General features: G+C 63.0%; 95 protein-coding genes, 1 tRNA gene and 10 pseudogenes (2 of these 106 only partly in view). 55 read left to right on the top strand and 51 right to left on the bottom strand.

Going from position 1 to position 115,343, the window contains the following annotated elements:
• Positions 1-1,700 carry the 5' portion of an ATP-dependent helicase gene (locus OCW50_RS16875; protein WP_262298356.1) on the bottom strand. 376 nt of this gene lie to the left of the window's left edge, so the window shows 1,700 of its 2,076 coding nt (coding positions 1-1,700); the start codon lies at positions 1,698-1,700; its stop codon lies off the left edge, out of view.
• Positions 1,701-1,892: 192 nt separating this feature from the next.
• Between OCW50_RS16875 and OCW50_RS16870 the strand changes: the two genes are divergently transcribed.
• Positions 1,893-2,411 (top strand): hypothetical protein, encoded by a 519-nt coding sequence (locus OCW50_RS16870; protein WP_262298332.1) that lies wholly within the window; start codon positions 1,893-1,895, stop codon positions 2,409-2,411.
• 25 nt (positions 2,412-2,436) lie between these two features.
• Here the strand turns inward: OCW50_RS16870 and OCW50_RS16865 are convergent, their stop codons facing one another.
• The gene (locus tag OCW50_RS16865) at positions 2,437-2,937 is read right to left on the bottom strand and encodes a hypothetical protein (RefSeq protein WP_262298331.1); all 501 of its coding nucleotides are present in this window, start codon (positions 2,935-2,937) and stop codon (positions 2,437-2,439) included.
• 439 nt (positions 2,938-3,376) lie between these two features.
• On the bottom strand, positions 3,377-4,189 hold the full coding sequence (locus OCW50_RS16860; RefSeq protein ID WP_262298330.1) for a glycosyltransferase: 813 nt from the start codon (positions 4,187-4,189) through the stop codon (positions 3,377-3,379).
• An 869-nt stretch (positions 4,190-5,058) separates the two neighbouring features.
• Between OCW50_RS16860 and OCW50_RS16850 the strand changes: the two genes are divergently transcribed.
• The 3 genes from OCW50_RS16850 to OCW50_RS16840 all read left to right on the top strand — a co-directional run bounded on the left by OCW50_RS16850 (position 5,059) and on the right by OCW50_RS16840 (position 7,650).
• Positions 5,059-5,688, top strand: coding sequence for an NAD(P)-dependent oxidoreductase (locus OCW50_RS16850; RefSeq protein WP_506323699.1), 630 nt, complete (start codon positions 5,059-5,061; stop codon positions 5,686-5,688).
• A 38-nt stretch (positions 5,689-5,726) separates the two neighbouring features.
• Complete coding sequence (locus OCW50_RS16845) at positions 5,727-6,464, top strand: alpha/beta hydrolase (protein WP_315974442.1); 738 nt, start codon at positions 5,727-5,729, stop codon at positions 6,462-6,464.
• 712 nt (positions 6,465-7,176) lie between these two features.
• The gene (locus OCW50_RS16840; RefSeq protein WP_262298327.1) at positions 7,177-7,650 is read left to right on the top strand and encodes a sigma factor-like helix-turn-helix DNA-binding protein; all 474 of its coding nucleotides are present in this window, start codon (positions 7,177-7,179) and stop codon (positions 7,648-7,650) included.
• A gap of 13 nt (positions 7,651-7,663) precedes the next feature.
• Here OCW50_RS16840 and OCW50_RS16835 read toward each other — a convergent pair whose 3' ends face one another.
• The 5 genes and pseudogenes from OCW50_RS16835 to OCW50_RS16815 all read right to left on the bottom strand — a co-directional run bounded on the left by OCW50_RS16835 (position 7,664) and on the right by OCW50_RS16815 (position 12,885).
• Complete coding sequence (locus tag OCW50_RS16835) at positions 7,664-8,455, bottom strand: restriction endonuclease (RefSeq protein ID WP_262298326.1); 792 nt, start codon at positions 8,453-8,455, stop codon at positions 7,664-7,666.
• A 461-nt stretch (positions 8,456-8,916) separates the two neighbouring features.
• A complete protein-coding gene (locus OCW50_RS16830) occupies positions 8,917-10,032 on the bottom strand; it encodes a hypothetical protein (protein WP_262298325.1) in 1,116 nt (371 codons plus the stop codon).
• Positions 10,033-11,972: 1,940 nt separating this feature from the next.
• Positions 11,973-12,247: pseudogene (locus tag OCW50_RS16825) on the bottom strand (AbrB/MazE/SpoVT family DNA-binding domain-containing protein).
• A gap of 62 nt (positions 12,248-12,309) precedes the next feature.
• Positions 12,310-12,624 carry a type II toxin-antitoxin system RelE/ParE family toxin gene (locus tag OCW50_RS16820; RefSeq protein ID WP_262298324.1) on the bottom strand — a complete coding sequence of 105 codons (315 nt, stop codon included), beginning with the start codon at positions 12,622-12,624 and terminating at the stop codon, positions 12,310-12,312.
• Between the two features lie 6 nt (positions 12,625-12,630).
• Entirely contained in the window at positions 12,631-12,885 is a 255-nt protein-coding gene (locus OCW50_RS16815) for a ribbon-helix-helix domain-containing protein (RefSeq protein ID WP_262298323.1), read from the bottom strand.
• A 1,032-nt stretch (positions 12,886-13,917) separates the two neighbouring features.
• Here OCW50_RS16815 and OCW50_RS16810 point away from each other — a divergent pair.
• From OCW50_RS16810 to OCW50_RS16795, 5 genes and pseudogenes are all read left to right on the top strand, one after another.
• Positions 13,918-15,597 (top strand): MFS transporter, encoded by a 1,680-nt coding sequence (locus OCW50_RS16810; RefSeq protein ID WP_262298322.1) that lies wholly within the window; start codon positions 13,918-13,920, stop codon positions 15,595-15,597.
• 276 nt (positions 15,598-15,873) lie between these two features.
• A pseudogene (locus tag OCW50_RS33430) lies at positions 15,874-16,332 on the top strand (L,D-transpeptidase family protein); the annotation flags it as partial.
• A gap of 33 nt (positions 16,333-16,365) precedes the next feature.
• Entirely contained in the window at positions 16,366-17,079 is a 714-nt protein-coding gene (locus OCW50_RS33425) for a hypothetical protein (RefSeq protein WP_373371448.1), read from the top strand.
• Between the two features lie 53 nt (positions 17,080-17,132).
• Positions 17,133-17,842, top strand: a pseudogene (locus tag OCW50_RS16800) (IS6 family transposase).
• Between the two features lie 341 nt (positions 17,843-18,183).
• Positions 18,184-18,375 (top strand): WGR domain-containing protein, encoded by a 192-nt coding sequence (locus OCW50_RS16795; protein WP_373371442.1) that lies wholly within the window; start codon positions 18,184-18,186, stop codon positions 18,373-18,375.
• Between the two features lie 33 nt (positions 18,376-18,408).
• On the opposite strand, the pseudogene OCW50_RS16790 reads toward OCW50_RS16795, so the two are convergent.
• From OCW50_RS16790 to OCW50_RS16770, 5 genes and pseudogenes are all read right to left on the bottom strand, one after another.
• Positions 18,409-19,288 (bottom strand): annotated as a pseudogene (locus tag OCW50_RS16790) (recombinase family protein); the annotation flags it as partial.
• A 124-nt stretch (positions 19,289-19,412) separates the two neighbouring features.
• On the bottom strand, positions 19,413-20,129 hold the full coding sequence (locus tag OCW50_RS16785) for an RES family NAD+ phosphorylase (RefSeq protein ID WP_373371441.1): 717 nt from the start codon (positions 20,127-20,129) through the stop codon (positions 19,413-19,415).
• Positions 20,123-20,536: an MbcA/ParS/Xre antitoxin family protein gene (locus tag OCW50_RS16780; protein WP_262298319.1), complete on the bottom strand. Its 414-nt coding sequence runs from the start codon at positions 20,534-20,536 to the stop codon at positions 20,123-20,125. Before OCW50_RS16780 ends, OCW50_RS16785 begins: the two co-directional genes overlap by 7 nt.
• Positions 20,537-21,096: 560 nt before the next feature.
• Entirely contained in the window at positions 21,097-21,273 is a 177-nt protein-coding gene (locus OCW50_RS16775) for a hypothetical protein (protein ID WP_262298318.1), read from the bottom strand.
• 66 nt (positions 21,274-21,339) lie between these two features.
• Entirely contained in the window at positions 21,340-22,905 is a 1,566-nt protein-coding gene (locus OCW50_RS16770) for an IS66 family transposase (protein ID WP_262298317.1), read from the bottom strand.
• Positions 22,906-23,245: 340 nt separating this feature from the next.
• On the opposite strand from OCW50_RS16770, the gene OCW50_RS16765 reads away from it, so the two are divergent.
• From OCW50_RS16765 to OCW50_RS16755, 3 genes are all read left to right on the top strand, one after another.
• Complete coding sequence (locus tag OCW50_RS16765) at positions 23,246-23,509, top strand: GlsB/YeaQ/YmgE family stress response membrane protein (protein WP_262298316.1); 264 nt, start codon at positions 23,246-23,248, stop codon at positions 23,507-23,509.
• 278 nt (positions 23,510-23,787) lie between these two features.
• Positions 23,788-24,375 (top strand): hypothetical protein, encoded by a 588-nt coding sequence (locus OCW50_RS16760; RefSeq protein ID WP_262298315.1) that lies wholly within the window; start codon positions 23,788-23,790, stop codon positions 24,373-24,375.
• Positions 24,376-24,659: 284 nt separating this feature from the next.
• A tRNA-Lys gene (locus OCW50_RS16755) sits at positions 24,660-24,762 on the top strand.
• 517 nt (positions 24,763-25,279) lie between these two features.
• Here OCW50_RS16755 and OCW50_RS16750 read toward each other — a convergent pair.
• Positions 25,280-25,465: a hypothetical protein gene (locus OCW50_RS16750; RefSeq protein WP_262298314.1), complete on the bottom strand. Its 186-nt coding sequence runs from the start codon at positions 25,463-25,465 to the stop codon at positions 25,280-25,282.
• 228 nt (positions 25,466-25,693) lie between these two features.
• On the opposite strand from OCW50_RS16750, the gene OCW50_RS16745 reads away from it, so the two are divergent.
• The gene (locus OCW50_RS16745; RefSeq protein ID WP_262298313.1) at positions 25,694-25,888 is read left to right on the top strand and encodes a hypothetical protein; all 195 of its coding nucleotides are present in this window, start codon (positions 25,694-25,696) and stop codon (positions 25,886-25,888) included.
• Between the two features lie 638 nt (positions 25,889-26,526).
• Here the strand turns inward: OCW50_RS16745 and OCW50_RS16740 are convergent.
• Positions 26,527-27,336, bottom strand: a complete 810-nt coding sequence (locus OCW50_RS16740) for a Crp/Fnr family transcriptional regulator (RefSeq protein ID WP_262298312.1) — start codon at positions 27,334-27,336, stop codon at positions 26,527-26,529.
• A 304-nt stretch (positions 27,337-27,640) separates the two neighbouring features.
• On the opposite strand from OCW50_RS16740, the gene OCW50_RS16735 reads away from it, so the two are divergent.
• The 6 genes from OCW50_RS16735 (at position 27,641) to OCW50_RS16710 (ending at position 34,646) form a co-directional block, all read left to right on the top strand.
• Entirely contained in the window at positions 27,641-29,158 is a 1,518-nt protein-coding gene (locus OCW50_RS16735) for an ATPase domain-containing protein (RefSeq protein ID WP_262298311.1), read from the top strand.
• Positions 29,142-30,185, top strand: a complete 1,044-nt coding sequence (locus OCW50_RS16730; protein WP_262298310.1) for a sensor histidine kinase — start codon at positions 29,142-29,144, stop codon at positions 30,183-30,185. The genes OCW50_RS16735 and OCW50_RS16730 overlap by 17 nt, the downstream gene beginning before the upstream one ends.
• A gap of 262 nt (positions 30,186-30,447) precedes the next feature.
• Complete coding sequence (locus OCW50_RS16725; protein WP_262298309.1) at positions 30,448-30,981, top strand: PDC sensor domain-containing protein; 534 nt, start codon at positions 30,448-30,450, stop codon at positions 30,979-30,981.
• A gap of 500 nt (positions 30,982-31,481) precedes the next feature.
• Positions 31,482-31,712 (top strand): phosphoribosyltransferase family protein, encoded by a 231-nt coding sequence (locus OCW50_RS33225; protein WP_315974440.1) that lies wholly within the window; start codon positions 31,482-31,484, stop codon positions 31,710-31,712.
• Between the two features lie 351 nt (positions 31,713-32,063).
• A complete protein-coding gene (locus OCW50_RS16715; protein WP_262298308.1) occupies positions 32,064-32,525 on the top strand; it encodes a YbhB/YbcL family Raf kinase inhibitor-like protein in 462 nt (153 codons plus the stop codon).
• Positions 32,526-32,684: 159 nt separating this feature from the next.
• Positions 32,685-34,646, top strand: coding sequence for a PAS domain-containing protein (locus OCW50_RS16710; protein WP_262298353.1), 1,962 nt, complete (start codon positions 32,685-32,687; stop codon positions 34,644-34,646).
• A gap of 79 nt (positions 34,647-34,725) precedes the next feature.
• On the opposite strand, the gene OCW50_RS16705 is transcribed toward OCW50_RS16710, so the two are convergent.
• Positions 34,726-35,721 carry a phasin family protein gene (locus tag OCW50_RS16705; protein WP_262298307.1) on the bottom strand — a complete coding sequence of 332 codons (996 nt, stop codon included), beginning with the start codon at positions 35,719-35,721 and terminating at the stop codon, positions 34,726-34,728.
• A gap of 540 nt (positions 35,722-36,261) precedes the next feature.
• Here OCW50_RS16705 and OCW50_RS16700 point away from each other — a divergent pair.
• Positions 36,262-36,693: a hypothetical protein gene (locus OCW50_RS16700; RefSeq protein WP_262298306.1), complete on the top strand. Its 432-nt coding sequence runs from the start codon at positions 36,262-36,264 to the stop codon at positions 36,691-36,693.
• A gap of 223 nt (positions 36,694-36,916) precedes the next feature.
• On the opposite strand, the gene OCW50_RS16695 is transcribed toward OCW50_RS16700, so the two are convergent.
• Positions 36,917-40,180, bottom strand: coding sequence for an adenylate/guanylate cyclase domain-containing protein (locus OCW50_RS16695; protein ID WP_262298305.1), 3,264 nt, complete (start codon positions 40,178-40,180; stop codon positions 36,917-36,919).
• 383 nt (positions 40,181-40,563) lie between these two features.
• On the opposite strand from OCW50_RS16695, the gene OCW50_RS16690 reads away from it, so the two are divergent.
• The 3 genes and pseudogenes from OCW50_RS16690 to OCW50_RS16680 form a co-directional block, all read left to right on the top strand.
• A complete protein-coding gene (locus OCW50_RS16690) occupies positions 40,564-41,577 on the top strand; it encodes a magnesium and cobalt transport protein CorA (protein ID WP_262298304.1) in 1,014 nt (337 codons plus the stop codon).
• A 186-nt stretch (positions 41,578-41,763) separates the two neighbouring features.
• A complete protein-coding gene (locus OCW50_RS16685) occupies positions 41,764-42,216 on the top strand; it encodes a response regulator (RefSeq protein WP_262298303.1) in 453 nt (150 codons plus the stop codon).
• A 192-nt stretch (positions 42,217-42,408) separates the two neighbouring features.
• Positions 42,409-42,600 (top strand): annotated as a pseudogene (locus OCW50_RS16680) (IS6 family transposase); the annotation flags it as partial.
• Between the two features lie 140 nt (positions 42,601-42,740).
• On the opposite strand, the gene OCW50_RS16675 reads toward OCW50_RS16680, so the two are convergent.
• The 8 genes and pseudogenes from OCW50_RS16675 to OCW50_RS16640 form a co-directional block, all read right to left on the bottom strand.
• A complete protein-coding gene (locus OCW50_RS16675; RefSeq protein WP_262298302.1) occupies positions 42,741-45,023 on the bottom strand; it encodes a PAS domain-containing sensor histidine kinase in 2,283 nt (760 codons plus the stop codon).
• Positions 45,013-45,204, bottom strand: coding sequence for a type II toxin-antitoxin system ParD family antitoxin (locus tag OCW50_RS16670; protein WP_262298301.1), 192 nt, complete (start codon positions 45,202-45,204; stop codon positions 45,013-45,015). The genes OCW50_RS16675 and OCW50_RS16670 overlap by 11 nt, the downstream gene beginning before the upstream one ends.
• Positions 45,205-45,598: 394 nt before the next feature.
• Entirely contained in the window at positions 45,599-47,185 is a 1,587-nt protein-coding gene (locus tag OCW50_RS16665) for a serine hydrolase (protein WP_262298300.1), read from the bottom strand.
• Positions 47,186-47,276: 91 nt separating this feature from the next.
• Positions 47,277-47,501, bottom strand: coding sequence for a hypothetical protein (locus OCW50_RS16660; RefSeq protein WP_262298299.1), 225 nt, complete (start codon positions 47,499-47,501; stop codon positions 47,277-47,279).
• Between the two features lie 247 nt (positions 47,502-47,748).
• Positions 47,749-48,036, bottom strand: a complete 288-nt coding sequence (locus OCW50_RS16655) for a hypothetical protein (RefSeq protein ID WP_262298298.1) — start codon at positions 48,034-48,036, stop codon at positions 47,749-47,751.
• Positions 48,037-48,096: 60 nt separating this feature from the next.
• Positions 48,097-48,384: a PRC-barrel domain-containing protein gene (locus tag OCW50_RS33420; RefSeq protein WP_262298352.1), complete on the bottom strand. Its 288-nt coding sequence runs from the start codon at positions 48,382-48,384 to the stop codon at positions 48,097-48,099.
• A 132-nt stretch (positions 48,385-48,516) separates the two neighbouring features.
• Positions 48,517-49,968: pseudogene (locus OCW50_RS16645) on the bottom strand (DUF1254 domain-containing protein); the annotation flags it as partial.
• 353 nt (positions 49,969-50,321) lie between these two features.
• Positions 50,322-50,603, bottom strand: coding sequence for a hypothetical protein (locus OCW50_RS16640; protein WP_262298297.1), 282 nt, complete (start codon positions 50,601-50,603; stop codon positions 50,322-50,324).
• Between the two features lie 335 nt (positions 50,604-50,938).
• Here OCW50_RS16640 and OCW50_RS16635 point away from each other — a divergent pair, with 335 nt between their 5' ends.
• Positions 50,939-53,128 (top strand): tetratricopeptide repeat protein, encoded by a 2,190-nt coding sequence (locus OCW50_RS16635; protein WP_262298296.1) that lies wholly within the window; start codon positions 50,939-50,941, stop codon positions 53,126-53,128.
• 143 nt (positions 53,129-53,271) lie between these two features.
• On the opposite strand, the gene OCW50_RS16630 is transcribed toward OCW50_RS16635, so the two are convergent.
• A complete protein-coding gene (locus tag OCW50_RS16630) occupies positions 53,272-53,970 on the bottom strand; it encodes a M15 family metallopeptidase (protein ID WP_262298295.1) in 699 nt (232 codons plus the stop codon).
• Between the two features lie 517 nt (positions 53,971-54,487).
• Here OCW50_RS16630 and OCW50_RS16625 point away from each other — a divergent pair.
• From OCW50_RS16625 to OCW50_RS16615, 3 genes are all read left to right on the top strand, one after another.
• Positions 54,488-54,856: a hypothetical protein gene (locus OCW50_RS16625; RefSeq protein ID WP_262298294.1), complete on the top strand. Its 369-nt coding sequence runs from the start codon at positions 54,488-54,490 to the stop codon at positions 54,854-54,856.
• A 355-nt stretch (positions 54,857-55,211) separates the two neighbouring features.
• The gene (locus OCW50_RS16620; RefSeq protein ID WP_262298293.1) at positions 55,212-55,457 is read left to right on the top strand and encodes a hypothetical protein; all 246 of its coding nucleotides are present in this window, start codon (positions 55,212-55,214) and stop codon (positions 55,455-55,457) included.
• Between the two features lie 186 nt (positions 55,458-55,643).
• A complete protein-coding gene (locus OCW50_RS16615) occupies positions 55,644-55,934 on the top strand; it encodes a hypothetical protein (protein ID WP_262298292.1) in 291 nt (96 codons plus the stop codon).
• Positions 55,935-56,024: 90 nt separating this feature from the next.
• Here the strand turns inward: OCW50_RS16615 and OCW50_RS16610 are convergent, their stop codons facing one another.
• Positions 56,025-56,585, bottom strand: a complete 561-nt coding sequence (locus OCW50_RS16610) for a cupin domain-containing protein (protein WP_262298291.1) — start codon at positions 56,583-56,585, stop codon at positions 56,025-56,027.
• A 219-nt stretch (positions 56,586-56,804) separates the two neighbouring features.
• Between OCW50_RS16610 and OCW50_RS16605 the strand changes: the two are divergent.
• Positions 56,805-57,219: pseudogene (locus OCW50_RS16605) on the top strand (anthrone oxygenase family protein).
• A gap of 67 nt (positions 57,220-57,286) precedes the next feature.
• On the opposite strand, the gene OCW50_RS16600 reads toward OCW50_RS16605, so the two are convergent.
• The 12 genes from OCW50_RS16600 to OCW50_RS16545 form a co-directional block, all read right to left on the bottom strand.
• Complete coding sequence (locus tag OCW50_RS16600; RefSeq protein WP_262298290.1) at positions 57,287-58,273, bottom strand: AraC family transcriptional regulator; 987 nt, start codon at positions 58,271-58,273, stop codon at positions 57,287-57,289.
• Between the two features lie 299 nt (positions 58,274-58,572).
• Complete coding sequence (locus tag OCW50_RS16595; RefSeq protein ID WP_262298289.1) at positions 58,573-59,064, bottom strand: hypothetical protein; 492 nt, start codon at positions 59,062-59,064, stop codon at positions 58,573-58,575.
• Positions 59,065-59,133: 69 nt separating this feature from the next.
• A complete protein-coding gene (locus OCW50_RS33220) occupies positions 59,134-59,538 on the bottom strand; it encodes a WGR domain-containing protein (RefSeq protein WP_315974438.1) in 405 nt (134 codons plus the stop codon).
• The gene (locus OCW50_RS33215) at positions 59,531-59,689 is read right to left on the bottom strand and encodes a hypothetical protein (protein WP_315974437.1); all 159 of its coding nucleotides are present in this window, start codon (positions 59,687-59,689) and stop codon (positions 59,531-59,533) included. The genes OCW50_RS33220 and OCW50_RS33215 overlap by 8 nt, the downstream gene beginning before the upstream one ends.
• 150 nt (positions 59,690-59,839) lie before the next feature.
• Positions 59,840-60,184 (bottom strand): phasin family protein, encoded by a 345-nt coding sequence (locus OCW50_RS16580; protein ID WP_262298288.1) that lies wholly within the window; start codon positions 60,182-60,184, stop codon positions 59,840-59,842.
• A 29-nt stretch (positions 60,185-60,213) separates the two neighbouring features.
• The gene (locus OCW50_RS16575) at positions 60,214-60,432 is read right to left on the bottom strand and encodes a F0F1 ATP synthase subunit epsilon (protein ID WP_262298287.1); all 219 of its coding nucleotides are present in this window, start codon (positions 60,430-60,432) and stop codon (positions 60,214-60,216) included.
• Positions 60,429-61,130, bottom strand: coding sequence for a 3-oxoacid CoA-transferase subunit B (locus tag OCW50_RS16570; RefSeq protein WP_262298286.1), 702 nt, complete (start codon positions 61,128-61,130; stop codon positions 60,429-60,431). The genes OCW50_RS16575 and OCW50_RS16570 overlap by 4 nt, the downstream gene beginning before the upstream one ends.
• A gap of 4 nt (positions 61,131-61,134) precedes the next feature.
• Positions 61,135-61,782, bottom strand: coding sequence for a CoA transferase subunit A (locus tag OCW50_RS16565; protein WP_262298285.1), 648 nt, complete (start codon positions 61,780-61,782; stop codon positions 61,135-61,137).
• A 520-nt stretch (positions 61,783-62,302) separates the two neighbouring features.
• Positions 62,303-63,703, bottom strand: a complete 1,401-nt coding sequence (locus tag OCW50_RS16560) for a bifunctional enoyl-CoA hydratase/phosphate acetyltransferase (protein WP_262298284.1) — start codon at positions 63,701-63,703, stop codon at positions 62,303-62,305.
• Between the two features lie 5 nt (positions 63,704-63,708).
• Complete coding sequence (fabI, locus tag OCW50_RS16555; protein WP_262298283.1) at positions 63,709-64,488, bottom strand: enoyl-ACP reductase FabI; 780 nt, start codon at positions 64,486-64,488, stop codon at positions 63,709-63,711.
• Between the two features lies 1 nt (position 64,489).
• Positions 64,490-66,415 (bottom strand): PHA/PHB synthase family protein, encoded by a 1,926-nt coding sequence (locus tag OCW50_RS16550; protein ID WP_262298282.1) that lies wholly within the window; start codon positions 66,413-66,415, stop codon positions 64,490-64,492.
• Entirely contained in the window at positions 66,402-68,675 is a 2,274-nt protein-coding gene (locus OCW50_RS16545) for a DUF3141 domain-containing protein (protein ID WP_262298281.1), read from the bottom strand. The genes OCW50_RS16550 and OCW50_RS16545 overlap by 14 nt, the downstream gene beginning before the upstream one ends.
• A gap of 338 nt (positions 68,676-69,013) precedes the next feature.
• On the opposite strand from OCW50_RS16545, the gene OCW50_RS16540 reads away from it, so the two are divergent.
• From OCW50_RS16540 to OCW50_RS16510, 7 genes are all read left to right on the top strand, one after another.
• Complete coding sequence (locus tag OCW50_RS16540) at positions 69,014-69,595, top strand: HdeD family acid-resistance protein (protein WP_262298280.1); 582 nt, start codon at positions 69,014-69,016, stop codon at positions 69,593-69,595.
• Positions 69,596-70,044: 449 nt separating this feature from the next.
• Complete coding sequence (locus tag OCW50_RS16535; protein WP_262298279.1) at positions 70,045-71,166, top strand: HlyD family secretion protein; 1,122 nt, start codon at positions 70,045-70,047, stop codon at positions 71,164-71,166.
• Positions 71,163-73,940: a ribosome-associated ATPase/putative transporter RbbA gene (gene rbbA / locus OCW50_RS16530; RefSeq protein ID WP_262298278.1), complete on the top strand. Its 2,778-nt coding sequence runs from the start codon at positions 71,163-71,165 to the stop codon at positions 73,938-73,940. The genes OCW50_RS16535 and rbbA overlap by 4 nt, the downstream gene beginning before the upstream one ends.
• 1 nt (position 73,941) lies before the next feature.
• Positions 73,942-75,162, top strand: a complete 1,221-nt coding sequence (locus OCW50_RS16525; RefSeq protein ID WP_373371434.1) for an ABC transporter permease — start codon at positions 73,942-73,944, stop codon at positions 75,160-75,162.
• A gap of 90 nt (positions 75,163-75,252) precedes the next feature.
• The gene (locus OCW50_RS16520; protein ID WP_262298277.1) at positions 75,253-76,074 is read left to right on the top strand and encodes a DUF1269 domain-containing protein; all 822 of its coding nucleotides are present in this window, start codon (positions 75,253-75,255) and stop codon (positions 76,072-76,074) included.
• A 136-nt stretch (positions 76,075-76,210) separates the two neighbouring features.
• Positions 76,211-77,563 carry a family 1 glycosylhydrolase gene (locus tag OCW50_RS16515; protein WP_262298276.1) on the top strand — a complete coding sequence of 451 codons (1,353 nt, stop codon included), beginning with the start codon at positions 76,211-76,213 and terminating at the stop codon, positions 77,561-77,563.
• A 787-nt stretch (positions 77,564-78,350) separates the two neighbouring features.
• Complete coding sequence (locus tag OCW50_RS16510) at positions 78,351-78,872, top strand: GNAT family N-acetyltransferase (protein WP_262298275.1); 522 nt, start codon at positions 78,351-78,353, stop codon at positions 78,870-78,872.
• A gap of 574 nt (positions 78,873-79,446) precedes the next feature.
• Here the strand turns inward: OCW50_RS16510 and OCW50_RS16505 are convergent.
• Positions 79,447-80,466, bottom strand: a complete 1,020-nt coding sequence (locus tag OCW50_RS16505) for a patatin-like phospholipase family protein (RefSeq protein WP_315974436.1) — start codon at positions 80,464-80,466, stop codon at positions 79,447-79,449.
• A 1,172-nt stretch (positions 80,467-81,638) separates the two neighbouring features.
• Positions 81,639-82,127: a CreA family protein gene (locus tag OCW50_RS16500; RefSeq protein ID WP_262298273.1), complete on the bottom strand. Its 489-nt coding sequence runs from the start codon at positions 82,125-82,127 to the stop codon at positions 81,639-81,641.
• 1,221 nt (positions 82,128-83,348) lie between these two features.
• On the opposite strand from OCW50_RS16500, the gene OCW50_RS16495 reads away from it, so the two are divergent.
• On the top strand, positions 83,349-84,224 hold the full coding sequence (locus OCW50_RS16495) for a lytic transglycosylase domain-containing protein (RefSeq protein WP_262298272.1): 876 nt from the start codon (positions 83,349-83,351) through the stop codon (positions 84,222-84,224).
• A gap of 251 nt (positions 84,225-84,475) precedes the next feature.
• Here the strand turns inward: OCW50_RS16495 and OCW50_RS16490 are convergent, their stop codons facing one another.
• Positions 84,476-85,216 carry a response regulator gene (locus OCW50_RS16490; RefSeq protein ID WP_262298271.1) on the bottom strand — a complete coding sequence of 247 codons (741 nt, stop codon included), beginning with the start codon at positions 85,214-85,216 and terminating at the stop codon, positions 84,476-84,478.
• Between the two features lie 372 nt (positions 85,217-85,588).
• On the opposite strand from OCW50_RS16490, the gene OCW50_RS16485 reads away from it, so the two are divergent.
• On the top strand, positions 85,589-86,272 hold the full coding sequence (locus tag OCW50_RS16485; RefSeq protein ID WP_262298270.1) for a helix-turn-helix domain-containing protein: 684 nt from the start codon (positions 85,589-85,591) through the stop codon (positions 86,270-86,272).
• 841 nt (positions 86,273-87,113) lie between these two features.
• Positions 87,114-89,858 (top strand): hybrid sensor histidine kinase/response regulator, encoded by a 2,745-nt coding sequence (locus tag OCW50_RS16480; RefSeq protein ID WP_262298269.1) that lies wholly within the window; start codon positions 87,114-87,116, stop codon positions 89,856-89,858.
• A 137-nt stretch (positions 89,859-89,995) separates the two neighbouring features.
• Here the strand turns inward: OCW50_RS16480 and OCW50_RS16475 are convergent, their stop codons facing one another.
• A complete protein-coding gene (locus OCW50_RS16475; RefSeq protein WP_262298268.1) occupies positions 89,996-90,214 on the bottom strand; it encodes a DUF6894 family protein in 219 nt (72 codons plus the stop codon).
• Positions 90,215-91,049: 835 nt separating this feature from the next.
• Positions 91,050-92,018: pseudogene (locus tag OCW50_RS16470) on the bottom strand (IS5 family transposase).
• A gap of 164 nt (positions 92,019-92,182) precedes the next feature.
• Between OCW50_RS16470 and OCW50_RS16465 the strand changes: the two are divergent.
• Positions 92,183-92,776 carry a tetratricopeptide repeat protein gene (locus OCW50_RS16465; RefSeq protein WP_262298267.1) on the top strand — a complete coding sequence of 198 codons (594 nt, stop codon included), beginning with the start codon at positions 92,183-92,185 and terminating at the stop codon, positions 92,774-92,776.
• A gap of 63 nt (positions 92,777-92,839) precedes the next feature.
• On the opposite strand, the pseudogene OCW50_RS33415 reads toward OCW50_RS16465, so the two are convergent.
• Positions 92,840-93,115, bottom strand: a pseudogene (locus tag OCW50_RS33415) (nucleotidyl cyclase domain-containing protein); the annotation flags it as partial.
• Between OCW50_RS33415 and OCW50_RS16460 the strand changes: the two are divergent.
• A complete protein-coding gene (locus OCW50_RS16460) occupies positions 93,068-93,205 on the top strand; it encodes a hypothetical protein (RefSeq protein WP_262298266.1) in 138 nt (45 codons plus the stop codon). The pseudogene OCW50_RS33415 and the gene OCW50_RS16460 sit on opposite strands and share 48 nt — an antisense overlap.
• 156 nt (positions 93,206-93,361) lie before the next feature.
• On the opposite strand, the pseudogene OCW50_RS16455 reads toward OCW50_RS16460, so the two are convergent.
• Positions 93,362-94,075: pseudogene (locus OCW50_RS16455) on the bottom strand (YoaK family protein); the annotation flags it as partial.
• A gap of 215 nt (positions 94,076-94,290) precedes the next feature.
• Here OCW50_RS16455 and acs point away from each other — a divergent pair.
• From acs to OCW50_RS16395, 12 genes are all read left to right on the top strand, one after another.
• Complete coding sequence (gene acs / locus OCW50_RS16450) at positions 94,291-96,261, top strand: acetate--CoA ligase (RefSeq protein ID WP_262298265.1); 1,971 nt, start codon at positions 94,291-94,293, stop codon at positions 96,259-96,261.
• Between the two features lie 22 nt (positions 96,262-96,283).
• Complete coding sequence (locus OCW50_RS16445) at positions 96,284-96,589, top strand: DUF485 domain-containing protein (RefSeq protein WP_262298264.1); 306 nt, start codon at positions 96,284-96,286, stop codon at positions 96,587-96,589.
• Entirely contained in the window at positions 96,589-98,283 is a 1,695-nt protein-coding gene (locus OCW50_RS16440; RefSeq protein WP_262298263.1) for a cation acetate symporter, read from the top strand. Before OCW50_RS16445 ends, OCW50_RS16440 begins: the two co-directional genes overlap by 1 nt.
• A gap of 67 nt (positions 98,284-98,350) precedes the next feature.
• Positions 98,351-100,165, top strand: coding sequence for a DUF294 nucleotidyltransferase-like domain-containing protein (locus OCW50_RS16435; RefSeq protein WP_262298262.1), 1,815 nt, complete (start codon positions 98,351-98,353; stop codon positions 100,163-100,165).
• The gene (locus tag OCW50_RS16430) at positions 100,166-100,834 is read left to right on the top strand and encodes a 3'-5' exonuclease (RefSeq protein WP_262298261.1); all 669 of its coding nucleotides are present in this window, start codon (positions 100,166-100,168) and stop codon (positions 100,832-100,834) included.
• Positions 100,835-101,037: 203 nt separating this feature from the next.
• Positions 101,038-101,301, top strand: coding sequence for a hypothetical protein (locus OCW50_RS16425; protein WP_262298260.1), 264 nt, complete (start codon positions 101,038-101,040; stop codon positions 101,299-101,301).
• Between the two features lie 100 nt (positions 101,302-101,401).
• Positions 101,402-101,983 (top strand): Hsp20/alpha crystallin family protein, encoded by a 582-nt coding sequence (locus OCW50_RS16420; RefSeq protein ID WP_262298259.1) that lies wholly within the window; start codon positions 101,402-101,404, stop codon positions 101,981-101,983.
• A gap of 186 nt (positions 101,984-102,169) precedes the next feature.
• Entirely contained in the window at positions 102,170-103,243 is a 1,074-nt protein-coding gene (locus tag OCW50_RS16415; protein WP_262298258.1) for an NAD(P)-dependent alcohol dehydrogenase, read from the top strand.
• 151 nt (positions 103,244-103,394) lie between these two features.
• A complete protein-coding gene (locus tag OCW50_RS16410; protein ID WP_262298257.1) occupies positions 103,395-104,228 on the top strand; it encodes a universal stress protein in 834 nt (277 codons plus the stop codon).
• A 31-nt stretch (positions 104,229-104,259) separates the two neighbouring features.
• Positions 104,260-106,851, top strand: a complete 2,592-nt coding sequence (locus OCW50_RS16405) for a cation-translocating P-type ATPase (protein WP_262298256.1) — start codon at positions 104,260-104,262, stop codon at positions 106,849-106,851.
• On the top strand, positions 106,848-107,432 hold the full coding sequence (locus tag OCW50_RS16400; RefSeq protein WP_262298255.1) for an NAD(P)H-dependent oxidoreductase: 585 nt from the start codon (positions 106,848-106,850) through the stop codon (positions 107,430-107,432). The genes OCW50_RS16405 and OCW50_RS16400 overlap by 4 nt, the downstream gene beginning before the upstream one ends.
• Before the next feature lie 105 nt (positions 107,433-107,537).
• A complete protein-coding gene (locus tag OCW50_RS16395; protein WP_262298254.1) occupies positions 107,538-109,454 on the top strand; it encodes a heavy metal translocating P-type ATPase in 1,917 nt (638 codons plus the stop codon).
• Positions 109,455-109,460: 6 nt separating this feature from the next.
• On the opposite strand, the gene OCW50_RS16390 is transcribed toward OCW50_RS16395, so the two are convergent.
• Positions 109,461-110,156, bottom strand: a complete 696-nt coding sequence (locus OCW50_RS16390) for a DUF1003 domain-containing protein (protein ID WP_262298253.1) — start codon at positions 110,154-110,156, stop codon at positions 109,461-109,463.
• A 105-nt stretch (positions 110,157-110,261) separates the two neighbouring features.
• On the opposite strand from OCW50_RS16390, the gene OCW50_RS16385 reads away from it, so the two are divergent.
• The 3 genes from OCW50_RS16385 to OCW50_RS16375 all read left to right on the top strand — a co-directional run bounded on the left by OCW50_RS16385 (position 110,262) and on the right by OCW50_RS16375 (position 112,706).
• Entirely contained in the window at positions 110,262-111,857 is a 1,596-nt protein-coding gene (locus tag OCW50_RS16385; protein ID WP_262298252.1) for an MBL fold metallo-hydrolase, read from the top strand.
• 130 nt (positions 111,858-111,987) lie between these two features.
• Positions 111,988-112,389 (top strand): hypothetical protein, encoded by a 402-nt coding sequence (locus tag OCW50_RS16380; protein ID WP_262298251.1) that lies wholly within the window; start codon positions 111,988-111,990, stop codon positions 112,387-112,389.
• The gene (locus OCW50_RS16375) at positions 112,389-112,706 is read left to right on the top strand and encodes a c-type cytochrome (RefSeq protein ID WP_373371429.1); all 318 of its coding nucleotides are present in this window, start codon (positions 112,389-112,391) and stop codon (positions 112,704-112,706) included. The genes OCW50_RS16380 and OCW50_RS16375 overlap by 1 nt, the downstream gene beginning before the upstream one ends.
• A gap of 12 nt (positions 112,707-112,718) precedes the next feature.
• On the opposite strand, the gene OCW50_RS16370 is transcribed toward OCW50_RS16375, so the two are convergent.
• From OCW50_RS16370 to OCW50_RS16355, 4 genes are all read right to left on the bottom strand, one after another.
• Positions 112,719-113,156, bottom strand: a complete 438-nt coding sequence (locus OCW50_RS16370) for a universal stress protein (RefSeq protein ID WP_262298250.1) — start codon at positions 113,154-113,156, stop codon at positions 112,719-112,721.
• Between the two features lie 48 nt (positions 113,157-113,204).
• Entirely contained in the window at positions 113,205-114,047 is an 843-nt protein-coding gene (locus OCW50_RS16365; RefSeq protein ID WP_262298249.1) for a universal stress protein, read from the bottom strand.
• A gap of 63 nt (positions 114,048-114,110) precedes the next feature.
• Positions 114,111-115,094 carry a zinc-dependent alcohol dehydrogenase family protein gene (locus OCW50_RS16360; protein WP_262298248.1) on the bottom strand — a complete coding sequence of 328 codons (984 nt, stop codon included), beginning with the start codon at positions 115,092-115,094 and terminating at the stop codon, positions 114,111-114,113.
• 9 nt (positions 115,095-115,103) lie between these two features.
• A protein-coding gene (locus tag OCW50_RS16355) for a hypothetical protein (RefSeq protein WP_262298247.1) crosses the window boundary here: on the bottom strand, positions 115,104-115,343 show its 3' portion. It continues 42 nt past the right edge of the window; 240 of the gene's 282 nt are visible here — the last part of the coding sequence; the start codon falls outside the window, past its right edge; its stop codon occupies positions 115,104-115,106.

Here is a 115,343-nt window from a genome sequence, read left to right as displayed (position 1 = left end):
GTCGACAGGATCAGGTAGTCCTCATCGAGCAGTGGAACTCCAGCCTGATCACTCGTGGCGTCAGGCGGATCGAGGGTGAGTTCCATGAGGAATCTGTCCCGGGACGGATATCCGGTGGCGATCTGTTCCAACTGGATCAGGTCCGCCTTACGGGTCGTCACATCCTCGTAGATGCGTTCGAGGTGCGGCTCATACCAGGCCCTGACCCGTTCAAGCTCCGCCGGCCACCCTGCTGAACCCGACCGCAGCTGTTCAATCGTGTCCACAAACGATTGCCACTCGCCTCCAGCCCGCGGTGGGGCAGGGGCTTCCAGCAGCGCCCCAATCGGATCGGCCGCCTCTGACATACGATCCAGGACCCGTTGAGCGGAGGTCGGTCCGACGCCGGGCAGAAGCTGCATCAGGCGGAAGCCGGCGACCCGATCGCGCGGGTTCTGGACGAACCGCAGCGCCGCCAGCACATCCTTCACGTGGGCAGCATCCAGGAACTTGAGGCCGCCGAACTTCACGAAGGGGACGTTACGGCGGGTCAACTCCACCTCCAAGGGGCCACTGTGATGGGAGGTGCGAAACAGCACCGCCTGCTGCTTGAGGGTCATGCTGGTCTCGCGGTTCGCCAGCACCTGCTCGACCACGTAGCGGGCCTGATCGGCCTCGTCGCGCACGGCCACCAGTTGCGGCCGCTCGGCGGAGGTTCGGTCCGTCCAAAGGTTCTTAGTGAAGCGCTCGGAGGCGAGTTCGATCACGGCATTGGCCGCCGCTAGGATCGGCTGGGAGGAGCGGTAGTTGCGGTCGAGGGTGACGATCTCAGCTGGCGGGCTAAACTGCGCTGGAAAATCCAGAATGTTGCGGACGGTCGCGGCCCGGAAGGAATAGATCGACTGGGCATCGTCTCCAACAACGGTCAGCCCCTGGCCGTCGGGCTTGAGGGCGAGCAGGATTGAGGACTGCAGCCGGTTCGTGTCCTGGTACTCGTCGACGAGGACATGGTCGAAGCGCCTACCCAGTTCGGTAGCGATCGAGGGTTCGGCTGCCATCTGGGCCCAGTAGAGCAGAAGGTCGTCGTAATCGAGCACATTCTGGCGCTGTTTGGCTTCGACATAGGCGGCAAACAACTGCCGCAGCTCGGCGGCCCAGCCGGCACACCACGGATATGAGGCCCGAAGCACCTCCTCAAGGGTCGTCTCGGCATTGACGCAGCGGGAATAGATCGCCAGACACGTTCCCTTAGTGGGAAAACGGCTCTCCGTGGAGGAGAAGCCAAGTTCGTGCCGGATGAAGTTCATCAAGTCGGCTGAGTCCTCGCGATCATGGATCGTGAAGGCGGGATCCAGGCCGATCTCAAGTGCGTAGTCGCGCAGTAGCCTGGCGCCGATGCCGTGGAACGTACCTGCCCAGGTGAGGGCATCTGTCATCACGCTGGCACTCTGGCCCAGAACCTGCCCGGCAATCCGCTCGACCCGGCGCGCCATCTCGGCGGCGGCCCGGCGGGAGAAGGTCAGGAGGAGGATGCGCCGTGGATCGGCCCCGTTGACGATCAGATGCGCCACCCGGTGGGCCAAGGTGTTGGTCTTGCCCGATCCCGCACCGGCAATCACCAAGAGCGGGCGCGGCGATGGCGGAGCCCTCCCATCGGTGACACCGTGTTCCACCGCCCGCCGCTGTTCCGGATTGAGCTTGTTGAGATAACCAGCCGAGATGGACACTGACGAATCGTCCCCTGCTTCTTCTTGGACGATTGATCCTTGTTTCTGGTTTTGTTCGCAAGGGAAGACTGGCTGCTCCCAGTCCAAATCCCGCGGGGGCTGTGATCTTCGGGACGGTACACAAGTTTGGTAAGGGGCGGCAGATTACAGTGCGGCGGCATCGTTCCTAGGGCCGGAGAAAGAGCCATGAGAGGCATTCTGCTTGCCGCGATCGGGATTGTCTTGGGTCTCGCTGCAAGTCTGGCCGACAGCCTAAGCCTCGCAGGTTCCCTCTGGCAATGCACCCGCGCTTCCGACCGATCCCAGTTCGTGATCACCTTCTATCCAGGTGGTGGTGTCGGGGGAGGGGAGTTCGAGAACGGTGAGGTGAGCCCCTACATTTTCGATGCTTCCCGGACGAAACCGGGCGAGTGGCCGGGCAGGTGGAAGCAGACAGGCCAGCGTTTCACCTGGGATTTTCCCGATCAGAGCATTCGCATTGAAGGGAGCCTTTCAGGTCCAGGGCCGACAACCGTGCGGCTTACCGGCACCGAAACTTCGTCGGAAGAGCGCTCGGCTATCACCTGCACCGCCCTGTCCAAGTTGCCAAAGATCGGGGAGGGGTTGGTCATCCCCAAGAACAACCATTTCATCGACCTGGATCAGGACGACGGCGAGCTGAAAGTGCCGGCGGGCATCTCGCTGCAGGAGTCAGAGGGACAATAAGAGCTACGGATACGGCGAGCCGCTTTCAGTCGCAGATTCTGGTCCTGCGCATGGTAACATCGCCGTAGGCGTCGATCCGCTTTCGGACGACAACGCGGCATTCCTCCATGGGCGCAGAGAGACCGACAACTCTCTTCTGGTATACGGGTGGAGGCAGAACCCGCTGCCCAGAGACGATTGGGACATTTCGCGGTGGGACTAAGGCAGGCCCTTCAAAACTATCGCTATACTCCAGAGGCACAATCGGCAGAGGCCACTGCGGCACCAAGGCCGGCCCTTCATATCCGCCAACGAACTCTTGCTCGAGCACGCGACGGCCAATGATCCTGTGCTCGACCGGTGGGGCGATATAGGTTTCCTCAACCGCGAGCCTGCGCTGGACTGGTGGGTGCTCCAGAACCGCCTCTTGACCCTCGAAGTATGGGGGCAGATCTGCGGCGACCGCTGGGCTCACCAGCGTTGATCCGCCGAGCACCAGTGCGGCCAAGCCCGCCCCTGCAACTTTGTTAAGATCCAACACCGGCATGTGAGCTCCTGAGGTCTCCGATGGAAACGTCGCCTCACGGTCAAGGTTCCCTTCCTAACCTTGGTGATCGGGGGAGGGACTAAGGCACGCCGATGGGATGTGTTCGCTCCTCAAATCTGGTGAGGCTGCGACACAATGTTTGCCATGACCTGCTTGCGAATTGTATATCAATCCTTATATCAGGCTTACCCCAGCGGACATCGTATGTGGACTTCGAGAGCACCGGGCGTCACCGCGTGTTCCGATGAGGTCGTGCCGGACGGATGTACTCCGGCACGGATTGTTCCTGCGCTTGCCTGACGATGCGAGCGCCCGTCTGGTACCCTATTAGCCCAGGCCCGTAGTGCGCGAGGCCGAGGTGCGAAGGCACCCGGTCCGTACGCCCCGGAGCCTGGGCTTTTCCATTTTCTGTCAGGCCCTAATGAGGGCGGCGCGAGACCTACCGGCATTCCCCTCGGATTGCAGCAATCAGCATCTCGGCAGCGACTTCCGCCCTATTACCGCGGATCGTCTTAGCGAGGGCGAACGCTCGCTCGCGAGTATCCGCCGCCAGCGCCGTCCTGAGCGGGACCAAGAGCGACCCAGTTCTTGGATTTGATCCCTCGTGCGCAGCACCAATGCCGAGTTCGGTGACACGGCTGGCCCAATAGGGCTGGTCGGCGACTTGAGGCACCACCACCTGAGGCACGCCAGCGCGGGCCGCCGCTGTGGTCGTTCCGGCGCCGCCATGGTGCACGACGGCCGCGACCCGGGCGAAGAGCGCCTGCTGGTTGACCTCACCGACAGCGAAGCAGTCTTCCTGATCATCGATCAACGCGAGATTGGCCCAGCCGTGACCAAGGATCACGCGCCGGCCTTGCGCGCGAACCGCCTCAATGGCCGTGCGGGCAGGGTCCTCTGCCGCGTGCATGGCCATGCTGCCGAAGCCCACATAAACCGGAGGCTCTCCAGAGGCGAGAAATGCCTCCAACTCGGCTGGGAGCGGACGGCTGTCGGACAGGATCCATGCTCCGGTCTGGACCGCGTCGTTCAGGTCAGTCGTACGCCATGGGCTGAGAACCGGGTCTGATGCTAGCCATGGCCGGTGTGTGAAGACATGGTCGCGGACATTGTCGAGGATCGGCAGGCCGATTGCTGCGCGGTGAGTGTTGACCGCTTGACCGAAGAGCGCGTTCTTCGCCTGGGCATTGAACGCCCACAGACCCAGGTTGTCGGTCAGCTCTGGCGGGTGCGGCCAGCCTGGGTACTCCATGGGGTGGTTGGTGCGGCGAGGGCACCATGAGCGGGCAAAAGGCCGCCCAGCTGAAATGGAGTCCCAGCCCCTCGGCCACGGACTGTGCCGCTGCTACCGACGGGAACAGGCCGGTCGCGACAATCGCATCACAGCCCTCGGCCGCCGCAGAAATCGCGTCATACTGGGCCGGCACCATCTTGGTCGCCAGTTGGGGCAGCTTTAGACCTGATTGTTTCGCCTGCGCGATCCACTGGCGCACCGGCATGAAGGCCGGCGCCAGCGGCAGCCCCTCTCGCTCAAGGAGCTCGACGAACTCCGCATCGGTCGGGGCCGATACCAGCGACTCGACACCCATCGATTTCAAGGCCAGGCCAAGGGCCACCAGCGGCTGGACATCTCCCCGCGACCCATAGGTCGACAACAGCACACGCATCGTTACGGCTCCCTCGTGTTTGATCGAGGGCAGCGTTTATGCGACATGACCGGGGGCTTGCCGCAAGCTGGGGGTCCGCTACAAAACAATAATGGAAGGACGTGATCGCTCTTCCATCTCCTTTCAAACTATCAACGATCGTGCGCCAAGCAATGCTGCGACCGCGCGGAAAGTCGCCCGCGGCGAACTAACGATCGTCAGGTGTCTAAGACTGAAGAATCCTCAAAGTGTTCAGCGCATTGCCAGTGGCCGCGAAAGCAGCCGTATTGTCGAAGATGCACCATGCTGCTCGACCGGCCTTCGCATGGTCTTTGAGAGTTGCCGCTGCTTCCGCGATGGAGTCTTGCGAGTACGCCGAGTAGTACATTTTCGGTGCCCCACGCAGGCGGTAGTAGACCAGCCCAGTCCGGCCGCCCGGAGTACCGGCACTCGGATGAGGCAAGGAAGGCGATCGGTGAAGGTTCTGATCATCGGCACGAGCCGGGGAGTAGGGCGCTGCCTTCTTGAGCGTGCTCTTGCACAACACCACCACGTCACAGCAGCCATCCGCAATCCCGCTGCAGTCGACATTCACCATGATCGGCTTCATGTTGTCCCCTACGATGTTCTGGACGCGGATTCGGTGACCCGCGCACTCGCAGGCCAAGACGTGGTGTTTTGCACCATCGGCGATAAATCGAGAGGACCGACAACCCTCTATTCCACGGCTGCCCGCAATATCGTGCGCGCGATGCAGGCACACCAGGTGCGGCGGCTCGTTTACCTGTGGAACTTCGGTGTCCTCGGCGAGACGGCGCAGGATCTGCGGGGAGCAGCGCTCCTGTTTCTTGCCAAACGCGTCATCCGTCACACACTGGCCGATCATCGGCGGGCGCTGGAGGAAATCCAGAACCATGCACCGGAGTGGATCGCTGTCCGTCCCCTGCCGCTGACCAATGGTTCGTGGACTGGGCAGTACCGGGCCGCTGTCGATGGCTTACCCGCTAAGAGCAGTCACATCGCGCGGGCCGATGTCGCTGACTTCCTGCTGCGACAAGCGACCGAAAACAGCTACCTGAATAAGGCGCGGGCAATCGCTTATTGACGGTCGCTACCGCACTGGTCGGAATCCTGGAGATCGTGATGAGACGCTGTGCCACCCTTGCTCTGCTGACATCGCTCATGGACAGCACGGCTTCGGCCGCTGATCCGGTGGAATTGTCAGCCTTTATTGCTCTCGCGAGGCCGGAACCAACGTTGCAGGTTCGCTACGGCGCCGAGCCTGTTCAAGGGGTCGACATCTTTCTTCCGACGGGGCCAGGACCGCATCCTGTGGCGATCCTGATCCACGGCGGCTGCTGGAGCACCGCGACCTCAGGCCGGGAACAACTGCGCCATCTCGGAGCCGATCTGGCGGAAAGGGGGATTGCGGTCTGGAGTGTCGGGTACCGCCGGGCCAACGAAGCAGGAGGCGGCTATCCCGGCACCTTCCAGGATATCGGCGCCGCAATCGACCGCCTGCGCGATGATGCATCGGCGTACCACCTGGATCTGTCGCGCACGGTTTTGGTCGGGCATTCGGCCGGCGGGCACTTGGCTGTCTGGGCTGCGGCCCGCAAGGGGCTTCCGACGGCAAGCCCCTTGCACGTGTCGTCCCCGTTCATGCCCAGGGCGGCGATCAGCCTGGCCGGAGTGGGCGATCTCAAGAGCTTTGCCAAGTCTATCCCGCTGCACTGTGGCAACGGGATCCTCAAGATCTTGGCACCTCCGGATCGACTGGCGGAAGTCTCACCTGCAGTTCTTCCAGCACCGGATGCTACCACAGTGATGGTGAGCGGCGTGCTTGATCGGCTCGTGCCACCTTATGTGGCGCGTGATTAAGCCCGCCCTCGACAGGACAAGGCTGGCAGCGTCCGCTTTGTGGATATCCCTGATGCTGGGCATTTTGACTTAGTTGTCCCGAGTGCACCGCCATGGGCGGAGATCCGACGCTTGATCGACACCGCACTGGAAGCCCCCTGACGCTCATCTGCCACCTGCCGCAGGCCTCACGTCGAGTGGGACAAGGCACTTCCATAAGGCGCATCAGGCATAGTGGCATCACTTGCGGCCCTGCTCACAGGGTTTATACCGTTAGTTGAGGACGATAAACTGGGTGTCAGATATCGCGGGGTCAATACCACCTAACGGTTGCGCTGAGGGTGAGTGCGCCGGCTTGGCACCGGAGAATGAGCTTCGTTCCCGGGAGAGGTGTGAGAGGCTCACATCCCTCTCTCACCCATACGCTGTGCTCCCGAGGCCAATTGGTTGTTGGATCCAGTCGGTTTGTTTCTAGCAGTGGTATTTTGCGCCCAGCGAGGATGTAAGGCAGGCGAGAATGCCCGACCGAAGGAACAAATCAACACCCAATTGGAATAGCCGAGCTTGAAAAACGCGAATCATGGACTCTATTCTGGTTCAGGTCGGCTTAATTCGGCTGGCCTATCCGGATAGTCGTGCGGGGCTGACAGACCGTCTCACCATCTCTTCGTCGTTCAAAAGTCAGTCTGAACCGATGTGATCGCATCGGGGCAGGAGTTCAGGAGTCTCTCTTTTGGCTACGCTGAAGCAATTCGAAGAAGCCCTGCGCGCCCAAGGCATGAATATGGCCCTGGCCATCCTGGAGAAAATGCGCAAGGAGGAGAAGAAGACCCGGTCAGTCGCTCCGGCCCGTCGCGTCTCGGGGCGCAAGATGACGCCGGAGCTCGCCCGCAAGATTCTTGAGCTTCATAGCACCACTGACATGACCCAGCAGGAGATCGCCTTCCAGCTCGGGATCAACCAGGGTCGCGTGAACGAGGTGATCAAGCGCGGAAAGTGGCTGACTGAAGATCCACAATCTGAGGAGGCTCAGGCGCGAGACAAGGCGAAAGCCCGGATGAGGTGCATGCAGTCTGAGGATACGCCGATCCCGCGCAAGCAGCCGGTGGCCGCAGGTGTCGAAGAAGCGCCGAAAAAGCCACGGACGAAGTCGGCCAGTCCTGCGCAGTTGTCGATCGACGACTTTCTCAAGGTCTCCGACGGCTAAGTGGAATCTTGTATCAGCGGGAGCCTGCCCCGCTGGTCACGATCAGCTCAAGCCGCGGCAGATCAGAATGGTGCATCAGCAGAACGCCGTTCTTGTGCGCGAGCTGATGAGCCGACTTGGTGAAGACCGAGTTGGTCACCACGACAGCGTAGGGTGCATCCTGAAAGGCGGCTGCGGCATAGGCTTCCTGAACGGCCTTGTTGCCGACAGTGCCGTTGTAGAATTTGCATTGGATCACAACCCGCCGATCTTCCTTTTCGGCAATGATGTCGGCGCCTTGATCGCCTGATCCGGGCGTCAGCGCGGCACGCCATCCGGCGTCCTGGAGGACATCGCGGCAGTAGAGTTCAAACTCCCTGCCGGTCATCGTGTCTTCAAGTACGACTGCCGGCTCGGGTGGTTGGTGCCGGTCGATGATCCGGTTAATGCGTGTCCTCAGGCGGGCGACGTACCGCTTCGGATTCTTGGCGAGAAGATGGTCGACCTTCCTGCGCTGGAACTGCGGCACGAGCGTCTTCTTGATGAAGCTGTTGAGGTGCTTATCCCAGGCGTCTTCAGAGACATTCCCATATTCGTCAGGTGAGAGCATATGGGCGCGTTTGGTTGCCAACGTCCTGACATGCTTCAGGACCGCCCGGTCTGTCAGGTCATAGATGAGCAGGACGGAATGGACCTTGGTCAAGCGCAAGAAGAGCAGTAGCGCCAACCCGCACCAGGCGGCGATCGGCTTTAGGCACAAGCCGGCCCCGAACAGGAGGAGCAGAACGGAGCTGAACGCCTTGTGTCTCCAGAGGTAGCGAAACATTCTCGTATCCGGCAGTCGGCGGAAGGTTCCTGTATGACTGCGGAGATTGGATAGCTGACTGGGGTTACCAGCCGCTTCGCAAAGATTCTCGCCGACCGAAACCCACAGGATTATTTTGGCTGCTACTGTCTGGAGAACCGGGTCCGGTCAAGGATTTGACCGGCGAACGCTCGCAACTCTTCGGCAGAGCTGGTCTCGTCCCGCTGGATGGCGAAAAGCACGTTATGAAGCAGGTTCATCAACTCCCAAGTTTGCCATGCACTGCGTTTACTCACAACAGCGTTGGTACCTCATGGGTTGGGGCGGTGCTCTTTCGCCTGAATGCGGATGCGTTCTCAGCGAGCATTCCATGGGAGCGTCAGAGTGTCAGTTAACCCCGTTTCAGTAACTTGGGCGAAACCTAACATTCTCCGCTTCTGTAATGGACACTAGCTGCACTTCGAGGGACCTGAGTGCGTACGTTAGAGAAGACGCTCAATGACATTGTGATCGGCCAAGCGCTTTGTGCGAATGCGGCGAAGTTTCTCCTTCTTGATCGGATCGGAAGGGACGAAACCATTCGGATCACTGCCAACAACCGCTCGATAATCTGCAATATTCTCGTTGGCGCGACGCAAGGAACGCGATGTTTCCTCAACGAAGGTGTCAGAGACTGTGATTGTATACTTTATATCGACCTTGCGCTTGCCCTCGGCGATGTCGTCGCATTGAAGATCCCTGATAACGCCGTCAGCTTTGAGGTTCTCCATGCCCTCCGTGATGCGGCGCATTGCGTCACGCAGACGCTTGGTTGAAAGGGCCGATCCATCAATGACCTCGCGGGCATAGATCACGTGCATGTGCGGGCTCATGCGATGATAAAGCACATCGTGATTGAGCCGCATGTAAATCCAACGTTCGATTGGTCCACGCATCTTCATGACAGCTTCGTAGTTCATCTGACGGAAGTCTAGATGCATCATGGCCTGCGAGACGAGCCAATTAAACTGAACCGTCGATTTGGCCCGCTCCTTGCCCCTATTGGCGAATGCAAGTTGGGGGAAGGCAGCGCTCGAGATCACGCGTTCGTGGATCTCACCATCATCCCCGACATCAGTTCGAATGATTTCGACGGTGGACTGGTGCAGGATGGTGAGTGCCTCGACGATCTCGTAGTAGCTGTACGTGTGACCGGTTCGGGCGAGCTCGGTCTTTACCTCGTTAATGCTGAACGAAACATTCACCTCATCCTTAGCGCTGAGGCTGATCCGGTTACGCATTGCGGCGATGCGGCGGATAACCCATTCGACTAGCCGCTCGCGCTCGCCAGGGTACTGCTCGCCTTCTTTGCCGTTCTTGTCCTTGATACGAGCTGGCTTGAGAGTGACCTGATAGACTTTGCCCGCGAGCGTAAATGTCCGCTCCAAGGTCTTCAGATATTTCCCGTCCTTGAGATCGTCGGAGGCGCGCGAGGGGATAGAACGGGGAGCCACGTCCCATAAGGAGATCGTATTAGTGATTCCAGGTTCTTCTACCACCCACAACTCGCCTTGCAAGCTTTCGTGGATGATCGTCCTGGGCTTCAGAGCCTTCGACATGCTGGGTCTCCTCGCAGGTCAAGGTACTTAGGACTTCAAATCACACAATGCTAAATTGCCCAAGCATCTGCATTTGTTGCGGCGCACGGTGGGTCTGAGGCGCACATCCGGTAGGTTTGGATCGCGTTTGTAGTAGGTCTGGGTCGCGCTTACGGGACTCTCAAACGTTCGAGAGACCCCTCCGTAGGCGATTCGAGGGCCTGATCATAAGCGGTTGGGAGTCTCCAATTTCAAGCCGACACTCCAAGTGCGATCCAAACCTACTGGCTGATGGAAAGGGGGTGGTTGCAGTCCTAAGTGCCGTTCAGACCATCTCACGAGGGAGGCGATCGCGACTCAAACCTCCCAGACAGGGGGCTGGGGCAGGGGATCAAGCTCGGTCTCCCAAACGTGCGGGTCAAACCTACCGAATCTGGCAGTTCGGTCAGTAGGTTTGGATCGCGCATAGGGAGGGGTGCGACTCAGACCTACTAAGGTCGTGAGTCAAACCTACCGAGGTCGCGCGTCATACCTACTGAGCACGCGACTCAAACCTACCGGCTTTGGCTGAGAAATTTGACAGCAAAACCATATGGTTAGCCTTTATTGGCCGGTTTCAGGATGAGGCTGGCTATGAGTAGCGCGTTTGAACTTCTGCAGGTTATGGGGAGGGTGTCCCATCCTCAGCAAGCGGTAGTCGCGGAACAGGGCATCCACGAGGGTCGCTGGACGAGGGATCAGGTCGTGGCGTTCTTCGAGCTCCCGGAGCGGGAAGCTAGCCCCAAGCTGCGGCGTCCTCGAGTTCCTGCAGTGACACGTCGGAAACGTCTGTCTCGGCGCCGTTGCTCCTTCAGTCGGTACGTTCGGCGGTTCAGTATCGATGTGTTGGTTCATCCCAGTCTGAGCACCGGAGCGGTGACGACCCTGGTGTACCTGATCTCCCGTTGCGGCCGGTACAAGCAATTGCAGACATGCACTTCGTGGCTGGCAGCCGACCTCGGCGTGTCTCCGAGGACCATCCAGAACCATTACCGTCAACTCGAGCAAGCTGGTTTCCTGGTTCGCTCCAGCCCGGATCGGCTTGGGCGGACAACGATCTACCTGACCAATTTGGTTGAGGCCCACCCTGTTCAAAAAGATGAGGCTCAACGCGTTGCTCAGCATGGAGAGGGTGCGAAAATTTGTTCGCCCACCAATGAGACAGATTCAAAAGAAAGGGCGAAATCCACGCCCAAAGGGAAAGCCCTGATTGCGAAGCACCCGGGCTCTCTGAGATTCAAAGGATGCCCGAAGCGAAGGGTGTGCCCATCAGAGCCACTTCGGCCATGGCCTCGTATATATCTGCCCGAAAGCGGCATCCGCCTAGCTCTTCATTCGAAGCGTCTAAGCCCCGGAGAACTTGCGGCATCAGTTATCCATCTTGATCATCACGAGAGCCCTCGAGATTTTTGCGACGAGCTCCCGGGGTCGGCGACCTCTCGGGATACTGAACGATCATGAGGAAGCACCCGAGCGGCTCCCTCCCCGCCCACCAGCGCATGAGCAGGCGTCCGTGCGTCTCGTCTTCGGGGTCCGTGACCTTCCATCGCCGGTTGCCCTTGGGACAGGACTAGCAGAAGCTGGCTGGTCTGCGCGACGATGAGGTCTCCGGTGGCGACCAGGCCCCATTGGCGCAGGTAAGGCTCGAGCATGGGCGGGTCATAACATGCCGCAAGGGGCGACCGCACCGTCCGGGCGCTTGGGATTGTGGCGGAAGGTTGCCCGCGTGGCCTCGTCTGAGACACCGGCCAGGGTCCTTACGGCGTCCGGACCTTCACCTCGCTGACCCGGTTGGCGGCTTTGGCAAAGCGCCGGTCGAAGCCGACGAAGGCGGTACATCCCGCCGCCTTCACCAAGTGGCTCTTGCCTGCGGCGATTGCTCAGGATGATCGCTCGTCTGGTAGCGAGCGATCAGATTGGTATCAATCGCGAGCATGGCGCCGCTTGGCCTCGGCCACGATGCTGGCGTCCATGTCCTCGAGGGTCTTGGGCGGACCCTGAGAGGGCGGGGAGCCGAATACGGCCTCTGGCCGGGTCGCGGCAAAGACAGGGCTGCTTTCAGCAGGACACCTTCCGGCGTCTCCTCGACGACCAGCCGGGTTCCGGCCGCCCAGTGCCGGCGCTGCCGGATCGATTTGGGCAAGGTCACCAGACCTTTCGTGAACACAACCGTCATGAGGCGCTCGGCTTTTGTCATCGGAGCCTGCCAGGGAAGGTCAGACACCGGTAAGCTAAACAGGCCGCGCTGACGCGAAGGGTCTACAATCCAAAGTCGTCCCGAAATCGATCAATCTGATGCATGCGCTCATGCAGGATTGTCACGATGCCGATGTCGCCATTGCTGAGCTTGCGCCAGTAAACGAAGTGCCGTTCATATCGGAAGAAATAACCGTCAAGCCCAAACTCGGCCGGAATCGGGCGAGAGAGCACCTCGTGCGTGTCAATCTTGGCAAAGGCGGCAAACAGTCCGGTGATATACCGCTCAGCCTGTTCTGCCCCCCATTGGTCGCGTGTGTAGCGGTAGATTTCGTCGAGGCGATGAGAGGCCGCCTCCTGGACCCGGACCGAGGCCATGCCGCACTACGCTTTGTTGCGTGCGATGACGTCGGTAGCCGTGAGCGCTTGGTAGGAGGCTTCGGGAGCGGCAAAGGCCCGTGCCAGCTCCGCTTTCAGCCGCTCGAAGGCTTCGTGCTCGACCCGCTCCTTGTCGCGGCGGATCAAATCGCGGACGTACTCACTGACATTCTCGTAGGATCCGGTCTCGCCGACATTGGCCGCGACGAACTCGCTCAATGCTCCACTGAGTCGGACTGTCATTGTCGTGGTGCGAGACATTAAGGGGCCTCCTTGGACTGCGATGTCTTCAACATAATCAAAAATGAATACAGAACAAGGCCTGGAGATGATCTGCCTCCCCTTCTGGACAGGCCGGCCAGCGCAAGGTGGGTTCCCGATGGAGCATTGAGACAAGATGGATCGGTAATCGGTCGTGCGAGTCCGAAAGCGGAGGGGAAGGGCGCTTTGGCTGCCCCGGATCCTGACGTGGCCAACGCCCACCAGCCGGTGGAGGCCGCCCTGAGGTTTCCTCCTGACGGAGATGGTCCCTTTGCCAAGGCATTGGCCCCGCCCCGATTCCTGCTGCGGTTCACGTGCGGCCCTGGGATCGACACCAATGACGGGTCTTGCTCGGGCACGGCCTTGGTCGCCGCGAAAAGCCGTCGCATGGCGCAGATCCAGGCGGGAAGGAACCCAAACTGCGGTCAAAGTTGCCCCAAAGCCTCAGAACCGCATTGGTATCGATATCAATGCCGCCTAGCAACCTAACTTATGGCAATCCGTAATGAGTCCAAGTTTTGCTTCCTTTACTGCTCATGGTTGCTTTCTATCAGTAATTTATCGCCTCCGGAGCGTTGGATTCTTCCAGGTACGCGAGGCATCTCGGGGCGGACGTTAGCCTCCTCAGGTCACGAGACTGGCGAGAGGTGGATCCTCGGCTGATCTGCGTTTCAGACCGAGGCTGTTCCCGAGATCGGCGACCAACCCCAGCTTGCGGCCGATCATAACCTTAAGGAAGCCTGCAACATCCAGACTCCAACGAAGACGGTCCATTGTTCCGCATGGAACGCGGCGTTGGATGGCCGCTTCACACGGTCCATGTCCCGAGCCGATTGCAGCAACCTGAAGTCCAATCCCCATCAAGGGAGGGATCGGTTCTAGTCTGGTCAGGTGGGCAATTGCTACGGCAACCGCCAGTGCCGGCGCATTATCGCTCTCCAAAACCTGATATACACGCTAACGGGCGACGCCGTTGGCCCTGCTTGGCCACCCACGGGCTGGCCCCGGCCCTCATCTCACATCGGGTTCTCCATGCCACCAAAAGATGCTGACGTCCCGCCCAGGCGGATATCCTCCTTATCGCCCTTCCAGCATCGCATCTTCCTGGCTGTCTGGATCGCCAGCTTGGCCTCCAACTTCGGCGGATTGATCCAGTCGGTCGGTGCGGCCTGGCTGATGACCTCCATCGGCGCGTCGGCCGACCTCATCGCCCTGGTGCAGGCCTCGACGACGCTGCCGATCATGCTGTTCTCACTCATGGCCGGCGCCATCGCCGACAATTTCGATCGTCGGCAGCTCATGCTCGTCTCGCAACTCTTCCTGTTGGCCGTGTCAGTAGCACTGACCTTGTGTACCTATTATGGCCTCGTGACGCCGTGGCTTCTGCTTGGGTTCACTTTTCTCGTCGGCTGCGGCACGGCCTTCAATGGGCCCGCCTGGCAGTCGCTGGTGGGCGAGATGGTGCCCCGCGCTGATCTGCCGGCCGCGATCGCCCTCAACAGCATGGGTTTCAACATCGCCCGCAGCCTCGGGCCGGCCCTCGGCGGCATCATCGTCGCAACGGTCGGCGCCTTCGCCGCCTTTGCCGTCAATGCGATCAGCTATCTCGGACTGATTGTCGTTCTGGCACGCTGGCGGCTTGTGCGGCCGCCGCGAACCTTACCCCCTGAAGCCCTCGGATCGGCCATGGCAGCGGGAATCCGCTATATCGCCATGTCGCCCAATCTCAGCGTGGTGCTCTTGCGGGGAGCGGCCTTCGGTGTCGCGGCCATCGCCGTCCAGGCCCTGATGCCGCTCGTTGCCCGCGACCTGATCCAGGGCGGTCCGCTCACCTATGGCCTGCTGCTTGGTGGCTTTGGCGCCGGGGCCGTCGGCGGCGCCCTTCTCAGCGCGCGCCTCAGGCAGGCCCTGTCGCTTGAGGCGCTGGTACGCATCGCCTTCATCAGCTTTGCCGTCTGCGCTTCAGTCGCTGGATTGAGCCCTTTCACGCTTGTGACGATCGTTGCGATGGCCCTTGGTGGGGCGAGCTGGGTGCTGGCGCTCTCGAGCTTCAATGCCACCGTGCAGTTGTCCTCGCCCCGCTGGGTGGTCGGGCGCGCCTTAGCCCTCTACCAGATGGCAACCTTCGGCGGCATGGCCTTCGGCAGCTGGATCTGGGGCGTGGCGGCCGCCCGGTTCGGGACGTCGGACGCTCTTCTGATCGCCGCGGGGGTGCTGGTGGCCGGAGCGGTCCTTGGCCTGCGGCTGCCCTTGCCTGAGATGAAGACACTGAACCTTGATCCGCTCAACCGCTGGACGGAGCCTGATCTTGCCGTCGATATCCTCCCACGCAGCGGCCCAGTCGTGATCACAATCGAATACATGATCCGGGAAACAGATATCGCGGCCTTTCTCGCCGTGATGGCGGAGCGGCGACGGATCCGCCGTCGGGACGGCGCGCGTCATTGGACGCTGCTGCGGGATCTGGAAAACCCCGAGGTCTGGCTCGAGCGCTACCATAGTCCGACGTGGCTGGACTACGTGCGGCACAACCAACGTATCACGCAGGCCGATGCTACCGTGGGAGAACGGCTCCGGGACCTTCATCAGGGGCCAGGTCGGCCGCGCGTGCATCGCATGATCGAGCGGCAACCGGGCGGGCCACCCCCGGATCCTGGATCTCATGGCCATGACCTAGCCGAACCGCTGACCGATCCGACCCGGTCATCGTAGCTCATGTCACCGGCTCCCGAAGCTGCCGAAGGCTGGGCGAGGTCTTCCGGTGGCACCGAGGGGACAAGTATCGGCTGCATCTAATCGGATCACCCGCCAAACATGGAATGTGACACTGAGTGATGTTACGGCGCCAGAGGGCCGTTCGCGGTACCCGCTTCACGGAGCTCTGGGATTGAGGCAAGCCGTTTGTTGCCGCAATTTTCTGCAAATGGCAGTCTCAACCCGTTACAAACGCCATAAGAGCCCTTCGCACCCAGCAACCGAAAGCCGCCTATGATCTCCATGCTCAGATGGTCACATCTGCCTGTCCTGGCTCTCATAGCCGCTGCCCTGATGGGACATGTCGCGGAGGCTGCGCCCTTATATCCGAAGCACGAAACTCCCATCCCGCCAGCAACGATGACCCTGATGAAAGGGAGCAACACCACTCCCGCGGAACCGATGCTAATCCGCATCTACAAAAAGGAGGCGGAGCTCGAAGTCTGGAAGCGCAGCACCAGCGGCCTGTATGTTCGCCTCAAAATATTCCCGATCTGCCGCTGGTCGGGCCAACTCGGTCCCAAGCAGAAGGAGGGCGACCGGCAGACGCCGGAAGGCTTCTATGCTGTCACCGCAGCCCAGATGAACCCGAAGTCCAAGCATTATCTCTCCTTCGACACGGGATTTCCCAACGCCTACGACCGGGCGCACGGGGCCACTGGGTCCGCCCTGATGGTTCACGGAACCTGCTCCTCCGCCGGATGCTATGCCATGACGGATGTGGGAATGGCGGAGATCTACGCCCTCATGCGGGAGGCGTTCAGGGGTGGCCAGAAGGCCGTCCAGCTGCAAGCCTATCCGTTTCGCATGACGGCGGAAAACCTCGTTCAGCATCGCCTGGATCCGAACATCGCATTCTGGCGTCAACTCAAGGAGGGCTCCGACCGCTTCGAGGCCACCAGGGAAGAACTGGAGGTGAGCGTTTCGGCGGGGCGATACACCTTCCGACCGGCTAAGAGCCCAGAGACCGAAGCAGAGGTGGTGGTCCACCGGGCCATGGAAGACGACCACATGGCGGTGTTGCTGGAGGAGGGCAGGGCGGCCATCCGAACCACCTATGCCGATGGCGGGCAGCACCCATCCTTCACCACTCTGTGGCGCCGCGGCATCTCACTGGGTGAGGTCAGCCGTCCCGAGGCGCTGGCCTATGCTGGCCTCGAGCGGGTGATTGCGTCTGCACAGGCAATGCGACCGGCGTGTCCCGGATCAAATACCTGCACACCATCATCCGCTGACGCAAAGGCCCCCTCTCCTCCAGCCATGGAAGAACGGCTCATGGCCCTTGCACCGCAGGACGCCCCGTCCACGTGGCTGAATGAACTGCCGTCGCTGTTGACGTCCGCGCCCGTCGGTGGCGCCGCAATGAGTTTCATCCATGACCAGCCGATGATCCTTGGAGCACAGGAGATCGTGCCCGCGCGCCTGGCAAACAGGACTTGAACGGGCATCGTCAAATTAACCAGGGTGTGACCGGATCGGGGCATAGGTGAGGGATGAAATCGCCTCGCCATCCTCGTTACGCCCGCCACCGCTTTCCAGCTGAGGTGATCAGCCATGCCGTGTGGCTGTACTTCCGCTTTCCCCTGAGCCTCCGGATGGTGGAGGAGATGCTGGCTGCCCGCGGGATCCTGGTCAGCCATGAGACCGTCTGACAGTGGGCGCTGAAGTTCGGTCAGGATTTTGCCAATTAATCCGCAGGCGCCTGCCGGCTCCTGGTGACAAATGGCATCTCGACGAGGTTGTCATCAGCATTTCTGGTCGGAAGCATTGGCTGTGGCGAGCGGTGGATCAACATGGGGTCGTGCTCGACATCCTGGTCCAGAGCAGCCGCTCTGCCAAATCCGCTAAGCGCTTGTTGCGCAAGCTCCTCAAGAAGCAGGGCATCACTCCACGCGTGATGATCACCGACAAACTCGAGAGCTACGTCTCGGACAAGCGCGAGATCATGCCGAGCGTCGGACAGCGGCAGCATCGGGGTCTGAACAATCGAGCGGAGAATAGCCACCAGCCGACCCGAAAGCGGGAGCGGATCATGAAGCGCTTCAAGTCAGCCGGGCAGGCCCAACGCTTCCTCTGCGTCCACGATCAGGCAGCCAACCTCTTCCGCCGTCCTACCAAAACCATTGCTGCGGGTTATCGCCATGCTCGCGCTCAGGCCTTTCAGGTCTGGGATGAGGTGGCCGGCATCGCGAATGCCGTCTGATCCGTCGAGCCAAGAAATGCGCCTCGACTTCAGCTTGTTAAATTGACCGTGCCTCTGGGCCCGAGAGATGATGGGCAATGAACGAAAAGACAAGTTCGGGATCAGCAGGTTAGGGGACGCGCGCCCGGTTGCGGCCCAGCACCACTTAAGAGTCGAGCCGGTTGGGAGCTCCCAACGGGATTAGCTGTTGAGAACCGGGACCGATCAAGGCCGTGAATCCATGAGAGCAGAACCGATTCAAGCTTTGAACTACATCGGGCTCCCGATCCGCGCGATACCAGTTCGATGCGCGATTGTCCCCATTGAAACCCATCCTTCACCGCCGAAATCCGGCGTCGAACATGGCTCGCTACTGCCGGCTCTCCATAGAGGCGAGCCTGTTCGGAGACGTCGCGTTCGTCCGGGAGTGGGGTCGTATCGGCACGACCTGCCGGCGGATCATCGAACTGCACAAAAGCCATTGCCGCACCAACCTGGCGTTTGAAGCTTGGCTGCAGCGCAAGCAGGGTCGCGGCTATCGGATCACGGATTGACCTCGGCGGTCGCTCGGGAGACGGCACTCCGAAGCCGATCTCCTTGCCCCGGTCCAACTGAAACTTCACGGAGGATGCCAACCACTTCCGGCCGCCACGCGGGGTCTGCTCCTTCCTGGCTTCGAGCTGGGTCGTGATGCCCCGGAGGGAGAGGGTCGGCCATGGCGATCCCGGCGATCAGCCTCATCAAGCGATCGTCCGGGGACCGGCGAAGGGAGCGCTGCAGCAAGGCGGGTTCCGCCATCTTCTGTCCGACCAACGTTCGAACCGCCCGCCGCAACCTCTCGACCGCCCGGGACTGCCCCTTGCTGTTGAGGATCTGAGCGACGTCCTCCCAGCTCTGCCCAGGGCGCATCTGTCGAACCGTGGGCAGCCACGTCTCGGCGGAGTTGATCAGACGATCGACATAGAGCTTCTCCCGAGCCCGTGACATCCTGCGCAACGTCTCCGGCCGGCGCTCCCGCACACCTGGATTTCCGAGCCGCCTGCCATGGGCTTTCGCAGCTCTGAGACCCGCCTTGGTGCGCTCCGAGATGAGGGACCGCTCCAGCTGAGCGACGGCGCCCAGGACCTGGAGCGAAAACATGCCCTGAGGTGTCGACGTGTCGATCGGATCTCTCAGGCTGCGGAAATGGGCCCCTTTCCGCTTCAGGTCCTCGATGACCTCCAGGAGATGGCTGACGGAACGCGCCAGACGATCCAACCGGACCACCAACACGACCTCGTCAGGCCGAATCTCGCGCAGGATCCGGGAGAGAACGGGCCGGGCGCGGGATGCACCCGAGCCGTGTTCCTGGTGAACGACCGCACAGCCGGCGGCCTGCAGTTCGTCGATCTGCGCCGTTGTTGCCTGGTGGTCCGTCGACACGCGGGCATAGCCGATCAGGCGATTCGAAAGGGCAGGGCGCCGCACGTTAGAACCTGGACACGATCAGGTGAGCCCCGAAGATCCGTGGAACCGGTTCCTCGAGGAGGGAGGCCCCCCGTTTCAAACCCATCCTGGGCAAGCGACGCCTCATCGGATATGCACGCCCATCTCACACGATCTGATACACTTCGCCCGTGCTCGCATCGCGATAGAAATCGACGCTCGAGCCATTCCAATGATAGTCGAGATGTCGTCCCTGAACGGGGTTTGCCGCGCAATCCGGATACAGGAGGCCAACACATTCGCCCCCTGGACGGCGGATGCTCGGATAGACGATCCCATCCGCCCCTGCCGTCCGGAGGCGCAACCCCAGCGCCTGTCCTGCCGCGTAGTGGTCCGGGTCGAGAATGCCCTCGGGGTCGGCCTCAAGGCCCCTGAGATCGTGCAGCAGGGCCGTCACGTCGAGGACGATCTCTCGAAACTGAGATGTCCATCCGGCCGGCTCGCTCGTCCGCGCCATGAAGCCGGCATGGTGGTAGATCGTCTCGAACAGAGCGACCTCGAACGTGCGACCGGCATAGAGGACGCCGAAGGTGCCATCGCTGAACCGGCTTGGGCGGTCCACGCTGACATGGGTAAACGGCGCCATGAGATAGGTGGCTCCTGGACCGGCCATCCGTCTCTGCTCCGGAACGAGATCCAGATTGCCGATGCTTTCCATCAGGCGGGGATTGGTCTTCTGCTCGGCCGAGATCAGGAGCGGCCAGTCGGCGGGGTCCGCGATATCCTCGAAGAGGTCGATCGGCGGGTATAGGCTTCGGATGATCCTGACAGCACCCGCCCAACGGACAGCACTGACGGGAATGGACTCGATGTCGATCACCAAGAGCCCCGCTCGGCATCCAGATAGCGGCGCACGCGCATCAGATCGGTCAGATCGCCGGCCAACATCACATCAAGGGCCGACCGCCCGGCGAACGCCGCGTTGGGGGACTTGATCCAGCTGTATCCTCGTTGCGGCTCACGAAAGATCAAGCGGAGAGCCTTATGGATGCCCATCAGGTTCGAGAGCCGGGCTTTGCCGTCGCGATCGATGCGACCAAGCTCGCCGGCCTTCCACCTGCGATAGGTTCGTACGGGAAGATCGAGCAGGGTGGCAGCCTGATCGTCCGTCAGACCCCAAACACCGAACAGGTTGACCGCGGCCCGAAACATCGCGGCCGCCTCTTCATCGGTGATCGGCGCGGGGACGAAATCACGGGGTGCCGTATTGATGCGAACCAGAGCCGTCATGGTGCCTCCAAGGTTTGGCAATAAAATACGATTTCGATGCCAAATGGCAAGACCCTGCTTGCCTCAATGTTCCGCTATAATGGGGCGCGAAGATCATCAGAGGGCGGGAGCCTATGCATCTGCTCGACCCGCATCCTTACCGGACCAACGGACGATCACCCTGCGGGAGCAGCCTTGTACAGTTCTTCCGGACGTGAACAAACGATCGTTTGAAGACGATTGGTGAGGGATTTCGTTTACAACGCAAAGAGGGCTGGGCTTCCCTCAAGCGCGCTAGAATGGCTTAAAATAAGGACTTCTAAGGCCCCTCGGGCACCCATGAGCTTCTATGAGCGCCGGTTATGAGGGCTCCGATGGAGTGGCTTGCGATGCAGCCCGACAAAATAGCTCAAAACCGTCTGACAGATCGTAGTCAATTGCGGTTTAGCTTCCATTGATCCTGTTCTTTCCTGTTAAGTCAATACCTTAGCATCTGTACGAAAGCTTAGCTTTTGGGTAACTGGGGCAGATTAGGGGGCAAGGGATACCTCCAGACTGGCCTTCGGGACTCAATCTATGGATCACCGTGCCGCCTGGTAGTTCCGACCGTCTACCTGAGCAGACGGGAACCCTCCCGGCCCTGACGTTTCCCCATAGCCGTAAGCGATCATCACAAACAGCACGGCGGCCAGGGCAACCACCAGCCCCATGAAGATCAGGATCATCGCGGTGCGGGTGGTGGGACTGTCCTCGTGCATGATGTGTCTCCGTGGCAGGCTGATGAGCGGATAACGCCTGAACGTCAGCAGAGCAGATTGCGGGCCTCAGGCTCCTCGGGCCACGAGGTCAGCCAGCGGCGGGATCTTCGGCTGGTCTGGGTTCAGGCCGAGCCGGTCCCCGAGATAGGTGAAGAACGACAGCCCGAGCTTGCGGCAGGTCTTCGACAGCCCCAGCATCACATCCCGAGCCACTCGGCCATCGGCGCTCATCGTGCCGCCGGAGATCTTGCGCTTGATCACCCAGGCGCGCAGGTCGTTCTCAGAGGCATTGGTGTGCAGCGGGATCTCGGGACGCTCGAGCACCCGCAGCAATTCGTTCTTCCTCCGCGCCAGCCGGGCCAGCAAGTCGTCGAGCTCCTTGTAGCCGGTGCGCAGGCCAAAGATCCGGTCAAACTGCCACCGGAAGGCCCGCTCCCCACCTGGCGAGGGGCTTTGCTTCCACAGCTTCAGGCTCCGATAGAAGCACCAGATCGCCTCACGGACCAATTCCACCGCCTGGGCCTGCTTGGGGGAGGCCGGCATCAGCTTCTGCAGGTGGCGCTCGGCATGAACCCAGCACAGGGCATGCGTGGCCACCCGGAACTGCCCGGCATCGTCGGAGACCACGACGGTGGTCTCCATCAGCCCGTGATGCCGGAGCGCCCCCCAGGTGGCGGCCTCGTCCAGCGCCTGCAGCAGAGGCCGGTCGAAGATGTTGATCGAGCAGCGCAGCAGATGCTGCCACCACGCCATCTGCGAGCCGAACACCTGGTCCGGATGCGCCGCCAGCCGGGCGATCACGGCGGCCTCGATGGATTGCGCCCGCAGATAATCCAGGGCGGCTTCGTTGACGACGTAGTCCTCGCAGCCAGCTCGCAGCAGCGTCAGGAAGTTCAGGCGCGATTTCGATCGGCTGGTGCGGAAGACGCAAAAGCGCTCGCCGCCGATCTGGGTGGTCACAGCGGGACGACGGGCATGGCGCGCCCCTGTATCGTCGACGGTGAGGTAGGGTGAGGAGGTCAGGCCCGCCTGCAGGACCACGCGGTCCTCCTGTTCGAACATCTCCAGATCCGAGGTGAGCAGGCGCACGACCTCGCGCTTGGAGATCGCCAGGCCGATGCCGTTCAGCAGATCGGTCAGGCGCTCGGTGGTCACCTGACCTTGCGTGTGCAGGGCGAGGCAGAACCGCCGCACACCGGGACCGAACCCGCCGGTGATCCCCGCGGGCAAGGGTGCGATGAGGGCCTGGCCCTCGGGCGTGAGCCAGCGTTCCCGCTTGTAGCGCACCACCTCCGCGGTCAGGATCAGATCCCGTCGGATGACCGTCTTGTAGCCTTTGAAGCGCGAGCCGGGCGGAGCCTCGACCGGGAGCGTGACCTCGCGGGTGACCTGATCCCGTTTGGCGCCACGGCCAGGGCGCCGGCCCGGACCTGTGGGGCGCGGCTGGGTGGCTTTCTCCATGCCGGATGGCTTGAAGGGCGGGCGCGGCGGCAGGTTCTTGAGCCGGGCGATCTCGTCCTTCAGGGCCTGGTTGTCGAGGCGCAGGTTGCTGTTGTCGAGGCGGAACTGCTCGACCTCCTGCTGCAGAGCCTTCTGGGACAGGGGCTTGGCCGAACCACCGGGCGCGCTCATGCCTGGATTGAATCATGAATGCCGCCCCGGAGGAGTCCCTCGCCCCGAAACTGCCCCACTTACGCATTTTGGGCGGGCGGTGGTTGGAAGCGCGACGGAGCGGGGCTGAGGCAGCCATGGTGCATCGGCTCCATCATCAGACTGGGAAGGCTGCTGCCGGTCCGAGTGGGAACTGATGAAGCAGGAGAGGGACAGCTCAAGGCTGGAGAGCCAACCTGACCAGGCCACACTCCAAGGCTAAGCCCGGCACCGCATGGGCTGACGGATGGGGCATTCCAAGGCACCACTCGAACTCTTTTCAAGCGTCACCGTTGATTCTGAGACAGTGCGGGAGTGTGGCATGTCGATCATCGGCTGGCTGGTTCTCGGCCTCATCGCAGGCTTCATCGCAAGCAAAATCGTGAACAAATCGGGCGAGGGCGTTGTCCTCGACATTGTGCTCGGCATCGTCGGAGCCGTGGTTGGCGGCTTCATCTTCAATGCCGTCGGGCATGTCGGCGTGACCGGCTTCAATCTCTGGAGCATGGTGGTTGCCATCATCGGAGCAATCGTTGTCCTTGTGATCTACCATGCCGTAGCAGGTCGCAGCCGCTCTTCCCTGTAGGTGTTCCGAGACTACCGCCTAGCTTTGGGCCGACCTGCTGCATGAACGCACGTCGGCCATAGACCAGATCGCTGCAAGCCGGCCAAGTCTATGCCCAAGCAGCATCCTGAGCTGAAGGTAACCGCTGCCGCCATGAGCTTCCGATCGAACAGCCGAGGGAAGGGGCCGAACTTGTCGTCCCGCGTGACGTTGAGGAGGCCCTTTGCCGCGAACCAAGCCTTGGCCGCAGGAATGTGAGCCTCGGATGGCTTGGTCACCAACGAGGAGGAAACAGATCAATGACGTCCAGCATACCCACAGGTTCTTCATTATCCCGAAAAGTGGTCACAGCCTTCTTCGACAGCCGCAGCGATGCCGAGGATGCGATCGAGCGTCTGGTGGATGCCGGGGTATCCCGCGACATCATTCGCTTCATGCCTGGTGACGAGCGGGATCCGCCCGACGATCCCGCCGCAGCCCGACGCCCCGAGCCAGGAGGGTTCTGGGGCGCTTTGGGCGGGTGGTTTCTGCCGGACGAAGACCGGCACACCTATGCGGAGGGCCTCAGCCGCGGCGGCTATCTGATCTCGGTCGATGCCAGCGATGAGCAGTATGAGCGCGTGCTCGACATCCTCGATGACGAAGGCACCATCGACATGGACGAGCGCGCCGACTCCTGGCGGACGGCGGGATGGTCCGGTGTGTCGGCCGAGGGTGTCGTCTCCGGATCAGCCGCCAACCTGACCACCGGGGAGCGTTCGGCTTCCGGCGGCGAAGAGGGGGCTGCCGGAGTTCCGGAGCAATCTGATGCCGGCCGACGGGATCTCAGCCACGGACGGACCCGGATCCGCTCCTATGTGGTGGAGGACCCATCGACGAGGCGGTGATGCCGCTCCCGCAGCATGCCGGCCAAGCCTGCTCTCAAGGATGCTCCGGGCGACCTCGTCACTCACGAGGTCGCCCGGAAAGGCAATCGCCTCGACTATATGCCGATACAGAACCATGGCATGTTCTTCTGTCACGAGTCTCAGGTCTTGGGATCCCTGACTGGGTTGATCAGGTTGAAGTGTTCGATCCTACGCTGATTGCGCGCCGACCGAAGGTCATTCCATTCTGAAGGCCGGGACGGCGCCTCTTTCCAACCAACCGCACTGCTTTGTGAGCTTCTCGTGAGCGCGCGGTTTTGGATAGACGAGTTGCCCAACATCGCTTGAGCAGAGAACCTCTGACTTTTGAACAGAGGGTCCTGGGTTCGAGTCCCAGCGCGCTCACCACTCCAATCCCCTAACCGGCAAGGATTTTATAGTTTTTCTGTGGCCGTAGCCCCTCGCCATCGTTTCCTTTGGGTAACACCACGGGCAACAGCGGACGAACATTGAGCACCTCATCGCGACCTGACTCACTTCGAGTTGGGTGGCCGAAGGTCCGCAATCTGGTTACGAACCGACCTTCAAACAGTCACGCTGGTAGACCGGTCGTGACCCACTCCGGACCTTCCCGGAGCAGTTCTCCCGTCCGAGTCCATGTTCCATAATGCCCCGCTATCGGGAATTCGGGACTTCAATCCTGGCCTGCGGAGTGCCCTTCAGAGGCCGATACGCGGCCGAGTTCCTTGCGGACCACCTGGACCGTCTTGGGGCCGATCCCGGGGAGGCGTTCGAGCCGATCTGCAACCGCCCGAAGTTGATCAAGGGTCTTGATGCCGTCGTCCTCCAAGGATTTCCAGGCAGTGAGAGGAAGACGGAGACCTCGGATCGGTCCTTCCCAACGCTCTTCGAAGTGATTGGGCACCTACGTCGGGCTCTTGGAGGTATCGAGTTCCGGATGGTTGCGGACTAGCCTCTCCCGCTCGATAGCCAGATTGTCCCACGTCCTAGCCATCTCCAGAAGCTGGTTGCACTGCTCCCCCTCGGGCACCTGCTTGGCAAGCACCCGGCACTCCTCGGCGTGTTTCCTGTATTCCGATGCGGTTTTCATGGCCTGCTTTGTAGATCGCGACGGTTCAACGGCAATAGCCTCCTGTCCTGATCGAGAAACTCTCGCATTTCATCAATGAGTTCGGCGACTCCCAGCCTCCCTTGGATTTCCGAACCCGACCGGCGCAGAGTACGGCTATCACTAGCTGCTCTGAACCCGTAGGCGCCTCTGTGATTGGGGTGCGGGTTCATCCAGGTGAATGCGACCCGGGAGAGGACGTGGAATGATATGCGGATGGATACCGAAACCGCCAACCTCCTCACCCGTGCCGATGCCGCGATCTGCGATACCAAGCGCCTCCGCGAACAAGTTCGCGGGAACCTGAAGCAGACGCGGAAACATCTTGCCGCCATTGCCACCACCATCCAGAACGATCGGACAGGGCGATGCCGATCCTGGCGGAACTGGAACCTTGGCGATTGAAAGCCATAGGTATGGGCGGTGAGGCATTCTCCCGTTCGATAGACACCTTCTCGGCAAGTGGCCCCAAGGTCTAGTCCTCGGACTCGGGAAGGGGCTGTGCGAGAGGGCCGGCAGCAGGGCGACCATCAGGGCCGCCTACGGCGCTGCCGGGAGCAGTTGGCCTTGGCCCGCAAGCTTCTGGCGAGGCCGTTTATCCCCGCGACCACGTTCCGCCCGAAGACCCGTTCGATGTCAGCGGACTGAAGGTCTGAGGCAAGGCCGCGGCTGCGCTCCAGACCTGCGGTCCACACGGGCGGATCGGAATTATGGTGCCTTCGATGGATGCTCGGCGATGCGGGACTTCAGCCGGGACAGCATCATCCGGACATGCGCAAGGACGCGTGCGGCCTACACTTCCCTGATCACGGTTTCATTGTCGGTTGGATCAATCGGAAGAGGCATGTGTGCGCTCCGCTCGACAGGCGGGAGCACGGGGCTCTCAGCCGCCGACGCCTGTGCAACACAAGTCGCCGATGCCTCATTTAAGACCATGGCCGGGGCGAGCCGATGGCTATTCTGCGTCACCGAGGGCTTCAATCACGGCAACAGGGACAATTTCCGGATGTGCTGCCCGAGCGGCCGTCATTCAACCTGGGGTCTCAGGCCCTCATCCGGGATCCAGGGCGTTTGCTGCCGGCTTGCGCCTTTTGAGCCGTACTGTCCTCGACCGTTGGATAGACGCCCGCCAGCACCTGATCGAAATGGCGGCGCAGGGCATGATTGCAGCCGCACGACAAGGCATCCAAGCTGTCCAGGTCGCGGACCCGCAGGCCGCCCCTGCGGGTCTCCAGCAGGTGCCGGCGTTTTAGGGACTGGATGACCCGGCTGACGTAGCTGCGGCCGACGCCCATCATGCTGGCCAACTGCTCCTGTGTCAGCGGGATGTCATGATCGCCCGTGCGATCGATGGCGGCCAGTAGCCATTTCACCGTGCGCTGCTCGATCGTGTGGACCGCATTGCACGCCACCGACTGGAACACCTGCGCCAGCATGCAGTCGGCGTAGCGGGCGAACAGGTGCCGCAGGCTCGGCGATCGGGTTTCGAACTCCTCGAGATCCGCCGTGGACAGGCGCAGGAACGGACCGGGGAACTGGATCTCGGAGCGGGCAAAGGCGGGGAGCCGTCCCTGGCTCACGATTCCGCCCACCGCCCCCTCGCGTCCGATCAAGGCCGTCTCGACCGTGAGACCATCCTCAAGCTCGACCACGAAGGACACCAGGCTCGGGCCGCACGGGAAGTACACGAACCTGACCTCATCCCCGGGCTGGTACAATCGAGCTCCCGCCTCACCCTCCCATTCCTGGAGCGAAGGGGCCACGATGGCCAGATCTTCCGGCTTGAGCGCACTCAAGAGGTTGTTGCTGGCGATCCTCTCCCTGAGGCGCGACGGGATCATGGCAGGCTGCATCGGGCGTTGTTCCTCCACCGGCTATGGCCGTCCAACGCGCAGGTTCAGCTTACGTTCAATTGTGAACTTTTGTGAGGCCTGTGTTCACAAGTGGACAGACGCTCATGGCTGTTTCTGTCTACAAGGACACATAAGCTTATGACGGAACTCCCCGCCAAATCATCGAAGCGACCTCTTGCCGGAACGGTCGACTTCTGGTCGGGACGAGTTTGAACAAGACAGCGCGCATGCGCGACGACGCCGAAGCGGCGGTCAGCCCGCAGCCCAAGCCTCGATCGCAAGCCTGCGCCCACAAGGACAGCCCATGACGCTTCCACTTCCTTCCGATGCCGCCCCGATCACGACAGGGATCCCTGGCCTCGACGACATCCTGGCTGGCGGGTATGCCGCCAACCGGGCCCACCTGATCGAGGGACGGCCGGGCTCCGGCAAGACGACTCTGGGGATGCAGTTCCTGATGGCCGGCGCCCGGCAGGGCGAGGCCTGCCTCTACATCACGTTGTCCGAGAGCAAGCGCGAACTCCTGTCCGTCGCCTCCCGCCATGGCTGGGACCTGGAGGGCATCGAGATCTTCGAGCTGGTGCCGCCGGAGCTGAGCCTCGATCCCAAGCAGCAGCAGAGCCTTGTCTACTCCTCGGACCTGGAGCTCGGCGAGACGGTGCAGATGGCGCTGGCGGAGATCGAGCGGGTCAAGCCCAGCCGGGTCGTATTCGACTCGCTGTCGGAGATCCGACTCCTGTCCCAAGGCTCCCTGCGCTATCGGCGGCAAGTTCTGGCGTTGAAGAGCTATTTCCTGCTCAACGACGCCACCGTCCTGATGCTCGACGATCTCACGTCCGAGCAGGATGACCTCAACCTGCATTCGATCAGCCATGCGGTGATCCGCCTCGAGCAGGTTGTCCCGGCCTATGGGTCGGAACGGCGGCGGCTCAGCGTGACGAAGATGCGCGGCACGGCGTTCCGGGGCGGGTATCACGATCTCATCATCGAGCGCGGTGGTCTGCGGATCTTCCCGCGCCTCGCGGCTGCCGATCATCATGCCGCGTTCGCATTCGAGCCGATCCCCAGCGGCATCGTCGAACTGGATGCCCTTCTCGGTGGCGGCCTGAGCCGGGGCACGAGCACTCTCGTGATCGGCCCCTCGGGCGCGGGCAAGTCCACGCTGGCGCTCGGCTATCTCTGGGCGGCCCTGGAGCGCGGCGAACCCGCTCTCATGATCAGCTTCGATGAGACCATGGGCATCCTGATGCAGCGGGCAAAGGGTGTCGGCTTCGACCTCGGGCCTCATGTGGAATCCGGACGGCTGCGCATCGAGCAGATCGACCCGGCCGACGTCTCGCCCGGCGAGTTCGCCGGCCGGGTGCGGGAAGCTGTCGAACAAGGGGGCGCGAAGGTCGTCGTGATCGACAGCCTGACCGGATACCTGAATGCCATGCCGGAGCAGCCCTTCATCGTGCTCCAGATGCACGAACTGCTCACTTATCTGAACCAGCAGGGCGTGGTCACGATCCTGATCCTGGCCCAGCACGGGATGGTCGGCCAGATGGTCTCACCGGTCGACCTGACCTACCTGAGCGATGCGGTGGTGCTTCTGCGCTTCTTCGAGGCCAACGGCCGCATCCTGCGGGCGCTATCGGTGGTCAAGCGGCGCACCGGCGCGCACGAGGACACGATCCGGGAGTTCCGGATCGACAGCCAGGGTTTGCGCGTTGGTGATCGATTGGAGCAGTTCCGGGGTGTGTTGACAGGCGTACCGACGTTTGAGGGCCAGCGCGCCTCGCTTCTTGAGGAGCGTGAGACCGACAATGACGCAGGCCGATGAGGTGTCCGTGCTGATCCTCGCCCCGCACGGGCGGGATGGCACCGTGGCACAGGCCATCCTCGGCGAGGTCGGGATCCAGGCCACGATCTGCCTCAGCCTGGAGGCGCTCGTTGCAGGATTGAACGGGTCAGCCTGTGCGGTCATCACGGAGGAGGCGCTGCTCAGTGCCGACCGGCGGGAGCTGGCCGATTGGGTCAAGTTGCAGCCGCCCTGGTCCGACTTTCCCTTCATCCTGCTCACCCATCGCGGTGGCGAGCCGGTCGAGCACCTGACGGCATTGCTTGGGAACGTCACGATCCTGGAGCGGCCGTTCCATCCGGCCGTTCTCGTGAACGCCATTCGCTCGGCGCTGCGGGCAAGGCAGCGGCAGAGGGAGGTGGAGGCGCATCTCCGGGAGCGGCAGCGAACGCACGAACGTCAGGCCCTGCTCATCCGCGAGCTGCATCACCGGGTCAAGAATACCCTTGCCACGGTGCAGGGGCTTCTCGGGGCCACAGCCCGCTCCACGCACTCCGTAAAGGAATTCTACCATTCGTTCGCGGATCGGATCGTCTCCCTTGCCAACACCCACAACCTTCTGACCGAGGATTATTGGCAGACGGCGCCATTGATCGAGATGTTCAGGAACGAGCTGGCCCATTACGACGATGGAGCGCAGCGGCGGATCACCCTTGACGGGCCGCCGGTGGAGCTCTCGGCCGATCTGGCCGTGCCGATCGGCATGGCCGTGCATGAGCTGACGACAAATGCCGCCAAGCACGGAGCCCTGTCGGTTCCAGGCGGGCAGATCTCTGTGGCTTGGACGGTCCGGAATTTGGAAGCAGGGCGCCGGCTTGCCATCGGGTGGGTGGAGCGGGGCGGCCCGCCAGTCGAGCAGCCGCGGCGAAAGGGCTTTGGCTCGACGTTGCTGCATCGGGTGCTGACCCATCAGTGCCGCGCAACCATCAGCATCGCCTATGACCCTGAGGGACTGTCCTGCCACATGGATATTCCGCTGCTTGAGGAGCGGCTCGTGCCGGAGTATTGATCACTGAGGCTGCCCAAACCTCCAAACTGGCCGGATCTCTGAACGGCCGGGCAGGCGGAGACAGGCTGGAGGTGCGAGCGGCCGAAGCGGATAGCTCAACCATGAGACGGCACTCTGCCTGACCGGGTCGCGACCATACCGAGGCGGAGGACATCGTTCAGGCTCTAACATAGGTCATCGGCCCGGTGGCAAGCTGCGCTATGATCACGTCGTAGGTGCCCAAAGGCATAACAAGGCATGGGATCTTCGAGGAGGACCGGCGGTGGCGATGGCGTGGCCGAGGTTGTCCCTGCGCGCGCGGCTCTTCATCCTGACGGCGCTGGCCCTTCTGCCCGCGCTGGCCATCCTGCTCTACAACGAGGTCTCCCTGCGCCACAGTCGCGAGGCCGAGGTGCATGCGCTCGCCCTACGCTTCGGTCAGCTTGCCGCCCTGGAGATGCAAGGCGTCCTGGAAGGCGCCGAAGGGCTGCTGCTGGCGATCACCCAGGTCCCGGCGGTGTGCTCCTTCGATGCCGAGCCCTGCAGCACTTACCTCGCCAGTGTCCAGGCCCAGTCACCGCACCTGATCGGCATCACTGTCATTGCCCGGGACGGCCTCATCCGCTGCCGGACCGACGGCAGCGGGCAGGGGCAAAGGCTCGACGACCGGCCCTACTTCAGGCCGTGCTGGCAACGGGACGGTTCGTGGTCGGCGAGTATACGGTCAGCCGAATTTCCGGGGAGCCAGGGCTGCCGCTTGCGGTCCCGATCAGGAATGAGGCGGGTGAGATCATCGGGGTTGTCGTGGCCGGTCTGAACCTTGGGTGGCTGGGCGAGCGGCTGCGCCAGCGGGACTTCGCCCCGGGCAGCGCCCTGACGATTGCCGACCGCAATGGTGTCATCATCGCTCGCGAGCCGTTTTCCCGAACGGTTCATCGGCACCCGCATTCCGGAGCTTCCCAGCCAGCGATCCGCCCGCGTGGACACGAACCACGTCGCGATAGATCGAGGCCCGTCATGACATCTCTCCGGATCATCGCTGGCCGTCACGGCGGGCCAGAACTCTTGGAAACTGTAGAGGAAGGTCCATGCATCCCCAGGATCTGAGCTTTCGCAACCGGGCCGACGGCGGGCGTCAGCTTGTCCCTCGTTTGATGCCCTATGCTGCGCAGCACCCGATCGTGCTGGCGCTTCCCCGCGGTGGTGTGCCAGTGGCATTTGAGGTCGCCAAAGCCTTGCGGGCGCCGCTCGACCTCATCTTCGTGCGCAAGATCGGGGCCCCCGGGCATGCCGAGTTCGGTTTAGGAGCGGTCGTGGATGGCGCCCATCCGCAGGTCGTCCTCAACGAGGACGCTCGGGGCCACGTTGCCGTGCCGCCCGGCTACATTGAGGAGGGAAACCCAGCAGCAGCTGCAGGAGATCAAGCGTCGGCGCCAGCATTATCTCGCGGGCCGGCGGCCGGTCGATGTGGAGGGCCGCGTCGCCATCGTGGTCGATGATGGCATCGCTACGGGCGGAACGGTGCGGGCGGCGTTGAAGGGGCTGTAGCACGCCCGACCCAGCCGGCTCATCCTGGCGGTTCCAGTTGCGCCCGCAGACGCCATCGCGCAGTTGAGGGCGGAGGCGGACGAGGTGATCTGCCTGATGTCCCCTGAGCCGTTCTACGCTGTTGGCGAACACTATGACGATTTCCGCCAGACCTCAGACCGGGAGGTGACCACGCTTCTGGACGAGGCCCAACGTTGGGCAGGGAGGTTACCCGATGAACGGCAACGGCTTTCGTGACCTGTGCCTTGCAGAACTTCAGGACCTCGGCAGCGTCGAAGGCCGGTTGATCGAGACCCTGCCGAGCGCATGATCACTCCGGCTGCCGCAACCTGACGCTGAAGGAGAGGAGCAATGCCACTCACCATCACCAGTCCGGCCTTTCGGGACGGCGAGGTCATCCCGTTCCGCCACACCCGAGACGGCGAAAACCTCTCGCCGCCGCTGGAGTGGCGGGATGCGCCTCCCGAAACCAAGAGCTACGTGCTGATCGTCGAGGATCCTGACGCGCCCTCGGGGACGTTCCGGCAGTGGGCCGTGTACAACATCCCGGCGGGTGAAACCGGCCTTCGTGAGGGAGCGTCCACTCAGGGCCTTCTCGGGGCAGGGGAGGGTGTGAACGGGTTCCGGAATGCCCGCTATGATGGTCCCCAGCCACCGAAGTGGCATGGACCGCATCATTACCATTTCCGGCTGTCCGCCCTCGATGTGCCGCAGCTCGAAATCTCCGCGTCGGCGAAGGTGGAGGAGATCTGGACGAGGGCGCAGCCCCACATCATCGCCGAGGCAGAGGTTGTCGGCGTCTATGAAAGGTGAGGTCGGTTTCAGGAATACGGAAGCCGCCCCGGACGAGAACCAGCGCCCCTGTCCGGCAACGAGCACCTAGACTTTGGCTGCATGAGGAGCGGCGCAATATAGCCAAGTTCAAGCTGCCATGATCCACTGTGACGATAGGAGGTGCGCAGCTTGAACGCCATGCAGTTTCTGACCGGCGGCGGTACGATGGGGGCTCGGATCCGAGCATATGACTGGTCCACATCAACCCTTGGACCGCCCGAGGCCTGGCCGCAGGACCTGCGCACCATCCTGAGGATCATGCTTCGCTCTCAGTTCCCCACTTATCTCGTCTGGGGGCCCGAGCGCATCACATTCTACAATGATGCCGCCCTCCTGCTGCGAGGAGTCCGACCCGAGGCACTCGGACGATCCCTTCCACAGGCTTGGGGCGAGGTCTGGGATATTGTTGCTCCGGTGCTCGACAAAGCTTTTCGCGGAGAAGCGACCTACCTCCAGGATGGACCGATCGATATCGTCCAGCGGAAGGGCTATCCCGAGAGGACCTGGTGGACCGCCTCGTTCAGCCCCATCCCGGACGAGACTGGCACGGTCAAGGGTGCCCTCATCATTCTGCAAGAGACCACTGAGCGGGTGCTTACTGAGCAGCGGCTCCGGCTCCTGGTGGACCTGAGCACCCGCCTGCGCGGCATCGCCGAGGCCCGCAGCGTCATGGCCACAGCCGCGGAGATGCTTGGTCCGCATTTGGCAGCAAGCCGAGTGGGCTATGCGGAGCTCAGTGAGACCGGCGAGTCCTTTACGGTCGAGCGTGACTGGACCGACAGACCGACCCCAACCTTTGCCGGTCAATATCAGGTCCGCGCCTTCGGGCCGCTCATCGAGAGCGAGTTGAAGGCGGGGCACACGGTGTGCATCGGCAACGTCTCAACCGATCCGCGTACCCGAGAACCCTCTGTGGCCGCCGAGTTCATCCGCACCGGCACGCGCGCCATCATCATCACCCCGCTGATCCGGAATGATCGGCTCGTCGCATCGCTCTTTGTCCACCAAGACGAGCCCCGGCATTGGCGCGACGATGAGGTGGCACTGGTTCAGGAGGTGGCCGAGCGCACCTGGACATCGGTTCTGCGGGCGCGGGCGGAAACGGCCCTGCGGGACAGCGAGGAGCGCTTCCAGCAGTTCGCCAGGCACTCGTCGACCGTGCTCTGGATCCTGAACCTAGAGACGAGGCGGTTGGAATACCTCAGTCCGGCTTATGAGGGGATCTGGGGCGAACCGGTGGAGGTGGCCCTGAGCGATCCCGATCACTGGATCGGAACTCTCCATCCTGAAGATCGAGACCGGGCCGGCACAGCCATCGAGCGGGCCCTGCACGGCGAGGAGAGCACGCACGAATACCAGATCACCCGCCCGGATGGTGGAGTGCGCCGGATCCGGGACACCTTCTTCCCGATCCGGGACGAGCACGGACGAGTGCGGTGGGCGGGCGGCATCGCCCAGGACCTGACGCAGCATGATGGCTCCACGGTTTATGTGGTAGATGGTGATGAGACCACCCGCCGGGAGCTGTGCCGTCAGCTCCAGGGCGCTGGCTACGAGGTGAAGGTGTTTGCCACGGCCCAGAGTTTCCTTGAGGTCGCACCCGTGTTGATGCCCGGCTGTGTGGTGCTCGACATCCGGCACCCTGATGGCGGCCAATTGACGATCCCGAAGGAGTTGAGGGCTCGCCGAGCTGCCTTGCCGGTGATCGTCATCGGCGAGGCTCGTGGGAATGTTGCGGTTGGGGTTCAGGCCATGAAGGCGGGAGCGGTGGATTTCCTCGACGGGACGTATCGGCCCGAACAGCTCTTGGACGCGCTCGCCTCGGCGCAGGCGGCCATCCGCGAGAGGACCGAGCAGGATCAGGCCACCGAGCGCGTGAAGGCGCTCATTGCAGCGTTGCCTCCCCGTGAGCGGGATGTGCTGGATGGGCTGCTGGCTGGGGGGACGAACAAGACCATTGCTCGCGATCTGGGGCTCAGCCCACGCACGGTCGAAGCGCACCGTGCTCGCATCATGGAGCGGCTGGGCGCGCAGAGCCTGCCGGAACTGGTGCAGATCGCCGTCTTGGCCGGTCTGCAAGCCAATCCGCCCGTGCGGTGATGTCCAGCCGTGGCGTTTCCAAACGCATGGGCTCCTGGCTCGCGAGCCAGGAGCACACCGCCATCACGGCAATTGAGGCTTACGCCACGCGGCTAAAGCGCTGGGCTGTTTGCTGGGCCTGCACAGCCGTGCTCCTGGTTGCCTCGTCGACCACCTGGATTGTGAGCTCCGCAATCCGGCGGCTGTTGTCGAGGGTCTGTTCCAGGTTGTCGCGAATGAGCGAACTCTGAGCCGCCGCCAGATCGGCGACTGATCGGCAGCGGGCGATCTGGTTAAGACCATCGAGGTTTCGTTGCAGGCGCTTCTGGCTCAGTTCGAACACCTCGCGGGAGACATCCTGAATACCACGCGCCAGCGCGGTGCCGGATTGGGTCACGGCGCGGAGGTTCTCCGATGTCTGTCCAGTCAGGTCCTCGGCATTCCCGGAGGGAAGACCAAAGAGCCGGACGGCGTGTTCGGTCGAGCGCCGGGTCATCTCCGAGAGGGTGCCGAGGCTGTTCTGCATGGTCTCCTGCATGGTCCGCGCCATGGTCTGAGCACCTTCCACGCCGGCCTTCATGGTATCCGCAACGCCTTCCGTGACGCGTTGGACGGTTTCGCCCTGCTCACGGGCGCGTCGGGCATCGGCTCGCTTGGTTTCGTCCATGGTTGCCATCTCATCCTCCACTTTTTCGATGACCGCGTTGACTTCCTCGTCGCTCAGGACCTTGAGCACAGCGGGAAGCAACTCTTTCTTGTCGTCGCGGATGTGCTGCTGGAACGTCCGCCTAAGCTCGGTCACCTGGCCGATGAACTCAGCCGCATTCTTCGGCATGCGCTCCAGCTCTGTCAGGAGCACCTTGGTTTCCTCGTTGTCGCGGATAGCCTCTTGCACAAGTTCCTGCATGCCGTGCCGGGTCAGGACTGGAAAGAGATGCTCCTCCTGGAGGCTGGCCAGGAGTTCCAGCTCCTCCTTCAGGTCGGCCAACAGCCGCTCGCGGGTTTTGACGGCATTGTCGGAGGTGGCAAGCAGCCTCTCAAAGAGTTCGTTTGCCTTGTCGGGTGGCGTTTGGTTGAAGCGCCCGTTGGTGGCCATTATCCCTCGCAATTCATCGATCAAGGCGCCCAGATGCAGGGCGTCGGAAATAAGGAACTGAGAACTGGTGATGCCGGAGATGCCTTGGTCCGGTTGGATTAACCTGTGTTAACGACTTGGATGTGACAAGGGCACCGGGTTTTTACGTAGGAATGTTCCGGCATGACACCCGGCCGGGGCGGTGCATGCTGGTCAATGGCTGATTGCCAAGCTTATAGAACACCAGCCACGGGGACGCATCTTGCCAGCGATTCAGGAGCTAAGCGGCACCAAGCGCGAGTGCATCTATCACCTCTTTCGCAACAGGCAGCGGCCTCAACTCCTCTGTGCCGGGGCGGCGGATCGCCCTCTGCCCGGGTTTCTGCTCCCAGAGCAGTGGCTGCGGGAGGGCCCGCTTGGTCCCTCCGATGCCGCACCGCCGGGTTTCCAAGAGCGGGCTGCCGTCACCGGAATTCGGTTAAATGGCTTTTACCTGTTCCAGGAACTGCGCACGGGGTGCGAGCTTGGTGAGTCGCTCAACACCACTTGGACCAGAGCGGCATGACCGAGGAGGAGGTGAACGTCGTCGCTGAGGAACTGGCGAAGATTGGCGGGACGGCTTGGTATCCAGGCCGTCAACAGGGCCCTCTCCTGAGGGAGGTGACAGAGCGTTATCGGGAGCAGGCTCGCGCTGTCATTGCAGCCCTTGAGCATAGGAGAGCCAGCAGCGAGGCCGCGGTCTCTCCAGATCCCACCGTGGGTGAGAACCGCGAGGTTGAGAAGTCCTCCCGGGCTGATGTAGTCCCTGACATCCAACCTGGAGCGACGGTGATCTACCGGCCTGCTGGTGACCAGCGAGCCTATCCGTGCCGGGTGGTGGAAATCAGAGGTAGCCAAGCCTATCTCGCGCCAATCCTGAGAGCCTGCATCGGGTGGATTTCCATCGAGACCCTCCAGGTGCCGTCGGAGGATGAGACCTCTGGGAACAAGTGAGATCGTTCGGCCAGTCCTCGGATGTGTGGGCAACCCCGCCGCGAAGGACCAGAATTGGCACGAGGCAGACGAAAACTGAAATTCAGTAGTCATAGGGTAAGCCGACCTTCATAAAGCCACCCAACGGCTCAGTTTGACCCGTTCCGGACCTACGTATCATCGGGTGCTCCTTTGGCGATTCATCAATTTGGAAACGAGGGATGGTTCGAAGACTGAGTGCAATTCAAGGTCTGCCGTGGGATCGTCGAGATAGGCTGCGCGAGCCAAGGCGGTTCAGCCCGGCCGAGCACCGGGCCAGAACCGGCGCCATCTCCAACTCCTCCGCGATTGCCACTGCTTTTTGATACTGTGCCTGCCCCTCCTGGCGCGCTCGGCGAGAGGCCGCGATATCGCCGAGAAGACAGCGGGCCCAGGCCTCGTTGCCGCGCTCGCCCCATCGCTGCGCCGTCTCAACCGCCTGACGACCAATCTCCTGCGCCTGCTCAAGATCACCGGCGAGCAGAAGTGCTTCGCCGAGTTGCACCAGAACCAGCGCGTGCCCGAACGCAAATCCGATGATCCGGGCCCGCTCGTCAGCCCGTTGCAGCAGCGCAATGCCCTCTTCGATCCGGCCGGCTCCGGCATAAGCTCTGCCCAGGGAGGAGGCGACCCGCGAGAAGTAGATCACAAGGTCGCCCTCGCAGAGTGGCAGGGCGGGTGCCAGTGTCCCAATTGCCCGGTCGAAATCACCGCGCACGACCTGAAGCCGACCGAGGCCGATCCGGACCCAGACCATGTCGTGCTCCGTGCATCGCGGATCGGCCGCAAGCCGCATTGCGGTCTCGCCTTCTGCTGCACCGGCCTCGAACTCGCCGCGCTCGGTGTGCAACAGAGTGAGCCACACATGCGCGGATACCGTCTGGTTCATGCCGCCCAGGGCACCCCGCTCCACATCATCCCCGAGAAGGGCAGCCACATCCCGTCCGTGCCCGATGGCTTCACTGTATTGGCCAGCCGCATACAGGGCGCGTGCCAGCATCAGCCGCGTGCCCACGACAGCGTCGAGATCATCCGTCCCGGCGAGTCCCACCAGGGCTCGTTCCCCGGCAGCAATAGCCCCTGCAAGATCGCCTGTCGCGGCGAGCAGATAGATCTGGCTCGCCCGCACCCGCGCCAGGCGCACGTGGTCACCAAGTTGCGCCGCAATGCGCTCGGCTTGGGCGAGGTTGGCCCGTGCCGGCTGCAGTCGGCCAATCGGGTAGAGCGCCTGATGCAGTTGCTTCCGCACATCAATCATCGCCGTCAGCACCTCGGGCGTCTTTGCCTGAGCCTCCAGGGCGGCCAGAGCGCGCTCGTAAAAGGCTGCAGCTTCATGGTGCGCGGCCCGCACCAAGGCTCGCTCTCCGGCGGCGGTCCAGTACTGCATCGCCTGTGCCGACTGGCCAGCGGCGGCCAGATGGTGCGCAAGCAACTCCGGTTGCGCGGTTGCTATGTCTGGCAGCCGCTTTTGCAGCGCTGTGGCAATCCGCGCGTGCCAGTCTTGCCGGCGGCCGCGCAGCAGTGTGCTGTAAGCGGTGTCCTGGATGAGAGCATGTTTGAACAGGTAAGATGCCTCAGGCGGAGACCCGCGCTGCAGGACCAGGCCAGAGGCAGCGAGCTGACCCAGCCCCTCGGCCAGTGTGCTGGCTGGTACTATCGCGACATCAGCAAGCAACTCGTAGGAGAACTCCCGCCCGATGGCGGACCCGATTTGAGCGATCTCCCTGGCTGCTGGGCTCAGCCGATCAAGCCGCGCCAGCAAGGAAGCGTGCAGCGTGGCCGGGACCGCGGACGCAGTTGAGGGCACGGCCGCAACGACGCCCTCGCCGGTCACTCTGCCAGCATCGAGCACCGCCTTGGTCAACTCCTCCACGAACAGCGGCACCCCATCCGTACGCTCCACAATCTCCGCTAAGAGGTCGCTCGGCAGTTCCGTTTCGCCGGCGATCCGCTGTGCCAGGGCTGCGCCTTCACGACGGCTGAGCCGGTTGAGCATCAGCATGGTGACATGCGCCTGGCCGACCCACGGTGGCTGGAACTCGGGACGGAAGGTGACGACCAGCAGTACCGGCAGATCTGAAATTCGCTCGACGACAAGGTCGAGCCATTCCCGTGAGGTCGGATCGCTCCAATGTGCATCCTCGACAATCATCAGCACCGGTTGGAGCCGCGACAACTCTTCGAGCTGTCGCAGCAGCGCCGCAAACGTGCCCGCCTTGCGGCGCTGTGGGGTGAGGTTCAGAGGAGGATCGTGATTGGCGGCGGGAAGGGACAGCAGTTCGGAGAGGAGAGCGACATCCTCGTCGGGTGGTCCGGTCCGGGCCAGCAGGATCTTAAGTTTGCCGAGCCTGATCTCGGGCGTGTCCTCGCGCACAAATCCAGCCGCGCGTTCGAGGTGGGCAACGGCTGGGTGGAGCGCGCTGTCCTGGTGATGCGGCGAGCAGAAAAAGCGCAGGCAGAGGTGGGGACCTTGCGCAATGCAGCCTTGGAACGCAGTGGTGAGCCGGCTCTTGCCGATGCCCGGTTCGCCCGCCATCAGGAGGACCTGCCCCTCGCCGCCTCGGGCGTGGTCCCAACGTCGGAGCAGCAGCTCGATCTCCTCATCGCGGCCGATCAGAGCGGCCTCGCCCGAGCGGAGCGCCTCGAACCGGCTGTCGAGCGCGCTCTCGCGACAGACCTGCCAGGCCGGTACCGGCTCGGGGAAGCCCTTTGCCTCGACCCTGCCGAGGTCCTCGTACTCGAACAGGCGGCCGGTGAGCCGGCGTGTGGCCGCCGCAATGATGACGCCGCCTGGCTCAGCCACGGCCTGCAACCGCGCTGCCAAGTTTGGGGTCTCCCCGACCACCGCCTGCTCTTGCGCAGCCCCTGTGCCGATCAGATCGCCGACCACCACAAGGCCGGTGGCGATGCCGACGCGGCTCTGGAGCACAAGGCCGGGCCGCGGCCGAAGCGTGCTGACCGCAGCGACTAGTTCCAGCCCGGCCCGCACGGCTTGTTCGGCGTCGTCCTCGTGGGCATGGGGATAACCGAAATAGGCGAGCACGCCATCGCCCATGTACTTGGCCACCAATCCGTCGAAGCGGGCGACCGTTCGGGCGACGCATTGGTGATAGGCGGCGATCACCTCGCGCACGTCTTCCGGATCCAGACGTGCGGCCAGTGCGGTTGAGCCGACGAGGTCGATGAACATGACGGTCAGCTGGCGCCGCTCCGCCTCGGAGCATGGCGGGACTGTTCCGGAGGGCGTGGTCGCGGCATGGGTAAGTGGGGCAGGGATGGATGGCGAGGCGGTGCGCAGAGCAGCAATGGCGGCGAGCAACTTGCGACGATGCCCAATCGAGACGACGCCAAGCCCGCTCAGGTCATCGGCGGTGAGGTCGGCCAGGACGTTGCCATCGATGTCGTTGTCGCGGAACGTCTGTTCGTACTGACCCAGCCCCAACTCGCGCAGCCACGTGCCAATGTCCATGAGCCCTCCCGAGGTCGTGGGGGTCGGAGCGCCAAGGTCATCAGCCTACCGCAAAATGGCTCGCAGGGCGCGAGGAATCATCATGAGTTAACTTCGGGCGAATGGCCGCTCCTGACCCTGGGTTCTCTAATTCCGGGTTTGGGGTCAAGCTCTCTCTGAACATCCTTGCCGGGTCCAGGGTTCTCTTCGCGGTAAGAACATGCCTTCTGCATGATGGCGTCAGATGACGCTGGCGGATCAATGTGTGAAGCGCGCTCTGCCCTGATCGGCCTCGCGAAGCCTGGCTTGACCAAACTCAGCCGTGCGATGCCAGGTTTTACCTGAACCGGCCTTGGGTCCAGCCCAGTCCGGCACTGGATGCCCCTGTCCGGCGTTGATTCATCATGGCAAAGCCGATCAAGCTCGTTTCGGTTCAGCCGAAGGGCATTCCTGGCGTGGTGGCCTCGGTCGCCTACGCGGAAGGCCGGCGCGTGGCCGACATTGCCATTGAGGAGGCCGGAGACTGGTCCCGCAAGCCAGGGCACGTTGTCTGGATCGGCCTGCACGAGCCCAGCGTGGATCTCCTGAGGAAGGTTCAGGGACAGTTCGGCCTGCATGAACTCGCCATCGAGGATGCCCTCAAGGCTCATCAGCGCCCCAAGGTGGAGCAATACGGCGAGGGGCTGTTCGTTGTCGCCCGCACAGCCCAGATGGTGGGCGGGCGGATTGCCTTTGGGGAGACGCATCTGTTCGTCGGGCGCGGCTATGTGGTCTCCGTCCGCCATGGTGCCTCCACGAGCTACACACCGGTACGCGAGCGCTGCGAGGCGGCACCGACAGCGTTCTCCGAAGGCGAGGACTTCATCCTCTATGCCATCCTCGACTTCATCGTCGACAACTACATGCCAGTGCTTGAGACCGTCCAAACAGAGATAGAGACGATCGAGGACAGCGTTCTGGGCGCCCAGCCGTCGCAGGACCAGATTGGCCGGATTTACCAGCTTCGCCGGGATCTGCTGCGCCTGCGCAACGCCGCAATTCCGCTGGTGGAGGTGTGCCGGCGTCTGGAAAAGCCCGGACTGCCCGGGATCGATGCTCCGATGTACCCGCTCTTCCGGGACGTGTCCGATCACATCCGCCAGGTGCAGGAGGAGATCGAGTCCTTGCGCGAGGTGCTCTCGTTCGCGTTTGAGACCAGTCTGATGACAGGCCAGGCGCAGCAGACCGAGATCTCCCGCAAGCTGGCGGCCTGGGCGGCCATCCTGGCGATCCCCACGGCGGTTGCCGGGATCTACGGCATGAACTTCGACGTCGAGCCCGAACTGCACTGGAAGTATGGCTATCCTGTCGTGCTCGTGGTGATGGCGCTGGTATGTGTGTGGCTCTACTGGCGTTTTCGCCAGATGAGGTGGCTCTGAGCTCCAGCCCATACCAAGCGAGCACGTTGTGTCGCGAACCTGGAGAGGGGACAAGAAAAGGACAACGAGCCGGTAGCGCGTTCAGGCCGCGAGTAGCTCGAACTACTCCGCAAGGGATAGCTGCTGATTGCAGGCATACTTCGTCGGCCCTGAACAACCCACAACTAACTGAGACTGAAGGATTCTTTGGCTGAACCCGGAGGAGGGCCTGAATGCCGACCTGAAGCAGGTTGTCACCCGCCCGGCGCCCGCGCGCAGCAAACAGCAACTCAAGCGGGCAACGGTCAGCCACATGCGCCGACTGTCGAAATCGCCTGCGCGTCCGAAGCTATTTCAGCCACAAGCCCGTCCGCTACGCTGCATGCTCAAGACAATGAAGACCGGATCAATAAGGAGGCGCTCGCTCTGATCGGAAGCGAGTCCTTCGACCTGGCAATCCCGGATCTCAACCTGGGCGGTATCCTGACCTACCCGGTGGCAGACGTGCTCCGGGAGAAGAGCATCCCGTTCATCTTCGCCGCAGGCTACGGCAGCGACGGGCTCAAGGAGGCCTACTCCGATCTGCCGACCCTGCAAAAGCCGTTCAACCAGGAGGCTCTGGGCCAAGCAATCATGGCCACACTCAGCCCGAAGTACTGAGTGTGGATCAGCATCGAATATGGACCCTTGAGCCGACTGCCGTTACGTATATGACATTGCCCGCGAATGCGCAGCGTCGGCGGTGGCATCCTCGGCGCCGATCGTGACCCCGCCCGATTTCCGTATTGTGTCGCTCAACCCAGGCGTTGCGCTTCCCTCGCGAGGGATCAAGGCTTCGGTACCGATTTACAGACCCGACGACGGGAGCGCAACACGAAGCGCTTCAAGTCAGCCGGGCAGGCGCAACGTTTCCTCTCGGTTCACGATCAAGTCGCGAACCTCTTCCGCCGTCCGGCTAGCACCAACCTCGATGATCATCGAAAGGCTCGGGCTCAGGACTTCACGACCTGGGCCCACGTCACCGGTCTTGCGGCAGCTTGCTGATCCAATAGTCCAAGCGGCCGGGCCTTATCTCATCTCTTAAAGTTGACGATGCCCTTCATCATGTGCTTTTCCGAAGCAGCGATCATCGACTGACGTGGCATGTGAGACGTAGCTCTCGGGCATCCAAATCAACGGCTAGATCAAGCGACTGCTTTGGCGTCTTCTTGGCTCAGCATCATGTGCTTATCGAGCGGAGCCTTCACGACACACACCAAGCCTGCGGGATCGTAGGTTAACTCGACCTCGCCCGCGAGTTCATGGGCTACGCTACGGCGGATCAGGCGCGATCCGAAACCCTGCCGGGTAGGCGGAGCAACCAGCGGTCCATTCTGCTCCTGCCAGCGCAATGTGAGCAGCGCCGGTTCACCGGCTGTGATGCCCCAGGTGATTGCGACCCGCCCCGATGGAATGGACAGCGCACCATATTTGGCTGCATTGGTTGCCAGTTCATGCACAATCATCGCGAACGCGATAGCCATCGTCGGCGGCAACCGAAGCTCCGGCCCTTGGATGTTGAGGCGCTCACCGGTCCCGCGCAAATAAGGTTCCAGAACCTCACCGACGACCTCGCGAAGTTCTGCCGCCTCCCAGTTCTCGCGGGTGAGAACATCGTGGGCGCGAGCCAGAGCGAACAGGCGATTCTCGAACGCCTGGAGTTTTGGGCGGCTCTCCGCTTCGACCTGCCGCAGACTTTGAGCCGCCATCGACTGGACGGTCGCCAGGGTATTCTTCACCCTATGGTTCAACTCGTGGATCAGCAGCCGCTGGTGTTCCTCCCAACGCTTGCGCTCCGTAATGTCCATGACGATGCCTCGGGACCGGATGACACGTCCGGTCTCATCACGGATGTACTCCCCGAGGCCAGTGATCCACCGTGTCCGGCCATCCGGCAGAAGGAGATGCAGGGTCCACTCGAAGGCGCGGATGGCAGGATTCGTGAGTTCCTGACGGCGCTGAGCCCAAATCGCGTCGCGGCTGTCCGGATGATAACGAGAACGGATGTCCTCGATGGTCAACGTGTGATCCGGTGGGAAGCCATAAAGCTCGCTCATCTTTGGGTTGGCCTTCATGACGCCCCTGACATGGTCGAAGTCAAAAGGAGCCAGCGAGCCCGCAGCCATCGCGGCGCGCAGATCGGCTTCGCGCTCCCGCAGGTCCTCCTCGGCGCGCTTGCGGTCGGTGATTTCCAGGACGACCCCTATAATTCTCGGCGGAGCGCTATCAGGACCCAGGACGATCTCAGCGCGCAGGAGAAGCCAGCGCAGGTCCCCATCCAACCGGAAATGGCGGTACTCGACCTCGAAGAATCGCTCGCCCTGCTCCAACGCCTTCTGAGCGCAGGCGGCAACCCTTTCCCGCTCCCCTGGATAGTAGTGGGAGAGAACCTCGTCTGCGTCGAGTTCGGCATCTGCCGGATAGCCGAGGAGGCGCTTGAGTTCGGGCATGGCGGTGACCTGCCCGTTGGTACACTCAAATGTTGCCATCCGGCCTGCCTCGACGGCGAGGCGCAGCCGGGCCTCACTCTCCCGCAGTTGCTTTTCGGCAGTTCTCAAGTCGTGAATGTCGAGGCTGACCCCGAACCACTTTTCGGTTCCATCGCGATCCCGATGCGGCAATGCGCGGAATGAATGCCAGCGGTAAGCGCCGTCATGGCGGCGGTAGCGGACTTCACCCTCGTAGGCTTGTCCACTCTCCCGGCAACGCTGCCAGTGCAGCATGATCAGGGCGGCGTCCTCCGGATGCAGTGCCTTGCTCCAGCCGGTACCTTGGGCTTCGTTGGGGGTCTGGCCGGTGAATTTGTACCAACTCTCGTTCATGAAGATGTTGTTGCCACTTGCCGAGCAGACCCACACCAGGGCAGGGGCGGCATCCGCAATGGTGCGGAACTCCGCCTCGCTCTTGCGCAGACGATCCTTCTCGGCCTCAAGGGCCGCGCGGGTCGTCACTTCGTGGGTGGTTTCATGAACCGTACACAGCACCCCGCCGACATCGCCGCTCTCGCTACGGACGGGGGAATAGGAGAAGGTCCACCATGTGTCTTCGGGGTAGCCGTGGCGCTCCAGCGTAATAGGCATGTTCTCGAAGTAGCTGGCCTCGCCCGCCAGAGCCTGTTCGGCAATCGGACCGACCGTGGACCATGCTTCAGCCCAGACTTCGGCAAAAGGCCGTCCGAGCGTCTCCGGCTTATTGCCGAGAAAGGGTCGGTAGGCGTCGTTGTACAGGCTGATCAGGTCCTGCCCCCAGGCTAAGTAAGTTGGGAATCTGGAGTTGAGCATGATGCTCACCGCCGTGCGCAGGCTCTGCGGCCACGTCTCGACGGGTCCAAGCGGGGTTGCGGCCCAGTCGTGTGCGCGGATACGCGCGCCCATCTCGCCTCCGCCGATCAGAAAGCCTTTGCCGGACGCCAGGAGCTTAGCGGGCATTGTGTCCACCCTTGGCAGGCTGCTCGGTGCTTCCGGCGCGGCGGTCCTGCTCTTCGAGCAGGCGCAGAGCCGCGCGCACGACCTCGCTGGCGCTGCGGTAGCGGCCCGATGCAACCTTGGCCGCGATAAAGGCCGTCAGCTCAGGGGTCAGGGAGGCGGTGATAATTGATTTGGATGGCATAGGGGGAGGTGCAGATAAGATCTTTTCTTACCCAACAATATAAGCCACCCAGATGCTTGGCATTAACGTATGTTTTCGGGTGGCCGGGTTGATGCATGTAGATCAGCATCGAATTCGGCCCCTAGAGCCGACTGTCGCTACGCACATGATGTTGCTGGCGAATTTGTAGCGCCGGCAGGGTGATCATCGGCACCGATTGTGACCCTCCGGATTCCCGTTTTGTGTCGCCAAACCAGGGCGTTGCCCTTCCATCGGGGAGGGTCAGAGCTTCGGTGCCGATTCACAGGCTGACGACACGGACCACGTTAGGAACGGCTGGCAATCCCGTTGCAACCTGACTAAAGCTATCCGCACTCACTCACCGCAGAGGCTCTTGTGGGCCGCTCGCAACACGTCAACGGCGGCTAAAGACGCCAAGACCATGGCTGTTGAAATACTCGACTGTCATTCTCGTCATGCTCTGCGGCGTCCCTGAAAACTCCACCTTGGAGATGGTGCCTGGATTGGCATTCTCGTTCCGCAGGGTAAACGTGAACTGATCACCGTCCCAGTGTGTCAGGTCGAAGTCCTGCTGTGCCGGCCCAACCCGCAGCACCAGCTTGTCCCCCACACCTTTGGCGATTACCGCGTCGCCGAAATAATCATTGGCGTAGGTTCCGGTGTAGAGAGCCAGGTCCTTCGCCGGAGAGGGGTTGGTCGGTGGGGTTTTGCCAACCAATTCGCCTGTCGGGGCCATCATGGCCTCGAACGGGGCCCGGTAGGTCGCGACCCAATCCCGCGTTGAACGACCGTACTGAACAAGTTCGGCAAACTCCATGGCCAGAGCCTCAATCGCGCCTGTGGGGGCGGCGTTGCTCAACACGGCAATGCCCACCTGCGCCGAGGGAATGAGCAGGTAATTCGTGGCGGCTCCAAGCGCAAACGCGCCTGAATGGCTGATCATCGTGCGCCCGGACGGCTGCGTGCTGACACCGAAACCAAACCCATAAAAGCTGGCCCTGGCATCCATCGCATAAGCTGGCGCAGAAACGATCTGCGGCGTGACAGCCGGCAGCAGGGCAGCCGGATCGACGATCGGTTGTCCCTCATACTGCCCGTTCTGCAGCACCATGATCATCCACCGACCAATGTCGTTGGCCGTGGAGCTGACGCCGCCGGCGGGGCTCTGGGCATCAGGCTGGCGCTGGAAGGTCGCCTCATAGGCGTTGCCCGTCTTCACATGCGGAAAAGCCCGGTTCGATCGTGCGATATAATCCGAGAAGCGCGAGCTGGTGGACATCATGCCAAGTGGTCCATAGAGAACCTGCTCGGACAGCGTGGCCCAATCGGTTCCGGCCGCGGCTGCAACCGCCTCGGCGGCGGCCGTCAGACCGAAGTTGGTATAGGCATAGGTGCTGCGGAAAGGATCGAGCGGCAGAAAGCGCAGGCGCTCCAGAACCTGGCGGCGGTCATAGCCGAGATCCTCCAGCTCGTCGCCGGCATGATCAGGCAGCCCCGAGCGATGGGCGTAAAGATCGCCGATCGTCAGATGCGTGATGATCCAGGGGTCACTCACGGAAAACCACGGCAGGTGCTGGACAACAGGGGTCTCCCACGCAATGCGTCCGATGCCGACCTGATGCGCGACGACGGACGCCCCGAGAGACTTGGACATCGATGCGATCTGAAAGACCGTATCGGCATCCACCCGTTCCGGTGCCCCAACCTTGCGGACACCGAAGCCTTTGGCGTAGGCAACCTTGCCGTTCGATACGACAGCAATCGCCACACCAGGAATCTGGGTTGTGTCGAGCAGCCTCTGAGCAAGGCTATCGAGCGCAGACAAGGCCATATCGATCTGGCCCGGGGGGATTGGAATTCCTGCGACCTGGGGCGGCAGAAGCGTCGGGTTGTCCCCGATGCCCGCCTGTGTCTGAGCGTGACCGGTTCCGGCTAAGCCGAGGATCACGAGGCCGGCCGCTGCAACCTTGAATCTCCACATGTTCAATCCCCATGCAAGAACCTTGGCTTACGACAGGATGGCATGGGCAGCAGGCGGGTTGTCAACAAAGGTAACTTCCGCACAGCGGCGATCAGCCGATGTTCGCACAGCCTCGCTGTTCTACCGAGTTTGACCCCAAGCGGTCCTTGAGGGTCAGCGGGCGCAGCATCCGACCTTCTCTCAACTGCAATGGCACACTGTTCAGAGCGGCAATGGGATCGCTGAGCTTCTTGGCAAGATCAGAATCCTGCGTGGCTGTCGGGAGGTCGCAGACGGCGGGAAGGAGATTGCCTGCGAGCATGCGCCGACCAAGCATTCTGACGTGATCCTCCCTCGGATTCCCCTGAGGCATCCGTTCACACGGGGACTGCCATGACCAAATCTGTGAGCCATGGCTGCGCTGGTTATGTAATCCGTCGTGCGACCCATCCGATGTGGCTTCGGCTGCCCGGCCAACTCGATGTCTCCGGGCTTCCAGCACGTGTCGAACCAGGGCTCGATCAATTGGGCGGGGCTGTTCCGGCAGAGCCCCGCCCTCGGCGACCGCTTCAGTGACCGTGCGCTCAGAAGTCGTCGTCAGGACCATCGGCGCAGCGGTAGCCGACGAAGCACTGGGCGGTGTCGTCGCTCGGCACCCAGGCCGGCTGCGGATACTGATCGACCTGGCAGTAGCGGGCATCCCGCACGAAGCGGCCGTAGGTGTACTGGCCCGTGCTCAGGACGACAGCGCCGCGGGCGTTCACCAACGCACGGTCGGCCGAGCACGGACGGCCCGTGGTCGAAGGGCCGGCCTGCGCCAGCGCGCCCGTCGTCACGATGCTCAAGGCGAGAACGGCAGTCAGTCGGATCATGATGGCGCCTCCATGGGCTTGTCGGGGATCGGGGCACCGCGATCGGGTGCTCCGCTGGTCCTATTCGTTGCTCGCCCGCACGAACCGGGGCATCGCTTCCAGCGACTGCTTGGTCGCGTTCGGCAGCACGATCTCGCCGTCTTTCAGGGTGAACTGGCTGACGGGCACCGCCGTCAGGTGCTCCCCGAGGTCGAGAAAGCCGCCGGTTCCGACGATGGCGTAGGTCGCCACCTTGTCGGGTGCCACGATCAGATCCGTGACATGGCCGACGCGCTCGCCCCTGTCGTTGTAGATCTCACGCCCGAGGATCTGGTTCTTGACGCTGTAGCCGCTGTAGAGCGTCCGCACGTCCACGACCGCGACGCCGATTGTCGAAGAGCCCGCGATAGGGCCTGGTCCGGCACTGCCGGTCTCTGCCGGGATGCCGGCGCTGGTCGGCACGAGCCTGCTCTGCTCCAACGCGGCACTGGCCTGCCGATCGCTAGCCCGCTCCACCTTCGGCGGCTCCCAGGTGCCGTTCAGGATCGACGGGGAGGTCTCCTTGGGCCAGTAGAGCCGCAGCATCAGGTTCATGTCGCCGGCTGGAGCCGGCAGCCAGTTGGCCTCCTTGCCCGCTCCGGGCGACTCGCTCTGGAGATAGAGGTCGACCGACCCGTCCGGGTTCTGGGCGAGCTGATTGCGCTGGCTCAGGGTATATCGGTTGAGGGGATTGGCGACGAAGAAGTAGTTCGCATCGTACATGGTCAGCGACCAGAAGCCGTCGACCGGGGGCATTTGGCCCTTGTCGAAATGGATCACGTACTTCTCGGACCCGGTCAGCTTCCGGCCCGACGAGTCGACGCTCGTCGTCGGGTAGACGGCATCCTGCGGCAGGTTCGCGCCCAGGCCGACTGCGGTGACCGTGGCGCGCTTGAGATAGTCCGTTCCATAGCGTCCGAGCGTCGTGGCGACCACCCACCCGTTTTCGAGGGTGCCGACCGTGCGGATGCCCGCCATGATCTCCTCCCAGCCGGCCCGGTGGGCACGCTCGACCCCCTTGGCAATCTCGGGATCGAGCTGGCGTGTGTCGAAGGTGCGCCCGGGCACGATGCCGATCTTGGCCATGCGGGCGAGCATCGGGGCATCCTCCGGCGAAGGCGGATTGTCCTTCATCAACTGCGCCAGCAGGTTGAAGTAGGGGCCGGGCTCCAGGCGGTTGACCTGGGTGCGCGCGGCCGTCTTCATGTCGATGTTCGGGTCCACCTTGCCTGACGGCGGGGTGTAGGGCTTGCCGTAGGCGCTGAGCGGCACGAGCTTGATCTGGTCCTGAAGCGCCCAGACCACCTTGTAGTCCTCCGGCGTTCCGGTCGAATAGAGGCGGCCGATGAACCAGACCATGTCGGTCGGCGACTTGATCTCCTTCACACCGTCCGGCAGCGCACCCTTCCAGTCCGGCCCGGTGATGGCGTAGGTCTGGGCTCCGGTGCCGGTAGTGCGCGTGCCGGGATCGGCAATGACGTTGGTCCAGGCGGAGAGCATCGGGAACAGGTAATAGCGCCCGTTCATCTCCGGCAGGGAGAGCACGTAGGGTTCCTGGCCGACGTTGATGAACCCCGAGGTGTAGAGGGTGTCGGCGTTCGGAGCCGTCACGTCCCGGTAGGCGGCGGTCGGGTACTCGCGCTTGCTGACCAGTTGACCCATCGGGGCGCGCGATCCGCCCGGCTGGTCGACGTTGGTGAAGACGCGCCGGGTCATCTCCATGGTGACGAGCGGATAGCCGTACACGTAGGCGTCCTTGGCGATGGCGAAGGCTTCCTGCTCCTTGAGGCTCGTGGCCGACAGGGCCCGGCCGGCCTCGACGGGCTGCGCCGAGGCAGGAACCGTACCGAGGGAGGTGAGGGCGGTCGCCATCAGGGCCGCGGTGGCGATCCGCGAGAGACGTGACTGGGTCATGCGGCAGGCTCCTCTTGTGCAGGTCGTGGCAACGCCGCGCTAGTCTGCGCCTTCTGGGCAGGCGTGCTTGAGCAATGCGGACGATCGTTTGACTTTGCGTCGTCTTGGCTGATCGCCAGTATCGCCTGATCCCCGGCCGCCGCGCCATCAGGGTCAACCCCGGAACCGGAGGGGGAAAACCCTGATTGGTGCCATCGGCGATGCCCTTGCAGCCGGGATCGCTCCCGTCGGGGATGACCGAGACACGGCATGAGCATTCGACGAGGCACCGTTCAGCGGGGTGAGCCCCGGCAGATCCATCAATCCATGGGGCATGACCGTTACGGGAGAGCCGCGGTCAACCGCGTCACCCGTCAGGCGGCGAGCGCCCGGATGCGCTCCTCCACAGCCTCGAGCTGCCGGACATACGGCGCCCGCCGCTCGCGGTGGCGTTCCTCCAGCCTGCGGATCACGCTCTGCTTGAGCCACTCGTCGGCGGTGCTGTTCCTGACGATCGCCACCTCGGTCTCATGCACTTGGTCGATGTCGGCCAGGGTAGCAAGGATCGATTGCAACAAGGGCTGGATGTCGGACGGGTACACGCGGGGAGCGTTCCCCATGGCCGAACGAGAGAACTGTCCAGACGTGGTGGGCATAGGCTTCCTCCAATGACGACCGGCTCTTGCCGTGTTCTGGCTGCCAGGTGGGAGGAGCCGCGATGAGCCGCAACCTGCTCCAAAAGAGGTAGTGTTGAAGCCCGTAGCTTGAAGCCTGTCAGGCGGCGCGCGGTGGCGCCGCTTCGGCGGTCATGCCGCCCCGGAACCCGTTGTGCAGCTCGGGCGTGTCCTGGTGCCTATACGTAGCCTTCCTCCGAGACGTCGCCACCGGATCGGTGCGGTGGTATCCTACGTGAGCGCTGTCGATATGTCGGGCGGCCTGACGGCGCGTTGGCCTGCGACCCTTCGGAGGATCTCCTGAAGGAGAGACAGCCATGGCGACTGCATGGGTAGAGCGGCGGTTGGCGGCCATCCTGGCGGCGGATGTCGTCGGGTACTCCCATCTCGTTGAAATGGACGAAGCCGGTACGCTTTCCGCCCTGAAGGCCTTGCGGCGCGAGGTTGTCGATCCGTTCCTGGCCGAGCATCACGGGCGCATCGTCAAGGTGATGGGGGACGGGGCGCTCGCCGAATTCGGCTCGGTGGTCGACGCGGTCGCCTGCGCGGTGGCGGTGCAGAAGGCCGTGACGGAACGGCAGGCCGGCATCCCACCCGAGCGCCGGATCGTGTTTCGTATCGGCATCAATCTTGGCGATGTCGTGGTCGAGGGCGATGACCTGCTCGGCGACGGCGTCAACGTGGCAGCCCGGCTGGAGCAATTGTGCGAGCCGGGCGGAGTACTGGTCTCCGGCGCGGCTTATGACCAGCTTCAGGGCAAGCTCGACCTCACCCTGGACTTTGTCGGCGAGCAGCGGGTGAAGAACATCAGCCGGCCGGTGCGAACCTATCGTGTCCGGCGGAAGGGCTCGCGGCCGAGCTTGCGCCTCCACGCGCGGCGCTTTCGCCGATGGATCGCTGCTGGGGCGGCCGCACTGGCCTTACTGGTCATTGGACCCCTGCTCTGGCTGCGTCCATGGGAACCGCGGCTGGAGCCCGCATCCGTCGAGCGGATGGCATTGCCGCTGCCCGATAAGCCGTCGATCGCCGTCCTGCCATTCGCCAACCTGAGCGGCGATCCGGAGCAGGAGTACTTCGTCGATGGCATGACCGAGGATCTCATCACCGACCTGTCGAAAGTCGCGGGACTGTTCGTCGTCGCCCGGAACTCGGTCTTTCCGTTCAAGGGCCGAGCCGTGACTGCGCGTGAGGTGGCGGAGAAGTTGGGCGTACGTTACGTGCTGGAAGGCAGCGTGCGCCGGGCCGGCGACCAGGTGCGCGTCAATGCGCAGCTCATCGACGCGACCACGGGCGGGCCCCTCTGGGCCGAGCGTCACGACGGCAGCGCCAAGGATATCTTCGCCGTTCAGGACAAGTTCGTCCAGATCATCGTTCAGGCCTTGGCGCTCAACCTCTCGAAGGACGAGCAGGAGGAAATCGGCCGCGGGCAGACGAAGAGCATCGCCGCGCGTGAGGCCTTCCAGCGCGGCTGGGAACTCTATCTCCGCTTCACGCCTGCGGAGAACGCACGGGCGGCGAACAAGTTGAAAGCCGCAATCGCTCTCGATCCGAACTACGGGAGGGCCTATGCCGCCCTGGCGCTGGTCTATTTCCGGGGCGGTGCGTGGCACTGGAGCGAGCCGTTGGGCATGAACACCGAACAAGCGGCCGACGCGGCACGTCTCTACCTGCGCGAGGCGAAGTCGCGGCCGTCATCGCTTGCGAACGTCGCGGCGGCGCATTTCAACCTGTACGCCGGGCGGCATGACGACGCCTTCGTCGACGCGGCGCGGGCTCTCGCACTCGATCCCAATGATCCCGAAGCCCATCTCGGCATGGCCTGGGCCATGATCACCACGGGCAAGCCGCAAGCCGGCCTGGAATTTGTCGAGTCCGCCATGCGGCTCAATCCCAATTCCCCCAGCCACTACGCCCTGGCCCGGGGCATGGCTTTGTTTGCGAAAGGCGATCTCGACGAGGCCGCGCGTGTCTTCGCAAGGGCGCTCCAAGCCGACCCGCAGGCCATCGATCTGGCGCCTCCCCTCGCTGCGACGTACGCACAGCTCGGACGGCGGCGGGAGGCACGCGAACTGCTCCTGGTGTGGAAGCCGGGAGCGCATCAATCAGAGTTGGAGTATTATCCGGTTGCCTACCGACTTCCGTACAGGTGGTCTGCGGCGGCAGCTAAAACGGCCGAGCGGCTGTTCGACGGCCTCACCGTTGCCACGTTGCCGATGGACGTCACGGTACCAGCCCTTGTACCTGCCTTGGAACAGGGCACCGTCTTTGAACGCGGGTGGGCGGCAAGAACTCTGGGGCAATTTGGGGCCCATGCTGCGGAGGCGGTTCCAGCCCTGATCCAAGTGCTCGCGGATGGAAAACCTGCCGTGCGCTGGCAAGCCATCATCGCTTTGAAGAAGATCGGTCCTTCAGCGCGAGCGGCGCTTCCTGCCCTTGCAGCCATCCAAGATGATGACTTGCTCGGATCCGATGCGCGGGATGCCGTGAGAGAGATCGAGAACAGGTGACCGGCGGTGGAAGCCCATCCTGCGGAAGCGAAAGGGGGAACCTTGGCAAGGCCGACACGATCGGCTGCACCCCGAACGGCGACGGATCCGGCTTCACCTCCCGGCCATCGAGGATGGGGCATGCCGCTTCTGCTGAATGGTAGTCATCTCCCATTCTGCGAGAAGTGCTTGTAGTCCACGATCTCAGACCTATCGCCGCCCCAGCGCCATTGGCGTTTCTTGAAGGCCTCGGTCACGACGCTCCTTGGCACGATGATCCCGATCACGTCGCCCGAACGTTTCTCTGGATGATTGTATGGTCTGCCCGCCTCCGGTTTGGTCACGCTCATCGGACTCCTTGGGTCCCCAATGACATACGGGTTCTGCACGGGGTTGATGTCGACCGCGATCGCCTGCATGTGCGCGATCGGCTTCAAGCCGGCAGTCACGGGGCGGCAGTTGAACGCACTAGTGTTGTTGGCGGCCATCGACTGGTCGTCGTCGCCCCCGTACCTGTCGATGAGGTCCATGCGCTCGATGCGGAAGGAATTGCTGTCGTAGATCTCCTGGAAGACGGCCGCCACGTCCGCAGCCACCTTCTCGGCCACGATCAGATGCCCGAGTTGGGGTTCTCCCTGGAAGTCGTGATACGGCACCGTCAGCAGCACGAGTTCGGCCCGTGCCGGGCACCCGATGCCCTCGTGCCAGGATTTTCCCTGCATCTCGGCCCAGACGCTATCGGGGATCGGTTCCTGCCGCACCATCTCCTGGGCGCGGGCGCCACAGCCCACCACCAACTGGACAAGAATAGCGAGAACGGCCACCTGCCGCGGCATCGATCCAGACACACCGACATGGGACATGGCGTTCCCCTGCGCTGACGTGCGAGCAAGCCATCCTACCGCCGTCCGCGGTCAAAGTCCCGGGTGCGTTCGGATGAGCGTGGCGCGCGTCTCGTCAGGGCACCCAGGGCCGCCATCTCCTTCAAGGGCGGCTCGCCCTATCACGTCAGTCCGGCGGAGCCGTCTGCCCCGCGCCTGAAGCAACGTCCGATGGCTGTGAAGATTGATCGCAGCGTGAAGGTCTCGATCTGGTATGTCTGAGACCTCAGCTCGAAGGCAGCAATCCTCATCGAACCGGACATTCCGAAAGCGCAGGGAATCTCGGTTCCTGAGCCACTCCGGAACTTCCCGGATCAGTTCTCGGGTCCGAGTCCATGTTCCATAACGTCCCGCCATCGGAAATTTCGCCATAATGCTTGCTTCAAGAGGCTGAATTCCTGCGCGCGACAGGAGTGCGGTTCGGGCGTAAAATGGGCGAAGTAGCGTTGTCCCGACGCTCTGTGGAGCGCCGCCAGCCCCTCATGTGCGGGAGCGGCCCATGTCCCCCAAACGCGCCCTCTGTGCCGTCCTCCTCTCGGTCTATCTCGAACTGCCAACCCAAGCCCACGACATCTACTCGACCCTTACTGATGCTGCCGGGGCCAGTTGCTGCAACCAGAATGACTGTCGGCCTGCGCCTTACCGGGTGTCCCCGAGGGGCGTGCAGATGTACCTCGATGCCGACTGGTTTGATGTGCCGGATGGGACCATCCAGTACCAGTCGCTTCCCGGTGATACCGGCGAGACGCGCGGTGGACACTGGTGCGGCACGGCCATTTACCAGCAAGGCCATAGGGTCGTTCATGTAACCCACTGCGCCATCCTGCCGCCCAACTCCGCATCTGCCGCAGTCAGGCACAACGAGTGACGTTCATTCCAGAAACGGCCTCACCCGAAATTTTCGCGGCGGTTTTGCGCGCGAGCTTCACTTGGCAAGCAGTGGGCCTGATCATTCGACCCGATTGACGGTATACTGGCTGCTCTGACGTGAGGAGGCTGTGATGCTTGCAGCCCTACTCTGCTTGTCGGCCCTCCTGGTGCTGCCAAGTGCCGGCTTGGCCGGTCCGTTCCGTTATCCCGCATCCTCGCAGTCGTGTCGTATGGGGCGGCAGCCCATGCCAGACCTGAATGCGCTTGTCTTGCGCAGCAGCCCACGCGTGGTGGCGACTGGTCGCCTAATCAAGGGCCTCTACTACTCCGAGGGTCCAACTGGGCCTCACGCCATGGCAGCGTTCTACATGGCCTGTGACCAGTTCCTTGAGCAGAAGCCGTTCCTGATGATGGACTTCCGCTCCAACCGGTTCTTCCTCGACAATGACCGAGACGGCTGCATTGACGCGACCGATGTATTAGCGCTGCCGGAAATTGACCCGGCGGACTTCCTTCCCGCCGTTGATGGGGCCGAAGACCTTTGTAACGAAGATCTCCTCGGCCATTACCACCTCAACGACTTAGCCGCTGCCCCATAATGGGCGTTCCGCGAATTGCACGGCCTCATCGGAAACCAGAGCGATGGCCCAAAATGCCACACAACTGTCCCGATTGATCAAGAACAGGGCTCTGGATCAGGTAGAATTCCCAACAGGCAAGAGAGGAAAATAGGCGCTGCTCGGGTGAGTGCCGCCGACCCTTAGGCCTGGAAGAGGGAGCGATCCATGCACGCTGTGATCAGAACCTACTCCGGTCAAGGAGCCAAGGAGCTTTTTGATCTGCTGGAAAAGCGTCAGTCGGATGTCGAGGGCCTGATGCGGACGGTCACGGGATTTGTCGGCTACTCCCTGATCCGCACCGGCGATGGCGGCATCACCGTCACGGTCTGTCAGGACAAGGCGGGCACAGATGAGAGTGTCCAAAAGGCCAGGGAGTGGGTCGGGCAGAATGCGTCGGACATTGGCGCGAGTGCACCGAAAGTGACGGATGGTCCGGTCATTCTCCATTTGAAGTAGGGGCGCCAGCCGACGCCGGAGGCCACCTCGGCTGGTGGCGTGCTCAAATTGCCTAGTCGAAGGCTGGGGTTATTCTCACCCCGCTTCCGATCAGGGCTTGACGACGACTGTGTAGCCCAACAGCCGGGCAACGGGTGCGAGCGTTGCGAAGAGCAGCTTCTGCACCCAGACCGGTGGACCAGCCACATAGAAGTGATCCTTGAAGGCGTGGAGAGTGAGCGCCATCAGCAGAAAGCTGGGTTCCCCCTTGGCGCCGAACCATTCGGGGTGGTTCTGCGCGATGGTGGCGAAGTTCAGGAAGAACCGTAGCTGATGTTGCGCGGGCGTGAAACGGATGACCACCACGGTGTCGCCGGCATGGGCGTTGCGGAAGAAATGCGGCTTGCCGTTGGGAACGGTGATCGTCTCACCAGGCCGGAGGTCATGCATCTGGCCATTGATCGAGACGGTCAGCCGGCCTGACCGAACCGTGAAGGTTTCGTCTGTCTTGGGGTGGATGTGGGCCATCGCATTGCCGCCGCCGGAGCCTCCCGGTCCCAGGCGGACCTCGAATTCGGCCGCCTCGGCACTCTCAGGGGTGGTGAAGACAAACGTCTCCTCATTGAAGGCATTCTCCAGGGTCAGTCCCGGTGCGAACGACAGCGAAGCCATGGCCCCTCGCTCATCATCTGGCAGAGTTCTGAATACGGCAAAGTTAGGCCTATCAGCCGGTATCCCACAAGCTCAGGAGCAGCCTCTTAGATACGTCAGGAAGATCCGGATGGCGGCGGATTCGGACATCTATCGGCGGTCCGGGGCGAGTTTCGCGCGTGCGCCTCTCGCTCGACGGCCAGGAAGATCGCATACTGAGCGAAGTCTGAGGAGGCCGACATGCTCACTGGTCAGCTTGCACTCCTTGTCGCCGCGCCTTTACGGGCGCAGCCCTCTACATCAACCTGGCCGAACAGCCCGCGCGGCTAGGGCTGGACGATCGCTCCCTGCTCCTTGAATGGAAGCCAGCCTACAAGCGCGGCTTTGCCATGCAGTCCTCCTTGGCAATCGTGGGGTTTTTGCTCGGGCTGATCATGTGGTGGCAGGATGGCCATGCTGGATGGCTCGCTGGTGCGCTGCTGATGATCGCCAACTGGCCCTTCACGCTTCTTGTGATCATGCCCACGAACACAAGCTCATGGCGGTTGACCCTGGAGCCGCTGGCCCCGAAAGCCGGGCGCTGATCGAGCGATGGGGCTGGCTTCACGCAGGGCGAACCGCAGTCGGCTTTGCCGCCGCTGTCGCCTTCTTCTAGACATCGCTCTCCTGAACGGCTCGTTCTATCTCGTTCTATAAAGGGCCTTCTGCAAAATTCGCGCAGCTTACGCGCGAGGCTGCTCACTGCCGCTACCAGCCCGCCAGACGGTCGGCGTCTGGCCCGACCAGCGCCGGAACGCCCGGGTGAAAGCGCTCGCCTCCGAATAGCCCAGCGCCGCCGCGATCTCACCCAGCGGCACCTCGGTGTCCTCTAGCAACTGACGCGCAATCTCAAACCGGATCTCGTTCCTGATGGCCCGGTAGCCCATGCCGCTGCCCTTCAGGCGGCGACTCAGGGTGCGTCGGTGCATGGACAGCAGGTCGGCGACGTCCTCGGCCGAGCAGCGGTTACTGGTCAGCCGGGTGCGCAGCAGCCGCCGGATGTCGTCTGAAAGGGTAGAGCCCGCACTGGCCCTCATCTGCTGGAGGCGCTCCGCCAGCAACTCTTTCAGCATGGGATCAGCGCCGGCAATCCTACGCTTCAGGTCTTCGGCCGGGAAGACCAACGTGGCGGTCTCCTGGTCGAAGCGCACCGGCGCCAGGAAATGACGCCGGTAGGGTTCGGTTGCCGCGGGTGCCGCGCGGGGCACGAGCACCTCGATGGGATGCCAGTCGGAGCCGCACAGGGTTCGCAGAACATTGACCGCAACGGCCAGGGCGGCGTCGGTGACCTGCTCCGCACTCTCCATCTGCGGCTGATAGACGGCATAGGTGAGCACGGCCATGCCATCGCTGACCGACAGCGAGGCAACCACAGCCCGATCCTGGACACTCAGGTTGGACACCAACCCTTCGAAGGCCTCGCCGACGGTGTCCGAGTGGAGCATCAGGCGCCCGACCAGGTCCATGGATTGGACCGTGCCGCGCCGGCCGACCAGGAGCCCGAAATGGGGGCAGTTCGTGCGCGCCACGCACAGGCTGTACAACCGGGCCAGAGCGGCGAACGGAACGACGTTGGTACTATCCTCAAACAGCCGGGGCTCGAGCCCCGCCTCACAGATGAGCGGCCCGGGGTCGAGGCCGAACGCACGCAGGACCGGGGCGATCTCCATGGAGACGCCCAGGTGGATGTAGCCGGGGGGAATTGTTCGTCGGGGGTCTGTTAGGACGGTCGGCGGGAGCAGGATCGGTTGTCCCGCGCCTATACTCGTACGCTTTGACGAAGGCTCGATGTCGCCAGTCATCGCCATGCCCCTCGCAGAGATCTAAGTTGTTCGTGCAACGGCACAATACGTATAGTGACGTATAGTGAAAGAAAAAAATTTGATACAGATCAAGATACTATAGGTTAGCAATCCTACGCCTAAAAATTACTGATTAACGAGGAGTTAGGCCTACTTTTTGGCGGCCTTTATAGGCCTGATTTCCCGGGCTCTCTAAGAGGCTGATAGGTAACCGAAGCATGAGTTGCATTTGGCGGACAATTAGCTTCTGTGTATCTAACGGTATTATATGACTTCTCATCTCTCCATGTTAGGATCTTCATTCTACATACAAGAAGGCTTTTGTTTTCTTCACTAACCGGTATTCCATATGTCTCTTTCATTATTCTATCTATGACAAAATTATCTCCCATGTTATTTGGCCTAAGCACAATTTGACCAAGTTTATCATCGTTGAAGTAGAACAAAGCTGTGAATTCTATACCATAACCTATGTATGGCATCTTAGCCTTTAAGACCAAATTATTATTTGGCCCCTGTTCTTCAGAATGTGGGGTTATACGACCTTGGCCGGAAGCAATTACTTCATCAAAAGTCATTCCCCATTGAGTGTTTTGCCATCCTGCCCAGGATGATCCGGACGTAATTAGCATCAAAGCTACGAAGCAGGTTCTCATCATGTCTCAACTATCCCATGGCCATTGATACGGCGCGGAAGAGGCTAATCATTTACCCATCCTAGCGGGGCCTTACAGGTCGTAGTAACCACGCAGGCGCTTGGCCCTGGCGATCGCCTCATGCGCCTGACCGGCTTCGTCCACGGTGTCAAAGATCTCAGCGAGTTCCTGGCCGTGGGTGCAGATCCTGCCCCAGTGGTGCACGAGCGAGATGGTCCCGAACTGATCCCAGTATATTGCGGATAGGGGCACGGCGCAGATGACCTCGTCCATGTGCAGGCTTCGTTTCATCAGCGCCTCGGCTTCGCCTGCCCTGACGAGTTCGACTGCTTTATCGGCCGCTGCATGGCTGTGCAAGGCATCGGCGAGCCGCATCGTGAAGATGTCCGTGCCCAGCACCTCTGCGGCGGCCCTGATCCTGGCCTGCGGCCCGACGAGGATCGGCTCAATCAGGCTAAGCCCGGCCGCCTCAAACACCGCCCCCAAAGGAGGCCGCGTCGCATGGGTGAGCCACGGCGACCTTCAACTTCGGAAGGGATTGCGCGATCGCCACCAGCCGGTCGTACTTGTCGTGCCGCCTCTGGTCCTGCTTAGGCGCATCCTGGGCTGCAGTTACAAGCGTTATCATCGATTTCCCTCGTTGCTCTCATTGGACGGTCGGGATGGACCGCCGGGACGGCGGATTTGATGTGTGAGCCGCGTCTTATATCTCAACCCACAAGGTTGCGGTCGACAACGACTCATGCTCTCGCACACGCCTCGTCCTTCGTCGGAGGCCTTACTCCTTTGGGCCGATACCGCCATTTGCAGATCTGGTGCAGATAGTCGTCAGCTTGCCCATCTCGGCATTGTAGTCGCGCAGGGTTTCCTCCATCCAGCGGGACTGGATCGCCGCCGCGTCCGCGAGGTTCTTGCAGCTCATCATTTCGCGGGTGGTCGTGGCGTCCTTCTCAAGTCGCATCGAGACGAAGCCGATCATCTCGCGCTGGCATTCCGCGGCCGCGGAAAACCAAGCTTCCGTGACATTCGCCAGAGCCCGGCCGCTGCCATCGGGTAAAGCGATCCCCATACCGCTGCGCAGCGTCTCCGATAGTCCTGATGTCTTTGGCATGGTGGTGGTCATGGATTGTCCTCCTTCAACGGACTTCTTCGTCAAAATGAATCGGCCTCTTGGCGCGCTCGGCCGTCGTTCGTGACGTCGCGCATAGTCTCCAGGCACACGATCTCCTCGGCAAGGCAGATGCGCGTGAGTTCCTCCGGCGGCAGGGCTCGCTTGGCCAGTACCGATGCGCTACCGCCCCTGATCGCGGCGAACTCGCCACGGAGGAGGCCCGGCAGGTGGTCAGCAACTAAGTGACGAGAGAGGGTCATAGGGGCTCTCCGATGGACGTCATGGCGGCCGCTTTGGACGTAGCCTTCGGGAGTGTTGGCTCGGACAGTTCAGGGGAAATGACGAGGTCCCCCTCGGTCGCGGCGACGACCTCCTCGACTGTGACCCCGTCCATCGTCTCCAGCAGTGTCGCGCGGCCGTGCGGGAACCCGATCACCGCGAGCTCGGTGACGACGAGGTCGACCGGCCGGTCCGACGTCAGCGGCAATGAGCATTCGCGGACGATCTTCGGGCGGCCCTTGGCGGTGTGCTGCATGGCGACGATGACGCGCTTGGCGCCGGCAACCAGGTCCATCGCGCCACCCATGCCGGGCACCATCTTGCCCGGCACCATCCAGTTCGCGAGGCGGCCGTGCTGGTCGACCTGCAGGCCGCCCAACACCGTGAGGTCGAGATGGCCGCCCCGGATCAGGCCGAAGGACATGGCGCTGTCGAACGTGGACGCCCCCGGCAGGGCGGTCACGGGTTTCCCGCCCGCGTCGGTCAGCCACGGCAGCGCCATGCCGGGATCGGCCACCGGCCCGGTGCCGATCAGACCGTTCTCGGACTGGAAGAAGACGTGCATCCCCTTGGGGACGAAATTGGCGACAAGGGTCGGAATGCCGATGCCGAGATTGACCAGCATCCCGTCGCGCAGCTCCTGCGCGATGCGTTGGGCGATGAGGGTTTGCGCATCCATGGTGTCAGCCTTTCGCGATGAGGTAGTCGACCACCGGAGCGGGCGTCATGACGTGGTCCGGCGCGATGACGCCCACCGGCACGATGTTCTCCGCCTGGACCACGACGGTCTCTGCGGCCATGGCCATCAGCGGGTTGAAGTTGCGGGCGGTGAGGACATACCCGAGATTGCCCAGGTAGTCGGCGATGAACGCATGCACGAGCGCGAAGTCGGCCCGGAGCGCGGGCTCCAGCAGGTAGTCGCGACCGTCCACGGCCACAGTCTGCTTGCCTTCCGCGGCGATGGTGCCGACACCTGTCGCGGTCAGGATGCCGCCAAGCCCGAAGCCTCCCGCGCGGATGCGCTCGGCGAGCGTGCCCTGCGGGACAAGGTCCACCTGCAGGTCTCCGGCCAGCATCTGCTTCTGCGTCTCCGGATTGAGGCCGATGTGGCTCACGATCACCCGGCGCAGGAGTTTGGCCGTGATCAGCTTGCCGATGCCGATCCCGGGCGCCGCGGTGTCGTTGGCGATAACTGTCAAATCACCTTTCTGCTGTCGCACAAGTTCGTCCACTAGCGGCTCGGGCGTCCCAACGCCCATGAAGCCGCCGACCATCAGGGTCGCCCCTGCCGGGATCATCGCGGCAGCATCTTGGAGGCTGATCGTCTTCATTGCGGGTCTCCTCAGCAGCCAACGCAGACGCTGCGCATGGTTCGGTTCAATCGGCGCTCCATCTCGCGGAACTTTCGGTCTGCCGCCGATTGGCTTTGGTCTGTGGGCTCCTGTAGGCCTTCCGGCGGCTGAACGGACTGGGATGTGGGTTGACGGAGCCTCAGCTGATGAGGTGGCGAAGGCTCCTGATCCGGCGCTTGGGCCCATGCGCCACTTCCCAGAAGAAGCGCAACAGTCGCGACACCGACTCGATTACGTAGGGACAAGAGACTTGAAGTCATCGGGACCTCCTATTGCCCTTCCCGCGCCGTAAAATGCCATTACGCCATGATGCTGAGCCGGAAGTCGGTCCGCTTGATGCGCAAGTACTCTCAGAATGGGTCGACACGGCTGCCCATGCCGCTCTCCTTCCAGAAGATCCGGTTCTCTGGATACCGGCATGCTCCAACTGTCCTGGCGCGCAGGCCAATCAATGTGTCCAAATCTTTGCAGAGACGATTTTGTAGTACCGGCAACGAAGCTACTGGTCATAATTCCCCCACGTATGATGGCGCACGAGGAGACGGGCAATCGCGCAGGACGCCAGGCGCGCAAGCTCGCCGTCCGCGCGACTGGTCAGGATGATCGGGACGCGCGCTCCGAGAATGACGCCCGCGGAATCTGCACCCGCCAGATAGATCAGCTGCTTTGCAAGCATGTTGGCCGCCTCGAGATCCGGCGCGACCAGGATGTCGGCGTCGCCCGCAACGGAGGAAACAATATGCTTTGTTGCGGCCGCCTCGTGCGAGATCGCATTGTCGAAGGCCAGCGGTCCGTCCAGAACACCGCCTGAGATTTGCCCGCGTTCGGCCATCTTGCAGAGAGCCGCAGCCTCAAGCGTAGAGGTGATCTTAGGATCGATGGTTTCAACGGCAGACAGAATGGCGACTTTCGGCTGGCCCACACCGAGGGCATGCGCCAGATCAATGGCATTCTGAATGATATCTCGTTTGTCGGTGAGTGTTGGGTAGATGTTGACCGCCGCATCCGTGATGACCAGCGGCTTGGGGTAATGCGGCACATCGAAGACGAAAGCGTGGCTCATGCACCGTTCGGTGCGAAGCCCCGTGTCGGCCTTGACGGCCGCGCTCATGATCTCCTCGGTATGGAGAGCCCCCTTCATAACGGCTTCGACCCGTGCCTCGCGCGCCATCGCAACGGCTGAATCCGCCGCGGCGTGACTGTGTGGGGCGTCAACGATTTCAAGGCCGTCCAACGAAGCCTTCAGAGCGGCCGCCGCAGCGGAAATCTTAGCTTTCGGGCCGACAAGCACCGGGACGATCAGTCCAGCCCTCATGGCTTCGAGCGCTCCCCCCAGGGATGGCTCGTCGCAAGGATGGACAACAGCCGTTCGGATCGGTTGCAAGCCTTGTGTCGCAGCAACAAACTGGCGATATCTCAGTCCTCTTTCATGAAGGTGGACCTCCGGAAGAAGCGCACGAGGGCGGCGCACCTTTTCGGTTGGGGCGATGACCTCGGCCTCTCCCACAATAACGGCCTCGTCCGCTTGATTGCGGCACTCGCAATCAAGCCGGACCCGCTTCTTCAACCGGTCGACTTCCTTGACCGTAACGCGTACCGTGACCGTGTCGCCGAGCCCGACCGGACGGCGGAAGCTGAAGGACTGGTTGAGGTAGATTGTCCCCGGCCCTGGCAATTCGGTTCCGAGGAGCGCCGAGACCAGGGCGCCACCCCACATGCCGTGAGCGATGACCTTGTGGAACATATCCGCCTTGGCGAATTCTTCATCCACGTGAGCCGGATTGACGTCTCCGGACAAGACCGCGAACAGCTCAATATCCTGATGACGCAACGTCCGGGTCAACTTGGCGCTGTCACCGACCGCAATTTCATCGATCGTCTTGTTTTCGATATATTGCATAGTTGTCACGCCATGATGTGGTAGCCGGCATCGACGTGGGCCGTGTTCCCGGTCATGCTCTGCGAGGCATCGCTTGCAAGGCAAGCAGCAATGGCTCCGACCTCTTCGATGGTGACAAGGCGGTGCTCAGGCGCGCGCGCCTGAGCCTCGTTGATAATCTCATCGAAGTGAGATATGCCCGAGGCCGCGCGTGTTCTGAGCGGACCTGGAGATAGGGCGTTAACGCGGATCCCCTTCGGGCCAAGCTCCGCCGCCAAGTACCGGACTGTTGCCTCAAGGGCGCTCTTGACCGGCCCCATGATGTTGTAGTGATCGACAACCTTCTCGGCGCCATAGTAACTCATCGTCAAGATACTTCCGCCGGCGCTCATCAGGGGCTCTGCCCGACGGGTCAGCCGGATCAGGGAATGGACCGATATGTCCATGGCCTGAGCAAAGCCCTCCCGCGAGCAGTCCGTGACGCGCCCCTGGAGGTCCGCTTTTGGGCAATAGGCGATGGAATGAAGCAGAAAGTCGAGCCGCCTCCAGCGGGCTTCAATGGTGGAGAAAAGAGCCTCGAGCTGTTCATCTGTCTCGACATCTAGCGGTTCGAATATGGCCGCATCGACGCTCTTTGCGACCGGCTCAACATAAGGACGGGCCTTCTCGTTGAGATAAGTGACGGCAAGGCTTGCTCCTGCTGCCTGGAAGGCATACGCGCACCCTGCCGCAATCGACTGGTCGTTGGCGATCCCGACCACGAGACCAACCTTGCCCTCCAAAATCCTTCCGAGATTGGGCATCATCTTAGGGCTCCCTCACATAGGATCCGGGCGCCTGGTCGAGGACTGGGTAAACCGGTGGCGCTCCGAGGGACGGAAGATTCACGGGCTCGCCGGAGTGAGACGTTAGCCAGCTAGCCCATTCCGGCCACCAGGACCCCTCCTGAACTTGAGCCAACCTTTGCCATGTCTCAGGATCGAGGTGACGCTCCCGTTCAGTCTTGGTCAGCACCCGATAGCTGCGGTGAGGCCGACCGGGCTCGGAGACGATGCCGGCATTATGGCCTCCCGTCGTCAGCAGGAACGTGACGTCCGTATTGGTTAGGTTGTGGATCTTGAACACGGAGCGCCACGGCGCCACGTGATCGCGCTCGGTGCCGACTGCAAACATGGGCGTGCGAATGTCGCCAAGAGCGATGGGCCTGCCTTCCACCTTGAAGCGTCCTTCCGCCAAGTCGTTCTGGAGAAAGAGCTGGCGCAGATACTCGGAATGCATGCGGTAGGGCATTCGCGTTGCATCAGCGTTCCACGCCATGAGATCGGTCATCGGCTCGCGTTCGCCCATCAGGTAGTTATGGAAAAGGTACGACCAGATGAGATCGTTCGAGCGCAGCAGCTGGAAGGCACCAGACATCTGTTTGGTGTCGAGGTAGCCCTGCTGCCACATCATATCCTCCAGGAAGTGAACCTGAGTCTCAGTGATGAACAGCGTCAGCTCCCCAGCCTCTCTGAAGTCCGCTTGGGCCGCAAACAGCGTTACTGACTTTAGGCGATCGTCGCCCTCGCGTGCCATGGCGGCCGCGGCAATCGTCAGCAGCGTCCCACCGAGGCAATACCCGGCCGCATGAACCTTCCGATCGGGCACGATGGCATTGATGGCATCAAGCGCCGAGAGGACGCCCAGCCTGCGATAATCTTCCATGCCACGGTCCCGGTCCTCGCGGGTTGGATTCTTCCAGGAGATCATGAACACCGTGAAGCCCCGGCTCACGAGATAGCGTACCAGAGAGTTTTCCGGCGATAGATCAAGGATGTAGTACTTCATGATCCAGGCCGGCACGATCAGAACCGGCTCAGGCCGGACCTCGTCCGTCGTTGGCTCGTACTGGATGAGCTCGATTAGGTCGTTGCGGTAGACGACCCGGCCCGGCGTGACGGCAACATTCTGGCCGACTTGATATGTCTCCGCCCCCACTGGAGGCTTGTTGTGGGTCAAGCGCATCCAGTCTTCGACGAGGTTCTGAGCTCCTCGGACCAGGTTCTGGCCGCCCTGCTCCAAGGTCCGGCGCATAACGACAGGGTTCAGTAGTGGGATATTGGACGGTGAGGCTACATCGAGGAACTGCCGCGCTGTGAACTCGACCATGTTCTCGTGCTGCTTCGAGACTCCCTCCAGCCCCATTGTCGCATTGTGCCACCACTCCTGCTGCAGCAGGAAGGACTGGTAGATTAGGCTGTATGGATATTCCCTCCATTCCGGTGCGGAGAACCGCCGGTCCTGCGGCAGCGGAGCAATACACGGCTCCGCTTTTCCGGGTGTCATTGTCTCTTTCAGAGCCTGTTCGCCGATTCGGCCGAGTTTGCGAGCCGCTTTTACAGTCAGCTTAAGTTGCTTGCCTGGGGAAAAAGCCAGATGAACGACCCAGTCCAGATAGGCCTCCGCCAGTGCCGCCGGCGAGAGCCCGGACGTGACACGGGCCGCCGAAGCGTGAATCACGCGATCGAGGACCTCGGCCAAGCCTTCGCCCCAGGCGTCTGGAACCTCGGCTGGGAGGTGGATTTCCTTCAACGGCTCCTTCATCAGGGGAAGAGCCTTGGTGCCGGAATGAGCACCCGATGGCTGATCCCGACCCGGCGGTGTGGCGGGCTGAAACTGAGTTCGGTCTGCTCGCTCGGACCCACCCATCCTGATCACACTCGCACCGGGGTTGTTTGGATCAGGATGTCGCATGAGAAGGTCTCCTTCTTGGAGCGGCGGTCGGACCACGCGCTCCCGGGCCGGGACGGATCACGTCGGTCGCCTGGCGCATGGCGTCGGCCAAGACCGCGTTGACCTCGCGCAGGCGCCCCTGCGCCGCTGCGTCGAGCGGACCAATTACTGTCACAACTCGTTCGAGCATGCTTCTCAACATTTCGATGTCGGCTGGCGTCGCTCGGGACAGCAGTTGGGGAAGTGCCGCGATCGCCGCCGCAGGGTCGAGCCGCATGAGGCGGGCCTGCTGCCGGATCGCCTGCTTGAACTCAGCCAACGATATGACTCTGGCATTCGCGACATTCTCCTCCCGCAGCCGTCGGATTAGGTTGAAGCCACGCTCATCGACCCAGCCGAGCGTATCACCGATGTAGTACAGGGCACGGACACCGGCCTCGAACAGGCCGCCCTTGGCCATCTCACGGCGCAGACGGTCGGCCTCCGCCGCCCGGAACGCCCGATGCTCGGGCGTGTCACCGGGATGCTGGCGGGGTTCGCTCGTGTCCCTTGCATCCATACCCGCCCAAGCCTGCACCCAGGGCGATCCGTAGATGACATTGAACGTGTGCTCATACATGTTGTCACGCCACAGGCGCCATTGATCGAGCGAGGCTTCGACTGCCTGGGAAAGCCTCTCCTGCTGGTGCAGGAGGGTATTGTCCGGGGACACCGGTTTCCGGTTCTCCCGCGCCTTCTGTGCTTCGCCGGCGATCCAGCCCATCCATGGATTGCGATCCGAGGCGAGTTCATAGGGGACGCGCAGCGGATGCAGGCGTGCCAGGTGGCGCGCCATTTGCGGCGTGATGCTCGCCCGGACCCACGGCTGGACGAAACTCCGATAAAGACTGAGATTGATCTCCGAAATGCGTGCCACCGCGGCAAAGTGCCGGTCGCTCTCGACATCCGGCCTGACGATCTCCCGGACATCCGCCACGCTGCGCCTCTCCAACGACAGCACGTAATCGCCGTAGGCGAGATCCGGGTTCGGCGTGTCCGGCCCCTTTTCCCGCAACTCGGCCTGATAGATGCCGGATGGCAGGACGTCGACGAAGTCGATGTTTGCCTCGAACTCCTTGTGCTCCTTGCGGCCTACGCTGCCTGAGACAAAGATGCCAAGATGGCCGATGCTGTCGTGGAGAGCATAGACGATGGTCTGATTGTGCGCCCGCACGTCCTCATCATCCCGATAGAGGTCGGTGATCCAGCCGAGCGCCTGGGGCGGCGGTGAAATGTTGTCGCCTTTGGAACAGAACACCAGGATCGGAGACTGGATATTGCGCAAGTCGATGCGGATCCCGTGGGACGTGACAAGTCCGGCCGTGGACAGCTTGTTGCCGATGAACAGATTGTCGACGATGTACTGTATCTCGACATCGTTCAGGAACACGTGACCGCCCCAGTACTTCTCAAACGCGAGATACCGCTCGCGCTCGGTGTCGACTTTCGAAAAGAGGTTGTACTGCTTGGTCCAGAGCGTATTGGTCGGGTTGAGGTTCTCGAAATTCTGAACGAGCCAGGCACCGTCAAAGCGGCCTGCCCCGAGATCGCTGGTCAGGGCTGTCAACCAACTGCCGCCGAGCAGTCCGCCCGAGTAGCGCATCGGGTTCCGGCCGGGCCAGCCGGCCCAGTATGACACGGGCGATCCGGCGACGATGATCGGACCGAACAGCTCGGGCCGGACCGCGGCCGTCATCAGGATCTGCCAACCGGCCTGACAGTTAGCGATCACAACCGGCTTGCCTTCGCTCTCGGGATGCCGGGCGATCACCCGCTCCAGAAAGGCGGCCTCGGCCCGCATGACGTCCTCGACCGTCTGGCCCGGCACCGGGTCCGGCGTGAATCCGACAATGTAGCAGGGATGGCCGGCCCCGAGAGCGGCGCCGATCTCACTGTCAGCTTTGAAGCCGCCGATGCCAGGGCCGTGTCCGGCTCGTGGATCGACCACGACAAAGGGGCGCTTGCGAGGGTCGATCTCAACCCCCTCGGGTGGAATGATGCGGGCGAGGCCATAGTTGACCGGCCGGTCTAACGTGGGGCCGAACATGACGAGCTCGGCCTCAAAGCTCAGGACATTCGGTGTAACCTGAGCCAGATGCTCCAGATACTGGTTGCCGCGTTCGCGCATGACATCGGCATAGAGCAAGCCACGCTGCCAGAGATCAATCGCGTATTCGTAGGCCGTACTGGCAAAGTTGACAGATGGGGACGTTGGCCGATCAAGCATATGTTTGAAATCCATGTCTACCTCTGGCGGCTCATGTCGAACAGTCCCTGTCGGTACCGATTGCAAAAAGCGGTCCTTAGCCGAACTACTCTACGACCACGGGCTATTTCGAACGCCTTTCGAATTGGCCGCATGTGGTACAAGGAATGACCCGAACTGGGATCGTGTTTGGCATCTTTGCGCCTGAAGGCTCGGGGCTCATGCGCCTAAACCCAATGAACCCGAACCAGCCTCGCAACAAATAACAGCTCCGGCAGCCGGGATTTTGATTTTTGTCAACAAGAGCTGCTCTCTCAGCGGCACACTATGTTCCAACGGGTGCCGGCATACCCGCTGGAACGGAGGAGTGTCCCATGTCCAACACGGCCAATCTTGACACGCCGGTCCCAGGGCGTGCGGACCAGGAGCTTGAACCGCTACGCGTCAAATGGGGCTGGATCGTCGCGCTCGGTGTGATCTTCCTGATCACCGGCCTCATTGCCCTCGGCAGCGTCGTGATGGCAACCGTTGCCTCCGTCGCGGTGGTCGGCGCAATGATGCTAGTCAGCGGGATCGCCGAGATCATCAACGCCTTCAGCGTGAAGAGCTGGGGCAAGTTCGTCCTGTGGGCACTGCTCGGCGCGCTCTACGTCGTCGCGGGCCTGGTGACCTTCCGCAACCCACTCCTGGCCGCCACCGCCCTGACGCTGATGCTCGGTGTGGCCCTGATCGTCTCGGGCGGCCTGCGCATCTTCCTGGCCATGCAGATGACCGAGGGTGCACCTTGGGCGTGGGTGGCGCTGTCAGGCGTCATCACCGCAGTCCTGGGTGGTATGATCCTGGCCCAATGGCCGGTCTCAAGCCTGTACGTGCTCGGTATCTTTCTTGGCGTCGACCTGGTCTTTGCCGGCATCGGCTGGATCAGCATGGGTGTGGCTCTGAAGCGTCGGGCCTGACACGAGTAACCCAGAGGCACGCCACCTGTGCGCCTGCCTAGGGCAGGGACATCCTCGCACTCGACAGCAGTCGCCTCATGATAAAGCTTCATCGAGCTTCGCGGGCGGCGCCTCCCAATGCAGAGGAAACACCCAGATGAAGCAACGGAGTATCCCATGAAGCGGAGTGGCTCCGACCATGTCCCGACAGGGAGAACTTTCGTTATTCCTGCGCCTCCAGGCAGTCGCGGAGATATCAGGCACCCTTAGATCCTGATCAGCCACGATGCAGCGACGGTCGCTACGTTTGACATTTGTCAATGTGGCTCGCCGCTTCTCACGCGAGAGTTCCAGGTGTTCGCATTATAGGATCGATAATGCTCCGCAGTGAGAAGATCTGCACCGAGCCTTCGGCGTTGCGTACCGGCTCCAGTTCTGGCGAGGAATTAACACCGTTGAGGGAGAGCCGCATGTCCTTCCAACCGTTGACCATCCGCGTTCTAGGCCCTGCTCTCATGACTGCCTCTGTGGCAATAGCCGCATGGGCGCTGGATGTTTCCAGCGGAAGCCCCCAGATGGTCAGCGCACAGGCGCAACCAAAATTGCCTGAACTTCCCAAACTTCCGGACAAGCTGCCCGAGCCTCTCGAACGAGCCCGCACGGCAGTGGAAAGCCTGATCGCGCGACTGCGCGGCAGCGAGATGCCCGACGGCATCGTGAAAGCGAACGGCCGCCTCGAGGCAACGCAAGTCGATGTCTCGGCGAAATATCCCGGCCGGCTGGCGACGTTGACCATCGACGAGGGCGACGAGGTCACCGCCGGCCAGGTGGTGGGCACCATATCGTCGCCAGAGACAGAAGCCGAGCTGCGCTCTGCGCAGGCGCGGCTGCTCAAGGCGAAACAGCAGCTGACGGCGGTGACCGCGCTCATCGCACAAAGGCAGAGCGAGTTGGACACCGCCAGGGCGGATTACGATCGTGGCAAGAAGCTGCTTCAGACCGGCAATATCCCGATGCAGTTGCTGGATCAGCGCCGCAATCGAACCGATCAGGCGGAGGCGGCCTATGTTGCAGCCAATGCCGAGCATGACGCCGCTGAGTCGGAAATCAAGGCTGCAACGGGAGAGGTCGAGCGGCTCCAGTCGATCCTGGCCGACTTGGTGCTACTGTCCCCGAGGAGTGGACGCGTGCAGTACCGGCTGGCGCGTGCGGGTGAGGTGATCGGCGCAGGACAGCGTGTCCTGACCATCCTGGACCTCAAGGACGTGTACATGACCGTCTATCTGCCCGCGAAGGAGGCTGGCAGACTTTCAATAGGCGATGAGGCGCGCACGATCCTCGATCCGATCCCGGAGTATGTGTTGCCCTCGACAGTCAGCTTCGTCGCGACGGAAGCCCAGTTCACGCCTAAGAGTGTCGAGACGGCCGAGGAGCGTGAGAAGCTAATGTTCCGCGTCAAGCTCCAGGCCGATCCCGCAGTTCTGGATAAATATCATCGCGCCGTGAAGACCGGCATTCGTGGCCTCGGCTTTGTGCGCACCGATCCCAAGATTGCCTGGCCCGACGAGCTTAACGTGAAGCTCCCCCAATGACCGACTTCATCATCAGGCTCGATCGGGTCACGCACCGCTACGGCAAGACGGTCGCCCTCGACGACCTTACCCTCGACATCCCTGCCAACTGCATGGTCGGGCTGATCGGGCCGGACGGCGTCGGCAAGTCTACTCTGCTGGCGCTGGCCTCCGGCGTTCGCAAGATCCAGAGTGGAAAGGTGATGGCACTTGACGGAGATATGGCAGATGAAGGCCATCGCCGGGCGAGTTGCAATCGGATTGCCTACATGCCGCAAGGGCTCGGCCGCAATCTCTACCCGACGCTCAGCATTTTCGACAACATCGATTTCTTCGGCCGGTTGTTTGGGCAGGGTGCCGCCGAGCGGCGCACGCGCATCGACGACCTCCTGCACGCAACCGGCCTCGATCCGTTTCCGGATCGTCCCTGCGGCAAGCTATCAGGCGGTATGAAGCAGAAGGTCAGTCTCTGCTGTTCGTTGATGCACGATCCGGATCTGCTGGTCCTCGATGAACCGACCACGGGCGTCGATCCGCTCTCCCGCCGGCAGTTCTGGGAACTGATCAGCTCGATCCGCGTCCGGCGACCAACCATGAGCGTGATCGTCGCCACCGCCTACATGGACGAGGCGAGTCAATTCGACTGGCTCGCTGCGATGGACGACGGCAAGGTGATTGCGCAGGGCGCGCCGAATGAGATCCTCGCTCGGGCAGGAAAAAGCAACCTCGATGACGCCTTCATCGCGCTGCTTCCGCCGGAGAAGCGGGCCGCGCACCAAGAGGTTATCGTTCGGCCGCGGGCTGCGAGCCGCGACGAGACACCTGCCATCGAAGCGGAGGGACTTACACGGCAGTTCGGCGATTTCACGGCGGTCGATCATGTGAGCTTCCGGATCGGACGCGGCGAGATTTTCGGCTTTCTGGGTTCGAATGGCTGCGGCAAGACCACGACCATGAAAATGATGACGGGGCTCCTTCCCGTTACCGAGGGATCGGCGAAACTGTTCGGAGAGCCGATGGGTGCAAGTGACATGGAAGCGCGTCAGAGTGTCGGCTACATGTCGCAGGCGTTCTCGCTCTACAACGAGCTCACGGTCCGACAGAATCTCGACCTGCACGCGCACTTGTACCACCTCGCTCCGAACGAGGTTGATGGGCGGATCGCGGAACTTCTCGAGCGCTATGACCTGAAGAGTGTGGCCGACGCCAAGCCCGAGAGCCTGCCGCTTGGCCTGAAGCAGAGACTTCAGCTTGCCGTGGCTGTGCTGCACCGGCCGCCCATCCTCATTCTCGACGAGCCCACCTCTGGCGTCGATCCCGTCGCGCGAGACGCTTTCTGGCGCACGCTGATCGATCTCTCCCGCGATGACGGCGTTACCATCTTCCTTTCGACCCATTTCATGAATGAGGCTGACCGCTGCGATCGCATTTCGCTGATGCATCGCGGCCGGGTTCTGGCGGTCGGTGCGCCTCAGGAAATGGTGAGGGAGCGCGGCAGCAAGTCGCTCGAGGACGCCTTCATCTCTTATCTGGAGGAGGCAGCCGCCGCGGAAGAAGAAAAGACCAAACAAGAAAAGAAAACCCGAGCGGCGCCACAACTGACAGCAGAAGTGGCAACTCCGCCATCAAAGCGAGCCTCCGTCCATGGCCCGAGGCGCTTCGATCCCGGACGGTTATGGGCTTATTCCAGGCTCGAAACCATGCAGATCCTGCGCGATCCGATTCGGTTGACGTTCGCGTTGCTTGGTCCTGTCATCTTGATGTTCGCCATGGGCTTCGGCATTACCTTTGATGTCGAGAACCTGAAATACGCCGCCTTTGACCAGGACCGGACACCGGAAAGCCGGCGGCTGCTCGAGAACTTCTCCGGATCCCGTTACTTCTCCGAACAGCCTCCGATCAGCTCGCCAGCGGAGGTGGAACAGCGGATGAGAAGCGGAGAGCTGGCGGTCGTCATCGAAATTCCCGAGGGCTTCGGCCGGGATCTGGCGAGCGCGCGTCCGCCCGACGTTGCCGTCTGGGTTGATGGCGCCATGCCCTTCCGCGGCGAAACCGCCAAGGGCTACGTCACCGGCCTGGCCCTACAGTACGCCCGGGATCTCGTGACGGAACGTCTCGGCCCCAACACCGCCTCGAACGTCTACCTCGGTGGACTCAATCTGGAAAATCGCTTCCGCTACAACCAGGCCTTCAAGAGCGTCTTCAGCATGGTTCCGAGCGTCATCATGATGATGCTGGTTCTGATCCCCGCCATCATGGCGACCGTCGCCGTCGTCCGCGAGAAGGAGACGGGATCAATCGCCAACTTCCGCTCGACGCCTGTCAGCAAGCTCGAGTTCCTGGTTGGCAAGCAGTTCCCTTACATCGCCGTCGCCATGGTGTCTTTCGGCCTCCTGCTGCTGATGTCGTATGTTGTCTTCCATGTCCCCATTACAGGAAGCTTCGGCGCGCTCGTGCTGGGGGCTTTGGTCTATGTAACCGCAACGACCGCTTTCGGCCAGCTCATCTCGACCTTCACCCGGACCCAGGTCTCGGCGATCTTCGCGTGCGTCGTCCTCTCGGTTATTCCGACCGTGAATTTCTCAGGGCTGCTCGTGCCCGTATCGTCCCTCTCCGGTCAGGGAAGGCTTATCGGTATGGCGTTTCCGGCCGCCTGGTTCCAGCCCGTCACGGTCGGGATCTTCGACAAGGCCCTCGGCTTTGCGGACGTGTGGCGCAGTCTGCTTGTCATCGCAGGCTTCGCGCTCTTCTACCTCTTGGCGGCCCTCACAGTGCTGAACAAGCAGGAGGCGTGAAATGTTGCAGAACAGTCAGGCGGCCCCTCCGCAGCAGCTCACCCCTGAGCAGGTGACGCGTCCGCAGCGCTCCAAGCCCAAGCAGATGAGCGCATTCCGCACGCATCTGGCGAACATCTTTCAGCTGCTGATCAAGGAGCTGCGCAGCATCCGCTCCGACCCGATCCTGCTGGTTCTGGTCGCCTATGCGTTCACCTTCGCCATCTACGCCGCCGCAACCGGTGCCAGGACCGAAGCGACAAATCTCGCCGTCGGAGTGGTCGACGAAGACCGCTCCGACCTGTCGCGCCGCATTGCGGACGGTCTCACTCCCCCCACGTTCCAGTCAGCCGTGGAGATCGCTGCTACCGAAATCGACTCGTCGATGGAGGCGCAACGTTTTGTCTTCGTCATTGAGATCCCGCCGAAGTTCCAGACGGATATTCTGGCCGGGCGGCAGCCCTCGGTTCAAATCAATGTCGATGCCACCGCCGTTGCCCAGGCTTTCCTTGGCATGACGTACCTTCAGAACGTGATCGTCAACTATGTCTCGGACTTCGTTACTAAGCGCGAAGGGCTGGTGGGTGTACCAGTTAAGTTCGTGACCCGCGTCAAGTTCAACCCGAACATGGACTCAAAGTGGTTCACCTCGGTGATGCAGATCATCAGCAATCTCACCATGCTGACCGTCATCCTGACCGGCGCAGCGCTCATCCGAGAGCGTGAGCAGGGCACGGTGGAGCACCTCCTGGTTATGCCTGTGGTTCCGGTCGAGATCATGCTCGCGAAGATCCTGGCGAATGGGATCGTTATTCTCATAGCGGCCCAACTGTCGCTGATGTTTGTCGTGCAATGGTGGCTTGAGGTGCCGATCGCCGGATCGCCCCTGCTGTTCCTCGCCGGCTCATTTATTTTTGTCATCGCTGTGGCGGCGCTTGGCATCTTTCTTGGTACGATCGCTTCTACAATGGGCCAGTTCGGCCTGCTGGCCTTGCCCGTGCTGCTGGTGCAGATGCTGCTCTCCGGCAGTACGACACCGATGGAAAGCATGCCGGTCTGGCTGCAGTACCTGATGAAGACTATCAGTCCGACGCCGCATTTCGTGGAGTTTGCCAAGAATGTGCTATATCGCGGTGCGGACTTTCCGCTGGTCTGGCCCCAACTCTTGGCCGTGGGAATCATCGGCGCTGTGTATTTCGGCTTTACCCTGCACCGCTTCCGCCGGGTTATTTTCGGAAGCTGAAAGACCGGATGGCCATAGCCGGCGGGCTGAATGCCTGTCGTAGTCCTGGGCGATGTCGATGGGGGCGCGTGAAATCGGAAGGAGGAAGTGATGGACAAGATGATCATGGTTGTCTTCGACAATGAGACAAAGGCCTATGAAGCATCCCGAGCGCTTGCGGACCTGCACCGCGAGGGCAGCCTGGCTGTCTATTCGGCCGCAGTGATCGTGAAGGATGCCGGCGGGCAGGTCTCGGTCAGGCAGGTGGGTGATCAGGGACCGCTAGGGACGGCAATGGGCATGGCCACGGGCGCATTGATCGGCGCTCTGGGCGGCCCGGTCGGCCTCGCGGCAGGGGCGGCGGTTGGCGCGGTCGGCGGCTCGTTCGTGGATCTCGTCAACCTCGGCATCGGCGTGGATTTCCTCGACGAGATCTCTCGGCAGCTCGATCCAGGTAAGGCGGCCATCGTGGCCGAGATCGAAGAGGAATGGGTTACGCCCCTCGACACCCGCATGGAAGCGCTTGGCGGCACCATATACCGGAGACCGCGCGCTGAAGTTATCGATGTGAAGATGGAGCGCGATGCAGCTTTGCTGCAGGCCGAGTTCGATAAGCTTCAGGCCGAGCTCGATCAGGCCAACGGCGAGGCGAAGACCAGGCTGCAGGCGAAGGTCAAAGATGCCAAGGCGAGGCTGGAGGTTGCGAAGGATCGCGCCAGGGCGCACGCCGACGAAATGGACCGAGAGGTACAAGCCAAAATCCGGGCTCTGCACGATCAGGCATCGAGGGCCGCGGGCGACGCGAAGGCGCGCATCGAGCAGCGGATCGGTGAGATGAAGGCTGACTACCAAGTTCGGTCCGATAAGCTGCGACAGGCTTGGCACCTCACGCGAGAAGCGCTTACCGCGTCGTCCTCGGAACAACGTCGCTGAATCGATTGCTGCTGTACTGCTGCCCCGGCTGCAGAAGCTGCCGGAAAGCTGTGCAGCAGCAGGCCCTCCCTTGTGGCTTCGAACCGGTAAAGGTGTCTCAAGTGCCGAAAAGTCTCTTCACATCCGTGGGTGGATCATGAGCAATCATTCTCAGAGGGACGGCCCTGACCGGCAGCCGACCAGAATCCCACTCTTCCTTTTCGCGACCGGCGTTGAAAACAGCTCGCCCACGATCCACAACGGCCGCGTGCGCCGGGATCAGATGGGGGAGTGCGGTCATTATCGTCACTGGGAGCACGATTTCGACCTGCTGGAGAACCTGGACGTCCGCTTTCTGCGGTACGGTCCGCCACTGCATAAGACCTTCCTGGGTCAGGGCCAATATGACTGGGAGTTCGCCGATCTGACATTCGCGCGGCTGAAGGTGCGCGACGTCGTTCCCATCGTCGACCTGTGTCACTTCGGGGTGCCGGACTGGATCGGCAACTTCCAGAATCCTGACTTCCCGGTACTGTTTGCCGAGTACGCCGGTGCCTTTGCGCGCCGCTTTCCTTGGGTCCAGCTCTACACGCCCGTCAACGAGATGTTCATCTGCGCCTTGTACTCGGCTGCAACCGGGTACTGGAACGAGCAGCTGAAGAGCGATCAGGCGTTCGTCACTGCGCTTAAGCATATTGTCAGGGCAAACGTGCTGGCGATGTATGCCATTCTGGAGGAGCGACCGGACGCGATCTTCATCCAGAGTGAATCGTCCGAATACTTTCATGCTGATAATCCACAGGCCATCAGGCCTGCGGAGTTCTACAACGCGCGACGGTTTCTCTCGCTAGACCTGAACTATGGACGTTCGGTTAACTCGGAGATGCACGAGTACCTACTTGATAACGGCATGACCCGGGAGGAGTACCATTTCTTCCTTGAGAATACTCTTCGCCACCATTGCATCATGGGTAACGACTTCTATTACACCAACGAGCACCGTGTGGATCTCGATGGCCAAGTCAGACCCGCCGGAGAGGTGTTCGGCTATGACGAGATCACGCGTCAGTATCACGACCGCTACGGCCTGCCGGTCATGCATACCGAGACCAACTTCGACCAGGGCCACGAGGGGGACGAGGCCGTCGACTGGCTTTGGAAGCAGTGGGCCAACGTTCTACGCGTACGCAACAATCGGGTACCGATTGTCGGCTTCACTTGGTATTCGCTCACCGATCAGATCGATTGGGACATCGCCCTCCGCGAGCAGCGGGGGCGTGTAAACCCGCGCGGACTTTACGATCTCGACCGCAACATTCGGCCGGTGGGGGAAGCCTTCAAGGAGCTTCTCTCCCAGTGGCGCCAGGTGTTGCCGACGCAGAGCGTCTGCCTGTTCTTGCCAGTCATCCTGCCGAGCGAGTACGATGAACCGGTGGCCGCCCGGCGGCGTGAGGGGTGGCGCCGGTACTTGCGGCATGAGCTGAAGGCACAGCCCAAACTCAGAAGTTAGCACAAGATGGCTCGCACATCCGCCTTTGTCTTAGCGCCCGACGATGCGCTCGCTTAGATGATGAGCATCGAATTGATCCCAAGAGTGGGGCCCGCTTTTAGGATGCTCTAGCCCGTTGAGGAGTTGACTCGGCTCCATGACTTTGCACCATGCCCAGACAAAAATAAGGTGGCTTCTGAGGAGATGAGCCGAAACTCCTGGGGTAACGGTCCCATCCTACTCGTGACCAAAGCTAAGGGGCCACCATGTATCAGAGGAAGCAATCCAGACGGGGACCACGTGAGAAAGAGATCGAATTTCTGAGGGAGCTGGCACGCAGCCCACAGACGATCACCGAAGGACCCTTAGGCCTTTGTCTCAAGCGGGGGTGGTGCTCGCTAATTCCAGCCGACAGTAACTGTTCATCCGGTATGACGCGACCCATTCTCGTTGCCATCACGCCTGAAGGCATGGAGGCCCTCAAGCAGGCTGGGAAGCCGGTTTAGCAGTGTGCAGTCAGCTCCGTGATGGCGGCAGCCAAGCCGAATCGGTATATCTCGAGCAGAGGCGCGATGATATTGTCTGTTCCTGAGCTTTGTTGCCCGGATTGGCGCGTTGGTAACCAGCGGTGTGTGACAGAGGAGGGCTGCGCGCTTGATGTCGGGTATCTGCCGTGCGGTTCAAAGCTGATGCCGTCCGCGTGGCCTGACTCCTGAGAAGAGGCAGCACCGCGAGGTCTTCCTGCACCAGAGCGGCGCTGGTTGGAAGCCAAAGCGAACGCTCTCCCGAGCTTGAGGAACTGGGGACGATGGTGGAGGCACGTGACTACTCAGCCAGCGAGACCCTGCGCGACGGACACACGGTCGAAATCCGTGCCCTCAGGCCCGAGGACCGGGCGAGCCTGCTCGCCTCCGTTGGGCGCACAAGCAAGCAATCCCTCTACCGGCGCTTCTTCAGCTTCAGGCGTGGGTTCACGGAGCGGGAGGTCAACCTCTACCTTGATGTCGACTTCGTGAGCCATGTCGCCCTGGTTGCCGTGCTGAAGGAGAATGGGCAGCCGGTGATCGTTGGCGAAGCCCGCTATGTCGTCGTGCAACCAGGCCAGGCTGAGGTGGCCTTCGCAGTGGACGACCCACACCAGGGGCATGGCATCGGCACGGCTCTGATGCGCCATCTCGTAGTCCTGGCGCATCAGGCTGGGCTCAAGGAGATGATCGCAGAAGTCCTGCCGGAAAATACCGCAATGCTGAGAGTGTTCGAGACGAGCGGGCTCAGGATCAAAACCCGCCGTGAGGCGGACACGGTCCATGTTGTGCTTCAGCTCTCGTGAAGCTGAACCGCCTGTTGCAATGGCGCCATGTCGGAATTCCCCAGGGCGGCTCCGTGAGCCGCGGCGGTTGAGTCAACCGCATCTCAGGGCCTTGGCCAAGCGCAACGAGCCACTGGGCCAAATGGCCGAGCCGGCGGCGCAGGGCCGGACGGCTTTGTGCAAATAAGATCCGTAATATCACATGCCTGGGTTTTGTAAGGAAAATTAGGAGGATCCTGCATCAGCCAAAGGAGCACTTCGGAGCGGTTTCCCAAACAGCTATTCTGGAGTTGCGGCCTCTCACAGCTTGGTCCGCTGGACCGCCTTGATCGCGAGGCTTCGGCGCCGGCGCGTCGGAGTGCTAGGCCTCCTGGAACGCGCCGGCGCCAACCTCACGACTGCGGAAGGGCATGTTTTCGCCGCTGAGTCGAAACGAGATTGTTGGCGCGAGCCAGAGCATGCTAGGAATGTCAGTTAGTCCGGGTGAGACGGAGCTTGAGACGGGAGTGCGCGGGTCCTCCATTCCGAGCGCCGACGGCCCGCCGTTCGGGTTTCGGCCAGGGTTGAGCGATCTGCGCTCCCTGCTAGGGCACATTTAATCCTGCTCAAGCTGCCGCGCCAGAGCCTCGCGCCTGCCACCTGCAGCCTCTCCCATGCTGCGAACCTCGGCAAGAGCACCGGAAGGAGGCCTCCGCACCCAGAGCCGGCCGCTCCGGGCCTTTTCGAAGCCATATTGGTAGAGCCTGCGCATATAGGCCGTGTCGAAACCCGCGGAGGTTGAGGACGGCACATCCTGGTCGATGAAGGTCAGGTTGAACCCGAAGCCATTTCGCTGGGCAGCGGCATAGGTCCCGAAGAGAACGGCCCTTGTCTGTGCTTTGACGGATGTCGAGGCCGCCCGTCCGCCGATCTCCGCGGCCTTGTCCGGCACGACCTGAAAATCCGGATCCACCTTGTTGTTCATCAGCACATAGATATTCACGCGTGGTCCCCGGAGCGGTGGCGCGCTGGCGAGTAACACCGTATCCGGCAACGTGAACACGGGTGCCATCACACTGCCATCGACGTGCATCTCTTCGAAGCGCCTCCCGTTTGCCTCGGCGTCGATGAGCCTGGGGGGAAAGACGCCAGGCACACTCGCGGACGCCGCCAGAACATCGCGGAAGAGGCTGAGGGCCTGCGGCGAGCCACTCGATGCGATCCGGCCCATGTCCCAGATCACTGCCCGCTGCGAATCCAGATTTGTCGTGACGACAAACAACCGCCGGCCGCTCGCGTGCGCGGCCGCGACCGCGGCCAGCATCGCGTCATCAACGGAGCGGGCGATCAGTTCGCGCAAGCGTCTGCCCCCAAACAGGGAGGAGCCAAAGACGACATTCAGAAGGTCCGGAGAGTCGAGAAGGCTCTCGGCCACACCGCTGGTGTAAACCTCACGCAGCTTGGCGTCATACGACGGGCCGAGAAAAGCGAAGGGGGCAATGAGGGCGCCGGTGCTGACGCCCGACACGAAGGTAAACTCGGGCCGGGTTCCAGCCGCCGTCCATCCGTTCAGGACGCCGGCGCCGTACGCCCCGTAGGCACCGCCCCCCGACAGAGCAAGGTAGGTGAGCGGCATCCGGGGCGGCCTTGCCGCGAGGGCGGCCGCGAGAGCGCTTGCATCGGCGCGGAACGCTGCGGCGGGCTCGTCAGCGTATCTGCGGACTCCTGGAATGCCCAGGACTTCGGACGAGGCTGCATCGGTGGCCGCGTAGGGCGTTCGTGGAAGCGTTCCGCACGCGGCAAGGCTGAACAGCCCGAGGACCCCAATTGCCGCTCCTATGGACCAAGATCGCCGTTTCAGTTCATAGAGACTGGACCAAGTGCATTGCATCGTGGACCTACCTCCTGCTGGGGGTCTCGCAGGGTGGACTGCCGTCAACCCTACGATGTCGGAGCGGTCGGACAGTCGCTACGCCGCCCTGTCTCGGCCGAGCTTGACGCGGCCACCAACAGAATGACCACGATCGGATCGTCGACACCCACCTCGCGGAGGCGATCAGACGCGGTACAACTGTGCCGCGCGGCAAAAATACCGTCAAGTTGGCCAGGCGGTCACAGGAAGCGAGCAAACGTGGGGGATGGGATCGTCTCACCGTCTGCAATGCCACACCTCAGGACCAGCGGTCATCACGTACGGCGTTCAGATGCCGGAGGCATGGCCACACCCGCCCCGGGTGGCCTCCAAATAACTAGCAAAGCAGTATTCATGCCTGCAAACTCAATGGATTCTACTTGAGTTGTCGAGGGGCATTGATTTCCATGATCGCATTGGGCCTCCTGCTCCGGGAGAAGACCATTGGCGAGCGGTTCCGCGCAATATCTCGGAACCGGAACTTAACGACTGTTTGCAAACTTGTCCGCCTTATCGTCACTACCCTTTGGAGTTGGCTATAAAGGGCAACGAAAGCTTTGCCGTTAGGTTGGTTGAAGTCACAATAGCCGCTTCTAACAGCAGTGACGCCATGTACTAACATATGTTAATATTAGTTTATCCCAGCTGGACAAGCGGCCTGAGGCGCGATCCGCCCCCTCCACGCGCTCTTCGCACGGGAGGTGCGCCATGAACAGCCTAGTCCCGAACTGTCATGTTTACCGCGCCTATATTGTTGATGAGATGTCACACCAACCCGCCCGCAGGTGCGAGCGTCATATGAGCAGGTGCAAATCAGCCCGGCATGCGTAACATTCATCAACCCATCCGCCGAGGCAATTTCTGTCGAACTGAAGGACAGGTTTTGCTCTGAACCGCTACTGCGGGCGCCCTTTCAGCCAGGTTGCCTGGGTGGTGTAGAGAGGCACGGTCGAGATTGACATCTTTGCACTGCCTTGTTGCACCTGCCGGGTATGAGCGAGGTAAATCAGCGCGTTGTTCTGCCGGTCATAGATGCGGTTCACCACCAGCTTTTTGAAGATCAGGCTTCGGCTCTCGGTAAAGACCTCCTCGCCGGCACGATCGAGGTCGATGTTGCCGATGGTCACTGGTCCGGTCGTTTGACAGGCGATGGCCGAGTTGGACGGATCTTCGAACCAGTTCCCCTGCTGCAGCCGGTCAATCAGGCTGCGCTCGAAATAGGTCAGGTGGCAGGTCACGCCCTGGACCTTGGGGTCCTGAATGGCCTCGATCACGATGTCGTTGCCGACCCAATCGGTCCGAACCTTCCCGACGACTTCAGCCTGGGCTGGGATCCCGATAAGGCATGCCGCTGCTAAAGCTGTTGTAGAGAGTATTTTCGTCATTATCTTGCACCTCATTGTCAAGCGGGCGGGGACCGTCGTCCACGAGACGAGCCTCAATAGTGCAGAGGAGCGAAATCCCTCCCTTCAGGTTTTGTGGCACCGTCAATTCAAGCACGTAAGAGCTCTCCTCAGGGCACCCCACGATCCTAAGCCATCGAAAATCTGTTAGATCCCTCGCATCCAAAGCTCTCACAAGGCAAACAGAATCGTTAAGTTGCCGATGCTGAAACTACTCGGCTCTCCGGTCCGGCGCCGGACTCATCCACTCCCACGAAAGCGGAATTGGGCAGAGCAGGGGAGGGCGAGGCTCCAGGGAGCGGTACTCGCGATGGCGCTGGCAAACCCATCTCCCGCTTCCAAGCCCATGAGCCATGTATCCTCTGCAAGGCTACAGCATCGTGCGTCGAAAGATAATCAAACTGTGGCTCCCTATCCGCGTTCTCGCACGTTGCTCTAGCGTCCAAAGGAACTCCCTCGCCGGCAGGATCGGGAGGGAGCAGGTCCAGAGGGAGAAACGGGTCATTGAGACCTGATGCAATCCTACATACCCTGCGATCCCCCTCCTTGAGAAAAATCAAAATTCCGGCAGGAATTTGCAATGTTCCCGGCCCCACCGGTGCGCACGGGGATCAACGCGACGCGTGGGTCCGACGAAGTCAGCTTCTAAATTGCGGCGGCTGATCCTAAATCTGCAGTATCGACGCACGCACAGCAGGATGATCTCCATCGGAAAGCGGCAGCGGACTTGATCTAATGAGGCCGGTCGAGCCCTCCTAGACGGCGCCCAACGCCGAGAAGAAGCCAGCCTATCGATCCATGGCAGCCGGCGCAGCACCTACCCTTCGGCGACAAGGCGGAGGGGTCGGACGACCCCACACAGCAATCAGTGTGACAGGCAACTCATTGATGTCTCTATTCGGCTCTAACAGCCAGCTGCGTTTTACGTCGCCGCATCGTCACCGGAGGCGATCAGTACTGCCAAATCGCCATGCCATGCCGCAGTGCATTCGGCGCTCGGCATGGCATGAGAGCTCATGGACGGGTTGCCAACGAATGTGAAGATGCATCGGGCCGGAGGCACGACCATCGTCGTCAGTCATGTGGGAAAGACCGGCAATGCGACGGTCCGGCCGTGCTCCTGCCCTGGCGGACGAGCGTAAACGATCCCTCAACATTTTTCGGAAAAGCTGAGTAACCGGCCGGCCCTGAGGGACTTTGGCAATGTTCAGTTTGCGTCATCTTGCGTATGCGACTGTCTTCCTAATATTGTTCGCGAGATCAGGCTCAGCTCAGCCCGACTTCAACGCAGCCGAAATTGACGTTGACCTCCAGCTTGCATCCCTTCCACTTCCACCGGACATCGAGCCGATCAAAACATCTGATTTTCTGAAAGTTGAGCTTTCCTCCGGCGCCCTAAGGGCTCGGCCGGCGTATCTTCCGGTTATTGCTGAGGAAGCTGCAGCCCACGGTGTGCCACCAGCGCTCGTTGATGCTGTGGTGCGGATCGAGAGCCGGTACGATCCGACTGTCGTCGGGAGCGTCGGCGAGGTGGGGCTCATGCAGGTGAGACCCAAGACAGCCGCGCTGCTCGGGTTTCAAGGAACCTCCGCTGAATTGGCCGAACCGAAAACCAATCTCCGATACGGCGTGGGGTACCTGGCTAAAGCTTGGCGGCTGGCCGGTGGCGACCTGTGTCGCGCGTTGATGAAGTACCGCGCCGGGCACGGCTCCGACAGGATGAGCGCCCTGAGCGTTGAGTACTGCCGAAGGGCTCGCCAACATCTCGCCGCCGTCGGGGCTGGGTTTGCGTTCCTGGATGAACTAGCCGACGGCGCGTCCATTCAGGGACAAAAGGACCTTCTTCAGCGCAAGCATACACGGCGCGCGGCCACGGCGGCCAATCGACGGAGCAATCACGTCAGCCTCAGCAAGCGGAAGCACGCTGTTGCAATAGCAAGCAAAGCTCGGGTCACAGCAGCTTGGGCCAAAAGGTCAGTTTACCACAAACGTCGCCTGGTCCAGCTCGGGCGCCAAGCGCCCACCCGGACAATCCACCTCACGGTGGGAGCACCAGAGGACTGGATTGCTTACCGGTAGCAGAGGGATACGAGATCACGGCCGCGATACCGGGGCTGGACGAGAACTCTGTCACATGTCCGTCGATCGTACGGTCGGTTCCAGCACTCCTTCTGCCTGCCTGAGGGCATATGCGACACGATTGAGGGAGCTTCAAAAGTGGTCCCCTGACTGGTGTCCTGCCAAAGGGTGAGGAGGCCAAGCAGGAAATCCGGATCGACGTTAAGGCGCGATAAGGAGCCGACCGGGAAGCTTTCGCCCCTGAGCCTGCTCTACTGGATGCGGGCGGTGAACACGTATCCCACTCCCCGCACCGACTTGACGAGTGCGGGATGCTTAGGATCGGGCTCGATCTTGCGCCGCAAGCGTGCCACTTGAGCATCAATCGAGCGATCGACGGCCTCCCAGTGACGGCCGCGGGTCAGGTCCATCAACTGGTCGCGGTTAAGCACCCGGCCCGGATGCGTCGCGAAGGTCGCCAGGAGATCGAACTCGCCGGTGGTGAGCGCGATCTCGGAGCCGTTCGGCGCCTTCAGCTCCCGCCGCCCTATGTCCAACCGCCAGCCATCAAATTGGATCACCTCGCCGGCACCCGATGCTGGGCTCGGGCTTGGTTCTGTCGGCGCGGTGGGCTGGATCCGGCGCAAGACGCTCCTAATCCGGGCAAGGACCTCCCGCAGGTGAAATGGCTTGGCGATATAATCGTCCGCGCCGAACTCAAGACCGACTACCATGTCGACCATATCAGACCGACCGGTCAGCATGATGATCCCCGCTCTGGGATTGCTTGACTGCACCCCGATCTCCCGCGCCAGCTGGAGCCCGTCGTCTCCGGGCAAGACAAGATCCAGGAGCACCAGGTCAATCTTCGTGCAGGCCAGGCACTCCCGCATAGCCGCGCCATTTGCGGCCGAGCTGACCTGAAAGCCCTCGTCGGTCAGATAGCGGGTGAGCATCTGGCAGATTTTGGCGTCGTCATCAACGATGAGAATATGCGGCGCGTCTGTTGTCACCGGCCAAGGTCCATGAGTTGCGTTGCTCTTGACGTTGGTACCGTTACATTACCGGATGCCCCCGAGACCTGGGAACTCTCCCAAATTGCCACAGCCCAGCTGCTGACTGCCCGCTGAAGATTCAGCCGGGCTTTGGTCAGCAAATATCCCTAATGGATGTTCGCTGGCTTTCTGGCTCCAAATCTCTGTTACGATCCGTTACAACCGGGCACATAATTGCACAGATCCACGGCATGGGTGTGACAATCGCTTGCTTTAGTCTCGATCATTCGAAGCCGATGACTGGAGCTCAGCATGTACGTCTCTTACCCCGATTCCTCGGCTGGCAGTGTCGTTTCCAGGCCAATCGGTCTCCCGTCGGAGGCACTGACCTTGGAGAACCTTTTTGCTTCCCAGCCGACGGATAAATTCGCCGCCGGGGAGGGGGTGTTCTGGGAGGGCGACGCGGCCTGCGACCTTTTCCAGATCACCGAGGGCTGCGTGCGCCTCTACCGTATCCTGCCCGACGGGCGGCGCGCCATCATGGGCTTCAGGTTCGCCGGCGAGATGCTCGGGTTCTCCTGCCAGACCAACTACAGTTACAGCGCCGAGGCCGTCACGCCCGTGCGGCTGCGCCGGCTCCGTCGCGCCCGCATTCAAGCCATGGTAGAGGGAGCCGAGCACCTCCAGCCTCTCCTCCTGACTAAGATTTTCGAGGAGATGGAAGCGGCCCAGCGGCATATCATCGTTCTGGGGCAGCTGGGAGCCGAGGAGCGGATGGCCCACTTCCTGGTCTCGGCGGTGCGCCGGACTGGGATGGACCAGAAGCGGCCGGTGGCCATCGACCTGCCAATGACCCGTCAGGACATAGCTGATTATCTCGGCCTTACCATCGAGACCATCTGCCGGGTCATTTCGAAGTTCAAGCGGGACGGACTGATTGCGCTGGAGGGACGCCACAGGGTGGTTCTGCGGCGGATGGGCGCTCTGCAGGAGCTTGCTGGTGAGTTGGATGCACTCGGCGAGCCCTCGGAAGCGCAGGCCGGCCTCAAGCAGGCAATCGCGTGGTCGCACTGATGAGACATAACCGGCACCCTGGCGCGACAGGCATTGCCGCCATCACCATCCTCGCCGCACTGGCGATCAGCCCGGCATCGTTGGCTCACCCGGACCCTGTGGAAGCTGGAGGTGTCTCCGTCACCGCACGATCATCTCCCGAAACTATGCCGGAATCCATCCCGAAAGAGGGTTTGACCTGCCCCTTGGTTCAGGTCACGCTCTGGAACGACCACGACGGCTTGGTCATTCGGCGCGTCCCCTACTGCATTGAGATCAAACACACTGCAACAATCATAAATGGGGACCAGCCGTGAACTGCCAGACGAACAGCGAAACGGGTCGAACCAGACTTTGAGACCAACTCCAACCTGTTCCGGCGCAAGCTGGTGCCAGATCCGTGTTGCGTCACGCCGACGGGTCGCCTACTTCCCGCATCGCTGGAGCGGTTTGCGTGGGAATACGTCGGCACCTTGCATCAAAGTGACATGCCTCTGCCCACCTTCGACTTGACGGCCGCCAAGCACGGTGTCCGGTTGGGTGGCGTTCGCCTGCTCCAGATCACCAAGCGCTTTGTCGGCAGGGCTCCCATTGAGGTTAGGCGCCCGATGCCTTGTCTCGGTCCCGATTCGTTGGCTCTGAGGGAATTGATAAAAGTCATCGACGGTTTGACCTTTGTGGCTCATTCTTCCGGTTGGGGCCGGAAGGCTGATTAACCAGCGGCATTCTGGCGGGGTGAGCCACGGCCGTCTCCCAACAGTCTATCCGGTCCCGAGGCCCGCTTAGCCTCCGGTGGTCCACTCGGGAGACGAAGGTTGGTTTTCGCCCCGAACAGCTCGGAGAGGTGTCAAGGATCAGGTCTATGCCCCAGAGTGGCAGAGGACAACCATCATTATCCTCCGCTGGGAGACTGAACGATCCGGCTGATGGCTCTCGCCATGGGCAGCCCTATCCGGAGCGTCTCCAGCTGGTGTTCGACCAAGCGGCCGTGGGCATCGAACTGGTGGACGCGAACGGCGTGCTGCTCGATGTGAATGCCGCTGTGTGCGCCATGCTCGGCTACACCCAGGATGAGCTGACCGGGCGCAGCTTTGAGGAGGTCATTCATCCCGAGGACCTGCCGCGGGTGCGGACGCTTGCCGCGCAACTCTTGGCCGGCGAGATCCCCAGCTACCGGATCGAAAAGCGCTACTTGCGAAAGGATGGCACACCCCTCTGGGTCCGCGTGACCTCCTCCCTGGCCTCCTCCAACCCTGAGCACACCTATCGCCTGTCGATTGTCGAGGATATCAGCGAGCGCAAGCAGGCCGAGGAGGTGCGACGGACAAGCGAGGCCCGGCTGCATACCGTACTGGAGGCCATTCCCATTGGGGCGATCCTGGCGGATGCCGACGGCCGGGTGATCGAGGCCAACAAGGCCTATCTCGACCTGATCGGACGCACCCAGGAGGATCTCCTATCCGGCCGCGTGCGCTGGGACGAGATCACGCCGCCCGAGTGGCTCGCTGCCGACGAGCGGGCGATCGCCGAGGCACGCGCTTATGGCATCTCGTCCATGTACGAGAAGGAGTATCTCCGAAACGGCGAACGCGTCCCGGTGCTCCTGAGGCTAGCTTCGGTCAATGGTGGCCGCTCCTTCGCCGTGTTTGCACTCAATCTGTCGGAGCGCAAGGCCGCCGAGGCGGCCTTGCAAGCTCGGACGACGGAGTGGGAGGCTCTCGTCGAGACCGCGCCGGTGGCGGTCTGGTTCACCTATGACCGCGACTTGTGCGACGTGAGAGCCAATCGGCTCGCCTCCGAGCTCCTCGACGTCCCCCTCGTCTTCAGCGTGTCAGACTCGCATTCCCGCGAACTGCCACACCCCTGCATCTTCCGAGATGGCGTCGAGGTCCCGCCGGATCAGGTGCCGCTCCAGCGTGCGATCCAAGGCGTGGAGGTGCGCAATGAGGAGTGGGAGGTCCGCTTCGAGGACGGCCGGCGGATACACCTGCTCTACAATGCCGTGCCGCTGCGGAATCGGAGCGGCGCCGTGGTCGGAGCCATCGCGGCTGCGGTCGACATCACCACGCGCAAGCGCTCGGAAGCGGCTCTCCAAGAGCGTGAGGCGCGGCTCCATTCCATTCTGGACACAGTGCCGGAGGCGCTGATCACTATTACCGAGGCGGGCGTCGTCGAGTCCTTCAGCCGCTCGGCTGCGGCCCTGTTCGGCTACGCGGCCGACGCGGTGATCGGGCAAAACATCAGCATGCTGATGCCCTCGCCCTACCAAGAAGAGCACGGCCATTATCTGGAACGCTACCTGCGCACGGGCGAGAAACGGATTATCGGCATCGGGCGAGTGGTCAGCGGCCAGCGCAAGGACGGCAGCGTCTTCCCGATGGAGCTCGCCGTGGGCGAGGTGAAGGTGGGCGGGCAGCATCTGTTTACGGGCTTCATCCGTGACCTCACCGCCACTCAGAAGATCGAACAGGAACTGCGGCAGGCGCAGAAAATGGAGGCGGTGGGACAGTTGACCGGCGGGATCGCGCATGACTTCAACAACCTGCTCACCGTTATCCTCGGCAATCTGGAGATGCTGGAGATGCAGCTGACCGATGAGCGTCAGCTGGAGCTGGTACGAGAGGCCTGCGCGACGGCAACGCATGGTGCCGAGCTCACCGAGCGCCTGCTTGCCTTCGGGCGGAGGCAGCCGCTGCAGCCCAAGTTTACCGACGTTGGTGACCTGCTGGGGGACATGACCCCGCTGCTGCGGCGTACCCTGGGCGAGACGGTCGGGGTGCGGAGCCGGTCGGACAATGATCTATGGCCGGTTCTGGTTGATCCGAGCCAGTTGCAAAGCGCCATCCTGAACCTGGCGATCAATGCCCGCGATGCCATGCCCGACGGCGGCCGGCTAGCGATCACCGCCGAAAACACGGAGCTCGAGGTGGACTACGCCCGGCTGCATCCGGAGGTCCGGGCCGGCCGCTACGTGCTGATCGCCGTCACAGATACGGGGAGGGGCATGTCCCAGGAGGTGCAGGAGCGGGCCTTTGAGCCGTTCTTCACCACCAAGGAGGTGGGCGCCGGCAGCGGACTGGGTCTGTCGATGGTTTACGGCTTCGTCAAGCAGTCCGGCGGGCATGTGACGATTTACAGCGAGCCCGGCCATGGCACCACCATTCGCATGTACCTGCCGCGCGCCGCGGCTCCGGAGAAGTCTTCAGAGGCGTGCGAGACCGAGACGCCAATGGAAACCTTCCGCGGGCAGGGCGAAACCGTGCTGCTGGTGGAGGACGAACCGCGGGTGCGCCGGATGACCATCACCCGCCTGCAGAACCTCGGGTACCGCGTGCTGGATGCGGCCAATGGCACGGCGGCGTTGGGGCTGCTCGATCAGCATCCTGAGGTCGATCTGCTGTTCACCGACATGGTGATGCCCGGTGGCATGACCGGCAGCGACCTGGCCGAGGCTGTGCAGGCCCGACGACCCGGGATGAAGGTGCTATTCACCTCCGGCTATGCCGAGCCGGACGTGGTGCGGCGCGGACAGGCGACCGAGGCGGGCTGGCTGAGGAAGCCCTACAGCATGCTAGAGCTGGCGCGGAGCCTCCGGGACATTCTCTAGGCGCCGATGCCCTCTACCGGGCGGGAAGACCGGACCAGCTTGCAGGGGCAGGAGCGTCGCCTTCGTCCCACTCGGAGCCTCCCCCAGCGTGATCTTGTGAAAAGCCCGATCGGGAACCACTGCTCCCAACCTCAAACCTATGATCCGGTCTGCCGAAACGGCACCTTGAACGCCAGGCGGCCATCCAATCTACTCACGGCAATGAAACTGTTGACCGGGTCCTGACAGCGGTCCGCCAGCAGCATGGTGAGGTGGTGGGCATGTACGCGCGCGGCGCTGTCGTCCGGGAAATGCAGGCCTGTTCCATCGACCGTCGGCTGGCCGTTCAAAACGACATTGAAAAAGTACTTGGACATGGAACTCGTCCTACCAACCGTATTCGCATTCGTTTACCCGGTGCGACGGGGCCGAACCTTGTCATTTGTCAACGACCTCGGCCCAACCACTTTACGCGGCTGAAGCATTGGACGGATCTCAGGGGTGCACGTCCATTTTTCCCGTCCGATGCTTTAGGACCGCTGATCGGAAAAGAGCCAAAAGACAAAAAAGCCCGGCCTGTTTTCAGACCGGGCCAAGGCACCTCGAAAGGTGAAGTGGAGGAGCACGAAAGCACAAGGGGTGCGGGCTCAGGGCTCAAGAGGTCCACTTGGCCTTGACAGTACAGGACCGTCGCTCGTCAACCTTGCGAAATGTCAATTCAACCAGACCTAATCGCTTGGCGAAACATCCGACACGGAAGGAGCGAACAAGCCTGTGCGCACGATCAACGTGCTTGATGTTTATCAACACCGAAGGACCCGACGGCAATACCATCATCCGTTCCAGACCACATGGCCGACGGCTATGGAGTAGCCGATGGACGAAGAGCTGAGACAGAAGATCCTGACGCTGCCGGACCAGAACCGGATTATGGCGGGACAACCTCAGGCCGGATCACTGCCCGCAGGCGACGGCGGTCGGCTACACGTACGATAACCTCATTCTCTACTTCCTATGCGGCTAGGACAGCCGGAAAGCCGCGTTCCTGGCGCGGCATGATCGCCTGGGGCGGCAGCTCGCGGAGGAACAGGTCGAATAAAGCGGTTTCGCCCATGCCGAGTCCGCTGCAAGCGCGCAGCATTGTCAATTCATAGAGATCGACTTTGGTGCGTATTTCAGATGGGAGCCGCATTAAGCCCTTGGCGTTTGAGTTCAGGCGATGCGCCGGGATACCGGCATACCGAGGCTGCTCATGATGTTCATGACTTTGCATCCGACGGTCGCCTCGACCTTCTGGGTGCGCAGCGTCCGAGCGCGAAGGCTGCGCCCAATTAGCGTCTTGTAGCGGAGCATCGCTACCTCGACCAAGGAGCGGCGGCCGTATCCGACAGCCTTCTGCCAGCCGAGCCGGCCACACGCGGAGATCACCTGAAGGTGTCGGTCGCGTTGGGTCGGCGAGCTCTGGGCGGTGTCGCTCGGCACCGCCGTGGAGCGTGGCGGGATGATCACCTCCGCCCCTGGGCTGTGCACGGCGACAGCTTGGTAGACGGGTTCGCCGTCGTATGCGCCGTCAGCCAAGACCGCGCCAATCGGCCGGTCGATCTGCTCGACCAAGGGGCCAAACAGCGATGCATCGCCTTCCTCCGAGCTCGTCAGCTCCGAGGCGAGGATCTCGCCAGTGTCTGGATCGACGGCTAAGTGCAGTTTCCGCCAACTCCGGCGCGGCTTTCCTCCGTGCTCCTCCAGGTGCCACTCGCCGGCCCCAAAGACCTTCAGGCCGGTGGAGTCGATCACCACGTTCACCGCTCCGTCGGCCTTCGTCAGCGCTGCAGCGATGGTCAGGTCGGCGCTCCGGCGCGAGAAGGTCGTATGGTCAGGGACTGGCAGGTGCAGGCCGAGCAGGCGCATGAGCGAGCCCAGCAATCCCTCAGTCTGCCGCCACGGACGGCCAAACGCGAGGCGCAGCATCAATACAGTCTCAATCGCAATCTCTGAGTAGCGCCGCGGCCGGCCTCGTCGGCTCGTACTGGCGGGCGTCTACGCCGCGATTGCCTCAGGCGTCACCCAGATCGTCAGGTCACCACGTCGACGCAATGCCGCATCGTAAGCCGACCAGTTCTGAACTTGGTAACGGGCCTTCGGGATCCTGTGGCGGCGGCTCTCGTTCGCCTTGTACGGCATGCGGCTCTCGGTTTCAGCGGAACGCTTCTATACCCGCCCAAGCCCCTCGTCGCCTGATTTATGCGCCAAGGTTGTTCCAGAGGGCAATTGAGCTCGATCCCGATTATGCCGCACCGTACGGCATGGCAGCCTGGTCCGTGCATCTGTTCCGGACAAACGGCTGGATGGTTGATCCTGCCCGCGATATCGCCGAGGGGAAAATCCTCGCCCGTCGTGCGACGGCTCTGGGTCGAGACGATCCCACCGCCCTCTGGTCCGGCGGCTTTGCACTGGCGTACCTCGCAGGCGAGGTCGAGACCGGTGCGGCCCATGTGGAGCGGGCGTTGGTTCTGAACCCGAATGCAGCGGCGGCCTGGGACGTGAGCGGGTGGCTCCGGATCTATCTTGGGCATCCGGACGAGGCCATCGAGTGCTTTGCCCGCGCCATGCGGTTGAGCCCGCTGGACTCGTTCTTCTACTTCGGCTGCACAGGCACGGCCTTTGCACACATCTGCGCGCGCCGCTTCGGGGAGGCAGCAACGTGGGCGATCCGAGCCACGCACGAGCAATCCAACTGGGCCGCCACCTGGCGCATCGCGGCGATCGCCTATGTGCTGTGCGGCCGGATGGCGGAGGCGCAGGCCGCGATTGCACGCATGCGCGAGATCGACCCGGATTTGCGGATCTCGACATACTTGCCGATCACCTCGCCCTTCCGACGCTCCGAGGATCGCGATCTTTGCATCGAGGCCCTCCAACAGGCGGGCTTGCCGGTGTAAACCCTCAAGCTCGTCGAACACCTTGCCGGCGATGCAGATGCCGCCTGGATCGGCCACGCTCTCGAGGCGGACCGCAACGTTCACGCTGTCCCCAAGAATGTCGCCGTCCTCGTCCAGCACAAAGTCACCCAAGTTGATCCCCATCCGAAGCCGGACCGCATCCTCACCGGCAGGCCGCCGGGCAAGGTCACCGACAGCCGCCTGAGCCTCTACTGCAGACAGCGCGGCCTCAACGGGGCTGGCGAACTCTAAGAGCGCCCCATCGCCCACAATCTTCGCCAGCCGCCCCTGATGTCGCGCCGCAACGGGTTCGATGATGTCCGAGACGACCGTGTGGATGGCCGCAAGTGTGTCTGGCTCGTCCTGCTCCATGAAACGGGAGGAGCCAACGCCGTCAACGGCTACGACAACCGCGAGCCGTCGCTGTGACCTGGGCGTTGGATCCGCCATGGGCGTGTTCTCATGCCACTCAGAAGGAGCTTGGGTCGACGGTCTGCCCATGTCCACCGCCCGGTTCACCGGGTCCGGACGATGGCGACCCTACCCGACGCTTGTCGGGGCGGGATGCGGGAGCAGCGAGGGTCCGGCCAGCAGCAGCAGAAGGACGGCGAGTGGGATGCAGGCCACGTAGCCCAGGTAGTGGAATCCGAGCGCTCCCATCACGCCGCCGATGAAGAATGATCCCAACAGCCCCGCTAGCAGGCGGAGCTTGGCCCGATCGGCTGTGACGACGGGAGCCGCGCCGTCGGAGCGGTCCCGGTTCCAATAGACGAGCTTTCCGAACTCGATGCCGAGGTCGGTAACCATTCCCGTCACATGGGTCGTCCGGATGCGGGCACCGGAGATCTTGGTCACGGTGGCATTCTGGAGACCCATGATGAAGCACAGCAGAGGTGCCCCGACGAGGATCATTCCGGGTCCCTCGCGAGCCAGCCCTCCCAACAGGCCGAAGCCTAGCAGGAGCGCGGCCTCGAGGAGCAGCGGCAAGGCATACCGGTTGCCGCGGCCCGAGCGCCGGCCCCAGTTGATGAGCATGGCCGAGCAGGCGGCGCCTGCCATGAAGGCCACGAGGGCGCCGAGGCCGACCAGCACCAGACGGACTGCTCCCAGCGCGAGATGATCGGCCATGGCGGAGAAAATCCCGGACATGTGCGATGTGTACTGCCCGATCGCCAGGAAGCCGCCCGCGTTGGTGGCGCCAGCCACGAAGGTGAGAACCAGGCCGAGCTGCGTGTCGGCGGCTCCGGTTCGCTCGGCGGAGATGATTCGGCGGGTGAGACCGACATAGTGAACAGCCACGCCGCTTCGCTGCCTGGACGTTCGGTGCGCAGTCATGTCCTATTCGATCCCCATCACGGTCGTCCGGCCATCATACTTTCTTACAAGTCTCCGAGGCCGACCCGTTTGATCTGCCTCAATTCGACGAATTGTCGGCTCAGTATGATGGCGCGCAAGTCCCGAAGCCAAAAACAACACAGGGACAAAGGAGAGGGGCGACTGGGAAAGGCGAGAGCATGAACATTGCAGCTCCTGTTGCAACGCTATCTGTCTACGACGTGCCGGCCGAGTGGACCCACCGTGCCTATCTGGACGATGCGGGCTACCGGGCCAAGTACGAGGCCTCGATCCGGGATCCGGAGGGCTTCTGGGCCGAGGAGGCGAAGCGCATCGACTGGTTCAAGGCCCCGACCCGGATCAAGAACACCAATTTCGGCCCCGACAATGTGGCGATCCGCTGGTTCGAGGACGGGGTCACCAACGTGGCCTATAACTGCGTCGACCGGCACCTCCACACCCGGGGCGACCAGGTCGCGATCATCTGGGAGGGCGACGATCCCTCCGAGTCGAGAAAGATCACCTACCGCGAGCTGCACGCGCAGGTCTGCCGCATGGCCAACATCATGCGCAACCGCGGCGTCGCCAAGGGCGATCGCGTCACGATCTACATGCCGATGATCCCGGAGGCCGCCTACGCGATGCTCGCCTGCGCGCGGCTCGGGGCCATCCACTCCGTGGTGTTCGGCGGCTTCTCGCCCGATTCGCTCGCCAGCCGCATCCAGGACGCCAAGTCCGCCTTCATCGTCACGGCCGACGAGGGCCTGCGCGGCGGCCGCAAGGTGCCGCTCAAGGTGAACGTGGACGCCGCCATCGAGCGCGTCGGCGCGGGCGTGGTCGACCACGTGCTGGTGGTGCGCCGCACGGGCTCGGCCGTCAACATGGTGCCGGGCCGGGACGTGTATTACGACGAGGCGGCCGAGCTCGTCTCCGACGAGTGCCCCTACGAGGAGATGAACGCCGAGGATCCGCTGTTCATCCTCTACACCTCGGGCTCGACGGGAACCCCGAAGGGCGTGCTGCACACCACGGGCGGCTATCTCGTCTACGCGGCGATGACGCACCAATACGTGTTCGACTACCACGACGGCGACATCTACTGGTGCACGGCCGACGTGGGCTGGGTCACGGGCCATTCCTACATCCTCTACGGGCCGCTGGCGAACGGCGCCACCACGCTGATGTTCGAGGGCGTGCCCACCTATCCGACGATCTCCCGGTTCTGGGACGTGATCGACAAGCACCAGGTCAACATCTTCTACACCGCGCCGACCGCGATCCGCTCGCTCATGCAGGCCGGCGAGGAGCCGGTGAAGAAGACCTCGCGCCGGTCGCTGCGCCTGCTCGGCTCGGTCGGCGAGCCGATCAACCCGGAAGCCTGGGAATGGTACCACCGCGTGGTCGGCGACGGCCGCTGCCCGATCGTCGACACCTGGTGGCAGACCGAGACCGGCGGCATCCTGATCACGCCGCTCCCCGGCGCCACCCGGCTCAAGCCCGGCTCGGCCACGCGCCCCTTCTTCGGCGTGAAGCCGCAGATCGTCGATGCGGACGGCAAGGTGCTCGAGGGCGCCACCGAGGGCAACCTGGTGATCGCCGATTCCTGGCCGGGCCAGATGCGCACGGTCTACGGCGACCACGAGCGCTTCGTGCAGACCTACTTCTCCACCTATCCGGGCAAGTACTTCACAGGCGACGGCTGCCGGCGCGACGCCGACGGCTATTACTGGATCACCGGCCGGGTCGACGACGTGATCAACGTGTCGGGCCACCGCATGGGCACGGCGGAGGTGGAATCCGCCCTCGTGGCGCACCCGAAGGTGTCCGAGGCCGCTGTGGTGGGCTACCCGCACGACATCAAGGGCCAGGGCATCTACGCCTACGTGACCCTGATGGCCGGCGAGGAGCCGTCCGAGGAGCTGCGCAAGGAGCTCGTCGCCTGGGTGCGCAAGGAGATCGGCCCGATCGCCTCGCCCGACCTGATCCAGTTCGCCCCCGGCCTGCCCAAGACCCGCTCGGGCAAGATCATGCGGCGCATCCTGCGCAAGATCGCCGAGGACGAGTTCGGCGCGCTCGGCGACACCTCGACCCTGGCCGACCCGGCCGTGGTGGACGACCTGATCACCAACCGGCAGAACCGTGCTCACTGATATTCAACGGGAGGCCCGATCCATGGCCGCACACGATTACAACCAACTCCTTCGCAGCCCCCGGTTCCAGGAACTCGTCCGCCAGCGGACGAGGTTCGCCTGGACCCTCTCGATTGCGATGCTCGTCATCTACTTCGGCTTCATCCTCCTCGTGGCCTTTGCCAAGCCGCTCCTCGCCACCAAGATCGGCGGCGGCGTCACCTCGTTGGGGATCATCCTCGGCTTGGGCGTCATCCTCTCCGCATTCGTCCTGACCGGCATCTACGTCCAGCGCGCGAACAGCCGCTTCGACGAGCTGACCCGCCACCTCACGAGGGAGATCCTGTGATGCCCCGGCTGCTCATTCTTGCAATCGCAACCTTCGTCGCTCTAGGCGCAGACCTCTCCGAGGTCCTGGCGGCTGGACCGGATCTCGGCGCCGTGCAAAGGCAGCCTCTGAACTGGACGGCGATCATCATGTTCCTTGCCTTCGTGCTCGGCACGCTCGGCATCACCTATCGGGCCGCGGCCCAGACCAAGTCGGCCGCAGACTTCTACGCTGCGGGCGGCGGCATCACGGGACTCCAGAACGGTCTCGCCATTGCCGGCGACTACATGTCGGCGGCGTCCTTTCTGGGTATCTCCGGTCTTGTCTTCGCCAGTGGGTTCGATGGCTTGATTTACTCCATCGGCTTCCTGGTCGGATGGCCGATCGTCCTCTTCCTGATCGCCGAGCGGCTTCGGAATCTCGGAAAGTTCACGTTCTCGGACGTGGCCTCCTTCCGCCTCGATCAGACCCGGATCCGCATTCTTTCCGCGGTCGGGACGCTCGTGGTCGTCGCCTTCTATCTCATCGCCCAGATGGTGGGTGCCGGCAAACTCATCGAGCTCCTCTTCGGCCTCGACTACCTGTACGCGGTCGTGATCGTGGGCGTGCTGATGATCGTGTATGTGGCATTTGGCGGTATGAAGGCCACGACCTGGGTGCAGATCATCAAGGCCTGCCTCCTGTTGGCCGGCGCCACCCTGATGTCCCTGATCGTCCTGTGGCGGTTCGGTTTCAGTCCGGAAGCGATGTTTGCCGAGGCCGTCAAAACACACCCGAAGGGTGACGCGATCATGGCGCCCGGCGCCCTCGTGGCTGATCCGATCTCGGCCATCTCGCTGGGGCTTGCGCTGATGTTCGGGACCGCCGGGCTGCCCCACATCCTGATGCGGTTCTTCACGGTGTCGGACGCCCAGGCGGCGCGCAAGTCGGTCTTCTACGCCACCGGGTTCATCGCCTACTTCTACATCTTGACGTTCATCATCGGGTTCGGTGCGATCACGTTCCTAATGAACGACCCGAGCTTCTTCAAGCTCGGCGCAGGCGGAGCCTACGACAAGGTCAAGGACATTCTCGGTGGCACGAATATGGCGGCGATCCATCTCGCCAGCGCAACCGGCGGGTCACTCTTTCTCGGCTTCATCTCGGCGGTGGCGTTCGCGACGATCCTTGCCGTGGTGGCCGGCCTCACCCTGTCGGGGGCCTCGGCGGTCAGTCACGATCTGTATGCGGAGGTGATCGCGCGCGGACGAGTGTCGGAGCAGAAGGAGGTCCGGATCTCGAAGGTTTCGGCCATCGTTATCGGGATTGTGGCAATCTTTCTAGGCTACATCTTCGAGAACCAGAATGTCGCCTTCATGGTCGGCCTGGCCTTCGCGGTCGCGGCGAGCTGCAACTTCCCGGTTCTCCTGATGTCGGTGCTCTGGAAGGGCACGACGACCCGCGGGGCCCTGATCGGCGGACTGCTGGGCCTAGTCAGCGCGGTCGTCATGGTGGTGCTGAGCAAGGCGGTCTGGGTGCAGACCTTCGGCTTCGCGCGCGAACTCTTCCCCTATGACAACCCGGCTCTCTTCTCCATGCCGATCGCCTTCCTCGGGATCTGGGCCTTTTCGAAGCTCGACGCCAGCAGCCGGGCGAAGGTCGAGGTTGCCGCGTTCGACGCCCAGTATATCCGATCGGAAACGGGCATCGGGGCGGCGGCGGCTCACGTCCATTGATGGCTTCCAAAAAGGCTGCCTCCCGGATAGCTGGGAGGCAGGTGCCTATTGAGGCAGAGAGGACCGCATGCAGGGCTTCGACACTGCCAATCCACCGTTCGACCGCCTGACGCATCAGGAAAGCGAGGAACTCAGGGCCGGGCTCGACGTTGGGTACTTCGCGCCCGAGGAGGTGATCATTCCCCAAGGGAGTTCCACGGACTGGCTGCACGTCGTCATCAAGGGATCCGTGGAAGTGCGCGACGGCAGCACGGTCCCGACGGTGCTCGGGCCGAAGGACAGCTTCGACGCCCGCGCGCTCGTGCATGGGGCCGCGGGTGAGGATTTCGTGGCGGCCGAGGAGACGCTCTGCCATCTCATCCCGCGCCATGTCGTTCTCGGCCTGATCCACCGCAACGCCGCCTTCGCGGCGTTCTTCTATGCGGAGATATCCCGCAAGCTTGATGCCTTTGCGCAGCAGCGGAAGGCGGAGGGCATGGACAGCGTCCTGCGCGCGCGAGTGCGCGAGGCCAGGTGTCGTGCCGCCGTCTTCATCGACGGAGGGGCCACCATCGAGCAGGCCGGCCATTGCATGAAGGACAACGACATCAACGCTCTCTTCGTGCGGGATGGTCAACGCATCGGCGTTGTCACCGGCATGAACCTGTCGAAAGCGGTCGTTCTGCGTCGGCTCCCGCTTGAAACCGCGGTCCGGGAAGCCTGCCACTTCGATGTGGTTTCGATCGACCGAGATGATTTCCTGTTCGAGGCGCTGCTGCTGATGACAAAGCACGACAAGCGGCGCCTCGCGATCCATTCAAACGGTGACTATCTCGGCTTTCTGGAGGACATCGACATCCTCGGCCTGTTCGCGGGCAACTCCCAACTGATCCCGGGGCGGATCGAGCGCGCCCGCAGCATCGATGATCTGGCCGCTGCCACCCGGGACATCCAGACACAGGTCGAGCGCCTTCACCGTCAGGGAATAAAGGTCGATGTCATCGCCGAGATGACGTCCGACCTGAACCGGCGGTTGCTCACGCATCTCTTCGGGATGACAGCCCCTCCGTCAATCCGCGAGGCCGGCAGCCTTCTGTTGATGGGATCCGAAGGGCGCGGCGAGCAGACGGTCCGAACCGACCAGGACAACGCCATCCTTCTGGACAGGGATGTTCCAGCAGCCGACCTTGCCCGATTCCGCGAGGCGTTCACCGTCGCATTGGACGGGTTCGGGTTCCCACCCTGTCCCGGGAATGTCATGGTGCGCAATCCAGTCTGGTCCCAGCCCGTTGAGGACTTCATCCGACAGCTCAAGACGTGGGTTCTCCAGGGGGATGCCGAGGCGGTGATGAATATCGCCATCTTCCTTGATGCCGAGGCCGTGGCGGGCTCGGCGGATGTCCTCACCCGGGCAAAAGAGGCCCTGTTCGAACTCGTGCGGGGCGAGGCTGCTCTACTGTCGCGGTTCGCATCGCTGATCGAGACCTTCGCGACACCCAGCCTAGGCGTTCTCGGCACCATCATGGCAAGTGTCGGTGCCGGTCCGGACGCAGTCGACATCAAGAAGGCTGGAACGTTCCCGATCGTGCATGGTGTGCGTACGCTCGCGATCGAGAAAGGCATCCTCAAGACGCCGACGGTAGCTAGGATCGAGGCGCTCGTCAGGGCTGGCATCCTGGAGCCTGCGTTCGGACGAGAGTTGAGCAGCGCGCTGCACGTGTTCATGGAGTTTCGGCTCCGCTCACAGCTCCAGGCCTTGCACAGGGGAGCCATGGAGACCGAGTCCATACTGCGACTGGACGGGATAACCACGGTGGAGCGGGACATCCTGCGGGACGCCCTTCGGGTGGTTCGCCAGTTCCGCGACTTGATCCGGAGCCGTTACCATCTCGGGGCGTTCTGAGTGGGACGCCGACTGCGCAACCTGTTCTATCGCGCAACGCTGGCGGATCATGCCTACCGGTTCCTGTTCGAGCCGGGACCGCCGGACGAGGTCGTGGTCCTGGATTGCGAGACGACCGGGCTCAACCCGCGGCACGACGAGGTGATCGCCGTCGCAGCCATCGTGATCCGCGGCAGCCGCATCCTGACAAGCGAGGCCTACAAGGCCATCATCAGGAGCGACAGGGTACCGCCCCCTGAGTCCATCAAAGTCCACCGGCTCCGGGCGCGTGACGTGGCCGCGGGGCGCCCCATGCACGAGGTGTTGCCGGAGCTGCTCCGATTCATCGGGGGCCGTCCCATTGTCGGCTATTACGTGGATTTCGATGTCCGTATGCTCGACAAGTATGTTCTCCGGTTCATCGAGGCGAAGCTCCCCAATCGCCGCATCGAGGTCTCGGAGATCTACTACGCCCTCAAGTACGGCGGTGCCCCACCCGGGACGGTGCTCGATCTCCGGTTCCAGTCGATCCTGTCGGATCTGGGCATTCCCAGCCTCGCGCTACATGATGCCTTCAACGATGCCCTGATGACAGCCATGATGTACGTGCAGCTCAGTGACATGCGTCAACGAGGAGCCCGCATCGGACGTGATCGAGCCGTCCAGCAGGAGGCTCCGGTCGGCGCTTGAGTTCAGCTCACGGAGCGTCGGCCAGGAACGTCAGGCCCCTTCGGGCCGGTGGGACTCTTGCTCCGATCGGCAAAGCTTCACGCGGCCCCTCCGTAAAAATACGGAGTTTCTCTTTGTTCCGCAGCAACGATACTGGCCCGAGACAGCGTAAATTCTAGGATAAGCGTAGCCCCAGACGATGATGAACAATCATGGAGGGAAACATGTCCAATCACGCCAGCCAGCAGTACCGGATGTACTCGCCCAGCCTTGACCTGATGATGAAAGAGGTCGCGCAGACGCTGGGCCAGATCGACCTTGAGCATCAGGTCGAATTGGAGAAGGTCGAGGAGAGCGCCAGCGCCAAGGAAATCAAGCAGTACATAAGGGAGAAACTCAGGGTCGCCCACTGTGAGAGGCGTCAGCCCTATGTCGACCTGTTGAACCAGCTCTGGATGCAGCAACGCGGTCAGTCCTTCGCGGCCTGAACGCGCCAGGGCGCTGGCCAGTCTTGATGCCGCGAGGCCCCATGCCCGCGACGCTACGATGGCCCGCCCGGATCCCGCAACGCATGAGGAGGAACGCACAATGGCCCGCAATCCCATGACCCCCTTCCGCCCCGGTGGCGGAATGTTTCCAGGAGATCCCTTCCTGTCGCTGCACCGCGAGATGAACCGCCTCTTCGATGACGTCTTTCGCGGCTCGGGCCTGCCTGCGGTGGCCGGCAGTCAGGGCCAGGGCGATATCGGAAGCTTCGTCAATGCCAGCATGAACGTGTCGGAGACCGACAAGGAGATCCGCATCACGGCCGAACTGCCGGGCGTCGGCGAGCAGGACATCGATCTGAGCCTCGATGACGATGTGCTCACGATCCGCGGGGAGAAGAAGTTCGAGCGCAAGGACGACAAGGAGAACTTCCACTTCGTCGAGCGCTCCTACGGCACCTTCCAGCGCTCGCTGCGGCTGCCCTCCTCCGTCGATCCCGAGCAGGTCCAGGCGAGTTTCGAGAACGGCGTCCTGACCGTGACCGTGCCGAAGACCGGGCGGCAGGAGCGCTCCCGGCGCATCCAGGTCCAGGGACGAGGCACCGCCGGCCCGGGGGCAACGGGCGGAGCAGGACAACCGGGAAGAGGGGCATCGGGAGAATCCGAGGATACGAAATCCGGCTGAAGGTAGCCCGCGTGAACCGTCGGCGCGTGCCTGTCACCGCGAGGGCACTCCCGCCTCACGGAGGGGCGAAGCTCCCGGATCTGACTTGATCGGCGTCAATGCCGGTCCTCGGGAGAGGCGCCATGATGCGTATCGCGCATTCTCGGGGTCGCGACGCCCCGTACGGACCAGCCGGGGAGGAGTGCCATGCCCAGGATGAAAGCCGCCATCTTCGTGGAGCCGGGCCGCATCGTGCTCGACGAGAAGCCGATTCCGGAGATCGGCCCCCTCGATGCGCTCGTACGCGTCACCACCACGACGATCTGCGGCACCGACATCCACATCCTCAAGGGCGAGTATCCCGTGGCCCGGGGGCTGACCATTGGCCACGAGCCCGTCGGCGTGATCGAGAAGCTCGGCTCGGCCGTACAGGGCTACCGCGAGGGCCAGCGGGTCATCGCCGGCGCCATAACGCCGAGCGGGCACAGCGAGGCCTGCCTGTGCGGCTGCCATTCCCAGGATGGGGCCGGCACGAGGCACGGCTGGAAGGCCATGGGCGGCTGGAAGTTCGGCAATACCATCGACGGCTGCCAGGCCGAGTACGTGCGCGTTCCCGATGCCATGGCGAACCTCGCCCCGGTGCCGGACGGGCTCACCGACGAGCAGGTGCTGATGTGCCCGGACATCATGTCGACCGGCTTCTCCGGCGCCGAGAGCGGGCGCATCCGCATCGGCGATACGGTGGCCGTCTTCGCGCAGGGTCCGATCGGCCTGTGCGCCACGGCCGGTGCCCGCCTGATGGGGGCGACCACGATCATCGCGGTCGAGAGCGTGCCCGCGCGCATGGAGATGGCGCGCCGCATGGGCGCGGATCATGTCGTCGACTTCACGAAGACTGATCCGGTGGAGGAGATCGGGCGCCTGACCGACGGGCGGGGCGTCGACGTCTCCATCGAGGCGCTCGGACGGCAGGAAACCTTCGAGGCGTCGCTGCGCGTGCTCCGCCCCGGCGGAACCCTGTCGTCGCTCGGGGTCTATGCGGGCGATCTGAGGCTCCCGCTCGACGGCTTCCTGGCGGGACTTGGCGACCACACGATCCGAACGACGCTCTGCCCAGGCGGCAAGGAGCGCATGCGGCGGCTCATGGGCGCGATCGCGGCGGGCCGTGTCGACACGCGGCCCCTCGTGACCCACCGCTTCCCGCTCGACCGGATCGAGGAGGCCTACGACCTGTTCGGCCACCAGAGGGACGGCGTCCTGAAGGTCGCGATCACCCCGTAGGTTCACTGACAGGTTCGCCAGGAACCCGGCCGAGGACAGATACGCCGATTGCCTCGGGCGGGTTGCGCCAGATCAAGGTACTGGCCCGCCTACGGCCACATGATCATGGCCCGGCACGGGGCCGTGACATGGTAAGCAGAGGGAGAGGGCGATGATCAAGGACATCATGGTACATCTCGACGGAAGTCCCGAGGACGAGATCCGGCTGGAGCATGGCCAGGCGCTCGCGTTGGCTGGGAGGGCCTATCTGATCGGACTCTTCACCAACCAGCTTCCCGATCTCACCATCGCCATGCCCATGGATGGCGGCGCGGCCGCGATGCAGGTTCTGACCGAACTCCAGGACCAAGCCCTGAAGGACGGCGATGTCACGGCCAGGCGACTGTCGGAGCGGCTTGCCGGCCTCCAGGTGCCGAGCGAGCTGCGCCGGTTCGATGAGACGTCTGGAGCATTGACCGGGAAGGTCGTGGAGCAGGCCCGCTGCGCCGATCTCTTCATCGCCACGCGGCCCTACGGCGAGGCCGAGGCCTTGCTCTGGCCGGACCTGGCGGAAGCGGTGCTGTTCGGCAGCGGGCGCGCCCTGCTGCTCGTGCCGCCCGGCCGTCACCGGCAGGGTCCTATCCAGACCGTGCTGGTCGCCTGGAACGGCAGCCGCGAGGCCGCCCGCGCCCTGCGCGAGGGACTGGAGTTCATGGAACAGGCGGCGCGCACCGTGGTCCTCGTCGTGGATCCTCCGGGGGATGCCGAGCCCGCAGCGGAGCTGAAGGCCCATCTCGCCCACCACAACGTCGTGGCGGAGGTCGTCACCGCCGAGAGTGAGGATCGTCCCATCGCCGATGTCATCCTCGAGGAGGCGCATCGGATCTCCGCGGATCTGGTCATCATGGGAGCCTACGGCCACACCCGTCTCAGGGAGCAGGTGTTCGGCGGCGCGACGCGGGACATGCTCACCGCTGCGGAAACCCCGATCCTGGTGGCCCAGTGAGCTCGGCCGTGCCAACCGGGGACGGGCGGTCGTGCACGCGCAACCCGCACCCGGCGGCCATGACGTAGACACTATGGAGGTCGTCCCAGCAGGCTTGACGGGCCTCGACGATTCCGAGGCGCAGCGCCGCCTCGCGCGGCACGGACCCAATGCCGTCGCGGGGAAGCGCTCCCGTGGCCTCGTCGAGATCGTCCGCGGGATCCTGCGCGAGCCGATGTTCCTGCTCCTGCTGGCCGCGGCGGGCCTTTACCTGATGCTCGGCGACATCAAGGAAGGCCTGTTCATGACGGCCGGCGCCGTCGTGACGATCGGGCTGGTGGTGCTGCAAGAGGCCAGGAGCGAACGGGCGCTGGCCGCCCTGCGCGAACTGGCCGAGCCTTACGCCCGGGTGATCCGCGGCGGGACCGAGCGGCGCGTCCCGGCGCGTGACCTCGTACCGGGCGATCTCGTCCTGGTCGGAGAGGGGGAGCGCCTGCCCGCCGACGGCTTCCTGATCGGGGGCGACGCGCTGACGGTCGATGAATCGGCCCTCACCGGCGAGTCGGTCCCGGTGTCCAAACGTCCTGAACCCGGCGGCATGGAAGAAGCCGGCGACCCGGAGCCCGGGGGAGACGATACCCCGTACCTGTTTGCCGGGACCCTGAACGTGCGCGGGCAGGGCATGGTCCATGTCGTACGCACCGGTCCCGCGACGCGGCTGGGACGCATCGGCGCCTCGCTGGCCACCATCGAGGACGAGCCGACGCTGCTCCAGAGGACAACGGGCGCGCTCATCGCCAGACTCGGGATCCTCTCACTTGGGTTCTGCGCCGTCCTTGCCGTCGCGTACGGCGTGCTGCGGGACGACTGGATCGGCGGCGCCTTGTCCGGGATCACGCTGGCCATCGCGCTTCTGCCCGAGGAGTTCCCGATGGTGCTGGCGATCTTCATGGCGCTCGGAGCGTTTCGCCTCGCCCGTCATAAGGTGCTGGTGCGCCGCGCCGCCGTGATCGAGACGCTCGGGGCCGCCACCTTCCTGTGCGTCGACAAGACCGGGACGCTGACCGAGAACCGCATGGTGCTTGCCACGTCGTGGCGGGGCGGGGAGGCACAGAATCTGCGGGGCCATGACAGGCTTTCCGGCCGCGCCGTCGAGCCGCTGCGGACGGCGCTGCTCGCATCCGCTGTCCGCCCGGTCGATCCCATGGACAGGGCTGTCCATGTCACGGGGATGCGCGTTCTGCCCGAAGCGGCTCGGGCGGAGGCGCCGCTGCGAACCTACCCGCTCCGTCCCGAGCTGTTGGCCTTCATCCAGGTCTGGCCCGCTCCGGCGGGCGGCGTTCTCTACGCGGCGAAAGGGGCGCCCGAGGCCATTTTCCGTCTCTGCCGCATGGGCGATGATGAACGTGCCGCGATGGACACGGTGGTTGCAGGACTGGCGAGCCGCGGCCTGCGTGTGCTGGGCGTGGCATCCGCTCGCGATGACCGGGACTGCGCGGCGGCTCCCGAGGATCTGGCGTTTGGGTTCGAGGGACTGATCGGCTTCGCGGATCCGGTGCGGCCCGATGTTCCTCAATCCGTCGCCGAGGCGAAACGGGCCGGGATCACGGTTGCGATGATCACGGGCGACTACCCGGCCACGGCCCTGGAGATTGCTCGCCAGGCCGGGATCGACACCGGCGCTGGCGTCCTCACGGGCAGGGAGATCGCCGAACTCGACCCGGAAGGCCTGCGCGAGCGGGTGCGACGGATCCGGGTCTTTGCCCGCATCATGCCGGAGCAGAAGCTTGCCCTCGTCGAGGCGCTGAAGGCCGACGGCGAGGTCGTTGCCATGACCGGCGACGGTGTCAACGACGCGCCGGCGCTCGAGGCCGCCCACATCGGCATCGCCATGGGACAGCGCGGCACGGATGTCGCGCGGGAGGCGGCAGACCTCGTGCTCCTCGATGACCGCTTCGTTTCGATTATCGGTGGCGTGCGGCTTGGGCGGCGCATCTTCACGAACCTGCGCAAGGCCCTGACCTACGTGACTGCGGTCCACGTGCCCATCGCCGGGCTGGCCCTGCTGCCCCTCGTCATGGGCCTGCCGCCGATCCTGTACCCGATGCATGTGATCCTGCTGGAACTCGTGATCGACCCGGTCTGCTCGCTCGCCTTCGAGGGCGAGCCGAGCGAGCGGCACGCGATGGAGAGGCCGCCGCGGCCTGCCAGCGAGCCGCTCTTCGGCACCTCCCAGATCGTCCTCGGGTTCGTCCAGGGCGCCGTCGTGCTCGGGGCCGTCCTCGGCCTGTATGCATGGGCACTGAATGCCGACATTCCTGAGACGCAGGCGCGGGCATCGGCGTTCGTTACCCTGGTGCTCGGCAACCTCGTCCTCGCCTTCGCCGACGCGGCGGAGCCGGGAACCTCCTTCTTCGACAGCAGGCGGCTCGTCTTCTGGGGAATCGGAGCCGCGGCCGCCGTCATCGTCACCGCAATCATCTACGTTCCGCCGCTTGCCGCCATCCTCCGCCTCTCTCCTCCAGGCCTGCCATGGTTGGCGACCACCCTGACCGTCGCCGTCCTGGCCGGTGGCTGGTTCGGGTTGGCCAAGCGGTTCCGGGGGGTGCGGGCGCCGCGCAACGAGCAACGGACACCGGCATGACACGCATCGCCATCATCCAGGGCCATCCCACGTCCGGAGGCGGGCATTTCTGCCACGCGCTCGCAGAGGCCTATGCCGAGGGTGCCGTCGCCGGCGGCCATCAGGTCCGTTTCATCACTGTGGCCGATCTCGACTTCCCGCTGCTGCGCGCGAAAGCCGATTGGGAGGGTGCCGCGTCGCCCGCCGTCATCACGGAGGCCCAGCGGACGCTGGCCTGGGCCGAGCACCTCGTCTTCGTCTACCCTCTGTGGCTGGGAGGGATGCCGGCCCTTCTCAAGGGCTTCCTGGAGCAGTCCCTGCGGCCCGCCTTCATGACGGGCGGTGCGGGGGCAGGCAGCAGTTGGAAGACCTCGCTCAAGGGACGCTCCTCACGCATCGTCATCACCATGGGCATGCCCGCCTTCGTCTACCGATGGTACTTCGGGGCACACAGCCTGAAGAGCCTCAAGCGCAGCATCCTGTCGCTGATCGGCATCGGCCCGAACCGACATACGCTGATCGGCATGATCGAGGGCATGAGCGACGGCAGGCGGACGGCATGGATCGACGCCATGCGCCGCCTCGGCAAGAGGGCCCGCTAGAGGGATCGCGTCGACCTTTCCCGTCGCGCGGGAATGCCGACCGGCCAGGATTGATGCGGACACCGCGGGGGGCGACAATCCCTTCGCCTCGGAGAGGATCCGACCATGCCCGGGCATGAGAACGCCAGCCTGTCAGCCTCCCGACCGCTCCGGCTCTCCCGTGCGGCCGGGTTTCCTTCGCTGCAAGCGCTTCACAGGTTCGCCCGTCCCGTCCTGGTCATCATGCCGGCCCTGGGACTGGTCCTCGGTCTTGCGGCGGGCGTTGCGGGCCACGGGCCATGGTCCGGGCTGATCTGGGCCGTGGCGACGGTCCCGGTTCTCGTCGTCCTGATCGTCGAGATCGTCGGCAGCCTGCGGCGCGGCGATGTCGGACTGGACATCGTTGCCGCCCTGTCCATGACCGGCGCGCTCGTGTTCGGGGAGCACCTCGCCGCCGTGGTGGTCGCCTTGATGTACGCCGGCGGGCAGTATCTCGAGAGCTTTGCCGAGCGCCGCGCCAACCGCGAGATGACGGCGCTCCTGGGCCGCGTGCCACGCACGGCCCTCCTCCACCGGGACGGTCGGCTCGAGGAGGTTCCGCTCGACGTTATCGCGCCGCAGGATCGCCTGCTCGTCCGCCAGGGCGACGTGGTTCCCGTCGACGGGCTTGTCGCCAAGGGAGTGGCGGTCCTGGATCAGTCGGCACTGACGGGCGAGGCGCTCCCTGTCCGGAAGCGGTCCGGGGAGCCGGTCATGAGCGGCGTGACGAATGTCGGTGATGCCTTCGATCTCTCGGCAACGCACCGAGCGGCCGAGAGCACCTTTGCCGGCATCGTGCGCCTGATCGAGGTCGCCCAACGCTCGAAGGCGCCCATGACACGGCTCGCCGACCGGTTCGCCCTGGCGTTCCTGGCGCTGACGCTCGCCCTCGCCGGGGTCGCCTGGCTGTGGAGCGGCGATCCGGTCCGGGCCCTGGCCGTGCTCGTCATCGCGACTCCGTGCCCGCTCATCCTGGCGGTGCCCGTGGCGATCGTCTCGGGGGTGTCGCGTGCGGCGAAGGCCGGGGTGCTGGTGAAGGGTGGGAAGGTGCTGGAGACGCTCACGCGCGTGAGGACGCTGGTCATCGACAAGACCGGAACCCTCACGCACGGGCGAGCCCGGATCGTCGAGATCCGCCCCATGGCGGGCTTGTCGTCCGACAGGCTCCTCCAGCTTGCGGCCTCCCTCGACCAGGCATCGAAGCACGTCATCGCACAAGCGCTCGTCGCGGAGGCGCGGGGCAGGGGACTCGATCTCCTGCCCCCGACCGAGGTCGAGGAGATCCCGGGCGAGGGTCTGGAAGGATGCGTCGGTGGCCGCCGGGTCATCGTGGGCGGAATCCGGTTCGTCTCCTGGCGGGTTCCGCGCGTCGGAGCGGTCGCCGCGGGCCAGCATCCCGCAGGGTCCGTCGTGGTTGCCGTGGCGGTCGATGGCGCGCCGGCTGGGCTGCTGATCCTGGCGGATCCATTGCGCACCGAAGCCGCCCAGGTGATCGGCAGTCTCCGTCGGCTGGGAGTGACGCGGATCATCCTGGCAACGGGAGACCGCCGTGAGGTGGCGCAGGCCGTGACCGTCGGCCTGCATCTCGACGAGGTCCATGCCGACCTCACGCCGGACCGGAAGATCGCCATTGTGCAGGCCGAGAAGCGGCACGGGCCCGTCATGATGATCGGCGATGGCGTCAATGACGCTCCGGCCCTGGCCGCCGCAGACCTCGGGCTCGCCATGGGCGCGCGAGGTGCCGCCGCGTCGGCCGAGGCGGCCGACGTGGTCCTCCTCGTCGATGAGCTCGACAGGGTTCCCGGCGCCATCGGCGTGGCCCGTCGATCCAAGCGGATCGCGCTTCAGAGCGTCTATGCGGGAATTGGCCTTTCGGTACTCGGAATGATCGCGGCCGGCTTGGGATACCTGACGCCGGTGCAGGGCGCCCTGATCCAGGAGGCCATCGATGTCGCCGTGATCCTCAATGCCCTGCGGGCCTTGTGGGGAGTGGAGCCGTCCTGATCGTGCTCAACGGCGCTCCTGGAGCAGCTCGATCTGCATCTCCTGGATCTCGGCCAATCGCTCCCATTGGCGCGTGATCAGATGGTCCAGCTTCTCGTGCAGGTGCCGGATCTCGAGTTCCGCCTTCAGGTTGACCTGGTAGTCGTTGAGGGAGCGCAGCCGATCCTTCGCCTCCTGGCGCCTCTGGCTCATCATGATGATCGGGGCCTGAACGGCCGCGAGGCAGGACAGCAGCAGGTTGAGCAGGATGTAGGGATAGGGGTCGAAGGCCTCCGTCCCGCGGAGGGCATTGACGAGGATCCAGGCTCCCAGCAGGAACCCGAAGGCGATCAGGAACGGCCAGCTCCCGCCGAAGGTCGCGAGCCCGTCCGACAGGCGCTCGCCGAGGGTCCGCTTCTCGTCGAAGCTCTCCTCGACATTCGCCGACACCGTGCTGCCCTCGGCGAGACTGCGCGCCACCTCCCTGTCGAGTTTCGTCAGCTCGCCGCGTTCCTGGCGCAGGAGTTCCTCGACGTAGAGCAGGCGGTACTGGTCGACGGCGGCCCGGCTGATGCGGCCATGATCGTCCAGGTGCGGGTGATCCCGCCGGATCCGCTCTGCAAGGGCAGGTCGCAATTGATCGATGAGGATGAGCTCTTTCAGGGGGTAGGTCTTGCCCGTGATGGGGCAGGTGCCGTTGGAAGACGCTGCGTGGGAGGTCATGTTCGCCGTTCCGCGATATTGGCGTGGATCAAACCTAACGGCTCGACGCAGGTGTACCAAGGTGCGATCCTCACCTCGACGCTTCCCCGTGCCCAGGAGGGTCCCTTGTCGCTTCGGCTTCACTTCCACGGCGCCGCCCGAACCGTGACGGGTTCCTGCTTCCTGCTCGAGACGGACGCCGCCCGCGTCCTGGTCGATTGCGGCATGTTCCAGGGATCGAAGGAGGAGAGGGAGCTCAACTACGAGCATTTTCCGTTCCGCGCCGCAGGGGTCGATGCCCTCTGCCTCACCCACGCCCACATCGACCATAGCGGCCTGGTGCCGAAGCTGGTGAAGTCCGGCTTCGACGGCCCGGTCTATGCGACGGCCGGAACGGCCGACCTGGCGACCATCATGCTCCCGGACTCCGGCTACATCCAGGAGATGGAGGTCGACCAGCTCAACCGCCGCAACCGCCGCCGGGGCCGGGGGACCGTGTCGCCGATCTATACCGAGGAGGACGCGGTCGCGTGCCTCACACAGTTCCGGCCCGTGGCTTTCGGCCAGTGGCAGGAGGTCGCCCCGGGCTTCCGCGCCCGCTACTGGAATGCGGGCCATCTCCTGGGCTCGGCCTCCATCGAGATGGAAGTAACGCACGGCGGCGAGGAGAAGCCAGCCCGGCTGCTGTTCTCCGGCGATGTCGGCCCCGACCACAAGCTGCTTCAGCCCGATCCGGACGGCCCGCGCGACCTTGATTACGTGCTCCTAGAATCCACCTACGGGGATACGGATCGCGCGGGGATCACCATCGAGAGCCGGCGCCGGATGCTGCGCGACGAGGTCCGCGCGGCGATGCATCCGAGCGGCGTGTTGCTCATTCCGTCCTTCGCGGTCGAGAGGACGCAGGAACTCCTCGTCGACCTGATGGAGCTGACGGAGGCCGGCGAATTGCCGGACATCCCGGTCTTCATCGATTCCCCGTTGGCCTCGAAGGCCAGCGCCATCTTCGCGCGGCATGCCGGGGAACTCCGGAACGGTGGCGACCTGGTCCAGGCCCTCGAATCCCGCTGGGTCCGCTTCACGGAGACCGTCGAGCAGAGCAAGGCCATCGACCTCATCCACAGCTTCCACATCATCATCGCGGCGAGCGGCATGTGCGAGGCGGGTCGCATCCGCCATCACCTGAAGGCGTGGCTCTGGCGGGACGAGGCCACAATCCTCTTCGTCGGCTTCCAGGCGCAGGGCTCGCTCGGACGGATCCTTCAGGACGGCGCCTCGAAGGTGCGGATCCACGGCGAGGAGGTGAAGGTCCGTGCCCGCATGAGGACGCTCGACCTCTACTCGGGGCATGCGGACGGGCCGGAGCTGAAGGCTTGGCTGGCCGAGCGCCTTCCGGTCCGGCGCGGGGTCTTCCTCGTGCATGGGGAGGATGCGCCCCTCAAGGCACTGCAATCATCCCTCGCCGATCTCGACCGCGTGCCCGGCGCGATCATTCCGGAGATCGACGACGTCTACGACCTGGCGGGCGACCGCGCCGTCCGGATCGAACGCCACGAGGAGCGCCTGCCGTCCGCGGGCGCCGGGCACCGCGACTGGCACAACGACTACGCGGAGCTCCTGCTTGAGATCAGTGATGCCGTGGAGGCGGCGGCCGACAGGAAGGCGAAGGGGGTCGTCATCCGGCGCATCAGGGACGCCTTGAGGGGCGGATCCAAGGACTAGGCGGGCTGACTTGCCCGCCCCTGATTCCGCGACGGATTGATCAGGATCAAGGCAGGCGAGCAGGTATCCTCTAAGCTTTGCCACGATGTCGAGGTCTGTTCGAGACCTGCGTGAATTCTGGGAGGGACCGATGCTCCATCACGTCACGCTTCACCTGGCCCGCAGCAAGCAGTTTCCCGAAGGAAGTTCGCGGTACGGCTACGAGATCACCGCGCCGCTCGATGACAAAGGCCATCTCGACCAGCAGGAGTGGTCGGACAAACGGGCTCATTGCCGGGTCCGCCGCTTCTGGGCCGGCGAAGAGCGGCAAGGTGTCCTGGTCCATCGGCCGGGCGGGTTTGGCGGCGCGACCTGGATGATCGACTACATTCAGGATCGGCCCGGCGACGAGGAGGCGGGTTATCACCTGCACCAGCATCGCTTCGTGGAGGGCGAATACGTCACCATCGAGGACGACGATGGCAAACCCTATACGTTCCAGGTCGTCTCGGTGACACCGGCGGAACTTCGCAAGGCGGAGGAGCATCGATGATGGGGCGGCTCACCCTTCTCTGCCTTGCCCTCGCGTGTGCCTCGTCGGCCTCCATGGCTCAATCGGGGCGGGCACAGCGCGGGTTCACGTTCGCGCAGACGAACTGCTCGCAATGCCATGCCATCGGTCGGTTCGGTGACAGTCCCATTCCGGAGGCGCCGCCCTTCCGGACCCTGCACAGCCGCTATCCGATCGAGGACCTCGCGGAGGCCTTTGCCGAAGGCATCACGACGGGCCACCCTTCCATGCCGCAGTTCCAGCTCGATCCCGCGCAGATCAACGACCTGCTCGCCTATCTCAATTCCATACAGGGTTAGGGCCCGGCTTCATCACCGCACGACGAGGACCGGGATGTTCGAGTGGTGAAGGACCTTCATGGTCTCGCTCCCGAGAAGCAGGGCCGAAACCCCGCCGCGGCCGTGCGAGGCCATGACGATGACATCGCAGACGTTGTCTTCCGCCGTGCGGATGATCGCCCGGTACGGCGCGTCATCCTCCATGTGAAGCGTCCGGGCTTCGACACCGAGGTTGCGGGCGATCTCCGCAGCCTCCTCGAGGGTGTGATCGGCCTGCCGTTGCATGTGCTCCCTGAACGAGCTCGGTGTCTCCTCGAGCTGATCGGACTCGATCGCAAAGAGATGAAAGCGCTCGGTGACGGTCAGCAGCAGGACCGTCGCCCCGAGAGCTTTCGCCAGGTTGGTGCCGTGTTCGACGGCGCGGGCTGCCAGGGACGAGCCGTCGGTGGCAATCAGGATGTTCCTGTACATGCAGGCCTCCTTCCGTGACGGGCGTGCCCGAGTGCCGTGTCTCTTCCGTCAGTAGGAGAGGAACAGAGGCACCGGAGGGTTCCTGAGCAGCGATTGCGTCGTGCCGCCGAGCACCATCTCGCGCAGGCGTGAATGGACGTAGGCGCCCATGACGATCATGTCGGTCCGCGTCAGGTGGGCATGGTTGCGCAGGGTCTCTGCCACATCCCCGTCCACGACCGGCAATGCGAGGACACTCACCGTGACGCCATGGCGGGTGAGATGCGGCGCGATCTCCGCGCCGGGCACCGTATCCGCCAGATCCTTCTCGCCCGTGACGCTGACCAGCTCGACCTGTGTCGCGGCCCGCAGGAACGGCAGGGCATCATTGAGGGCACGCGCCGCCTTGGCGCTGCCGTCCCAGGCCACGACGATCCGGTCGCTGGCGAAGGTTTCGCGACCCTGCGGCACCACGATGAGGGGCCGGCCGCTGTCCATGAGCACGGCCTCGATCAGGCCCCGGTCGACGGCGAGGGCAATCGGTTCCGCATCGAGGACCGTCAGGTCATGGGTGCGGGCGAGGGCGGCGAAGCTCTTGATGAGATCCGGATAGGCAAGCTGCGGCGCCTGGCTGACGCAGGCCACGCCCGATGCCGCCGCGGCCCGCTGGGACGCGTCGGCGACGGCGCGGGCAAGGGCATCCACCCGGCGGTTCTCGGCGGCCGCGAGTCCTTCGGCAAAGCTGCGGACGAAGGAATACGGCACGGTGAGCTTCAGCGAGGCGGCCTGGACGGTGACATGGGCGTCCGCCTGACGGGCGAGGGCAAGCCCGTACGCCAGGACCGACGAGCGTTCCTCGGCATCGCCTTCCTCCGTGATCCCGATGAGGATGCTGCGGATGTTCTCAAGCATGATTTCCTCCCCTCGATGCTGTCGCCCGGTTTTCGGACGCGATGATCTCCATTTTGGCCTGCCTCAGGGAACCAGGACGGCGGCCCCCTGAAGCCGTCCTGCCCGCAGGTCGCCCAGGGCCTCGTTGGCGGCCTCCAGCGGATAGCGCACCGTGTGCGTCCTGATCCGGGCCTTGGGCACGATCGCCAGGAAGTCCAAGGCATCTCGGCGGGTCAGGTTGGCGACGGAGACGACCTGCCGTTCCTCCCAGAGCAACCGATAGGGAAAGCCTGGGAGGTCGCTCATGTGGATGCCGCCGCACACGACGCGACCGCCCTTGCGCACGGCGCCGAGCGCCAAGGGCACGAGGTCGCCCACGGGCGCGAAGATGATCGCCGCATCGAGCTTTTCGGGTGGCACTTCGTCCGAGCCGCCGGCCCAGGCGGCACCGAGCGAACGGGCAAAGTCCTGGGCAGCGACGTCGCCCGGGCGCGTGAAGGCGAAGACACGCCGTCCCTGCCAGGTGCAGACCTGCGTGATGATATGGGCGGCGGCGCCAAAGCCGTAGATGCCGATCCTCTCGCCCAGGCCAGCGGCCACCAGCGAACGCCAGCCGATCAATCCGGCGCAGAGGAGCGGAGCCAGGGCGACGGGATCGCCGTCCTCCGGCAAGCTGAAGGCGTAGGCGGCATGGGCGATCGCATGCGAGGCGAAGCCGCCATCCCTGGTATAACCGGTGAACAGCGGCTCGTCGCACAGGTTCTCCTGTCCTGAGACGCAGTAGGGGCAATGTCCGCAGGTGTGCCCGAGCCAGGGAATGCCCACGCGCTGCCCCGGCTCGAGAGACGAGACCCCGGAACCGAGCGCCTCGACCCGTCCCACAATCTCATGGCCGGGGACGAGGGGTAGCCTGGGATGCGGCAGGTCGCCATCGACCACATGGAGATCGGTCCGACATACCGCGCAGGCTTCCACCGCAACGCGGATCTCGCCTGCACTTGGCACGGGCGGTGGCCGCTCCTCCGGGACCAGGGGCGTCCCCACCTTCTGGAGAACCATCGCCTTCATGGCATCCCCTCAGCGAAACGCGGCTTCCATCCGCGCCTCCAGCACCTCGATCTCGCGGACGTACGGCGCCCGCCGCCTGCAATGGTTCTGCCGGAGATCGGCGACCAGTTGCCCCTTGCGGGCTTCGTCCATCGGCCTGCTCTCAATCACCAGCAGGTTGCTTCGATGAGCAACATCGATGTCGGCGAGGATCGCGAGCAGCGACTGTAGCCGCGGGAGGATGTCCGGATCATAGGCCCGATGGTCCCT

The organism is Microvirga sesbaniae, assembly GCF_025460805.1.
Classification (GTDB): domain Bacteria; phylum Pseudomonadota; class Alphaproteobacteria; order Rhizobiales; family Beijerinckiaceae; genus Microvirga; species Microvirga sesbaniae.
Note: the sequence above shows the minus strand (reverse complement) of the source record. Positions and strands in the feature narration are given on the sequence as shown.

What these genes read in the sequence shown, in the direction of transcription:
- OCW50_RS16740 (WP_262298312.1), bottom strand. Translation starts at nt 27,336, where the DNA reads ATGCAGCCTGCCATGATCCCGTCGCGCCTCAGGGAGAGGATCGCCAGC.
- OCW50_RS16635 (WP_262298296.1), top strand. Translation starts at nt 50,939, where the DNA reads ATGGCGACTGCATGGGTAGAGCGGCGGTTGGCGGCCATCCTGGCGGCG.
- OCW50_RS16420 (WP_262298259.1), top strand. Translation starts at nt 101,402, where the DNA reads ATGGCCCGCAATCCCATGACCCCCTTCCGCCCCGGTGGCGGAATGTTT.
- OCW50_RS16860 (WP_262298330.1), bottom strand. Translation starts at nt 4,189, where the DNA reads ATGGAGTACCCAGGCTGGCCGCACCCGCCAGAGCTGACCGACAACCTG.
- OCW50_RS16695 (WP_262298305.1), bottom strand. Translation starts at nt 40,180, where the DNA reads ATGGACATTGGCACGTGGCTGCGCGAGTTGGGGCTGGGTCAGTACGAA.
- OCW50_RS16370 (WP_262298250.1), bottom strand. Translation starts at nt 113,156, where the DNA reads ATGTACAGGAACATCCTGATTGCCACCGACGGCTCGTCCCTGGCAGCC.
- OCW50_RS16630 (WP_262298295.1), bottom strand. Translation starts at nt 53,970, where the DNA reads ATGTCCCATGTCGGTGTGTCTGGATCGATGCCGCGGCAGGTGGCCGTT.
- OCW50_RS16390 (WP_262298253.1), bottom strand. Translation starts at nt 110,156, where the DNA reads ATGACCTCCCACGCAGCGTCTTCCAACGGCACCTGCCCCATCACGGGC.
- OCW50_RS16495 (WP_262298272.1), top strand. Translation starts at nt 83,349, where the DNA reads ATGTTCAGTTTGCGTCATCTTGCGTATGCGACTGTCTTCCTAATATTG.
- OCW50_RS16440 (WP_262298263.1), top strand. Translation starts at nt 96,589, where the DNA reads ATGCCCCGGCTGCTCATTCTTGCAATCGCAACCTTCGTCGCTCTAGGC.
- OCW50_RS16750 (WP_262298314.1), bottom strand. Translation starts at nt 25,465, where the DNA reads ATGAAAACCGCATCGGAATACAGGAAACACGCCGAGGAGTGCCGGGTG.
- OCW50_RS16505 (WP_315974436.1), bottom strand. Translation starts at nt 80,466, where the DNA reads ATGCCGCTCACCTACCTTGCTCTGTCGGGGGGCGGTGCCTACGGGGCG.
- OCW50_RS16705 (WP_262298307.1), bottom strand. Translation starts at nt 35,721, where the DNA reads ATGGCCACCAACGGGCGCTTCAACCAAACGCCACCCGACAAGGCAAAC.
- OCW50_RS16820 (WP_262298324.1), bottom strand. Translation starts at nt 12,624, where the DNA reads ATGGCCTCGGTCCGGGTCCAGGAGGCGGCCTCTCATCGCCTCGACGAA.
- OCW50_RS16770 (WP_262298317.1), bottom strand. Translation starts at nt 22,905, where the DNA reads ATGAGCGCGCCCGGTGGTTCGGCCAAGCCCCTGTCCCAGAAGGCTCTG.
- OCW50_RS16625 (WP_262298294.1), top strand. Translation starts at nt 54,488, where the DNA reads ATGTCCCCCAAACGCGCCCTCTGTGCCGTCCTCCTCTCGGTCTATCTC.
- OCW50_RS16435 (WP_262298262.1), top strand. Translation starts at nt 98,351, where the DNA reads ATGCAGGGCTTCGACACTGCCAATCCACCGTTCGACCGCCTGACGCAT.
- OCW50_RS16700 (WP_262298306.1), top strand. Translation starts at nt 36,262, where the DNA reads ATGACCGAGGAGGAGGTGAACGTCGTCGCTGAGGAACTGGCGAAGATT.
- OCW50_RS16730 (WP_262298310.1), top strand. Translation starts at nt 29,142, where the DNA reads ATGACGCAGGCCGATGAGGTGTCCGTGCTGATCCTCGCCCCGCACGGG.
- OCW50_RS16500 (WP_262298273.1), bottom strand. Translation starts at nt 82,127, where the DNA reads ATGACGAAAATACTCTCTACAACAGCTTTAGCAGCGGCATGCCTTATC.
- OCW50_RS16610 (WP_262298291.1), bottom strand. Translation starts at nt 56,585, where the DNA reads ATGGCTTCGCTGTCGTTCGCACCGGGACTGACCCTGGAGAATGCCTTC.
- OCW50_RS16795 (WP_373371442.1), top strand. Translation starts at nt 18,184, where the DNA reads ATGGCTCGCTACTGCCGGCTCTCCATAGAGGCGAGCCTGTTCGGAGAC.
- OCW50_RS16395 (WP_262298254.1), top strand. Translation starts at nt 107,538, where the DNA reads ATGCCCGGGCATGAGAACGCCAGCCTGTCAGCCTCCCGACCGCTCCGG.
- OCW50_RS16675 (WP_262298302.1), bottom strand. Translation starts at nt 45,023, where the DNA reads ATGCCCGCTAAGCTCCTGGCGTCCGGCAAAGGCTTTCTGATCGGCGGA.
- OCW50_RS16475 (WP_262298268.1), bottom strand. Translation starts at nt 90,214, where the DNA reads ATGTCCAAGTACTTTTTCAATGTCGTTTTGAACGGCCAGCCGACGGTC.
- OCW50_RS16550 (WP_262298282.1), bottom strand. Translation starts at nt 66,415, where the DNA reads ATGCGACATCCTGATCCAAACAACCCCGGTGCGAGTGTGATCAGGATG.
- OCW50_RS16760 (WP_262298315.1), top strand. Translation starts at nt 23,788, where the DNA reads ATGACGTCCAGCATACCCACAGGTTCTTCATTATCCCGAAAAGTGGTC.
- OCW50_RS16670 (WP_262298301.1), bottom strand. Translation starts at nt 45,204, where the DNA reads ATGCCATCCAAATCAATTATCACCGCCTCCCTGACCCCTGAGCTGACG.
- OCW50_RS16715 (WP_262298308.1), top strand. Translation starts at nt 32,064, where the DNA reads ATGCCACTCACCATCACCAGTCCGGCCTTTCGGGACGGCGAGGTCATC.
- OCW50_RS33225 (WP_315974440.1), top strand. Translation starts at nt 31,482, where the DNA reads ATGGCGCCCATCCGCAGGTCGTCCTCAACGAGGACGCTCGGGGCCACG.
- OCW50_RS16540 (WP_262298280.1), top strand. Translation starts at nt 69,014, where the DNA reads ATGTCCAACACGGCCAATCTTGACACGCCGGTCCCAGGGCGTGCGGAC.
- OCW50_RS16865 (WP_262298331.1), bottom strand. Translation starts at nt 2,937, where the DNA reads ATGCCGGTGTTGGATCTTAACAAAGTTGCAGGGGCGGGCTTGGCCGCA.
- OCW50_RS16360 (WP_262298248.1), bottom strand. Translation starts at nt 115,094, where the DNA reads ATGAAGGCGATGGTTCTCCAGAAGGTGGGGACGCCCCTGGTCCCGGAG.
- OCW50_RS16780 (WP_262298319.1), bottom strand. Translation starts at nt 20,536, where the DNA reads ATGACGGCTCTGGTTCGCATCAATACGGCACCCCGTGATTTCGTCCCC.
- OCW50_RS16365 (WP_262298249.1), bottom strand. Translation starts at nt 114,047, where the DNA reads ATGCTTGAGAACATCCGCAGCATCCTCATCGGGATCACGGAGGAAGGC.
- OCW50_RS16560 (WP_262298284.1), bottom strand. Translation starts at nt 63,703, where the DNA reads ATGCAATATATCGAAAACAAGACGATCGATGAAATTGCGGTCGGTGAC.
- OCW50_RS16580 (WP_262298288.1), bottom strand. Translation starts at nt 60,184, where the DNA reads ATGACCACCACCATGCCAAAGACATCAGGACTATCGGAGACGCTGCGC.
- OCW50_RS33425 (WP_373371448.1), top strand. Translation starts at nt 16,366, where the DNA reads ATGGCGGAGATCTACGCCCTCATGCGGGAGGCGTTCAGGGGTGGCCAG.
- OCW50_RS16710 (WP_262298353.1), top strand. Translation starts at nt 32,685, where the DNA reads ATGCAGTTTCTGACCGGCGGCGGTACGATGGGGGCTCGGATCCGAGCA.
- OCW50_RS16375 (WP_373371429.1), top strand. Translation starts at nt 112,389, where the DNA reads ATGGGGCGGCTCACCCTTCTCTGCCTTGCCCTCGCGTGTGCCTCGTCG.
- OCW50_RS16465 (WP_262298267.1), top strand. Translation starts at nt 92,183, where the DNA reads ATGGTTGATCCTGCCCGCGATATCGCCGAGGGGAAAATCCTCGCCCGT.
- OCW50_RS33215 (WP_315974437.1), bottom strand. Translation starts at nt 59,689, where the DNA reads ATGATAACGCTTGTAACTGCAGCCCAGGATGCGCCTAAGCAGGACCAG.
- OCW50_RS16615 (WP_262298292.1), top strand. Translation starts at nt 55,644, where the DNA reads ATGCACGCTGTGATCAGAACCTACTCCGGTCAAGGAGCCAAGGAGCTT.
- OCW50_RS16620 (WP_262298293.1), top strand. Translation starts at nt 55,212, where the DNA reads ATGGCAGCGTTCTACATGGCCTGTGACCAGTTCCTTGAGCAGAAGCCG.
- OCW50_RS16410 (WP_262298257.1), top strand. Translation starts at nt 103,395, where the DNA reads ATGATCAAGGACATCATGGTACATCTCGACGGAAGTCCCGAGGACGAG.
- OCW50_RS16640 (WP_262298297.1), bottom strand. Translation starts at nt 50,603, where the DNA reads ATGCCCACCACGTCTGGACAGTTCTCTCGTTCGGCCATGGGGAACGCT.
- OCW50_RS16480 (WP_262298269.1), top strand. Translation starts at nt 87,114, where the DNA reads ATGCCCCAGAGTGGCAGAGGACAACCATCATTATCCTCCGCTGGGAGA.
- OCW50_RS16425 (WP_262298260.1), top strand. Translation starts at nt 101,038, where the DNA reads ATGTCCAATCACGCCAGCCAGCAGTACCGGATGTACTCGCCCAGCCTT.
- OCW50_RS16835 (WP_262298326.1), bottom strand. Translation starts at nt 8,455, where the DNA reads ATGTTTCGCTACCTCTGGAGACACAAGGCGTTCAGCTCCGTTCTGCTC.
- OCW50_RS16815 (WP_262298323.1), bottom strand. Translation starts at nt 12,885, where the DNA reads ATGTCTCGCACCACGACAATGACAGTCCGACTCAGTGGAGCATTGAGC.
- OCW50_RS16525 (WP_373371434.1), top strand. Translation starts at nt 73,942, where the DNA reads ATGTTGCAGAACAGTCAGGCGGCCCCTCCGCAGCAGCTCACCCCTGAG.
- OCW50_RS16380 (WP_262298251.1), top strand. Translation starts at nt 111,988, where the DNA reads ATGCTCCATCACGTCACGCTTCACCTGGCCCGCAGCAAGCAGTTTCCC.
- OCW50_RS16575 (WP_262298287.1), bottom strand. Translation starts at nt 60,432, where the DNA reads ATGACCCTCTCTCGTCACTTAGTTGCTGACCACCTGCCGGGCCTCCTC.
- OCW50_RS16830 (WP_262298325.1), bottom strand. Translation starts at nt 10,032, where the DNA reads ATGTCGAAGGCTCTGAAGCCCAGGACGATCATCCACGAAAGCTTGCAA.
- OCW50_RS16415 (WP_262298258.1), top strand. Translation starts at nt 102,170, where the DNA reads ATGCCCAGGATGAAAGCCGCCATCTTCGTGGAGCCGGGCCGCATCGTG.
- OCW50_RS16600 (WP_262298290.1), bottom strand. Translation starts at nt 58,273, where the DNA reads ATGGAGATCGCCCCGGTCCTGCGTGCGTTCGGCCTCGACCCCGGGCCG.
- OCW50_RS16870 (WP_262298332.1), top strand. Translation starts at nt 1,893, where the DNA reads ATGAGAGGCATTCTGCTTGCCGCGATCGGGATTGTCTTGGGTCTCGCT.
- OCW50_RS16535 (WP_262298279.1), top strand. Translation starts at nt 70,045, where the DNA reads ATGTCCTTCCAACCGTTGACCATCCGCGTTCTAGGCCCTGCTCTCATG.
- OCW50_RS16565 (WP_262298285.1), bottom strand. Translation starts at nt 61,782, where the DNA reads ATGAAGACGATCAGCCTCCAAGATGCTGCCGCGATGATCCCGGCAGGG.
- fabI (WP_262298283.1), bottom strand. Translation starts at nt 64,488, where the DNA reads ATGATGCCCAATCTCGGAAGGATTTTGGAGGGCAAGGTTGGTCTCGTG.
- OCW50_RS16515 (WP_262298276.1), top strand. Translation starts at nt 76,211, where the DNA reads ATGAGCAATCATTCTCAGAGGGACGGCCCTGACCGGCAGCCGACCAGA.
- OCW50_RS16545 (WP_262298281.1), bottom strand. Translation starts at nt 68,675, where the DNA reads ATGGATTTCAAACATATGCTTGATCGGCCAACGTCCCCATCTGTCAAC.
- OCW50_RS16570 (WP_262298286.1), bottom strand. Translation starts at nt 61,130, where the DNA reads ATGGATGCGCAAACCCTCATCGCCCAACGCATCGCGCAGGAGCTGCGC.
- OCW50_RS16510 (WP_262298275.1), top strand. Translation starts at nt 78,351, where the DNA reads ATGGTGGAGGCACGTGACTACTCAGCCAGCGAGACCCTGCGCGACGGA.
- OCW50_RS16745 (WP_262298313.1), top strand. Translation starts at nt 25,694, where the DNA reads ATGCGGATGGATACCGAAACCGCCAACCTCCTCACCCGTGCCGATGCC.
- OCW50_RS16655 (WP_262298298.1), bottom strand. Translation starts at nt 48,036, where the DNA reads ATGATCCGACTGACTGCCGTTCTCGCCTTGAGCATCGTGACGACGGGC.
- OCW50_RS16735 (WP_262298311.1), top strand. Translation starts at nt 27,641, where the DNA reads ATGACGCTTCCACTTCCTTCCGATGCCGCCCCGATCACGACAGGGATC.
- OCW50_RS16660 (WP_262298299.1), bottom strand. Translation starts at nt 47,501, where the DNA reads ATGCTTGGTCGGCGCATGCTCGCAGGCAATCTCCTTCCCGCCGTCTGC.
- OCW50_RS16810 (WP_262298322.1), top strand. Translation starts at nt 13,918, where the DNA reads ATGCCACCAAAAGATGCTGACGTCCCGCCCAGGCGGATATCCTCCTTA.
- OCW50_RS16765 (WP_262298316.1), top strand. Translation starts at nt 23,246, where the DNA reads ATGTCGATCATCGGCTGGCTGGTTCTCGGCCTCATCGCAGGCTTCATC.
- rbbA (WP_262298278.1), top strand. Translation starts at nt 71,163, where the DNA reads ATGACCGACTTCATCATCAGGCTCGATCGGGTCACGCACCGCTACGGC.
- acs (WP_262298265.1), top strand. Translation starts at nt 94,291, where the DNA reads ATGAACATTGCAGCTCCTGTTGCAACGCTATCTGTCTACGACGTGCCG.
- OCW50_RS16400 (WP_262298255.1), top strand. Translation starts at nt 106,848, where the DNA reads ATGACACGCATCGCCATCATCCAGGGCCATCCCACGTCCGGAGGCGGG.
- OCW50_RS16445 (WP_262298264.1), top strand. Translation starts at nt 96,284, where the DNA reads ATGGCCGCACACGATTACAACCAACTCCTTCGCAGCCCCCGGTTCCAG.
- OCW50_RS16845 (WP_315974442.1), top strand. Translation starts at nt 5,727, where the DNA reads ATGAGACGCTGTGCCACCCTTGCTCTGCTGACATCGCTCATGGACAGC.
- OCW50_RS16775 (WP_262298318.1), bottom strand. Translation starts at nt 21,273, where the DNA reads ATGCACGAGGACAGTCCCACCACCCGCACCGCGATGATCCTGATCTTC.
- OCW50_RS16460 (WP_262298266.1), top strand. Translation starts at nt 93,068, where the DNA reads ATGTCGCGCCGCAACGGGTTCGATGATGTCCGAGACGACCGTGTGGAT.
- OCW50_RS16665 (WP_262298300.1), bottom strand. Translation starts at nt 47,185, where the DNA reads ATGTGGAGATTCAAGGTTGCAGCGGCCGGCCTCGTGATCCTCGGCTTA.
- OCW50_RS16595 (WP_262298289.1), bottom strand. Translation starts at nt 59,064, where the DNA reads ATGATGAGAACCTGCTTCGTAGCTTTGATGCTAATTACGTCCGGATCA.
- OCW50_RS16690 (WP_262298304.1), top strand. Translation starts at nt 40,564, where the DNA reads ATGGCAAAGCCGATCAAGCTCGTTTCGGTTCAGCCGAAGGGCATTCCT.
- OCW50_RS16520 (WP_262298277.1), top strand. Translation starts at nt 75,253, where the DNA reads ATGGACAAGATGATCATGGTTGTCTTCGACAATGAGACAAAGGCCTAT.